This window comes from Prauserella alba (genome assembly GCF_024171735.1).
GTDB classification, from domain to species: Bacteria; Actinomycetota; Actinomycetes; order Mycobacteriales; family Pseudonocardiaceae; genus Prauserella; species Prauserella alba.
The window spans coordinates 1-112,820 of the sequence record NZ_JAMTCH010000003.1 but is presented as its reverse complement, the minus strand read 5'-3'; the positions used below and the strand labels follow the sequence as shown (position 1 = coordinate 112,820).

Below are 112,820 nucleotides of genomic sequence, written 5' to 3'. Positions count from 1 at the left end.
CTCACAGGCGTGCACCGCAGCTGTCACTCTCCGCCCCCCCCCCCCCCCCCCAGGGGCACTTTGGTGGCGTTGAGCGCCACCAAAGTGCCCCTGGGGGCGCGCCCGGGTCTCAGGTCGTTGTGGCCTGGATGAACGACAGCACCTGGGGTTGTGACACGGCGTAGGCGGACTCGTTGACCTCGGAGCCGTGACTGCGGGTGTCGCTGAAACCGTGCTGGGCCTCGGGGTACAGGTGGACGATGCTGGCGGCACGGCTGCGCGACTGCAGACCGTCCTGCAGCCGGGCGAACGACTCGTGGGGAACGATCGCGTCCTGCCCGGGGTAGAGCATCATCACCGGTGCGGCGATACGCGGAGTCTGCTCGAACGGGTCGACCGTGTGATTGTCAGCCGGCGTGACAGGCACCGTGGGGTGATAGGCCACGACGTTCGCCAGCCGCTCGTCACGCGCTCCCAGCAGCAGCGCGAACCGCCCACCGAGGCAGTAGCCGATCACGCCCACCTTCGCCAGTCCGAGCTCACCGAACATGTGGTCCAGCAGCCGCCGCATCTCGGCCAGGCACGTCTCGTCGTCGAGGCCGTGCATCAGCTCGACCATGGTGTCCCGGTCGTGATCGTCCATGCTCACGCCGTCGAACGGATCCCAGCTCAGCGTCGTCACCCCGGACTCGGCCAGCTCACCCGCGAACTCGCGGACCCGCTCGCCGATACCGGTGATCATCGGCAGCAGCAGCATGCCTGCACCCGTCGGCTCCGCAGGCCGCGCCAGATACCCGCCCAGACCGCCGACACTGATCGTCGACGTGTCGATCTCATGTGCCATAGGTGCGAAACTATCCCTCACAGCCGAGCCTCCCGCGGAGGGGACCGATGGCCACAGATCGCACGCTCGCCGAACAGCTCGACGGGCCCCATTTCGACGGCTTGCCCGCCGGCATCGACGCGCTGCCCGACGAGCACAAACAGGTACTCGCCGACGCGCTGCGGCAGGCACGGCGACGACAGGCCGCGGCATTGCAGGAATCGGCCGACAGCGCGCTCTCGCACATCCCGTTCTTCATCCGGCCCGCGGTGCGCAAGGCGGTGGGACTGTGACCGAAGCGCTCGACCGGCTCGCCGCGCGCGCCGAGATCGTCAAGCTCGCACGAGTGCTCGGCGAATCCGAGCAGCGCCTGGAGTTCCTGCTGACCGTGCCGGCCGCCGACATCCGCACCCTGCGCGACCAGGCGACCGAAGCCCTGCACGGTGCGCACCAGCCGGTGTTGCGCAAGCTCGTGTCGGCCAGCGGGATCATCCCGGTACCCGTGCTGGTGACGCTGGCGCAGAAGGCCTTCGGACCGATGCTCAGCGCACGGCTGGCCGGGCTGCTCGAAGGCGAGCGCGGCGTGGCGATCGCGCTGAAACTACCGGCGCCGTTCCTCGCCGACGTCGCCGCCGAACTCGATCCGCGCAGGGCAGGCCACATCCTCGCCGAACTGCCGCCGGACACGGTCGCCGAGGTCAGCAGGGAACTCCGCAGGCGGGAGGACTGGATCACCCTCGGCCGGTTCGTCGGCGGCGTGCCCGCCGAGATCGCCGAGGCGGGCCTGGCCGAGCTGAACGAACGCCAGGTCCTCGAGGTCGCGTTCGTCGTCGACGACAAGTCGTCGCTGAGCACGCTGGTGTCACGGCAGCCCACCGAGCGATGCGCCGCCTACGCCCACGCGGCCGACGAGTACGACCTGTGGCACGCCCTGTTCGACCTGCTCGCCCACCTCGACGACGAGCTGCGGGCACGCCTCGTGGCCGCAGGACTCGACGAGGACCCGGAGCTCCGTTCCCGCGCCCACGAAGCCGCCGCGGACCTCGGCGTCGAGTCCCTGCTGGCCTGACAGCCCCGGCTCGCGGACAGGCGCACGCGGTTCCGAGCGCAGGACACGCGCAGGAGTCCGCGCCTCAGCGAATGCGCTCTCCGCAGCGCCACACTGCCCACGTGAGCGGAACCCCGGGGCGGTAGGCGAGGTGGGTGGCCGACGGGGCGTCGAGCACGTGCAGGTCGGCGCGCGCCCCCACGCGCACGGTGCCGACGACGCCGTCACCCGTGTCCCGGCGCAGGGCCCGCGCACCGCCCGCGGTCGCCGCCCACACGGCCTCGCGCACCGACAGTCCCATCTGCAACACCGCGGTGGCGACGCAGAACGCCATCGACGTCGTGTACGAACTGCCCGGGTTGGCGTTGCTGGCGAGCGCGACGGTCGCGCCGGCGTCCCACAGCCTCCGCGCCGGTGCGAGCGGCTGCCGGGTGGACAGATCACACGCGGGCAGCAGCGTCGCGACGGTCGCCGAGGAGGCGAGCGCGTCGACGTCCTCGTCGGTCAGATACGTGCAGTGGTCGACGCTCGCCGCGCCGTTGCGCACCGCAAGCTGCACGCCGGGCCCTTCTCCGAGCTGGTTGCCGTGCACGCGCACGCCGAGTCCGCGCGCGGCCGCCGCGCGCACGATGCGCTCGGACTGGGTCTCGTCGAACGCGCCGTCCTCGCAGAACACGTCCGCCCAGCCGGCGTACGGGGCGACGGCGTCGAGCATGTCGCCGCACACGAGGTCCACATAGGACTCCGCGTCCGCGCCCTGCGGAACGACGTGCGCACCGAGGTAGGTGACCTCGTCGGCGTGCCGGGCGGCGATACGGGCGGCCCGGGTCTCGTCGGCGGTCGTCAGACCGTAGCCGGTCTTCGTCTCCAGGCACGTGGTTCCCTGGCGTGCCGCCTCGTCGAGGTGGGCCACCAGGTTCGCTTCCAAAGCGTCGTCGCCCGCCTCGCGGGTACGCGCGACGGTGGTGGCGATCCCGCCCGCCTGGTACGGCTCGCCCGCCATGCGCGCCTCGAACTCGGCGGTGCGGTCGCCCGCGAACACGAGGTGCGTGTGACTGTCCACCCAGCCGGGCAGCACCGCGCGGCCGCCGACGTCCACGGCCTCGTCCGCGGCGGGCGCGACGGCGGACTCGCCCACCCAGGCGATGCGGTCGGCCTCGAGGACGACCGCGGCGTCACGCAGGACTCCCAGTCCGGGATCGTTGGTCGTCAGCTCGCCGATCCCCGTGACCACAGTGGACGTCGGGGATGCGGATGCGGGGCGCGGGTTCGGGGTCATAGGAGCTTTCCGATCTCGCCCGCCAGCTCGGTGGCGGGACGTTCGACACGAGTGTGCACCCCGTCACGTACCACGGGCCTGCCCGCGACGAGAACGTCGGTGACGTCGGCGCCCGTCGCTGCGAGCAGCGCACCGTCGGGGGCGGCGCCCGCGGTGCGGACCGAGTCGAGCCGCACGGTCACGAGGTCGGCCTGCATGCCCGCCTCGATGCGGCCGACGTCGTCGAAGCCGATCGCACCGTGGTCGGCCGCGGCGGCGAGCAGGTCGCCGACGGCGAACCGGCCCCGAGCCTCCGCGGCCAGGCGTTCGTTGAGTTCGAGGGCACGCGCCTCTTCGAAGGCGTCGACGACGGCATGGCTGTCGCTGCCGAGACACAGCCGCACCCCGGCGGCGGCCAGGGCCGACGCCGGGCCGATACCGTCGCCGAGGTCGCGTTCGGTCGTCGGGCAGAAGCACGCCCGCGTCCGCGACGCTCCCAGTGTCGACATGTCGTCGTCGCTGAGGTGCGTCGCGTGGACGGCGGTGGTGCGCTCCCCCAGCACGCCGTGCCGCTCCAGCAGCGCCGTCGGGGTCACGCCGTGCACGCGCAGGCAGTCGTCGTTCTCGGCTCGCTGCTCGGACAGGTGGACGTGCAGCGGTTTCCCGCTCGCCCACCCGGCCACGGCCGACAGGTCCGCGGCGGGCACGGCACGTACGGAATGCGCCGCCGCGCCGACGACGACGTGGTCGCCCTCCGGCCGGAACTCGCTCACCCGGGACGCCCAGCCGTCGGCGTCGCCGTCGCCGAACCGCAGCTGAACGCCGTCGAGGGGGGTGTCCGGACCGCCCGCGAGATAGCACGTGTCGAGCAGGCAGATGCGGATCCCGGCGTCTGCGGCCGCCGCGACGAGCGCGGCGCTCATCGCGTTCGGATCGGCGTAACGCCTGCCACCCGGACCGTGGTGCAGGTAGTGGAACTCGCCGACGCTCGTGTACCCGGCCAGCACCATCTCCGCGTAGACGGCCCGCGCGAGCCGGTAGTACGAGTCCGGATCGAGCCGCTCCGCGAGACGGTACATGAGTTCCCGCCACGTCCAGAACGTGCCGCGGTCCCCGTGCGTGCGCCCACGCAGCGCGCGGTGGAACGCGTGCGAATGCGCGTTCGCCATACCGGGCAACGTGAGGCCCCGCAGCGTCCGGCCGCGCCGTGGCCGCCCGGGTTCGATCCCGACGATCACCCCGCCCGACACGTCGACGCCCACGCCCTCGACGACCCCGCCGGGCAGCCAGGCGTGCTCACACCAGTACTCGGTCACCGCGCCGCCGCCCGAACCGCGACCCGAGCCGCTGCCCGTCGCGTCCACGCCGTCGCTCACCGCCGGGCTCACCGGCACAACCTCGCCAGCGTGGTGGCGAGCGCCTGGGCGCCTGCGTCCACATCGGAGTCCTCGGCGTACTCCTCGGGTGCGTGGCTGACCCCGGTCGGGTTGCGCACGTACAGCATCGCGGCGGGCACGTGCGCCGAGAGCACCGCGGCGTCGTGCCCCGCCCCGGTGGGCAGTGCGGGCGCATCGCCGAGCTCGGCCGACACCTCGTCACGCAGCACGGGGTCGAACACCACCTCGTCGCTCCACGACTCCTCCCGCAGCTCGACGGTGCAGCCCTCCGCCTCGGCGGCCGCCCGCGCCGCCGCCTCGACGTCCCGCACCACGGCAGGCACGTCCGGGCCTCGCGCGTCGAGCCAGACGTCCACGGTGGAGGCGATGACGTTGGTGCCGCCGGGGTTGGGCGTGAGCCTGCCGACCGTGGCGCGCGTGGCGGGTGCCGACGCGGCGATGCGGCGCACGGCTGCGACGGTCTCCGCGGCGGGCAGCATGGGGTCCCGCCGGTCGTCCATCGGCGTCGCACCGGCGTGGTTGCCCTGGCCCGCGAACGTCAGCCGCCACCGGCCGTGCGCGATCACGGTGCTGCCGACGGCGACGGGGCCGCCGAGGTCGACGAGCCCCCTGCCCTGTTCGACGTGCAGTTCCACGAACCTGCCGATACGGCCCACGAGCCCGGGATCGGCACCGATGTGCTCCGGCTCGAGACCGCCGCGCCGTGCGGCCTCGGCGAACGTGACGCCGTCGGGATCGCGCAGCCGCAGCGCCCGTTCCGCGGGCAGCGATCCGGTCAGCAGTCGCGATCCCAGGCACGGTACTCCGAACCTGCCGCCCTCCTCCTCGCCGAACACGACCACGGCGAGCGGCTTGGCCGGGGTCACGCCCCGCTGCCGCAGGATGTCCACTGCGGACAGTCCGCTCACGACGCCGAGGGGCCCGTCGAACGCGCCGCCTCCTGGCACCGAGTCGAGATGGCTGCCGGTGACGACCGCGTCCGGTCCGGGCGCGCCCCACCACGCCCACAGGTTGCCGTTGCGGTCCCGTTCCACGTCGAGCCCGCGTCGCCGCGCCTCGCCCGCGAACCACTCACGCAGGTCGAGCTCGGCGGTGTCGAACACGTGCCGGGAGTATCCACCGCGGGTGCGGTCGCGCCCGACGTCGGCGATGTCGGCGAGCAGTCCGCTCGCGCTCGGCTCCGGTGTTGCGGCCGTGGGTGTTCCGGTCGTGTCCGCCATGGTCACTGCCACATCGGAACGGTCAGGCCACCGGCGGTGGCTGCCTCCGCGGCACGCTCGTACCCGGCGTCGACGTGCCGCAGCACCCCGGTGGCAGGGTCGTTGCTGAGCACGCGTTCGAGTTTCCGCGCTGCCAGTTCGGTCCCGTCGGCGACCGTCACCTGGCCCGCGTGGATCGACCGGCCCATGCCGACGCCGCCGCCGTGGTGGATCGACACCCAGGTGGCGCCCGACGCCGTGTTCACGAGCGCGTTGAGCAACGGCCAGTCGGCGATCGCGTCCGAACCGTCCATCATGGACTCGGTCTCCCGGTACGGCGAGGCGACGCTGCCCGAGTCGAGGTGGTCACGGCCGATGACGACCGGCGCCGAGAGCTCTCCGCTCGCCACCATCTCGTTGAACCGCAGGCCCGCGAGGTGCCGCTCGCCGTGGCCGAGCCAGCAGATCCGCGCGGGCAGTCCCTGGAAGGACACCCGCTCGCCCGCCATGCGGATCCAGCGCGCGAGGGATTCGTTCTCGGGGAACAGCTCCAGCACGGCCCGGTCGGTGGCGGCGATGTCGGCCGGGTCGCCCGACAGCGCGGCCCACCGGAACGGGCCCTTGCCCTCGCAGAACAGCGGCCGGATGTAGGCGGGCACGAAGCCGGGGAAGTCGAACGCCCGCTCGTACCCGGCGGTCTGGGCCTCGCTGCGCAGCGAGTTGCCGTAGTCGAACACCTCGGCACCCCGGTCGGCGAACCCGACCATCGCCTTCACGTGCTCGGCCATCGACTCCCGTGCCCGGTCGGTGAACTCGTCGGGCTTGGCGGCGGCGTAATCGTGCCAGTCGCCGACGTCCACACCGGACGGCAGGTAGGACAGCGGGTCGTGTGCCGACGTCTGGTCGGTGACGATGTCGACGTCGATGTCGCGGCGCAGCAGTTCGGGCAGGATCTCGGCGGCGTTGCCGATCACGCCGACCGAGAGCGCACGACGGTCGGCCTTGGCCGCCGTCACGCGGGTGATCGCGTCGTCCAGATCGGAGGCCAGCTCGTCGAGGTAGGCGGTCTCGAGCCGCCGTTGCGCGCGGTGCGGATCACACTCGATCACCAGGGCCGCGCCGTCGTTCATCGTCACCGCAAGCGGTTGCGCGCCGCCCATACCGCCGAGGCCCGCGGTGACCGTCAACGTGCCTGCGAGCGTGCCGCCGAAACGCTTCTCGGCCACGGCCGCGAACGTCTCGTACGTGCCCTGCAGGATGCCCTGGGTGCCGATGTAGATCCACGACCCTGCGGTCATCTGGCCGTACATCGTCAGGCCCATGTTCTCCAGCCTGCGGAACTCCGGCCAGTTGGCCCAGTCGCCGACGAGGTTGGAGTTGGCGATGAGCACGCGCGGTGCCCACTCGTGGGTGCGCAGCACGCCGACGGGTTTGCCGGACTGCACGAGCAGCGTCTCGTCCTCGGCCACCGTGGCCAGGGTCCGGGCGATGGCGTCGTAACTGGCCTGGTCGCGGGCGGCCTTGCCGGTGCCGCCGTAGACGACGAGGTCCTCGGGCCGCTCGGCGACCTCGGGGTGGAGGTTGTTGCGCAGCATCCGCAGCGCGGCCTCGGTCTGCCAGTTCTTGGTGGTCAGGGTCATGCTTCCTCCACACAGCTCTGCACGGCACCGGAAGCGATGAGCTCCTCGGCCGCGGCGATCTCGGGGGCGAGGTGACGGTCGGGTCCGGGGCCGTCGACCCGGGTGCGCAGCAGGTCCCGCACCGCGCCCGTCACCGGGGCGGGCCGCAACGGGGCACGCAGGTCGAGCGCTCGCGCGGCCGTGAGCAGTTCGACGGCCAGCACGGTGCGGAGGCCGTCGATGCCGCGGCGGAGCTTGCGCGCCGCCGACCAGCCCATGGAGACGTGGTCCTCCTGCATCGCGCTGCTCGGGATGGAATCCACCGACGAGGGCGTGGCCAGGCGTTTGAGCTCGCTGACGATGCCCGCCTGGGTGTACTGGGCGATCATGTGGCCGGAGTCCACGCCCGGGTCGGCGGCGAGGAACGCGGGCAGCCCGTGCGAACGGGCGACGTCGAGCATCCGGTCGGTGCGGCGCTCGGCGATCGACGCGACGTCCGCGACCGGGATGGCGAGGAAGTCGAGTACGTAGCCGAGCGGCGCGCCGTGGAAGTTGCCGTTGGATTCCACGCGCCCGTCGGCGAGCACCACCGGGTTGTCCACAGCGGCCAGCAGCTCGCGGTCGGCGACCGTCTCGGCGTGGGCGAGCGTGTCCCGCGCCGCGCCGTGCACCTGCGGGGCGCACCGCAGCGAGTAGGCGTCCTGCACCCGGGTGCAGTCAGGGCCGCGGTGGCTGGCGACGATCTCCGAGCCGGCGAGCGCCTCCCGCATCCGCCGGGCCGAGACGGCCTGCCCCGGGTGCGGGCGCAGCGCCTGCAGGTCGTCGGCGAACACGCGGTCGGTGCCGAGCTGGGCCTCGACGCTCATCGCCGCGGTCACGTCCGCGACGTCGAGCAGTCCGGCGAGGTCACGGGTGGCCAGCGCGAGCATGCCGAGCATGCCGTCGGTGCCGTTGGTGAGCGCGAGGCCCTCCTTCTCCGCCAGCGTGACCGGGGTGATCCCGGCGTCGCGGAGGGCGTCGGCGGCCGGCAGCGTGACGCCGTCGGCGGTGACGACCTCACCCTCCCCCATCAGGGCGAGCGCGACCGCCGAGAGCGGCGCGAGGTCACCGGAGCAGCCGAGCGAACCGTACTCGGGTACGACCGGGGTGATGCCGGCGTTGAGCAACGCGGCCAGGGTGTCGACGGTCGAGGTCCGCACGCCGGTGTGCCCGGTGGTCAGGGTGCGCAGTCGCAGCAGCATGAGCGCGCGCACGACCTCGTTCTCGACGGCCGCTCCGGCACCGGCGGCGTGCGAGCGGATCAGCGAGCGTTGCAGGTCGGCCCTGCGTTCGGGCGGGATGCTGCGCACCGCCAGCGCACCGAAGCCGGTCGACACGCCGTAGGACGGCGTCGTCGCGTCGGCCAGGGAATCGACGTGCGCGCGGGCGGCGGCGACGTTCTTCCTCGCCACGGCGTCGACCGTCACTCCGGCACCGCCGCGGGCGACGGCGACGACGTCGCCGCGGCTCAGCGGCGCGGATCCGATCACTACCTCGTTCGGCTCGTTCGGCATGCCCTCATTGCACCGCGGGAAGGCCCCGCTCATCAGCGGCGGCGCTACGATTTCCGTCTCGGATCTCAGACAGGAGGCACGATGACGCAGGAAACGCACGGGAACGTGCCTGCGCTGCGGCGCGGGCTCGCGCTGCTCGGTGTGCTGGCGAGGCACGCGGGACCGGTGTCGGCGGCGACGCTGGCGCGGGAGGCGGAACTGCCCCGGTCGTCGACGTACCACCTGCTCACCGAACTGCAGACAGCCGGATTCGTGGTCCACCTGCCCGCCGAACGGCGGTACGCACTCGGCATCGCCGCGTTCGAACTCGGCTCGTCCTACCTGCGGCACGATCCGCTGGAACGGCTCGCCGGGCCGATCCTGCGGCGACTCGTCGACGAGACCGGGCACACGGCACACCTGGGCGTGCTGCACGGGCGCGAGCTGGTCTACCTCATCAAGGAACGCCCGCCCCAGCCGCAGACGGTCGTCACCGACGTGGGCGTCCGCCTGCCCGCACATCTGACGGCCTCGGGCAGGGCGATGCTGATGCACCTGCCGAAACCACAGGTCAGGGCACTGCTGCCGGCGGCATCGGCGTTCGTGCGCCGCACCGGCAGGGGCCCGCGGAGCCTCGCCGAACTGCGGGCGACGCTCGCCGCCCACAACCGGCTCGGCTGGGCGGTCGAGGACGGTCACGTGACCGCCGAGTTCGCCTCCGTCGCCTACCCGGCCTTCGACCACGGCGGCCGCCCGCTGGCTGCGATCAGCCTGACCTTCCGGCACCGCTGCACCGGCCGCGGCGACGGTGCCGACGCGGCGGCGGACACCGAATGCGGCGACACCTGGCCCGATCTCGCGGGCCGGGTCCGCCGCGCCGCAGGCGAACTCACCACCAGGGTCGGCGGCCTGCCACCCTCGCCGTGAGCACGTCGCGGCGGCCACGGCCCGTACCGTCCGCCTACGCCCGCCGCGTAAGCCCGCCGACGTCCGCCGTGTCCGACGCCGGCGCGGATTCCGACGCCCGCCACCGGAGACGTCCGGACGAATCGGGCCGATCGGCGCTTGCGGCTGCGCCGATCGGAGCAGCTCGGGCTACTCGGAACACTCGCCGATCGGCAGGCGTTCAAAGGTCGTTCATCGCGACCTGCGCAGCGGGAAATGTCGGACGTGTGGGGTGAATCCGACCTTCCCGGACTCGCAAGGAGCGACAGTCATGGTCGAACGACCCACCACCCCCTCCGGCCTGTCCCGCCGCGGATTCCTCCGCAGCGGAGCCGCCGTCGGCGCCACGTCCGCGCTGCTCGGCATGATGAGCACGACCGCGTCCGCCACACCCGGCCGCGGCCCCCGGCAGGCCGACGACAACGGCGGCTACGGCCCGCTCGAACCCGCCCCTGGCGGCGAACTGCTGCTGCCCGCCGGGTTCTCGTATGTCGCGTTCGGACACACCGGTACACCCATGAGCGACGGCGCGCCCACACCGAGCCGGCACGACGGCATGGCCGCGTTCGCCGGCGACGACGGGCTGATCCGCCTCGTGCGCAACCACGAACAGGGCGAGGGCGCCGCGTTCGCCTCGCCGTCGTACGACCCGGCCGCCGCAGGCGGCACCACCACGATGGTGTTCGACCCGCGGAAGATGGAACTGGTCGACACCTTCCCCAGCCTGACGGGCACGATCCGCAACTGTGCCGGAGGACCGACGCCGTGGGGATCGTGGCTCTCGTGCGAGGAGACGTTCACCGGCCTCGGCGTCGACACCCCGCACGGGTACGTGTTCGAGGTGCCCGCGGACGCCGACGGCCCGGTGGATCCGGTGCCGTACAAGGAAATGGGCCGGTTCGTGCACGAGGCGGTGGCGGTCGACGAGGCGACCGGCATCGTCTACCAGACCGAGGACCGCGGCAGCGCAGGCTTCTACCGGTTCGTGCCGAACACGCCGGGTGACCTGGCCGCAGGTGGCACGCTGCAGATGCTCGCGGTCAAGGACCGGCCGGGCTTCGACACGCGGATCGGCCAGAAACCGGGCCGGACGCTTCCCGTGGAATGGGTCGACATCGACGACCCGGACCCCGACAGCGACGACACGCTCGCCGTCGCCCGGCAGGGCTGGGACAAGGGTGCCGCCGTGTTCGCCCGGCTCGAAGGCGCCTGGTTCGGCGGCGGATCGATCTACCTGAACTCGACCAGCGGCGGCGACGCGGGCATCGGCCAGGTGTGGGAGTACCGGCCGCGCGGCGACTCCGGTGGTCAGCTCGTGCTGGTGTACGAGTCGACGGATCCGGACCTGCTCGAGAGCCCGGACAACATCTGCGTCTCGCCCAACACGGGCGGGCTGGTGCTGTGCGAGGACGGCGACGGGAAGGACCTGCTGCGCGGCGTGACCACCCGGGGCGAGATCTTCGACCTCGCCGAGCTGGCAGGACCGAACACCAGCGAGCTCGCCGGCGCGACGTTCTCCCCCGACGGGAAGATCCTGTTCTTCAACGTCCAGTCCCCCGGCGTCACCTACGCCGTCACCGGCCCGTGGCAGCGCGGCGCGCTGTAACCGGCCCCGGCAGCGCCCCGCGCCCGCAACCCGCGGCGCGGGGCGCTGCACCCCGGTAACACCGGGCGACACACCCGTCACCCAGGGCGCTGGACTCGTCACGCAGTGCGTCCCGGCCCGTCGCAGGCGGCAGTCACGAACCGCACTTTCCGGTACGATCGGGCCATCCTCCACCGGCCCCTGTCGGCTCCGACGGTTCGTACCGTCCGCGCAGCTGCTCGGCGGGCCGAATCGGGAGGCACGTTCCGGGGAACTCATCCATCGGGACGGTCGTAACGAACAGCTACCAGGAAGGGCGATGGACGACAGTTGTAGTACCGGCACCCGGACCGTGAGCGACAACACCGCGAGGTGGCGCACATGATCTGGGTCCTCAGCCTCCTGCTCGGAATCGTCATCATCCTGGCCGTGATCGCGGCGAACGGGTACTTCGTGGCCCAGGAGTTCGCCTACATGGCCGTCGACCGCTCCCGGCTCGCCGCACTGGCCGAATCCGGCAACCGTTCGGCCAAGCGGGCGCTCGCGATCACGCGCCGCACCTCGTTCATGCTGTCCGGCGCACAGCTCGGCATCACCGTGACGGGTCTGCTCGTCGGTTACGTGGCCGAACCGCTGGTCGGCAACGCACTGGGCACCGCGCTGGGCGGCGTCGGCGTACCCACCTCGGTCGGCATCGCCGTCGGCACCGTGGCCACGCTGGTGCTCTCGACGCTGGTGCAGATGCTCATCGGCGAACTGTTCCCCAAGAACCTCGCGATCGCCGCACCGGAGCGCATCGCACTGCTGCTGGCCGGTTCGACGACGCTGTACCTGACGCTGTTCGGCTGGCTCATCTGGATCTTCGACGCCGCGTCGAACGCGCTGCTGCGGCTGCTGCGCATCGAACCGGTGCACGACGTCGAACACTCCGCGACCGCCCGCGACCTCGAGCACATCGTCGCCGACTCCCGTGCCACCGGGGACCTGCCCGCGGACCTGTCGATGCTGCTCGACCGTGTGCTCGACTTCCCCGACCAGGACGTCGAACACGCGATGAACCCGCGGGCGCGGGTCGACGTCGTGACCGCCGACACCCCGGTCTCCCGGGTACGCGAGCTCATGGCGAGCGGCCACACCCGCTACCCCGTCGTCGACGACGAGGGCGACGTCCTCGGCGTGGCCGAGTTGCCCGCCGTGCTGGCCAGGGCGGGCAACGACGAGACGCCGGTGTCGGAGCTGCAGCGCCCGCCGCTGTTGCTGCCCACCACGATGTCCCTGCCGGACGCCTACGCCAGGTTGACCGCGTCCCGCAACGAACTCGCCTGCGTGCTCGACGAGTACGGCGGATTCGCCGGCATCCTCACGATCGAGGACCTCGCCGAGGAACTCGTCGGCGAGCTGCAGGACGAACACGACAGCCCGGAACCACCGCCCGTGACGGCGCAGGACGACGGGACCTGGCTTGTCAACGGTGACGTGCACGTCGACGAGGTCGAGCGTGCGGTCGGCCACGACCTGCCGCCCGGCGACGTCGAGACGGTCGCGGGCCTGACCATCGCGGCGCACGGGGCGCTCCCCCCGACGGGAACGACCGTGCTGGTCGACCTGCCGCAGTCCGGGGCGGAACTCGCCGAACCCGAACCACCCGCACCACAGGCGCTGCGGGTGGACGTGCTCGACGTCGACCGGCACGTGCCGTCGAGGCTCCGGCTCACCCTGCAGTCCGTCGAGGCGGAGACACCCGCCGGCGCCGAGGTCACCGAGCCCGACGCCGCCCAGGCCGACGCCGCAAGCGAGGTGCAGCGATGAGCAACCCGTGGATCGTGATCGCCGCAACGGTACTGATCATCGTGGCCAGCGCGTTCTTCGTGGCGGTCGAGTTCGCGACGCTCGGAGCGAAACGCCATCGCCTCGAGGAGGCGGCCGGGGCGAGTCGCTCCGCACGGGCCGCGCTGCGCAGTTCCCGCGAGCTGACGATTCTGCTCGCGGGCTGCCAACTCGGCATCACCGGCGCCACGCTCGCGCTCGGTGCGGTCGCCAAACCCGCCGTGCACCACTGGCTCACCCCGCTGATCGAGACGGTGGGCGCGCCCTACTGGGCCGCCGACGCGGCGGCGTTCACGTTGGCTCTCCTCGCCATGACGTTCCTGCACCTGGTGGTCGGCGAGATGGCGCCGAAGTCGTGGGCGATCGCGCATCCGGAACGATCCGCCACCGTGCTCGCGCTGCCGGCCCGGGTGCTGGTGGCGACGACGCGCCCGCTGTTGCTGACCATCAACACGGCGGCCAACCGGCTGGTGCGGCTGGCCGGCGTGACCCCCGCCGACGAGGTCGCGACCGGGCAGAACCCCGAGGGGTTGCGGCAGCTGGTGAAACACTCCGCCGAGACGGGAACCCTCGACGGCCTGTCGTCGACACAGTTGTCCGGCGCCCTGGATTTGCAGCGCGTGACGGTACGCGACATCACGTCCGGGTCCCCGGTCACGGTTCCCGCGCATGCCACGGCCGTCGACGTCCGGAGCGCCGCCCGCGAATCGGGCCACCGGCGCATTCTCGTGGGCGGACCGGATCCACGGTCCGTCGTCCACGTCCGTGACACGCTGCTGCTCGCCGACGACGCACCGGTCGCGCCCGTGGCGTATCCGGTTCTCGAACTGCCTGCAGACACGCCGCTCTACACGGCACTGGCACGGATGCGGGACACCGCACAGCACCTCGCCGTCGTCCACACCACCGGTGGCGCAAAGGTGCTCACGATCGCCGACATCCTGGGCCGGGTACTTCCCGGCGAATCGACGACCGCGGACGCCCACAGCGCCTGATTCGCACCGCCACGGTACGGCCGCCCACGTGGCGGCCGTACCGGGCGGAGGCGGCCGTTCCGCTCGGCCACGGTAGGCCGCACCGGCACCCTCCGTCCGCCACCAGACCTTCGACCCGTTCGCCCCGGGAACGGGAACTCCCAACTCGGCGCCGACCGAACGGCTGTCCTTGCGCCTCCGGACCCGTTGACCCGGGAAATTCTCGCAGGTGAGAGTTTGCGCGTACACAACATTCTTTGCGCCGATCCGGCGATTTCCGACTGAATTGTTCACGAATTGCACGAAGTCTGATAATGGCGCGCCGCCACACCCGTCCGGAATCATTTCCAATCGGGCGTTAATGTGAGGCGAATCGCAGTGATCGATACAGTTATCGACATCGGTCGTCACAGCCGGGAACGAGGAGTCGAGGCGCTGCGATCACCAGCGAAGACGCCGGAGAGCGCGACAAACGTCGCATGTTCGACGATCTACGAATCTCGAACAACCCCTTGACGGTCACCCGGGAATCAGGCAACCTAAGGTCGCTCGATCAGGCGATTTCGATTGCCCGCGACAACTGGGGGTCGCTGACAACCTCGCACGCTCGACCGTTCATTCTTCAATTTCCCACAGTCGGTGGAGGCAATGAAGCAGGACATCGGCGCGCACTTCGGTGCGCGCACTCAAAGTCATGCCAAAAACAATTCTTTCAGCCCGACAACCGATTCCACAACGACCGTCCGAATCGAATCCACCGGCGGATCGTGGCCGGACCTCACGCTGGACCAGCTGCCCACGGCGATCGACGGCTGGCGAACCACGAGAAGCCGGGTCCACGCGGAGACCGGCGTTGCGGACCATGCGGTCATCGATGCGCTGGCACAACACGGGTTCGTCCTCGATCCGGTCGCACTCGCGCAGCGCACCGAGCCGGCTGCGCCGGTGATACTGACCCGCGACTTCTCCACCACGGCCACCGCATGCGAGTGGCTGCCCCGAATTCCACCGCACGGCATCGACGCCGACGGGATCGTCCTGACCCATCCGCACCCCGACGATCTGGACGTGTTGCTCGCCTGCGAGCAGGATCCCGGCGCGCGACTGCACGCGGTCGCCGAACCACTCGACCGGGAAGCACTCGTCGGGCTGCTGGGGTCGGCCTACTTCCAATGGCGAGCCGGTCCGGCGTCGTTCCTGATCGCGCGTGCGTCGCCGGCGGGACCTCCGCTCGCGAAACTGTCGGTGCGCCGTGTGGTCCCGCCGGGAGTCCTCGACGTGGGCTACGTGACCGTGCCTGCACATCGCGGCAAGGGGGTTTCCACCCGCGCGGTCCGCGGCTTCACGCGATGGGCCTTCACCGCAGCCTCGATCCAGCGGATCGAACTCGGTGTGAAACCGGCCAATCGCCTGTCGGCCGCGGTCGCCGAACGTTCCGCCTACCACTGCGAATCAGTCCGAAAAGGACGACTGAGCAATCTCGACGGGAGCTACTCCGATGAACTCAGCTACGTCGCACTCCGACACGAGTGGGCCCACGACTGCGACAGGAACAGCGGCGGCGACGGTCGCAGCGCCCAACAGCCTCAACGTCAGTGAACTTGCCGCGGCCGAGCCCGACCGAATCGACCGCCCCGCGACGGTGGACGAAGTGGTGTCCCTGGTACGCCATGGCTGCAGCGGGGCGGGCGGGTTCCGGGTGATCAGCAGCGGCTTCAACTGGGGCCTCGGCTCGGCATCGGGACCGACACCGGGCCAGCACCTCGTCGACCTGTCCGGTTTGGACACCATCAGAACGGTCGACGCCGAACGCGGCTACGCGATCGTGGAAGCAGGGGTGACCCAGGCACAGCTCTGCGACGCCCTCGCCTCGTCGGGGCGGTTCCTCAACTGCACCGCGTCCTCGCCGGACACCTCGGTGCTGGGAAACATGATGGACCGGGGCGTCGGCCTCCGGCACCAGCGGACCGAGGACCTGCTGGGACTCGAGATCGTGACCGCGTCCGCGGACCTCGGCACCGTCGGCTGGTGGCCGCCGGATTCCGGACTGGCACCAAACAGGTACGGGCTCGGCCCGTCGTCGGTCCAGTTGTTCCCGCAGGCGACCTTCGGCATCGCCACCGCAGCGGTCGTCCGGCTGCTGCCGACCCCGGAGACGACGAACGTCGTGACCTTCACCGCCGCCGAGGACACCTACGACGCGCTGATCGAGGTACTGCGGGGTGCCGTACGCGACCGGCTGAGCGACGCAGTGATCAAGGTCTACGACGCCGGTTCCTCCGACATCTACGGCGGGCACGCCACCGTGACCGGGCACATCTGTCTCGACGGCAGCGCGGACGTCGTCTCGGCCAAACGTGCCGACCTCGCGGGCAGACTCGCACCGATCGGCGCCTGGGTGCTGCCGGAAGCGGAGTTCGCCGGCGATCCCCTCGCGGATGCCGTCGCCCGGTTGTACCGAGGTGACGTTTCCCGGAGCGAAGCCATCGTGCAGGCGTCGCTGGGACGTCCCACCCGCGAAGCCGACGCGGCGGGCCGGGGCTGGCTGTTCGTACTGCCCTTCGTCCCCTTCACCGCCGCCGACCTGAGCAACGCCCGCGGCATCGTGCACGACGTCGGCGTCGAACACGGCGTCGAGGTCGGCACCACCGTCAACGTCCTCGGCCACGATGTGGTCGACCTCGTCATCGCCATCCGGTTCGACCGGGCCTCACCGGCCGCGACGAGAGCCGCCCACCGTGCGTCGGACGAGCTCCACCGCGCACTCGTCGACGCGGGCTACCCGCCCTACCGGCTGGACACCGCGCATCAGCGCAGCGACGTCGCGCCGGGCACCGACCTCAACGCCGTGGTGGCCGCACGGCTCAAGGACGCGCTCGACCCCACCGGCCGGTTCGGACCGTCCCGGTACCTGTCCTGACCAACCCCGACCCTCGACCAGGAGACGAAGATGATCCAGAACGCTGCGGACTACGACGTCGTCGTGATCGGCGCGGGCCCGGCGGGCTCGACCGCCGCCCGGCAGGCCGCGCTGGCCGGCCTCCGGGTACTGATCATGGACAGGGACCCGTTCCCGCGATTCCACATCGGAGAGTCACTGCTGCCGTACATGAGCGGCCTGCTCAACCAGCTCGGTCTGCTCGAGGCGATGCGCAGGCAGGGCCACCCGGTCAAGAGCGGCGCCGAGTTCAGCGACACCACGGGCCGGTTCCATCGCGTCTGCTTCACCGACCAGGGACCGGACCGGTTCCACACGACCTTCCAGGTCGAGCGGTCCCGTTTCGACCAGTTCCTTCTCGACTCGGCGGTGGAGGCAGGGGCGACGGTCCGGCTGCAGTCCGACGTCGGTGACATCGACCTCGCCGCGGACACCGACCCCGACACCCCGCACGTCGTGCACTACACCGGCCCCGACGGCGCTGCGACGCAGGTACGCGGGTCGGTGCTGATCGACGCCAGCGGCCGCACCGGTCTGCTGTCGGCCAAGCTGGGGCTGCGCAAACCGGTCGAGCGGTTGAAGATGGTGGCGCTCTACCGGCATTACACCGGTGTCAGGGAGGAGTCCAACCCGGGGTGGCGCGGGGACGTGCAGATCGGCAACCACGCCGAGGGATGGGTGTGGGCGATCCCGAACTCCGAGGGCACGCTCAGTGTCGGGTCGGTCATGCGCAAGCCGACCCTCCGTGCCGCCGACGACCGCGAGCAGCTGCTCTCCACCCACATCTCGCGCATTCCGCGCATCGTCGAACGACTGGGGACGGCACAGTCACAGGGACCGGCGCGGCAGGAGTCCGACTTCTGCTACTACGCGGACCGGGTCGTCGGGAACCGCTGGTTCCAGGTCGGCGACGCCGCGGCATTCGTCGACCCGATCTTCTCCGGCGGCGTCTACCTCGCCATGACCACCGGTATGCAGGCCAGCGTCGAGGCCGCGGCCATTCTGGACGGATCGAGTACCGCCGACGAATCGGCCGGCCGCTTCACGAGCCTGTACAAGACCGGATACGACACCTACTTCCGCCTGGTGCAGGGCTTCTACGAGTACGAGTTCGACTTCGGGAGGCTGAAGTCGGAGCTGCCGGACACCGTGGACGACAAGTCGGTCTCGCTCTTGCTGGGCGGCGACTTCTGGGGTCAGGCGAACACGTTCGCCGCCGAACTCCGGTCGGTGCCGCGCTGGGACCTGTTCGAGCCGTTCGAGGTGCACTACGGCTGCCCCGCGTACCCCGAGCTCGAACGTGCCGAGCGCACCGGGACACCGGCCACGGTGGGCACGGCATGACGACCGCGAACACCACGGCAGCCGCCCGGCGAGGCGGCGCCGGACAGGCGGGCGCGGTCCACGCCGACGTGGTGATCGTGGGCGGCGGCGTGCCGTCCCTCGTGCTCGCTGCCGGCCTCGCACGGGCCGCACCGGACCTGGACGTCATGGTGCTCGAACGTGCCCCGCGCACGGCGCGGAATCGGCAGGGAGTGCTGGTGCATCCCGCGACGCAGGTCGTGCTCCGGCGAGCCGGCATGACGGCGTTCCCGGACGACGACGCTCCCGGGCCGGTCGAGTACCTCGAAGAGTTCCGGCACCGCCGGCGAATCGGACGGTTCGGCACGCGTCGGCACACCACCGGAGGTGAGGTCCACACGCCGTACAACGTCGGCCTCGCCGCGGTGGCCGACGCCCTGTTCCCGGCGGTGGCCGCGACCCCCAACACCACCGTCCACTACGGGGTCGAACTGTCCGAGGCCGTACACCGGGACGAGGAATGGGACCTGCTGACCACCGGACCGGCCGGGCCGCAGCGGGTGCGTACCCGACTGCTCGTCGCAGCGGACGGCCGCGACTCACCGCTGCGCGAGGTCGCCGACTTCGGGGCGACGCGCCGGTCGTTCCCCGGGCGGGTCGACGTCGTGGCGGTTCCGGTCAGGCGGCAGGGGCCGCCTGCGATCAGCATGGTCGTCGGCGACCGCGATGCCACGACGATCGTCGACAACGGGGTCGGCCCGCACCCGCTCCTGTTCGACATGCAACCCGACGGCACCGCCCCCGATCCCACGGCCGTGCGCCTGCGCCCGCAGGCGCGGCACCGTGCCGAGACCGTGGGACTCGGCCTGCCCGACGACGTGGAACCGCTGCTGACCACAAGCCTGCGCTCCAGCACGGTGCGCTGCGGGACCTGGTTCCGCGACGATCTGTTGTTGCTCGGGGACGCGGCCCACGCGATGCACAATCTCGGCGGCCAGGGTTTCAACCTCGCGGTGCAGAACGCCGCGGCCCTCGTCGGCCCCGTGCACGCGCTGCTGCGTACCGGTTCGCCTGCGGAGATCCAGGATTTCCAGCGTTACCGGTTGCCCTACATCACCGCGCTGCAGGAGCGACAGGACGAGTTCTTCGGCGCGCTCGCGGCCGGCGAACCACCGGCCGACGGCTGGCTGGACCCGCTGCACGAGTCGCTGACGGCGGGGCAACCCGGTCTCGACCGCTACGTCGAGCCGCTGAGGGAGCTGATCCGTGATGCATGACGAGAACATGCACACGTTGCTCGGCGTGACGGCGGCGTTGCTCGTCATCGTCGTCGCAGCCCAGGTGTGCGGGCGCATCGCCGTGAAGGTGGGCCAGCCCGCCGTCGTGGGCGAGATGGTGTCCGGCATCCTGCTCGGGCCGACCGCCCTCGGCGCGTTCGCCCCCGGCTTCAGCGGATACGTGTTCTCCGAGGAGACGAAGCCGACCCTGTACGTGATCGCCATGGTGGGGCTGAGCCTCTACATGTTCCTGGTGGGGTTGGAGCACGAACACCATCCGGCTTCGCGCAGGGAGGCCGTGCTCCCGGTCGTCCTCGCCGTAGCGGGACTGCTGTGCCCGTTGATCGCGGGCAGTGCCGCTGCGCTGTACCTGGACGGCGACTTCCGGCCCGAGGGCGTCGATCTTCCGCTGTTCGTGCTGTTCGTCGGCGGAGCGCTGGCGGTCACCGCCTTCCCGATGCTCGCCAGGGTGTTGCAGGAACGCGACATGGTTCACACCGATTTCGGTGGCGTGGCCACCCGCGCCGCCGCGATCGACGACGCGCTGGCCTGGTGCGTGCTCGCGGTCGTCGGTGCGCTCGCAGTGCACGGGAACGTGCTGGATTCGTGGAAGACCATCGTCCCGGCCGCCGCGTTCGCGGTCGCCGCCTTCCTGATTCTGCCGCGAATCCTCACCAAGCCGATGACCCGCGCCGTCCGAACGGGACACGTCGACGACCGCCTGCTGGTCGCGCTGCTCGGGCTCGTGCTCGCAGCGGCGTGGTTCACCGACTACATCGGGATCTACTCCGTGTTCGGCGGATTCATCTGCGGCGTCGCACTGCCCCGGGTGCGCGGGTTCTCGGCCTTGCTCAACGCGCGGCTGTTGCAGGCGGTGCGCTGCCTGTTCCTGCCCGTGTTCTTCGCCTTCTCCGGCCTGAACACCGACCTGACCGGTGCGTTGAACGCCGACTATCTCGCGGCAGCAGCCGTGGTCTTCGCGGCGGCCTTCGTCTCCAAGGCCATCGCCTCGCTGGGAGTGCTGCGGTCGTTCCGGTGGGGCTGGGGCGAGTCGATCGCGATGGGCGGCCTCATGAACGCGCGCGGCCTGATGATCCTCATCTTCATCAACATCGGCCTCGGAATCGGCGTACTCGAGGAGAGGCTGTTCTCCATCCTCGTGCTCGTCGCCGTGCTGACGACCGCGGTGGCCATGCCGTGCTACCGACTCCATTTCACACCGGCCCGTGAGCAGGACGCACGCGACCGCTGGGCGGCCCGGCACTCGCCCGCCGATCCGGACCGCCGGTTCCTCCAGCCCTCGCCTGCCGGATGAATCCGCCCGGCGACCGGCGCGTGTGGACACACCGAACAAGGGAGCGATGATGAGAACAGAGCCACTGATCCCGGTACGCATCACCGGCGTCGTCGACGAAAGCGCCGACGTCAAGACGTTCACGCTCGAACCGACGACGCCCGGCGCCCGTCTCTCGCACGCAGCAGGCCAGTTCCTGACCCTGAGACTTCCGGTCGCGGGAGAGGGACCGATCACGCGCACCTATTCCCTCTCGAGTTGCCCGGTCACCGACCGGCGACTCGCCGTCACGGTGAAACGCACCACGGGCGGCGTCGGCTCCAACTGGCTCTACGAGGACGCCGCCGTCGGCACCGTGCTGCACACCTATCCGCCCGCGGGCGAGTTCACCCTCGACCCGTCTGACCGGGTGGTGCACCTGTTCGCCGCAGGCGTCGGCATCACCCCGATCATCGCCCTGTGCAAGTACACGCTGGCCGGTACCGGCCGTCGGATCCTGCTGCACTACACAGTCCGCGCCCACGACGACGCACCGTTCCTCGACCACATCCGGCTCCTCGAACGTGCCCACCCCGGCAGGCTGGCGGTCGAGGTCCACGCCAGCGACGAACAGGGACGCCCGGGAGCCTCGGCCATCCGTTCCGCAACGGAGCACGAGCCGGACCCCGTGTCCTACGTGTGCGGCCCTGACGGCTACACCCGGCTCGTCGTGGACACGCTGACCGCACTGGGCCGGCGGGAGGAAGCCGTCCGCACCGAATCGTTCGGCCCCTCCCCCGTGACCGCGGGTGGAGCCACCGGCGCCGCGGATGGGAACGACACCGATCACAGGGCCTCGACCGCACGCGTGCGGCTGGACGGCTCCGAAACCGTCGTCCCGTGGCCCGCCGACACGCCCCTCATCGACGCGCTCGACGCGGCGGGCATACCCGCTCCGAGCTCGTGCAGGCAAGGCGAGTGCCTGACGTGCGAATGCCGGATCATCGCCGGTAACGCGAGCATGCGCAGGAACAACGTGCTCGACGACGAGGACATCGCGTGCGGTTACGCCCTGGCCTGTCAACTGATTCCGCACGACTCCGAGGTCACGGTCGCGTTCTCGTGACACCCGACCGTATCCACATCGCCATCGCCGGCTGTTCCGGCGAGGAAAGGCCGTCATGACATCGCCCGCCGGGAACGATTCCACCGCACCCGCCACCTCCACTGCCGATCCCGCGAATCCCTCGACGGACGCCTCGTCGCGACGGTGGTGGACCGTGGACGTACCGCTGGACACCCTGCCGGGACTACCCCGGCTGCCCGAGTGGATGCGCGCACGGCTCGACGACGCACTCGGGCTCCCCGCGGCGCAGCAACCCGAGTGGCCGGACCCCGAGCTGACGCGCCACGCCCGTTCGGTGCTGGAGAACGTCCCGCCGCTGACGGTTCCTGCCGAGGTGGACCGGTTGCGCAGGCAGCTCGCCGACGTCGCCGCCGGTAAGGCATTCCTGTTGCAGGGCGGCGATTGTGCCGAAACGTTCGAGTCGAACACCGAAGCGCACATCGAGGCGAACGTGCGGACGTTGCTGCAGATGGCCGTCGTACTGACCTACGGTGCGAGCCTGCCGGTGGTGAAGGTCGGCCGCATTGCGGGCCAGTACGCCAAGCCGCGGTCGAAGCCGACCGACGCCATGGGCTTGCCGGTGTACCGCGGCGACATCGTGAACTCCACTGTGGCCGACCCGGCCCTCCGCGTACCCGATCCCGGCCGCATGATCAGGGCGTACGCCAATGCCGCCGCCGCGATGAACCTCGTCCGCACGATGACCGGCCAAGGTATGGCCGGGCTCGGCCGGGTGCACGACTGGAACAAGGACTTCGTCCGGACATCACCGGCAGGCGCGAGATACGAGGCCCTGGCGACGGAGATCGAGCGCGGCCTGCGGTTCATGTCGGCCTGCGGGGTCGACGACGGCTCCCTGCATTCGACCGAGATCTTCGCGGGCCACGAGGCGCTGCTGCTGGACTACGAACGGGCACTGCTGCGCCTGCACGGGACCGAACGGGACGATCCCCGGCTGTACGGCCTCTCGTCGCATTTCCTGTGGATCGGTGAACGGACCCGCCAGCTCGACGGGGCCCACATCGCGGTCGCCGAACTGCTCCACAATCCGATCGGGGTGAAGCTCGGCCCGGACACCAGTCCGGAGGAAGCGGTCGAGTACGCCACGCGGCTCGATCCGCGACGCGAACCGGGCCGGCTCACCCTGATCACCCGCATGGGAAGCGACCGGATCCGGGACGTGCTGCCTCCGATCGTGGAGAAGATCGAAGCGTCGGGACATCAGGTCGTCTGGCAGTGCGACCCGATGCACGGCAACACGTACTCGTCCGGAACCGGGTACAAGACCCGCCACTTCGACCACATCGTCGACGAGGTGCAGGGCTTCTTCGAGGTGCACCGCGCGCTGGGCAGTCACCCCGGCGGCATCCACGTCGAGCTGACCGGTGAGGACGTCACCGAATGCCTCGGCGGGGCTCAGGACATCTCCGACGTCGACCTCGCCGGGCGTTACCAGACGGCCTGCGATCCTCGGCTGAACACCCAGCAGTCGCTGGAATTGGCGTTCCTGGTGGCGGAGATGCTGCGCGGGTGAGGCCGCGTAGCGGAGAGCCGGAGCGCGTCCTCACCGGCTGACAGCGTCACCGGCTGACAGCGTCACCGGCTGACAGCGTCGCCGGTGACAGCAGGACGGGTCTCAGGCCGCCGCGCTGTGCAACCGGACGTCGGCGACCCCCGTGCCCGCTTCGCCCGCCAGCGCGAGTGTCGTGTCGAGCAGGCCGGGGAACCGGCCTTCGAACTCGTCGCTGCGCAGCCGCACGAAACACCGTTTGCCCTCCTCGCGGGTGCGGGTGATGCCCGCGGACCGCAGGACCTTGAGGTGGTGACTCAGCGTCGAGTTGGCGACCGGCGCGTCCAGGTCGCCCCAGGCGCGTTCCTCACCGTCGCTCAGCAGTCTCACCAGCCCCAGGCGGATGGGATCGGCGAGGGCGTGCATCACCGTCGGCAGGTCGAGGTCCTCCATCGAGGGGTGTGTTGCGGCGGCCATGCGGTCGATCATACTATGAACCCGATTGTTCGATGTTCGTCGAAGATAGAAATGAGGGACCATGTCGAGCCACCGCACCTCGACGCTCAGCGTTGCCGGTTACCCGGTCTGGCTCCTGTGCTTGTTCGTCGGAATGCTGGCCCTGGGCACCGACGAGTTCGTGATCTCGGGGATCCTGCCGGACGTGGCCCGTGATCTCGGTGTCACGCCGGGGACCGCGGGCCTGCTGGTGACGGGCTTCGCGATCGCCTTCGCCGCGGGGGCGCCGATCCTGGCGTTCCTCACCGACCGGCTGGACAAGAAGGCGGTGCTGACCTGGTCGCTGGTGATCTTCGCCGTCGCGAACGCCGCCGTCGCGATCAGTGACGATTTCGTGCTCACCCTGATCCTGCGGGTCGTGGCGGGCCTGGCGGCCGCCGCCGTCTCCCCGACCTGCATGGTGATCGCGGGCATGGGGGCGCCCGAAGGCAAGAGCGGCCGGTACCTCGCGGTCGTCACGGCCGGTCTGACCGTGGCGCTGTTCACCGGCGTGCCGTTCGGCGCGTTCCTCGGCGACGTCCTGTCGTGGCGGGCGACCTTCGCACTGATCGCCGCGATCGGCGTACTGGTGGCCGCGCTCAGCGCCGTACTCGCCCCGTCCGTGCCCGGCGGCCCCGTCACCGGTATCGCCGCCCGGCTCGCCCCGGTCCGCAACCCGCGGGTGCTCGGCCTGGTCGCGGCGATGTTCCTGTCCGGCGCGGGCGGCCTGATGTTCTACAGCTACCTCGGCACGATCTTCACCGAGCAGCTCGGCGCCACCGCGGGCGATGTCACGGTCGCACTGCTGGTCGTCGGCCTGGTCGGTGTCGTGGCCGTGTTCTTCGGCGGCGCGCTCAGCGACAGGCTGTCGCCGCGGCCGGCGCGGCTGATCGTGCTCGGCGGCCACTGCCTGGCCCTGGGTGCCCTGGCGGCCTACCTCGCCTCGGGCGCCGGTTTCGGCCTGACGTTGTTCCTGTTCGTCGCCGTGTGGTCGGTCTTCGCGTGGGCGCTGAGCCCGGTCATCCAGGCCGGCATCATGAGCGTCGCCGACGACCAGCCCATGCTCGCCATGTCACTGGGCATCAGCGGTCTCTACGGCGGCAGTGCGCTCGGTGCCGCGCTCGGCGGCTATCTCGTCGACAACTACGGTCCGGCCGCCATCCCGCTCGTCGGCACCGTCTGGCTGGCGATCGGCGTCGCCTGCGCCCTCGTCCGCCCGGCTCCCACCGCGGACACGGCCGAGGACGCCACCGAGGACACCGAGGCACCGGTCTCGACGAACACCGCTTCGTGACCAGCACCTCGTGATCGACACCGTTCTCGTGATCGACCCTGCTTCGTGACCGACACAGCTTCGTGACCAGCACCGGCCCCGAACCACCGCGCCCTGTGCCGCAGCGGTGCGGGCATCACTCGACAAGGAGCGAATCCATGACCACCACACCAGCCGGCAGCGCACCGGCCACCACGCCGCCCGCTCCGCCCCGCCCTCGCAGTCGGGCGCCCGAGCTCACCGTCGACCTCGTCGGCGGCGGCCGCTGGAGCCTGTCCGAGCAGCAGCCTGCCGCGTTCACGATGATCGTGTTCTACCGCGGCCTGCACTGCCCGGTATGCCGTGGCCAGCTCGCCGCGATCCGCGACAGCGCCGACGAACTGGCAGGCCTGGGCGTCGAACCGATCGGCATCAGCGCCGAGAACCAGGCGCGAGCCGAACGCATCCGCGACGACTGGGACCTGTCCGAGCTGCCTCTCGGCTACGACCTGTCGCTGGAGGCGATGCGGGAGTGGGGACTGTTCGTGTCCACGGCGGCCAACGACAACGAACCCGCGGTGTTCCCCGAACCCGCGACGTTCCTCGTCGACGCCGAGCACCGGATCTACTACGCCTCGCTCACGTCGATGCCGTTCGGCAGGCCGCAGCTGGCCGAACTGCTCGGCGGCATCGACTTCGTCACCAGCAGCAACTACCCCGCGCGCGGCGACAGCTGAGCCACCCCTCCGGTGGGGCCGGTGCCGCGTCTCGGCACCGGCCCCAGCGCTGCCCGCACATCCGGCGACGACATCGGCCCACCGGGCGGGACGTCGCCGCGGCCGGATCAGCCGTGCGCCGTCGGAGCCCGGCGGCGATCCCCGCCACGCACGGGTCGCGGACGAGGTCGCCGACGAACTCCGCCTGACCGTGTATCTGCAGGAGTAGGTCGTCAGAGCGAACCCATGTCGGCGGACAGCCAGTGCTCCGGCCGCATGGTGATCACGGTGTGCTCGCCGAGGTACCGGCGCTCGTACTCGAGGAACTCCTCGGCCTGTTCGGCGGACAGATAGCGGACGGCCATCTCGACCGACAGGTCGTGGCTGTCCTCGGAGAACTCCGCGGGACCCTCGACGCTGACGTACCGGATGCTCGGCTCGACCCGCTGGACCATGAGACTGAAGCGGCCTGCGGTGCGAATGGCCCGCGCCTTGCGCGAATCGGGCCCGGTGCGGACCCAGAGGGTGCCGCCGGGCGTGTACTGATACCAGATCGGCACGTTCAGCGGCGCCCGTTCGGCCGACTCGACCACGGACAGCGCACCGATGTGCGGCTGGGCCAGGAACTCTTCGCGTTCTTCCACTGTGAGCGCCATGAAACGACGCTAACGCCGACCACCGACATGTGCGCTGTGAGAACCGTCAGCCGTCGAGCAACCGGCGGAACGACGCCTCGACCTCGCGGCGTCCGGGTAGCTGTTCACGCACGATGCCCTGCAGCTGCCAGCCGCAGAACAGCACCGACAGTGCGCGACCGGTCTCGGCGTCGGTGTAGCCCGCGAACAGGTCGGCCAGCGCGGTGTCCCACTCCTGGCTGACGTGCTGCAGCGCGGGCCGGTGCAGGGCCGCGATGTACAGCTGGTGTTCGACGACCGTCTGCGCCCGCGCCGGGCCGAGGTAGTGCAGGACGAGTTCCGCGAGCGCCTCGGCCAGGTCGCCGCCCGCATCCAGCCCGGCTGCCCACGTGCGCAGATGGTCGACGTCGTCGTCCGCGGCCTGCCGAAGCGCGCTGGCCAGCAGGTCGTCGAGGGTCTTGAAGTAGTAGGTCGTCGATCCGAGCGGCACTCCCGCCGCTGCGGCGACCCGCCGGTGCGTCAGCTTCTCGACCCCGACCTCGGCGACCACCTCGATGGCGGCGCGCGCGATGCGCTCCCTGCGGTCCGGGTCGCGCTGTCCGGCCGCGCGCGCCCCGGTCGACCGGGGCACTGTCGCGTCGGAGGTGGCGGCGTCGGGAGTAGTCAAACCTCGGGGCCCTTCACAGCTGGCGTCTCACGTTCGAAGTCCTCACCTTGCCATGCGGGGCGTGGAACACGGTGCGGCGCAGATCACCGCTATCGCGAATCCACTGCTCGGCGGCGCATTTTTCGCCTCCTCCACAGAAGCCCCTGAACCATTGGTGTACAGATGTACATGTCCGGTGTTAGTGTCCTTCACCGGCGTCGCGCCGATGCGGAAGAACCCACCAGGGAAACCGCTCCGCGCCGGCGCCGCACGCGCCGTCGAAACGATTCCGACGCCCGGAATCGCCGCGGAAACATCGTCCGCGGAAACGGTGCCGCAGCCGGAATCGGCGGCCCACGAGGTCGCCGGTGAAACCGCGACGACGAACGTGAAACGGCCGCACTCGCGAGGCCGGAACCGACAACGAACACGCCGACGAACGAGAAAAGGGCGATACGATCATGCCGAACGCCGACAATTCGGCTGCCACGCTGTTCATCGACGGCGAATGGCGGACCGCCGCGGGCGGGCGGACGAGACAGCTCCACTCCCCCGCCGACGGCACGCTGGTCGCCACCGTCGCCGAAGCCGACCGCACCGACACCGAGCAGGCTGTTGCCGCCGCACGCCGGGCGTTCGACGAGGGCACGTGGGCGTCGAGTTCGGCGTGGGACCGGGGTGACCTACTGTTGCGCGTCGCCGACATCCTGGTGCGCGACAAGGCCGAGTTCGCCCGTGCGGAATCGCTCGACACCGGAAAGCGGCTCGTCGAGAGCGAATTCGACATGGACGACATCGCGGGGTGCTTCCGGTACTTCGGCAAACTCGCAGGCAACGATTCCGGACGTGTCGTGGACACCGGCTCACCGGATGCGATCAGCCGCGTGCAGTACGAGCCCGTCGGCGTGTGCGGCATGATCACACCGTGGAACTTCCCGTTGCTGCAGGTGGCGTGGAAGGTGGCGCCCGCGATCGCCGCCGGTGACACGTTCGTGCTCAAGCCCAGCGAGCTGACGCCGAGCACGGCGATCCTGCTGATGCGCGCGCTCACCGAGGCCGGCCTGCCCGCGGGTGTCGGGAACCTCGTGCTGGGCACGGGTGCCGAGGTCGGCAGCGTGCTGGCCGAGCACCCGGACGTCGACCTCGTCTCGTTCACCGGCGGGCTCCACACCGGCCGGACGATCTCCGCGCTGGCAGCGCCGACGGTGAAGAAGGTCGCACTCGAGCTGGGCGGCAAGAACCCGAACGTCGTGTTCGCCGACGCCGACTTCGACACGGCCGTCGACTTCGCGCTGACCGCGATCTTCCTGCACTCCGGGCAGGTGTGCTCCGCCGGTGCGCGCCTGATCGTGCAGGACGAACTGCACGACGCGCTCGTCGACGAGATCGTGCGCAGGGCCGAGCGGATCCGCATCGGTGGCCCGTTCGACGACGACGCCGAGACCGGACCGCTCATCTCGGCGGGCCATCTGCACAAGGTCGAGGAATACGTCGCGACGTCGGTCGCCGAGGGTGCCGTGCTGCGCACCGGGGGCGCCCGCCCGGACGGTGAGCGCTACGCGGCGGGCCACTTCTACCTGCCGACCGTGCTCGACGAGGTGCAGCAGGGCTCGCATGCCGTCACGGAGGAATCGTTCGGCCCGGTGCTGACCGTCGAACGATTCACCGACGAGGACGACGCGGTGCGCATCGCCAACGACACGCACTACGGCCTCGCCGGTGCCGTGTTCACCGGCGACCCGGCGAAGGCGCAGCGCGTGGCCAACCGGCTGCGCCACGGCACCGTCTGGATCAACGACTTCCACCCGTACCTGCCGCAGGCCGAATGGGGCGGGTACAAGCAGTCCGGCATCGGCCGTGAACTCGGCCGTGGCGGCCTCGGCGAATACCAGGAAGCCAAGCACGTCTACCAGAATCTGCGGCCCGGTCCGCAGCGCTGGTTCTCCGGCGAATAAAGCCGGAATCACGGCGCGGAACGAACTCCGCGCATTTCGCACTACGCAGGAAACGACCACCCGGGAGAAGTGTGCCCGCTCCGGCGGGCGCGGAATCCGGGAAAGGAGTTCGGGGCATGAGTGCGCCCAACCACGACGCCGGACTCGGCGAGTTCGGCTACACCAACAAACTGAAACGCAGTCTCGGCGGATTCCATACGTTCGCCGCAGGGATCAGCTACATCTCGGTGCTCACCGGCACCTTCCAACTGTCCTACTTCGGGCTCGGCCTCGGCGGTCCCGCCTACTGGTGGTCCTGGCCGATCGTGTTCGTCGGACAGTTGCTGGTGGCGTTGAGTTTCGCCGAGCTGGCCTCGCGCTATCCCATCGCGGGTTCGGTCTACAACTGGGCGAAGAAGCTCGGCGGGCGCCACGTCGGCTGGCTCGCGGGCTGGATGATGCTACTGGCCTCGATCGTGTCGATCGCGGCGACGGCGCTGGCGTACCAGAACACGCTGCCGCAGATCTGGGAGGGTTTCCAGTTCATCGGCGACGGCCGTGACGCCACGGACGCCGCCGTCAACGGCATCGTGCTGGCGATGTTGCTGATCCTGTTCACCACGCTCGTCAACGCCTACGGCGTACGGCTCATGGCGCGGATCAACAGCACGGGCGTGTTCATCGAACTGGTCGCCGCGGTGGCGCTGATCGTCGCGCTGGCGCTGGTCGTGGTGAATCCGCCGACCGTCGTGTTCGAAACCGGCGGTACGGAGGCCGCGCACGGCGGCAGCTACCTGACGGCCTTCCTGGTGGCCGGTATCGCCTCGTCGTACGTCATGTACGGCTTCGACACCGCGGCCTCGCTCGGCGAGGAGTCGATCGACCCGCACCGCAACGCGCCGAAGGCGATCCTGCGCGCGCTGGTCGCCTCGTTCCTGCTCGGCGGGCTGATCCTGCTGTTCGGCATGATGGCGATCCGCGACCTCGACGCCCCCGAGCTGGGTGTCTCGGGGCTGCAGTTCGTCCTGAACGACGCGCTCGGCCCGTTGGTCGGCAGGCTGTTCCTGCTGGGCATCTTCGTCGCGATCACCGTGTGCGTGCTGGCGGTGCACACCGCCGCGATCCGCATCATGTTCGCGATGGCGCGCGACAACGCGCTTCCGGGCGGCAAGCGGCTGGCCCGGGTCAGCCCGCGGTTCCAGACGCCGGTCCTGCCCGCCGTGTTCATCGGCGTGCTCGCCGTGGTGCTGCTGCTGGTCAACATCGGCCAGCCGCAGATCTTCACCGCGGTGACGTCGCTGGCGATCATCCTCATCTACATCTCCTACCTGCTGGTCACGATTCCGATGCTGGTCGCACGCCTGCGCGGGCAGTGGCGGCCGACGAAGGATGAGGGCCGGTTCAGCCTCGGCAAGCTCGGCCTGCCGATCAACGTGCTCGCCGTCGTGTGGGGACTCGGCATGACGGTGAACCTCGCGTGGCCGCGCACCGAGGTGTACAACGCAGAACCGCCGCACCACTGGTACCTGCAGTACAGCGCGGTGTTGTTCGTCGGGATCGCGGCCGCGGGCGGATTCGCGTACTACTGGTTCGTCCAGCGGCACAAGGTCGGCGTGCTGGCCGACCACGCCGCACCCGAGAAGTCCGAATCGGACTCGGCCACACCCGGATCCGACGACGACCCGACCGCGCCGACATCCGACCGCGAAGCCTCGAGCCTCACCTGAGCCAGGAGGGAATTCCCATGACAGATCAGTTCGACTACGTCGTGGTGGGCGGCGGCAGCGCAGGTGCGGCGGTCGCGTCGCGGCTGTCCGAGGACCCCGACGTCACGGTGTGCCTGCTCGAAGCCGGACCGTCCGATGTGGGCGACCGCAACATCCTCGAACTCAACCGCTGGATGGCGCTGCTCGAATCCGGCTACGACTGGGACTATCTCATCGAGCCGCAGGCCAGCGGGAACTCGTTCATGCGGCACGCCCGCGCCCGTGTGCTGGGCGGCTGTTCGTCGCACAACTCGTGCATCGCGTTCTGGGCCCCGGCCGAGGACCTCGACGAATGGGAGTCGATGGGCCTGCCGGGCTGGGGCGCGAAGGACGTCTTCCCGCTGTACAAGCGATTGGAGACCAACGACGGCCCCGGCGAGCACCACGGCCGCAGCGGCCCGGTGACCATCCGCAGCGTTCCGCCGAACGACCCGTGCGGCGTGGCACTGCTGGAGGCCTGCGAGCAGCAGGGCATCCCGACCACGGAGTTCAACTCCGGAACAACCGTCGGTCACGGGGCGAACTGGTTCCAGATCAACGCCCGTGAGGACGGCACCCGCTCGTCCTCGTCGGTGTCCTATCTGCACCCGGTCATGGACCGGCCGAACCTGGAGATCCGCACGGGGGCGTGGGCCAAGAAGGTCACGTTCGACGGCACCCGCGCCACCGGCGTGCAGTACCTCGACGAGGACCAGATCCACACGCGCAGCGTCACCGCGCGCCGCGAGGTCGTGCTGTCGACAGGTGCGATCGACACGCCCAAGCTGCTCATGCTGTCGGGCATCGGCCCGGCCGAGCATCTTCGGGAGTTCGGCCTCGACGTGCTCGTCGACTCCCCCGGCGTCGGCGCCACGCTGCAGGACCACCCCGAGGGCGTCATCAGCTGGGACGCCAAGCAGCCGATGGTCACGGAATCGACGCAGTGGTGGGAGATCGGCATCTTCACCCGGACCGAGGGCGGTTCCGGACGGCCTGACCTGATGTTCCACTACGGCTCGGTGCCGTTCGACATGCACACGGTGCGGCAGGGCTACCCGACCTCGGAGAACGCGTTCTGCCTGACGCCGAACGTCACCCGGGCTCGGTCGAGCGGCACGGTGCGGCTGCGCAGCCGCGACTTCCGCGACAAGCCCGCCGTCGACCCGAAGTACTTCACGCATCCGCACGACATGCGCGTGATGACCGAGGGCATCAAGCTGGCCCGCCGGATCACCGAGCAGCCCGCGATGCGTGAGTGGGCAGGCGCCGAGCTCTTCCCCGGGCCGGATGTGCAGACCGACGACGAGATCGCCGACTACATCCGGCGCACCCACAACACGGTGTACCACCCCGCGGCGTCCGTCCCGATGGGCGCCGAGGCCGACAAGCCGCTGGACGAGCGGCTGCGGGTGAAGGGCGTGCACGGGCTGCGCGTTGCGGACGCCTCGGCCATGCCGTTCCTCGTGGCGGTGAACCCGAACATCACCACGATGGCGATCGGCGAGAAGTGCTCCGACATGCTCAAGGCCGACAACGCCTGATCGCAGGCGGTGGCGCCACGGCGCCGACACTCGCCGCGGCCGGGTGCGATCCCCCGGCACCCGGCCGCGGTGACGCCGTGCCCGCGCCGTGACCTCCGACCACGGCGCGGGCACGGCTGCCATCCGGGGTCCCTCCCGGTCCCGATGCGGGAGGGAACCCGGCCGGCAGCGGGCGACATCGGTGGCAAACAGCAGGCACGGCGCAGTAGGCACGGTGCGGCAGGCACGGCACAGCCACGACAGTGCGGCAGGCGGTCGAACACGACTTCGCGCAGCGCTTTTCGCAATCCTGCTCACAATTGCTACCATGGTCCCATGCCCGAGATCACGCCCAGCGAACTCCGCAACGACAGCTCTCGCATCCTGAGCCGAGTCGAACACGGGGAGCGCTTCACGGTCGTTCGCGGCAACACCCCGACCGCCGAGGTCATCCCGACGCAGCGGCGCCAGTACCAGAGTCGGGCGGAGATCATCGCGGCGGTGGCGGCGCTGCCCCCGATCGACATCGAACGATTCCACGCCGACCTCGACGCTCACGTCGACGGCGACATCGTCGTCGATGAGTGAGCCGACGGAGCCGGCAGGTCCGGCGCTGATCGACACCAATGTCGTCATCGACCTCGGAAGCGGTCTCGCGCCCGAGGCGCTACCCGACGGGGCCCTGTACCTCAGCGCCATCACTCTGGCCGAGCTGTCCGCAGGCGTGACCGCCGCGAGAACTCCCGACGACCAGGCCGCCCGGCTACGTCGACTCCAGTGGGTCGAGAGCAGCTTCGCGCCGGTGCCGTTCGACGCCGAGGCCGCACGCTTCTACGCCCAGATCTACGCCCGCGTCCGCGCTGAGGGGCGCCAACCTCGGAGGCGGCTCGCCGACCTGCAGATCGCGTCCATCGCCGGTGCGCACGGGTGGCCGCTCGTGACGCGCAACCCGGCCGACTTCACCGGCCTCGATTCCCTCATCGAGCTCGTCGCGGTGTAGCCGGACGGACGCGGGTGCACGTCCGTGACCAGGCGCGGGCTGTGACCTGTGTCCGAGATGTCAGGTCTGGCCGCGGAACGGGCGCCGCATCGGCAATACTCCTGCGGTGACCTGGATGATCTGGCTGATCGGCGGCCTCGTGCTGATCGGCGCCGGCGTGGTGAGCGCCTACCTGCCCCGGCTGCGCGCGCACGGCGAACGGAAACGCGCGGCCTGGGCGACGGCGAAGGCGGCGATCGCCGCCGCCGGGGTGAGCCGCGACGCCTGCGCCGCCGACGTGCCCGAGGCGCGGCGGCTGCTCGCCGAGGCCGAGGCGCTCAGCGGCGGCCCCGACGCCGCACGGACCGCGACCGAACTGGCCGAACGCGCCGACACGCTGTGGCGGGAGGCGCGCGATGGCTGACCGCACCCTCGACATCGCTCGCTGGGCGCTGGCGGGGGTGGCAATCCTCGTCGCGGTGGTTTTCCTGCTCCAGCAACGCCAGGGCGACATCGACGTCAGCTACGGCGGGTCGCCGTCGTCGGACTACGAGGAAGGCGATGCGGGCGAGCTGGGCGACCACACCGTGCCCGCGACCGAGCAGATGGTGCGGCAGGTGCAGGCCGAGCCGGTCGTGCGGCTGCCCGGGGCGGACGCGACGTGGAACCGGCAGTGGCTGCGCGAGCACGTCGACACCGCAGGCGTGCGGCTGCTGTTCGCACCGCCCGGGCTGGACGAGCGGGAACGTAAGCGGGTCAGCGAGGTCGCCGAGGACCCCGGCATCGCCGACGCACCGTTCGAGCTGGTCACGATCGTCGGCACGAAGGTCCGCGGCGGTGTGTACACGGCAGAGCCCGACGACCTCGACGGTTTCCAGCGGCAGTTCGCCGCCGACGACGTCACGGGACTGCTCGCAGCGGTGATCACCGGCCTGCGGGAGGGCGGCGATCCGCCGTCTCCTCCTGGCCTGACCTGGCGTGAGCCGAGCGGTGCCGAGCTCGGCACCGTCGCAGCCGACCTCGAACGCGACCGGCTGCACGTGGCGGAAGGGGCCACCCTGTCGGAGGTGCCCGGCAATGCGGCCGACGCCTTCCCCGGCACCGAACCGATGGTCGTCGCGCTCCCGCGCCAGGACCCCGGCCGTCCGGTCCCCGACTACGCACCCGCCCTGGCCGAACGGTTCCCCGACACTCCGGTCGTCGTGCTGTACGGCAACTACGTCGACTACGCGGGTCCGCACCGCGGCCAGTTCTACGAGGTGGCCACGGCCGGGGTCTACGGCATGCTGGGCGACCGGCTCAGCCGCTTCGACTACCCGCAGGACAACGTCCTGTACGCGTGGCTGAACAAGGTGACCGACATCCGGTACGCGGGCCTGTTCGACCGCCCGCTGCCGTACCAGCCGTTCGACCCGCTGAAGGTCACGATGCCCGCGCTGCCGTTCGTGTTCGCCGGGTGCGTGCTCGGGGTCGTCGTCCTGTCGGTGACGGCGCTGCGCCGCAGGCCGTCGCACGGCAGGCCGCCGACGGTGCGCCTGGCCGCGTTGTCGGCGTTGTCGGTCGAGGTCTCCGGCCTGACCACCGAGGCGAGCGACCCGTCGCTGACCCGCGCGATCACCCACCTCGACGCGGCCAGGGAACGGGACGGGTCGGCAGCGGGCAGGCGATCGGCCCACCAGCTCCTGGACAAGGCCGAACGCGAACTGACCGAGACGGCACGGCTGATCGGGCGCAGCGACTACGAACCGCGGCGCTACACCGCGGGCTGGGGAGTGTGACCGGCGATGACCGTGTTCAAGAAGCCGTTCACGCTGGCGGTGCTCGTCGCCGTCGCGCTCGCGGGCTGGGCGGCGGTCAGCGGCGGGCTCTTCGACGGTGCCGTCGCGAGCACGCTCCGCAGCTCGTCGGTCTACTCGGCCGCGGACTACGACGTCGATCGGGCCGAGGCCGAACGGGTGATCGGCAACCGCAAGCTCACCGTCGGGTTCCTCTCCCCCGGCGAGGACGCGGGCGAGGTGTGCGACGACGTGGCGGGCGCCGCCGACGGCACCCTGTTCGTCGCCATGACCAGGGAGGGCGGCGACTGGTCGACCTACGGGTGCAGCCACCACACCGACGAGATCGGCCAGGCCATGGTCGCCGAGTCGGTCATCGCGCGCGGCACGGGCGTGTTCGTCGACCGGCCCATCGAGACGTTGAAGGTCATGGTCGTCAACTTCGACCAGCTCGTGCGTTCCGGACACGTGCCCGACGGACCGCGGACGATCGATCCGCCGCTGCCGCGGTATCTGCTCGCCGGGGCGTTGCTCGCTGCCGTCGCGGCAGGTTCGGCGGTGGCCTACGCCGTCGCACGGGCCGTCGGCAGGCGGGCGGCGGCCCGCCGGATCGAGGCCGAGACCGGCGACGACGCCCGCAGCGTGCTCAACGCCGAGACCGGCGCGGTGTCCCGGACGATCATCGACCTGGACAAGGCGTACGCCCGTGCGGCCCGCGGATCGGCGGCGCCGCAGCGGAACTTCGTCACCGGCTACCGCCGCCTGATCGACGAGTACGTCGCGTTCACCCGCGAGGTCGCGGCAGCGGGCGAGGACGACCTCGACCCCCTGGTCGAACGGGCACGCGAACTGCACCGCAAGGCCACCCGGCTGGAGACCGAGGCCCGGGGCGTACGCACGAGGTGATCATCCGTAACCATCGCGTATCCGGATGATCCGGTGTGTCCGGATGATCCGGCGTGTCCGGTGACCGTGGCCGGCGCGCGCTGGACTGCTTGGCGGCCTGCGCGCGGATCTTGCTCGTCGACGCGTCACCGGATGGGTCACTGATCGCTGGTCAGCGGCACGAACGCGACGGGCATGAGATGCTCCCGCCGCCCGTTGTGCACCCGCACGAGCTGCCCGGCTCCCGCGGTGCCCACCGGGCAGACCAGCCGCCCTCCCGGAGCGAGCTGGTCGAGCAGCGCGCGCGGGATGTCGTCCGCCATGGCCGCCACGGACACGGCGTCGAACGGGGCCCGGTCCGGGGCGCCGCGGGTGCCGTCCGCGTTCCGCACCTCGACGTTGTCGTGCCCGAGTTCCGCGAGCAGCTCCCGTGCACGACCGGCCAGCGCCGGGTGCCGTTCGATGGCCACGACCCGACCGGCGCACAGCGACAGCACCGCCGCGGCGTATCCGGTCCCCGCCCCCACTTCCAGCACATCGTCGTCGGGGGCCAGGGCCAGGGCCTCGGCCATACGGGCCACCATGTCCGGCGCCGAGATCGTCTGGCCTTCGCCGATCGGCAACGGGCGGTCATCGTAGGCTTCCCCGGCGTGGTCCGGGTGGACGAACCGTTCGCGCGGGACCACGGCCATGGCCTCGAGTATCCGTGAATCGGTGACCCCGGAACGCCGCACCCGCTCCACCATCGCCTCGCGGCCGCGCACCATGCTCATTCCGTGCGACTCGATGTGCCCACTCAACGTGCCCGGGCGAGCCGCTGTTCGAGCTGCGCCTTCGTCATCTTCGAGCGGCCACGGATGCCCTGCCGTTTGGCGTCGGCGTACAACTGTGCCTTGGTGCGGCCTCCCGGGCCCGAGCCGGATCGCAGACCTCCGCGGCGCGGAGCCGAGATGTCCTCGGTGGCGGTCGTGCTCCGCTGCTCGGCCTCCCCGCTGCGAGCGCGTTGCTTGTTCACGGTGCGGGCCGCGATCTCCTCCGCGCGGTCCCGTGCGACCCCTCGCCGCTCCTGGGAGGCTTCGATGTGTTCGTACTGGCGCTCGGCCTTCGCGCTCCACTCCTGCTCGCGCGGGTTTCGCCGCTGACGCCGAGCCGTCTGGCGTGGCATGGCTGAACCATTCCCTTCGCCGAAGCGTGTCGCGTCACCCGTTGGCCTACCCTGCGACTCCACCCTCCAATCACACCGTCGAGAACCGCGTGTTCTGCAGTCAGCCGCGTGTGTTCTGCATTCGGGTCGGCGTGTACTGCGTTCCGAATCGCCGACGTCACAGTGCGAAGAAATCCCCCACCACGTGGCCACCTTCGCGGGCGGCGACCTCGTCGTGGACCCAGCCACCGACCGCGACGTCGAGCACACCCAGGCCGAACGGGGAGAAGATCGCCGCCTTCCCCGGTTCCTTCGCGAGGTCGCCGCGCACGACGTCCGCGATCGTGCCGTGGACGAACTCCCGGTGGCCGACCTGCTGCTCGGCGAGGTGGAGCGAGGTCTGCTCCCGCACGGCGTGGTCGACGTCGTCGGTGACGTTGGTGGCGGTGAGCACGAGCTCGGGCGCGAAGTCCCGCAGGGAGAGGTGCAGTACGACCGGAGCGTCGGCGAGCAGCGCGGGATCGGTCAGGTGCGGCGTCCCGGCCACGGTGGCGACGACGACGAGGTCGGCACCGGAGAACGCGCCGGCGACGTCGTCGACGACCGTCACCGGCGCGGCGGGCCCGTCCGCGGCGAGCACCTCGGCGAACCTCTCGGCATTACCGCGGTCGGTGTCGAACAGCGCGAACTCGCCGACGTCCCACGACAGGTCCCGCAGGAACATCCGCACGTGGTCGCTGATCAGACCGGTGCCGACGAAGCCGACCTTGCCAGCCGCACGACGGCCGAGCAGTTCCTGCGCACCCAGCACCGCGGAGGCCGCCGTGCGCGTCGCGGAGACGAGTGAGGCCTCCAGCAGGGCGTACGGGTAGCCGGTGTCGTAGTCGTTGAGCACCATCACCGCCGACGCCCTGGGAAAGCCGTGGGCGACGTTTCCCGGGTAGCTGGCGATCCACTTGATGCCGGCTCGCGGGCCGACTCCGGATCGCGGACCGGCCCCGGAATCGGAGCCGGAATCGCCGTCGAGGAACGCGGGCAGTGCGATGATCCGGTCCCGGGGCCGGTCGGGAAAGCGGAGGAAGCTGGAATGCGGGTTCGCGCTCGCGCCGTCGGCGTGAGCCAGATAGGCGTCGCGGACGGACTCCAGCGCTCCTTCGCGGTTCCCCTCGATCGTCGCGGTCACGTCCGCGGCGCCGATGATGCGCAACCCCTCGGGAGGGGCGGGTGCGGTCTGCGCGGGCGGATGTTCGGACACGGGTGGTCCTCCTCGTCGGTCGGGGTGCAGCCGGTAGTCATCGTGCCCTGACTCGGACCGGCGACGACGGACAGGCGCGACCGGACCGGAGCAGGTGCTCAGTGGCCGCCGGAGCCGATCCGGTGTCCCTCGATGGCGAGCCGGGCGGCAGCGACGGATTTGCGCACCACCAGCTCGGGCGCATAACCGTGCTTCGAGAACACCCCGTCGAGCCAGAACATGCCGTACCCGTGCGCCTGAGTGAACAGCTGCTCCATGAGCTCGAGCGCGCTCTCCGGCCGGTCGGACACCGCCAGGCACAGGGTGAGGAACTGGTCGGTCAGGCGCCGGGTCTCGTCGGTCAGCTCCGGGTACTCGCGGGCCTGGAGTCCGCCGGCATAGATGACGTTCATCCCCGCACGCCGTTCGATGACGTACCCGGTGTAGGCACCAGCCGCCGCGGCGAGCGCGTCCGCCGGGTCGGACATCCCTTCGGCGGCCGCGGCGACCCGGTCGGCGAGCTGACTCGCGACGGCCGTGGCGACGGCGGCGAGCAAACTCTCCCGCTCCGGGAAATGCCGGTACGGCGCCCCCGGACTGACCTGCGCGCGCCGGGCCACCTCGGCCACCGAGAACCCGGTGACGCCCTGTTCGGCGATGAGGTCGAGCGCGACGCGCACGAGCTCGTCGCGACGCTCCCCGCGGTGGTGCCGGTCGCCCATGGCCTGGATCACATCTCTCGATCGGAATATGTAAGACCCCTCTTACGTCGAGATGTAAGAGGGCCCTTACTTCGGGGCACGTGATCGAGTATCGCAGGAGTTCTGATGAGCACAACGACGCACGCCATCGCCGCACCCGGCCCGGGAGCACCGCTCGAACGGACGACGATAGAACGGCGTGAGCTGCGTCCCGACGACGTCCTGATCGACATCGCCTACGCAGGCATCTGCCACAGCGACATCCACCAGGCACGCGGCGAATGGGGCGAGGCGATCTTCCCCATGGTTCCGGGGCACGAGATCGCGGGCACGGTCGCCGCGGTGGGATCGGCCGTGACCGGCCACCGCGTCGGTGACCGGGTCGGGGTCGGCTGCATGGTCGACTCGTGCGGTGAGTGCGAGTACTGCCTGGCCGACACCGAACAGTTCTGCGTCAAGGGCAACGTCCAGACCTACAACGGCGTGGGCTTCGACGGCGAGAACACCTACGGCGGGTACAGCAGGCAGATCGTGGTCCGCGACGCCTTCGTGTGCCGCATCCCGGACGGCATCGGCCTCGACGTCGCCGCCCCGCTGCTCTGCGCGGGCATCACCACCTACTCACCGCTGCGCCAGTGGGGTGCGGGCCCCGGCAAGAAGGTCGCGGTCGTGGGCCTCGGCGGCCTCGGCCACGTGGCGGTGAAGCTGGCCGCGGCCATGGGCGCCGAAGTGACGGTGCTGAGCCAGAGCCTGAAGAAGCAGGAGGACGGCAAGCGGCTCGGCGCGACCGAGTACTACGCCACCGCCGACGAGGCGACCTTCGACGTGCTGCGCGGGCGGTTCGACCTGATCCTCAACACCGTCTCGGCCGAGATCCCCATCGACGCCTACCTCGGCCTGCTGCGGGTCGGCGGAGCGATGGTGAACGTCGGCGCCCCCGGCGAGCCGTTGGCCTACAACGCGTTCTCGCTGATCGCCGGCAACAAGGCGCTCGCGGGTTCGATGATCGGCGGCATCGCCGAAACGCAGGAGATGCTGGACTTCTGTGCCGAACACGGGATCGGCGCCGACATCGAAACGATCGCGGCGGCGGACGTCAACACCGCGTACGAACGCGTGGCGGCCAGCGACGTGCGTTACCGCTTCGTGATCGACACCGCGACGATCGGCGGCTGATCGCGTCACCGGTGGCCCGGCGGGTGCACCCGCCGGGCCACCGGTGAGGGCCGGCCAACCGTCCACTGTGGTCAACTGCGGGGGACACCTCGCGCGCCGGCACCGTTCACGGCCCCTGCGTCCGGCCCCAGCCTCACCCCATGCAGTGATGACGTGGCTCGGCGCCCGGCGCGACCCCTCGGCGCCACCGCCTCACGGCGGCAGCATGGTCCACGACCCCGGCGAGTAGCCCGGCCGCGTCCCCGGCGACGGCCCGGCGTCACATCACCCGCTCGGCCGGACACCCGGCGGCTATAGGGTGCCCCGCGTGAGTACCAGCGGGCTGGGAGCCGACGTGAACAAGGACGTGGACGAGGACGGTCTCGAAACGCAGGAGACCCCCGTGGCGACCACGACCGGACCGGGTCCGCTGCGGCGGCTGATGCGCGGCATCGGCCCCGCCACGACGGCCGTGACGTGCTACGTCGCCGCGATGGCGCTGTCGTGGCTGCTGATCGACCTCGCCGATCTCAACCCGCTCAGCCTCCGCGGGGCGGTCACCCCGGTCGCGGTCGGTGCGGTGATCGCCGTCGTCGCGATCGCCCTCGCGGCGCGCTTCGCGTCCGACCGGCTCACGGGGGCGGTCGCCGGCCTGTACTCGGGCTGGATCGGCCTGGTGCTCATCAACGCGCTGCACGGCACGCCGTTCGGCCACAACGAGCTGCACAACTGGGACACCCTCCGGATGTCGGCGCTGGCGAACCGGCTGACCACCACGTGGGGCAGCACCGATGCGTTCCTGCCGGGGCTGCCCTCGGAATACCCCGTGCTGTACCCGTGGTTGGTCGCGCGGGCCTCCGAACTCCTGGGCAGGCCCACCTGGACCCTGGTCGGGGACATGGAGGTGCTGTTCATCTCGGCCGCGGCGCTGGTGGCCTTCCTCCTGTGGCGCCGGCTGACGAGCGCGCCCGCCGCGCTGGCCATGGCCGCCGTCGCACCGGTCGTGTTCATGCACGGCCACAAGAGCTACGAGATCCTCACCCTCGCGGTGTTCGTCCCGTGGGCACTGGCCACCTTCGCGGGTCTGTCCCGAGAACGGGGCGGGTTGCACTGGCTTCCCGCGGGCATCATCGGCGGGCTGTTCGTCTGCACCTACACCGGCTATCTGATGTTCGGCGTGATCGGCGGGCTGGCGCTCATCGCCGCACGACTGCTGCGCCCGGACCGCAAGCCGTATCTGCTGCATCTCCTCGGCGTGCTGGTGACGTCGGTCGTCGTGTCGTCGTGGTACGTCTTCCCACTGGTGTGGGCCTACCTCACGCAGACGCGCAACGTCGTCGCCGACACCTACCCGAACATCGTCATCGGCGAAGATCCGGTACCGCTTCCGTTCCTGGAGGTCACCCCGATCGGGCTGCTCGCGCTCGCGGGACTGTTCGGCATGTGCTGGTACCGCGCCCGCGAATGGTGGGCACAGCCCATGCTGCTGCTACTCGGCGGGATTTACCTGTACTGGGCCATCTACATGACGCAGCTGGTGGGCAACGGGCACACCGGGTTCCTCGTGAAGACCCCGCGCATGATCACCATGGTGCTGGTGACCGCGGGCGTGCTCACGCTCGTGCGCGCGGCGAAACCGGTGGCCGCGGCACTGCGGCTCACCCTGCCGCGCGGCGTGGGCGTCGCCGCGCTGGCCGTGCTGCTCGTGTCGTCGGGTCTCGTGGCCTGGGACAAGTGGACGCCGGGCAACCCCAAGGGCTTCGCCGACGCCGAACCGCACGTGCCGCACTCCGAGGTCACGCCGAACCCCGCGCTGTTCGCCCACATGCAGCCGGGGCCGGACGGCCGGCCTTCCGAGTTCATCCCGCCCGACCTGGTGGCGATGCCGATGCCCGCGGACCGGATCGCCGCCGAGGTCGAGGCGCGGCTCGGCGCCGACGCGAGGCCGATGTCGCTGTCGACGGACATGCGGCTCTACGCCTACGAGCTCTGGTGGGGCTACCTGCAACGCGGGCACTACTCGGCGAACAGCCTCATGCGCTACACCGAGCGGTCGGCGGAACTCGACAAGCTCGCCGCCATCGACGATCCGAGGCGGTTCGCCGCCGCGTCCGCCGACACCCGGTTCGGCGGCATCGACGTCTTCCTGCTGCGCAAGAACCCCGACGGCTGGTACTTCAACAGCCGCGTCACCTTCGACCCGGCGTCCTTCCGCGGCGACGCGTTCGACGTCGTCGACGACCTGCCGGCCGGCCTCGTACTCGCCGTACGGACTCCGTGAGGCGGCGGCGTCACTCGAGCTGCGGCGTCACTCGAGCTGCGGCGTCACTCGAGCAGTCCCATCACGCCCGGCAGCCCGAGTGACAGCGCGGGCACGAACGTGACGGCGAGCAGCACCACGATGAGGCCGGCGAAGTACGGCAGCAGCTTCGGCACGACCTGCTCGATCGACACCCCGCTCACGCCGGTCCCGACGAACAGGACCGAACCCACCGGCGGCGTCATGGTGCCGATGCACATCGCGAGGATCAGCACCATGCCGAAGTGGACGGGGTCCATGCCGAGCTCCTCGGAGATCGGCAGCAGGATGGGCGTGAAGATGAGGATCGCCGGTGTGATGTCCATGAACGTGCCGACCACCAGCAGCACCAGGAGCATCAGCAGCAGGATGACCGCCTTCGAGTCGGCGACCGACAGCAGCGTGTCCGTGATCGCCCCCGGGATGCCGGTGTAGGCCATCACCCAGGACATGCCCGCGGACGCGGCGATGAGGAACATGACGATGCCGGTCGCGGTGACCGTGCGGGTCACGACCTCCGTGAAGTCCCGCCACGACATGCTGCGGTACGCCAGCGCGAGCACCAGGGTGTACAGCACGGCGATGCCGGCACCCTCGGTCGCGGTGAAGACGCCGAACACGATGCCGCCCACCACGACGACGATCAGCAACAGGCCCGGCACCGCACGGAGCAGCACCCGCGCCGCCGCGGCCATACCGACGCGGCCCAGTTTCGGATACCGCTGCCGCCGCGTGAACACGTACGCGATCGCCATGATCACGAGGCCCATGAGGATGCCCGGTACGTAACCGGCCATGAACAGGGCCGAGACGGACACCCCGCCCGCGACGGTCGAGTAGACGATCGCGGCCGTCGTCGGCGGGATGAGCAGCCCGGTCGGAGCCGACGCGACGTTCACCGCGGCTCCGAACGCGGGGTCGTAACCCGCCTCCTTCTGCCGGTCGTGCAGCGTGCTGCCGACCGCGGCGGCCGACGCGACGGCCGAGCCGGACAGCGACCCGAACAGGGTGTTGGCGAGCACGTTGGTGTGCGCGAGCGCGCCGGGCACCCGGCCCACCGCGACGAGCGCGAGGTCGACGAGCCTGCGTGCGATGCCGCCGGTGTTCATGATGTTGCCCGCGAGGATGAACAGCGGGACGGCCAGCAGCGAGAAGCTTTCGATGCCCACGTTCATCTGCTGGCCGACGATGTAGGTGGCGTCGTCGACCGGCAGGAACATCAGTGCGGTGACCAGCGAGGCGACGCCCAGCGAGACCGAGATCGGCACGCCGGAGAACAGCAGGATGAAGAAGGCGCCGAACAGGATGGTGGCGGCGGTCAGAGCGCCCATCAGTCTGTCCCCTCCGTCTCGACCGGGACCTCATCGGTGAGGTCCTCCCAGATGTTGAGCACCTGCGCGAACACGATCGCGGCACCCGCGATCGGCCCGATCGTGTAGACCAGGCCGCGGGAGATCCCCAGCAGCGCCGAGTAGTTGGTGGCCGCGCTGAGCGCGAGCATCGTGCCGCCGATGACCAGCACGACGACGGCGAACACCAGCACGAGGACGTCCGTGCCGACGATCAGCGCGCGCTGCATCGGGGGCGCGAACTTGTCCCGCAGGAACAGCAGCGACATGTGCTTGCGGTGCAGGAAGGCGTACGCGGCGCTGATCATCGACGTCCAGATGAGGGCGTAGCGCACGAGTTCCTCGGTGAAGGCCGCGGGCGTCCCCAGCACGTAGCGGGTGAACACCTGGTACAGCACCAGCAGGGTCATGACGACGAGCAGGGCACCGGCGAAGGCGGCGAGGACGCCGCCGAGCAGCCGCCGCACCCGGTCCAGACGATCGCGTGTGGTCATAGGAGATCCTCAGTCCCTTCCCGACTCGATGACGGAGAGGAGCTGCGCGACCTCGGGGTACTCCTCGGCGTACCGGTTCACGACCGGCCGGGTGGCTTTCCGGAAGGCCTCGGTGTCGACGTCGGTGATGAACCGGACGCCCATCTCCTTCGCCTCGGCGATCGACTCGTCGATGCGCTCAGCCCACGCGGTCTTCTGCCGTTCGGTCGAGGCGCGGGCGGCCTCGGAGAGCAGTTCCTCGTCGGCCGGGGAGAGCCGGTCCCACGTCTCGGTGCTGATCACCAGGACGTCCGGGATCCAGGTGTGCTCGGTCATCGAGAACACCTTGGACACCTCGCCGTGGGCGCTGTCGGTCAGCACCGTCTCGTTGCTCTCGGCGCCGTCGATCAGGCCGGTCTGCAGCGAGGTGTAGGTGTCGCCGAAGGCCATCACGACCGGTGCCGCTCCGAGCGCGCCGACGAAGTCGGTCTGCGACCGCATGTCCTGCACCCTGGTCTTCAGTCCGCGCAGGTCCGCCGGCTCCCGCACGGGCGTGTTCCGGGTGTAGAACGACCGCGCGCCCGAGCTGTAGTAGGTGAGGCCGAGGAATCCCTTGTCGGCCGTGGAGTGGAAGTAGTTCGCCATCTCCTCCGAATCCATCACCTCGTAGAACTCCTGCTCGGAGTCGAACAGGTACGGCAGGCCGAAGGTGTGGTAGCCGGGGTCGTAGGTCGCCAGCCCCGGCGCGCTGACCCGGGTCATGTCGACGATGCCCTCGTGGAGCTGGCCGAGCACGTCAGGTTCGGCGCCCAGTTGGCCGTTGCCGTAGATCTTCACCACGATGCGGCCGCCGCTGCGCCGCTCGACGTCCTCGGCGAACGAGGCGAGCGCCTGCGAGGTGACGTGGTCGTCGCCGAGGTTGTTCGCCAGGGTCAGCACCAGCGGGTTCTGCTGCGTCGCCTCGGCGCTCGTCCGCGCACCCGATGCAGGCGCGCACGCGCCCACGGCCGTCACGAGGATCAGGGCCATGATGCCGCTCATGCCGCTGATCAGTCGGTTCCTCATGCCTGCCTTCCTCACATGCCGATCATGTCGACGGGCTCGAACGAGACGTCGACGGTGAGATCACCGCCGGGGTCGGGGGTCTTGATCAGCACGGATCCGAGCCCGATGTCGTAGTGCCAGCCCGTCTCCGCGGCGTCGAACCGGCCGCGGTGCAGGTACTGCGGGAGACGCTCGCCGTCGAGGTCCACCCGGTGCGGGCACTGCCCCGGCCGTACGACGTCGAACAGCAACCGCTCGACGGAGCTGCGGTGGTCGCCGCGCCGCGACAACTGCAGGCGCACCCGCTCGCCGGCGCTCATGCGGATCTCGGTCTCGCGGAACGCGCCGTGCTCGTGAGCCCGAGTGAGACCGTCGTCCTCGTAGAGGGTGAACCGGCCGTCCCGGTCCGGGACGCAGATCAGCCGCAGGTCCGTCACCTCGTCACGGGTGAGGCTGTCCAGCCGGTTCTCCGCCAACGGCACGATGCCGCCGCCGCGCAGGAAAAACGGGATCGAGCCCAGGTCCACCGGCTTCGCCACGACCCGGCCGCCCTCGTGGCGCTCCCGGGTCCAGAAGTCGTAGAACACCTCGCCCGCGGGCAGGCGGACGCTGCGGGTTCCGGCGCCCGGGGCGAGCACGTTCGCGACGAGCAGCGAGTCGCCGAGCATGAAGTCCTCGAAGACCTCGTCGACGGCCGGATCGTTCTGAAAGACACTGACCAGCGGCTCCATGATCGGCCCGCCGGTCGCCGCGGCCCGCGCCGTGAGCGAGTACAGGTACGGCGACAGCCGGTAGCGCAGCTTGATGGCGTCCCGCACGTAGTGCGTGTGGTCGGGGTACATCCACGGCTCGGTCACCGTGTTGTCGGAGTTGACCGAGTGGATCGACAACCGCGGCTGGAAGACGCCGTGCTGCACCCAGCGGACCAACAGCTCCGGCTCCGGTGCCGGCCCGTGGAATCCGCCGATGTCGCAACCGTGGTGCGGAAAGCCGGACAGGCCCATCCCGAGGATCGTCGCGACGTTGTGCCGCAACGACTCCCACGACGTCGAGTTGTCACCCGCCCAGCTCTGCGCGTAGCGCTGGATGCCGGCATGACCGGAGCGGCACACGATGAAGGGGCGGGCGTCGGGAGCCGTCTCCGCGACGGCGTCGCGGGTCACGTGGCACATGAGGTTCGACATCACGCTGCGCAGCCGGCCGATCGTGGCGCCCGCGCCCTCGAAGTCCACCCGGGAGTCGGTGTCGACGATGCCGTCGTACTCGCAGTTGTCGTTCCACACCGACGTGGTGCCCTTGCTCAGCACGGCGTCGGTGAGCCACCGCCGCCACGCGTCCCGCGCGGCGGGCTTGGTGAAGTCGACGAATCGGCCCGGCCCGCCCCACCAGGCGCCGACCGCGGGGCCTTCGCCGGCTGCCTCGGCTGCGTCGGCGCTGCGGGTGACGAAGACGTCCTCACCGCGGAACTCGTCGATTCCGGGATGGACGTCGAGAACCCCGGGCTTGACGTTGGGTGACACCGTGATGCCGCGCTCGGCCATCGCGGCGAAGAATCCCTCCGGATCGGGGAAACGACGCTCGTTCCACGTGAACACGCACCGTTTCGGCCCGGTCTCGGTGTCCTGTGTGGTGTAGCCCGAGGAGAGCTGGAACCCGTCGACCGGGATGTCCTCTTCCCTGGCGGTGTCGATGAAATCGGTGATCGCCCGGTCGCTGTCGGCGTCCACTTCGGAGTAGTACATCGACGAGGCCAGGTATCCCAGCGCGTACTTGGGCAGCAGCGGCGGCCTGCCGGTCAGTGTCGTGTAGCGCTGCACCACGTCCCGCATGCCCGGGCCCGCGATGAGGAAGAGGTCGATGTCGCCGCCGTCGGCGCGGTAACGACTGTGCGGGGGCCAGTAGTTGCTCCGCTGCCTGCCGAGGTCGAATTCGCAATCGTAGGTGTTGTGGTAGAAGTACCCGACCGCTTTCCGGTTCTCCCGGTTCAGTTTGAGATAGAACGGAATGTGCTTGTACAGCGGATCGGTTTCGCGCGGATCGTAGCCGAGCGCGTCCTTCGGGCTCATCGTGATGAGCTGCTGCGCCTTGTTCAACCGGCCCGTGGTCTCACCGAAACCGTAGAAGGCGTCGTCGGGGGAGATCTCGCTGGTGTGACTGCGGCGCCCGTTCGCATCGGCCAGATAGCCGAGGCCGACGACGTCGGAATGCAGCAGCGTGCCCTCGTGGTCGTGGACGCGGATCCGGAACGGGTCCTTCTCGATGTCCACTCGCAGGTTCCCGCCGGTCATCCGGACCCGGTCGCCCAGGTCGTCGAGCTCGAACGGCGACGGCGTCACCCGGGTGCGCTCGGCCCCGAAGAACTCGTCGAGCCGGTCCGGCCACGCCGTCGTGGTCAGCGTGTACGACTCCTCGGCGAACTCGCCGTCGAAACCGGCGCGAATGCGCAGAATGCCGTCGGCCACGACGATGATCCGGATCTCGACGCCGTCGGTGTGAATCCGGACCCACTCGCCTGCCCGCTGCACTCGCTCGACTCGTGATGTGACACGCACGGGAACTTCTCTCGATCCGACGAATTGCTTACTGTCACCGGAGGCGGCACCTGCACCCACTCCGGCGCGGAACCGGCGGTGCGCAGGCACGCCTCACCAATCATGAACGGTTCCGTCCCGAAGCCGGTTCACCGGCAGGTACGCCCGCTCGTACGGGTACTGCGCAGCCAGATCCTCGTCCAGGTGAATGCCGAGACCGGGCTCCTCACCGGGTCGGAGGCCGCCGTGGGCGAACTCGTAGGTCGGGCCGAACACCTCGCGCGTCTCCCGGCTGTGGACCATGTACTCCTGGATGCCGAAGTTGTGCAGTGCCAGCCCGAGGTGCACCGCGGCCGCCAGCCCGACCGGCGAGACGTCCGTCGGGCCGTGCATACCGGACTTGACCTGGTACATCGCCGCGTAGTCCATGATCCGCCGCACGCTGGTGATCCCGCCCGCGTGGGTGATCGGCGAACGCACGTAGTCGATGAGCTGCTCACGGATGAGGTGCTGGTAGTCCCAGATCGAGTTGAACACCTCGCCGATCGCGAGTGGCGTCGTCGTGTGGTGACGTACCCAGCGCAGCGCTTCCTGGTTCTCGGCGGGCGTGACGTCCTCGAGCCAGAACAGGTCGTAGGGCTCCAGCGACTTGCCGAGCCTGGCCGCCTGGATCGGGGTCAGCCGGTGGTGCGCGTCGTGCAGCAACGCGATGTCCTCGCCGAACTCGCCGCGGACCGCCTCGAACACCGACGGCACGTGGCGCAGGTAGGCCCGGGTGTCCCAGGTCTCCTCGGCGGGCAGTGCCGAACGGCGCGCCGGCTCGTAGTCGTAGCGGGCGTCGCTGTCGCCGCCGCCGAGCGACGCCGCCGCGCTGGAGGCCACGCCGTACACCGAGTCCAGGCCCGGCACGCCGGTCTGGATGCGGATCGCACGGAATCCCTCGTCGAGGTGGGCGCGGATCGAGTCGAACAGCTCGGGAACGTCCTTGCCGCTGGCGTGCCCGTAGACCAGGCACCGTTCCCGGCTGGCCCCGCCGAGCAGCTGGTACAGCGGCAGGCCCGCCACCTTGGCCTTGATGTCCCACAGCGCGGTGTCCACGGCGGCGATCGCCGCCATCGTCACGGGGCCGCGCCGCCAGTACGCACCGCGGTACAGGTACTGCCAGGTGTCCTCGATGGCGTGCGCGTCGCGGCCGGTCAGCAGCGGCACGACGTGGTCGGTGAGGTAGCTCGCCACGGCCAGTTCCCGGCCGTTCAGCGTGCCGTCGCCGTAGCCGACCACCCCGTCGTCCGTGGTGATCCTGAGCGTGACGAAGTTGCGCCCGGGGCTGGTGACGATGACGTCTGCGCGCTCGATGAGCACTGGTCCTCCTTGACTGCAAACGACGGGGCCGCCGTGCACACACGGCCGCGGGTCCGCCGGGATCGCGATCGGTTCAACGTAAGAGCCGCCCCGTAGACTGACAATCAGTTGCCATTTGTTGCCGCCGGGCCCGACCGTCGAGGAGGTACGAGGGTGGCCGACTCCAGACCGACGATCTACGACGTGGCCCGGCAGTGCGGGGTCGCGGCATCGACGGTGTCGCGCACGTTCTCCCACCCGAGCCGGGTCAACCCCGCCACCCGCGAGAAGGTTCGTGCCGCCGCCGAGGAGATCGGCTATGTGCCCCGGCCGCTCGCCCGCGCCGAGGCACCGGGACGGGCACGGACGATGACGCTGGTCGTCACCGACATCGCCAACCCGTACTACTCGCCGTTGATCAAGGCCGCCCAGGCACAGGCACTGGCGAGCGACTACACGCTCGCCCTGACCGACAGCGACGAGTCACCACGGGTCGAGGTCAGCAACCTGCGCCAGCTGCTGGCGACCACCAGCGGCGCGATCCTGGCCACCTCGCGACTCTCCGACGACGTCATCCGCCAGCTCGTCCAGTACCGCCCGCTGGCGATCGTCAACCGCGAGATCGACGGCATCCCCAGCCTCGTCGTCGACACCGCGGGCGGGATGCGCAAGGCCGTCCGCCACCTCGCGGCCATCGGCCATCGCCGCATCGCGTACCTGTCCGGTCCGCGCAACTCCTGGATCAACGGCGCCCGCTGGCAGGCCGTGCGCGAGGAGTCGGCCGCACTGGGCGTCGACGCGACGTTCCTCGGGCCCCACCCGCCGAACCGGCAGGGCGGCCACGAAGCCGCCGACGCCCTCATGCTGCACCGCACCACCGCGGCGATCGCCTACAACGACCTGATCGCGATCGGCACCCTGCAACGGCTGCAGGCCGCAGGCGTCAGCGTGCCCGCGGACTTCAGCCTCGTCGGATGCGACGACATCTTCGGCGTCGACCTGACCGTCCCCGCACTGACCACGATCTCGGGGCCGACCGAGCGTCTCGGCAGGTCCGCCGTGGACGCTCTCCACGAGCAGCTCGCCCACCACACGACACCGGAGTCGGCATCGTTCGACGCACACCTCGTGACCCGCGGGTCCACGGCTCCCCCACCATCCGACGACGGGTGACCTCCAGCCGTGCGAGAGCTCGCCGCCACGCGCGGGCAGTCGCCACGCGCGGCAGCCGGGCCCGGGATGACAACTGACGGCAACCAGTTGCATAAGCCGCGTGGTGCGGCGAGGCTGCCCGCATGCACGGCGGCACGGCAGACACTCCTGCACCCGACTCCGCACCCGACCCCGCATCCGCACCCCGTTCCGGCCACACGCCGCGGAACCTGGGCTCGGCGGCCGCGCCACGCGACGTCTCACGCGGCGGGCGGGCGCCGCTGGCTCCGCACCCGGACCGGCTGCTGCCGCCGGAGCCCTCGCAGCGCGCCATCGCGCGCCGGCTCTACGAGAGTGTGCGCGACCTGCCGGTGATCAGCCCGCACGGCCACGTCGAGGCTCGCCTGCTCGCCGAGAACGAGGCGTTCACCGACCCGGCGTCGCTGCTGGTCACCCCCGACCACTACGTGACGCGCCTGCTGCACGCCCACGGTGTTGCCATGAACGAGGTGGGCCTGCACGACGGCGACGGCGGCGAGCCCGCCACACCGCGCGAGGCGTGGCGCGCCTTCTGCCAACATTGGCACCTGTTCCTCGGCACGGCGTCGCGGCAGTGGCTGGAGGCGCAGCTCCACGAGGTGCTCGGCGTGACGGTGCAGCCCTCGGCCGAGACCGCCGACGAACTCTTCGACGAGCTCACCGAGCGGCTCCGCCTGCCCGAGTTCCGGCCGCGCGCGCTGTACGACTCGTTCGCCATCGAGGCGCTGGCCACCACCGACGACCCCGCCGACGATCTGGCCCACCATCGCGCGCTCACCGAGGATCCGTCGTGGTCCGGCCGCGTCGTGCCCACGTTCCGCCCGGACCGCCACCTCGATGCGACCAAACCCGACTGGCCCGCGGCGTTGGCCGCGCTCGCCGAGGCGAGCGGGATCGACACCGGCGATTACACCGGGCTCGTCCTGGCACTGGAGAACCGCCGGGAGTACTTCCGCTCCCACGGGGCCACGGCCACCGATCACAGCGCGCCCGACGCCCGCACGGCGTTCCTCGACGGCGACGAGGCGCAGCGGCTGTTCCGGCGCGTCCGTTCCGGTACGGGCAGCGTCGACGACGCGCGGTTGCTGTCACAGCAGCTGCTCGGCGAGATGGCGCGGATGTCCAGTGAGGACGGCATGGTGATGGCGCTGCACACCGGCGTCAGGCGAAACCACCATCCCGAGACGGTGCGCCGCTTCGGCCCCGACACCGGCCACGACATCCCGTTGCAGGCCGAGTTCACCGGGGCGTTGCAGCCGATGCTGGAGCGGTTCGGCACGAACCCGCGGTTCCAGACGGTCGTGTTCACCCTCGACGAGACCGTGTTCTCCCGCGAACTCGCTCCGCTGGCCGGGTTCTACCCGTCGGTGTATCTCGGCGCGCCGTGGTGGTTCCTCGACGCTCCCCGCGCGATGCACCGGTTCCGCGACGCGGTCACCGAGACGGCCGGCTTCTACCGCAACGCCGGGTTCATCGACGACACTCGCGGGTTCTGCTCCATCCCGGCCCGCCACGACACCGCGCGCCGAGTCGACGCGGCCCACCTGTCCGGCCTGGTCGCCGAGCATCTGCTCGGCGAGGAGGATGCCGCACAGGTGATCCACGACCTGCACGACCGCCAGCCGCGCGCCGCGTTCCGACTCTGATGCCGACGCCGCCGACCCGGCCGTCTCCGCTGCCCCGGCTCACGCGCGCTGCCGCCGGTGCACGCCCGCCTGCCCCGGTCCGTGCCGTCCACCTCGGACTCGGTGCGTTCCACCGGGCCCATCAGGCCGTGTACACGATGGCCGACCCGGACTGGGGCGTCGCGGCGTACACCTTCCGCAACGCCGACCTGCCGCGCACGCTCACCGAGCAGGACGGGCTGTACACACTGCAGGTACGTGGCAACGGCGAGCCGCAGACCGAGATCGTCGACTCGATCAGCCGCGCCCACCCCGGCGGCGACACCGAGCGGTGGCTCGCCGACCTGGCCTCGCCGGAGGTGGCGTTGTTGACACTGACGATCACCGAAGCGGGTTATCGCGCCGTCGGCGACGGCACCGCGATAGACCGGGTGCTGGCGGGACTGCGCGAACGGCACCGCGCGGGCGGCTCCCCGATCGCGCTCGTACCCTGCGACAACCTGCCGGGCAACGGCGAAGTGCTACGCGGCGCGCTGGCCCGCGCAGCCCAGGACGAGCCACCCGGCTTCCGCTCCTGGCTCGGGGAGCACGTGTCGTTCGTCGACACCGTCGTCGACCGCATCACCCCCGCCACCACCCAGGACGACGTCGCCACGGCCGCCCGGCTGACCGGGTTCGACGACCACGCCCCCGTGGTGACCGAGCCGTTCAGCGAGTGGCTGCTGGCCGGGGAGTTCCCGCTCGGCAGGCCTGCTTGGGAAGCCGCGGGCGCACGGTTCGTCTCCGACCTCGCCGCGTACGAGCAGCGGAAACTCTGGTTCCTCAACGGTGCGCACACCCTGCTGGCCTACACCGGCCCGGTGCTGGGCTGCGCCACCGTCGACGAGGCCGTGCGGCATCCCACGCTGGCATCGCTGATCGAATCGTGGTGGGACACCGCGGCGCGGCACGCGTCGCTGCCCGCCGGCGACCTGGCCGACTATCGGGAACGGCTGCTGCGGCGATTCTCGTCCCGCGGCATCCGGCACCACCTGCTGCACATCGCCGTGGCCGGCTCACAGAAGATCCCCGCCCGGATCCTCCCGGTGCTGCGTGCCGAACGATCACGGCAGCGGTTGCCCGAACCCGCGATCGCGGCGTTGGCCGGGTGGCTGATCCACCTGCGGGACAGGGACGTCGTCGATCCGCGCGCCGACGAACTCGTCACCCTCGCCCGAGCGGCCGACGGCGCCCGGCGGGTCCTGTCGGCCGTCGACGCCGCCCTCGCCGACGACCGTGAACTGGTCACCACCGTCGACGACTACGTCGACCACCTGCGCCGCTCTGTCCTCTGAAACCTCTGTCCTCTGAAACCTCTGCCCTCTGACCCGCGTGCCACCTGAAACCGTGCCGCCTGGCCCCGCGCCGACCGATACCCGAGCCGTCGACCGAAGCACGTGGACGCCGCGTCTCACACCGGGTGCACCGCCGGGAACCGGACGCCGGTGAGCTCCTCCGACACGTCCCAGATCCGGCGAGCATGATCGGCATGACGCAGCCGCGAGTACAGTTTCTGCTCGGCGGGCGGACCCGAGAAATGGTTGAATCCGCTGGGCCCGTAGAGACGCCCGCCCTCGGCGTCCGGGGACGTCGCGGCGTACAACGCGGGCAGCAACGCCGTTTCCGCCGTCCCGAACACGACGCCTCGAGCGGCGAGTGCATGAATGAAGCGAGCCCGTGGGGTCGGCCTGCCACGGCCGACCTCTGCACGGGCGGCGAGCAGGTTCGTGGCAGCCACTCCGGGATGCGAGAGATTGCTCGTGATTCCCCAGCCGCCGTCGCGGCTGCGCCGGTCGAGTTCGAGCCCGAACAGGCCGAACGCGATCTTCGACTGACTGTAGGCCCGGTTGCCGTGATACCGCCGTAGCCACTGGAGGTCGTCCCAGTTGACGGCGTGCTGGTCGGCGGCCACGCTGATCTGGGACGTGATCCGCGCCCGACCGGACCGCAGCAGCGGAAGCAGGCGTGCCACCAGGGCGAAATGCCCGAGATGGTTGGTGCCGAACTGCAACTCGAAACCGTCCACTGTGGTCTGCCGATCCGGCGGTGTCATCACGCCCGCGTTGTTCACGAGGAAATGGATCGGCCGTGCCTCCGCGATCAGCCGATCCGCCAGCGCGGCCACCGAGCCCAATGACGACAGATCGAGCTCATGAAGCGACACGTCGGCCCCGGGATGCCGGCGGCGGATCTGCGCCACTGCGGCCTCCCCTTTACGCGGATTACGGACCGGCATGACGAGCTCCGCCCCCGCTGCGGCGAACCGGGTCGCCAGGCCGAGCCCGACACCGTCGCTCGCCCCGGTGATCACCGCACGTTTCCCGGTGAGATCCGGAACCGGGATATCCGGCGTGGTCCGTGCCATCGTCGCCCTCCACAGCCCGGGAATCCTTGACTGACACCTGTCAGATTAGCGAAAATCTGACAGGTGTCAAGTTGGCGCGTGCGGTCCCACCGAACGCGGGAAACCCGGCCGAATGTGAAACCCGGCCGGAGACGCAATGCACGAGGAGAACGACCACATGGCTGCAGCGGAGTCGCACACGGGCGAGCCACGGGGCCCGGGACGGCCCGGGGCATCGGCACGGCCGGTCCCGGAAGAGACGGAGATCCTCCGGCGAGGAATGGAGACGTTCGCGGAACTCGGCTACGAGCGCACCACCGCGCGAGAACTCGCGAAAAGACTGGGCGTCAGCCACAACTTCATCCACGACCGCTACGGGTCCAAGGCGAACTTCTGGCGAGCCGTCGTCGACGTGTTGCTCGCTGACGACCAGCTGGAACGCCGGGAACTGCTCGACTCCGGCGTCGACGACGCCGAGCTGGTGCGCGCGGTGATCGTTCACTTCTACCAGTCCGCGGTCGAAGCTCCGCTGCTCGCCCGGCTACTGGCCGACGAGTTCGGCCGCGAGTCCGAACGCCTGGACTACCTGTACGACAGGTACGTGGCACCGACACTCGAACCACTGGTGCCCGCCGTGGAACGGCTCATGGCGGCGGGGCGCATGCCGAAGGTCACCCTGGACGTGCTCTTCTTCGCCGTCATCAGCCCGGTCGCCGGCCTGGTGCAACTGCCGCTCGCGCACCGACTGGGCAGGCCCCGGCCGGTGACCGCGGAAAGCCAGGCGCGCACGGCCCGCGACCTGGCGAACCTGATCGCAGGCGGCCTCCTCGGCGAGCACCCGCACTGACCTCGGCGTGACGGCAGCACCTCAGCGTGACTGGAGTGCGTCCAGTGCGACGGCCATGCTGGCGGCCAGCCGGAAGTCGACGCGTGGATCGGGCACGGTGATCGTGTACTTGTCGCGGATCGCGACGCCCTTCTGACTGGTCATCACCGGCTGCCCGGTCTCGTTGTCGGTGAAGTCGAAGTGGAACAGGAACGGCACCCAGACGTCGCCGAGATACGGGATCATCGTCCAGATCCGGCGGAGAACGGCGATGAACTTGCTGCGTTCCCGGCCCGTCGCGGAGTAGCCCGGCCCGTGCAGCTGCCACGTCGACCGCAGCAGGCTCTTCCCGAACTCCTTGCTGAACACGCCGAGTTGCTGCCCGTGCTCGTCGTACACGTCGTGTTCGGCGTGCACGTCGAGCCGCTGCCGGGCCTTGAACGAGAACACCTGGCGGGTGCGCGTCTCGTCCGTGTAGAAGATGATCTCCTCGCGCAGCTTCATCCGCTTCTGCTGTGCGAACGCGATCAGGTCACCCTCGCCGCCGTCCTGGCCGACGCCACGGATCTCGTAGCGGTTGACCATCATCGTGATCCGCTGGCGGACGAAGAACGTCGGCAGGTGCATCGGTGCAGTCACACGGCGAGTATGGCACGCCTGTGCCGCCGTGGCCGCGCACTCGACGACGTCAGAGCCACCGGCACACTCGTGACCGTCGGCGTCGCCGCGGTACAGACCACGCCCCGGGCAGCAGCTGGAGAGCGCGGCTCTCCGCGGAGCCGACGAAGCCGGAACGCAGGAGCGGGCGGCTGCCGGCAGCGCCCTCGACGGGATCGCGGTGTGTTCGCCGGCCACCGCCGTCTGGTGGCGCTCATCGGCCTGCTGCGCCGCCGCCTCGACCTGGTGCTCAGAAAGCACCGACGCTGCCACCGAAGCCGCCGCCTCCGTAGCCACCGCCGCCACTGGACGAACTGCTGGACGACGAGCCGCCGTCGGCATCGGCGCCACCGACCCCGCCGCCGTCGACCTCACTGCCGAAGCCCCCGCCGTAGCCACCGCCGTCGTCGGAATCCGGGTCGGACGAGTCGTCGGAGTTGTCCGGGCTGGCTGAACTGTCACGGACCCCGCCGCCGTCGACCTCACTGCCGAAACCGTCGCTGTAACCGCCGGTCCCGGAGGCATCGGTTTCATTCCCGGAGTCCTCCGATGCGGCGTCGGTGGTGCTGTCGGATTCCGCCGGCGCAGCGCTCTTCGCGTCCTCGGTCTCGGCCTCCTCGGTCTCGGCCTCCTCGGTCTCGGCCTCCTCGGTCTCCGCGTCCTCGGTTTCGGTGTTCTCGGTCTCCGCGTCCTCCGATCCCGCGTTCTCCGATTCCGCGTCCTCGGTCTCGGCGTCCTGGGATTCCGCGTCCTCCGATCCCGCGTTCTCCGATTCCGCGTCCTCGGTCTCGGCGTCCTGGGATTCCGCGTCCTCCGATCCCGTATCCTCGGCCACCGCGTCCTCGGCATCCGTGTCGACCGTGTCGTCGTGAGACGGCGTGGCACCGGTGATGGCGTCGACCGTGTCGTCGTCGACGTCGACGGCGTCGTCCGACTCGGTTCCGAGCGAGGTGTCGGAGAACGAGATGCCGCCGAGCGGACCGTGTTCGGAGCTGACCAGGCCACCGAGGTCGGATGCGACCTGCGCCGGATCGACCGAGACGTCCGTGCGGACCTTGCCGCCGGTGACCACCGAGGCGCCGAACTCGGTGTGGGCGTCCAGCGTCTCGCCGTCCCACGAGGCGCCCGCTCCGAACTCGGCGCCGTAGCCCAGCTGGCCGGTCGCCGTCACTTTCCCTTCGACACCGCTGATTCCGCCGCTACCGCTCACGAACCCTTCGAATCCGACGAACCCGCCCATGGCCAGCTGCGCACCGCCCAGGTCGAGCTGGCCGGAGAACTGGCCACGGCCCCCGCCGAACCCGCCGACCTCCGTACCGGCGCGCAGCGCACCGTGTTCCGCATCGACACCGGCGGATCCGGCGACGCCGTTCTCCACCGATATGCCCGCCTCGAGCCCGTCAGGGCCGGCCGATGCCGAGGCGGATGCCTTCGGACCGGCATTCACCTTTCCGCTGGCGTCGATCGAGGCACCGCCCACCTCGGTCCCGACGGAAGCCTCGACGGAGTCCCGGTCCGTCACCGTAACGCTGGCCGAACTCCCGTCGGCCTTCGTGGTGACCTCCGGGCTGCCCGCCGCGCGGGTCGTCGTGACGGCAGGCTCGTCGGCCGCCTGCGCGACATGCGCGGCCGCGTCGACACTCGCCGGCGCGACGGTCGCCGGCTCCGGCGCCGCTTCGGCCGGCTGCTCGCGTGGTGACGTCGCTGCGGCGTCGAGTGCGTCGCCGTGCTCCGACCGCGCCGTGGCCGTGGCCCGCACCGGTCCGGCACCCGGGGCAGACTCGGCGGTGGCCTGCGCCACGGTTTCCTCCTGCACGGCCACGGCTTCATCCTGCGTGGCCGCTCCGCCCTGCGCGGCGACGGTTTCGCCCCGTGCGAGCGAGGTCTTCTCCCGTTCAGCCACAGATTCGGCGTGGGCGACCGCGGATCCGGTCGTCGACTCGGCGGCCGATCGCGCACGCGCCGGGTGCCGCCGACGCTCGTCGGCCTCCGGTTTCGCCACGGAGCCGGCCTGCGGCCCTTGTTCGGCATCGCGGGCTGGGCGTTCGGCGGCGGCCGGACCACGTGGCGCGACCGGCGAGGTGTGTGCGTCGTGTTCGTCGACGGCTGCGCCGTTCGGGTCGTGGTGCGGTCCACCCGAATCGCGCAGTCCACCAGAACCACTGAGCGCCGACACCGAGTCGTCGGGCCGGTCGTGCACCGGCTCAGGCTGAGCCAGTACCGCGCTCAGCACCGCCGCACTACTACCCAGAACTGCGGCATACAGCCCGAACTTTCCCGGATTCCTGTGCCGACCGCTCATCGACCCCTCGCATCGTCGTCGTCACGCGTACATGCAGAGGCTATGCAACGACCGTCCCCGCACAGGACCGTCGAACGTAGGGAAGTTTGCGAAGAATCGCCCGTTCGCAGTGGTGGCCCGCTCCGCGCGTGCTGACGGAACGCTACGGCGACGACGAGTTCGCCTGGAACATTCGCGGCCGAGTTCCCGCATTGGAACGGCCCCGTTCGGGACCTGCTCGACGCCATCGACGCCGTGCACCCGTGACGTGCCGCTCGCCGCCTTCCCGGTGACGCTCGCGAGCCGACCCGGCCCACAAGCGCGGTCCGGACCTGCCCGGAACGGCCGGGACTCCACGGCCGGAGCCTTCCCCACCGGCATCTATGCCCGAGCGACATAGAGCCGGCTCGACACGCATTTCACAACGCAGGCAGGGCCACCTAACGTCGGTGCCGCGGCCGCGGCACCGAGTCCGCTCCCCCGCCGGGCCGCCACGGCCTGCCCGCGCGGCCGCCGTTCCGGAAAGGACAGTTTCGTGCTCACCGACCTCGGCATCAGGCTTCCCGTCCTCGCCGCCCCCATGGCGGGCGGCCCAACCGCGCCGAAGCTGGTCACCGCGGCCGGGCGTGCCGGATCGATGGGGTTCCTCGCAGGCGGCTACAAGACACCGGCGACGTTGGCCGAGCAGATCACCGCCGTCCGCGGCGACGGAGTGCCGTTCGGCGTCAACCTCTTCGTACCGAATCCGGCTACCGTGTCCGAAGAGGACTACCGCGCCTATCGCGACGAGCTCTTGCCCGCGGCCGACCGCTACGGCGTACACCTTCCGGACGCTCCGGTCGAGGACGACGACCACTGGGCGGCCAAGATCGACCTGTTGCTCGCGGATCCGGTTCCGGTCGTGTCGCTGACCTTCGGCGTGCCGCACGGCGACGTCGTCTCCGCCTTGCGCGCGGCCGGCAGCATGGTGGTGCAGACGGTGACCTCCGCACCCGAGGCACAGCTCGCCGAGGAGGCCGGGGTTGACGCCCTCGTCGTCCAGTCCTCCGCCGCAGGCGGCCATTCCGGCACGTTCACCCCGACGCGGACGCCGCCCGAGGTTCCGTTGCCGCGTCTGCTCCGGGACGTTCGCGCCGACACCCGCCTTCCGCTGATCGGCGCGGGTGGCATCAGCCGGCGCGCCGACGTCGCCGCCGCGATCGACGCCGGTGCCGAGGCGGTCACCGTGGGCACCGCGCTGCTGCGCACCCATGAGAGCGGAACCTCCGCGCCGCACAAGGCCGCACTGGTCGACCCCGACTTCGACGCGACCGTCGTCACCCGCGCGTTCACCGGCCGACCCGCACGAGCGCTACGCAACGAGTTCACCGACCGGTACGACCCCATCGCGCCCTGCGCGTATCCCGCCGTGCACCACCTCACCGGCCCGCTGCGCAAGGCCGCCGCCACCGCCCGCGACACCGGGCTGATCCACCTCTGGGCGGGAACCGGACACCGCGACGCACGGGAGGAAGGGGTCGCCGACACCCTGACCCGCCTGGCGGGTCAGGACTGACCCGAGGCGGTTTCGGAGCGTCCGTCGGAAGAAAGAGTGGGAAATCGCAGAACCGCGAAGTGCCGGTCGACAGCCTTGCGAGCCGCGCGTCAAACACGTTTCGGCGCACCGTCGGCCGGCAAGCCCGACGCGGCGTCGTCCGGTGGGTTCCGCACCGCTTCACGCACGGTCCAGACCAGCGTGAACCCGGCGAGGACCGCGGTGACACACAGCAGCACCGCCGGTGGCAGTGCGAACTCGAAGACGGCCAGCAGATACGCGCGCCGTGCGGACCGCACACGAACGCGGCGCCCGAGTGGCGTCGATATGCACGGGTGCTTTCGTGCTCGCCGCCGCGGGACTGCTCGACGGGCGACGTGCCACCACGCACTGGTCGTACGCCGAGACACTCGCGCAGCAGTACCCGGGAATCGCGGTCGACGCCGACGTGCTCTACGTCGACGACGGCGATGTACTCACCTCGGCTGGACAAGTGGCCGGGATCGACCTGTGCCTGCACATGGTCCGCACGGACTACGGTGCCGCAGCGGCCAACAGCGCGGCCAGACGCCTGGTCGTACCGCCCCATCGTGACGGTGGACAGGCGCAGTTCATCGCCACACCGGTGTCCTCCGGCAACGGTCACAGCCTCAACGGCCTGCTCGATTGGGCGATCGAGCGCCTGCACCAACCGTTGACCGTCACCGACCTCGCCCGCGAGGCGGGTCTGAGCCCACGCCAGCTCAGCCGCCAGTTCCTCGCTGTCACGGGTACGAGTCCATTACAACGGCTGCTGACGCAACGCATCCGGCGTGCGCAGGAACTGCTGGAAACAGTCCACGACAGCGTGGACGACATCGCAGCGCAGGTAGGCCTCGGCACGGCGGCCACGCTGCGCCGGCACTTCAACCGGCGGATCGGCACCTCTCCGGATGCCTACCGCCGCACGTTCCGATCCGGCCCCGGCAGCCCCGAGGCACGCCCAGCGGGCTGAGCCCGGCCTGCGGACCTCGGACCCGGCGATGAACCCCGGCCCAGTCGCCGGTCCGAGAACCACGATCTCGCACCGCGCGAGACCGAAGTAGCGGGCAGGTGTTCACGAGCCGTCCAGTTCGCGCAGCACGTCGGCTGTGTCGGCGCCCCGCTGCCTCGGCGGTGTGCGAACACTGCCCGGCGTGCGTGTGAGCTTGATCGGGATACCGATGCCGCGATAGTCGCCGTCGGACACGACCATGTCGCGATGCAGCACCTGCGGGTCGGTGAGGGTCTCGCCGACGTCGTGCACCGGTGACGACGGCACGCCGCGTTCCAGCAGTCGCGCGCCGAGGGCTTCGCGCTCGTGCTCGGCCAGCAGGGCCCCGACGATGGCGCTCAGCTCGGCCCTGTTGATCACGCGATCGGGGTTGGTGACGAACCGGGGATCGTCCGCGAGCTCCGGCTTGCCGAGTACGTCCACCAGGTCGCGGAACTGACGGTCGTTGCCGACCCCGAGGAACAGCGGCCCGTCGCGCGTGGCGAACGTGTCGTAGGGAGCGATCGTGGGATGCGCGGAGCCGGTGCGTTCCGGCACCTGCCCGCTCGCCAGCCACGTTGCGGAGTGCGGGTGCAGCAGGGTCACCGCGGTGTCGAGCAACGTGTTGTCGACCAGCTGACCGTGACCCGAACGGTGCCGCTCGTGAAGCGCGAGCATGATCCCCGAGAACGACAGCATGCCGGTCACCATGTCCACAATGGGCACTCCGACACGGAGCGCGGGGCCGTCGGAATCGCCGTTGATGCTCATGAGCCCCGCGTAGGCCTGCAGGATGGCGTCGTATCCGGGAGCCGAGCCGCGCGGCCCGTCCACCCCGAACCCGGTGATCCTGCTGTGGACGAGACGGGGATAGACGCGGCGGAGGTGGTCGTCGTCGAAGCCCCACTTGGCGAGCGTCCCGGCCTTGAAGTTCTCGACCAGTACGTCCGCATCCTCGAGCAGCCGCCCGAGAGTGGCCTGCCCCTCGGGCGCAGCAAGATCCAGCACGATGTTGCGCTTGTTGCGGTTGAGCCCGTTGAAGTAAGCGCTGGTGCCGTCACCCAGGAACGGTGGCCCCCACCCGCGGGTCTCGTCGCCGGCAGGCGGCTCCACCTTGATCACCTCAGCGCCGTGATCGGCCAGCATCTGCGTGCACAACGGCCCGGCAAGCACCCGCGACAGGTCGACGACTCGGATCCCGGCAAGGGCTCCGTCGGAGGTCGGCATCGATCTCCCCTCAGTAGGATTTGGGTAGGCCGAGAACCTTGGTGGACACGTAGTTGAGCACCATCTCCTGGCTGACCGGCGCCAGCCGGAGGATGCGGGACTCCCGGAAGTACCGCTCCACGTGGTACTCCCGCGCATATCCCATGCCGCCGTGCGTCTGGATCGCCTGGTCAGCGGCGGCGAACCCGGCGTCGGCGCACAAGTACTTCGCCATGTTCGCCTCGCGCCCGCACGAAAGCCCGTTGTCGTAGCGCCACGCGGCGTTGCGGGCCATCAGCTCGGCCGCGTCAAGCCTGGTCACGGCCTCGGCCAGCGGAAACGCGACACCCTGATTGCGGCCGATGGGGCGGTCGAAGACGACGCGTTCGTTCGCGTAGCGCACTGCACGGGCCAGCGCGGCCCTGCCGATGCCAAGTGCCTCGTGGGCCAGCAGGATCCGCTCGGGGTTCAACCCGTCGAGCAGGTACGCGAAGCCCTCGCCCTCCTCGCCGACCCTTGCCGAGGCCGGTACCCGCAGGTCGTCGATGAAGACCTCGTACGACGCGACGGCGTTGCGCCCGAGCTTCGGGATCGGCTTCAGCTCGACGGCGTCCGATTCGATGTCGATCAGGAACAGTGACATGCCGTCCGTCGGCTTGGCGACGTCAGCGCGCGGTGTGGTCCTGGCGATCAGCACCATCTTCTGCGACTGACCGGCCTTGGTGATCCAGACCTTGCGGCCGCTGATCACGTAGTCGTCACCGTCCCGACGGGCGAACGTGCCGATGCGGGTCGTGTCGGTCCCCGCGTCGGGTTCGGTGACGCCGAAGCACACGTGCAGGCTGCCGTCGGCGGCGCGCGGCAGTATCTCCTCGCGCAGCCGTGCGCTGCCGTGTTTGACGATCGTGTTGAGCCCGAAGATGGACAGGTGCATCGTGCTGCACCCGTTCATCCCCGCGCCGGACGCGGCGATCTCCTCCATCAGCAGCGACGCCTCCAGCAGGCCGAGCCCGCCGCCGCCGTAGGCCTCGGGGATGGCGATGCCGAGCCAGCCCCCATCGGCAAAGGCTCGGTAGAACTCCCATGGGAACTCGCCGTTCGCATCGCATTCGGCCCAGTACTCGTCGGTGAACGCGGCGGCGAGGCCGCGTGCGGCCTCACGCAGGCGGCGCTGGTCGTCAGTCAGCTCAAAGTGCACGGATCATCCCTATATAAGACCCATCATTCTGATATCGGAACATATGTGGCGCGACCCCACGCTGTCAACCGCGAAACTCGATGGGTACCGTTCGTACATACGAACGCACGGGAGTGGACATGACCGAATCGGCCGCGAAATCCCACCGCACGGTCAGCAGGGTGACTGCCATCCTCGAACTGGCCGCGGAGCAACCCGGGATCCGGCTCGGCACGCTGGCGTGGGCGTTGGACGCGCCGAAATCGTCGGTTTTCGGCCTCGTGAAGGGCCTGGTCTCGACCGGCTACCTCGTCGAGGACGACAGCGGGTTCCAGCTCGGGCCCGCACTGGGCAACCTGCTCACCGCCGAGCGCCCCAATCTCGCCGATGCGGCACGCCCGACCCTTGAGGAACTGCGCGATACCTTCGACGAGACGGCCATGCTCGGCACCAGCGTCGGCGACTCGGTCGTTTACATCGCCGCCGCCGAATCACGGCAGCTGATCCGCTATTCGGCGCCGTTGCGGCACCGTCGGCCCCTGTTTCCGCCAAGCGCGGGCAAGGTACTGCTCGCCGCACGGTCGCCACGCAAACGCGACGCCTACCTGCACTCGATCATCGACGATCCGGAAAGGCTCGACGAGGCGCGCACGGAGCTCGAACGCGTTCGCGCCGAGGGTGTCGCGATCAACCGCGGCGAAACACTGCCCGACGTCAGCGCCACAGCGAGGCCGGTCGTCGTACACGGCCGCACACTCGCCGCGATCGCGGTCGCCGGGCCGACGACCCGCATTGCGGAGCGCCTGCCGGAGATCGCAGAAGCGCTGGTCGAGGCCACTCGCGCCGTGACCGCACGCCTGTCCTGATCGGACTGCATTCCCGATCGATTGCCGTTGACAGTGCGCCACATCACTCCATACGGTGGCATATCAGCATAGCCATTCGTATTTAGAAACGGTGATGCAATGCGGCAATCACCTCGCCGGTGTGTCCGGAAACTGGCGGCATCGCTCGGGCTACTGGTCCTTGCAAGCGCTTGTGCCCCGCCGGCCCCGAACATCGAGTCGGGCGGCGTCTACACGCTGACGGTCGCCGACTCCTACCCGGACGGCCATCCGTTCGCCGACGCGGGCGCCAGCGTGCTCATGGACAAGGCGTCCGAGCTCTCCGGCGGCAGGATCCGGTTCGACTACTTCCCCGCCGAGCAGATGGGCGATGCGGCCGACCTCCCGTCGCTGATCCGGTCGGGTGTCGTGGATCTGGCCTCGGTCGCACCCGCATACGTTCCCGCGGAGCTGCCACTCTCCGGTGTCGCCGACCTGCCCGGACTCGTCGAGGACTCGTGCACCGGTTCGCTAGCGGTGTCACACCTGATGTCCGAGGGCGGGCTGCTCTACCGCGAGGATTTCGAGCCCAAGGGCCTGCGCCCCCTCGTGGTCGGCATGATCCCCGACTACGAGGTACTCACCGGTTCCCGCACCGTGCGGGTTCCCTCCGATCTGCGCGGCCTGCAACTGCGTTCGTCGGGCGGCACGATAGACCGCGCGGTCGAGGGGTTCGGTGCAGCACCGGTCGGCATGCCTGCCACCGACATGTACGAAGCGATCTCACGCGGCACGGTCGACGGGACCGTGCTCGGCCCTGTCAGCGCCGAGCCATATCACCTCGAGGAGGTCACCAGCCACGCCACGGTGGGCGCCCGGCTGGGCAGCTTCACCATGACCTACAGCATCAGCGACAGGGTGTGGGGCGAGCTACCGCCGGATCTGCGCGACGTGCTCCGGCGCGCGGGCCAACAGGCCACCCGAAGCCTGTGCACCGCGTTGCAGGAGGGCAATGCCGAGGGCAGGCAGACGATGCGCGACGCCGGCGTGAAACTGCATCGCATCTCCGGCTCCGGCCGGGATGCCTGGGACAAGGCGACCGCGCCGATCCACCGGCAATGGGCGGCCGACATGGCCGAGATCGACCGGTCGGGCGAGGCCGCGCTGCGCGCACTCAAGGACGAGCTCCGCCGAGTGGAACGGGACACCCATGACGACTGACACGGATACCCGGACCGGATCGCCGTCCGGCGCGGCACGGCGCGCACCTGTCGTGCTCCGCGCCGTTTCGGCGATCGAACGCGCAGGGCTCGTCCTGGCGGGCTCCGTGCTGATCGCGATGACGCTGCTGATGGTGTTCGAGACCGGCATGCGCTACTTCGTCGGAGCACCGCTGGGCTGGAGCTTCAGCTTCATCCAGGACTACCTGCTGCCCGGCTTCTTCTTCCTCGCGCTGGCCTACACGGTGCGGGCAGGTGCGCACGTCACGATCGACGCCGTCTACCAGCGGTGCCCCGCGAAAGTGCGGATCGCGATGACGCTGGTGGCGCGCGTGCTGATGCTCGCGTTCTCCGTGTTGTTGCTCTGGGCCGGGATGCTGTCGACCGGCCACGCCTGGCGTGCCCACGACATCCCGCCGCCCGGTGGCGCCGAGCTCAGCATTCCGACGTGGACATGGCACGTGCTCGTGCCGATCGGGGCCGCGCTGCTGACCGTGCGGCTGCTCTGGGACGTGTTCGCCGGACACCGGCACGGCGCCGGGGACGAGACGGAGGGGAACGCCTGATGTCCGTGCTCATCGTGATCGTGGTGATGCTGGCCCTGCTGCTCATCAGGGTTCCGGTCGGCTTCGCCATCGCCATAGCGGGCGTGTTCGGGCTGTTCATCCACGGCGGACTCACCGACGTGCTGGGCGTGCTGCAGTCGGCGCCCGCCGCCGCGGTGTCGTCGTACTCGCTGTCGCCGATCCCGTTGTTCATCCTCATGGCACAGTTCGTCGTGGCCAGCGGTGTCATGGACGACCTCTTCCGCGCCACGCAGGTGTGGGTCGGCCGGGTCCGTGGTGGAGCGGGCATCGCGGCGACCGGCGCGGGGGCGATGTTCGCTGCGGTCTCCGGCTCGAGCACCGCCGCCGCGGCGACGCTCGCACACACCTCCACCACGAAGATGATCGACTCGGGCTACAGCCCCAGGATCTCCACCGGCCTCGTCGCCGTCGTCGGCACGCTGGCCGCGCTCGTACCGCCCAGCATCATCCTGGTGTTCTACGCGGTCATCGCGGAGGAGAGCGTCGGACAGGTTCTCGTCGCGGGCTTCCTGCCCGGCGCGCTGGTCACGCTCGCGCTCGTCGCGACGTTGGTCGTGCTCATCAAGATCAATCCGTCGTCCGCACCTGCTGGCCAGCGGCACGCCTGGGCCGACAAGCTGCGCAGCCTTCGGTCGGCGGGCCCGGTCCTGCTGCTGTTCGCGCTCGTCACCGGAACCGTCTACTTCGGAGTCGCGACGCCGACCGAAGCTGCCGCGTTGGGTGCGGTGGGCGGTTTCGCACTGCTGGCCGCCAGGAAACGAGCGAACTGGGCCACGATCAAACACGCCGTCACCGAGACCATCAGTTCCAGTGTGATGATCCTGATGATCATTCTCGGTGCCCACATCCTCGGCTACTTCATCACCTCGACACGGGTGACGCCGACGGTGGTGAGCTGGGTGGCCTCGCTCGACGTCGCGCCGATCGTCGTCATGATCATCCTGTTCCTGTGCTACGTGGTCCTCGGGTTCTTCCTCGACCAGATCGCGATCCTGGCACTCACCGTTCCCGTGGTGCTGCCGTTGGTCACCGAACTCGGCTACGACCCCGTCTGGTTCGGCGTGCTGATCGTGCTGCTCGCCGAGATCGGGCTCGTGAGTCCGCCGCTGGGGCTGAACGTCTTCGTGGTCGCCCGCACGGCACGCCGCCCCGCGGCGGAGGTCTTCTGGGGTGCCTTGCCGTTCGTGCTCGCGGTCGTCGCCGTGGCCGCACTGCTGATCGCGTTGCCGGAGATCGTGCTGTGGCTACCGGAGACCATGTCCTCGACGGAGTAGCCGTGACACAGCGAAGGCGCATCCCGCGGAGCGGGATGCGCCTTCGAGCGAGTGGAGGTGCCGGGAATCGAACCCGGGTCCTCTGCCGCCTCTCCAGGGCTTCTCCGTGCGCAGTTCGCTGTGTCTCTACTCGGCCCCACCGGTCACGCGAACTAGCCGGTGTGACGGGCCCAGCCACTGTTGGTTTCCCTACCGGTCCCCGTGGCCGGGGCCGGAGGTGAGCCTTCTAGCTGATGCCGGCAAACCGGGTCGAAGGCTTACCCGGGCCGACAGACTCGCACTCGCTCAGGCGGCGAGGGCGAAGTCGCGCTGACTATTAGTCTTGGCGCTTATATTTAGTTGCGACGACGCTTTCGGTGGTCGTTGCCTGCACCGGCACGCTTCCCGCTGGATCAACGTCCAGAGTCGAAACCGTTCACCCCCTTGACGGGATCAGTGTGGATCACTCGCTTCCGCCCAGCATAACGCCCGTGGCAAGCCGATAATTCCCCGGCCGGTGCCGCGCCGGCGGTGGGGTTGTCCCTACCGGGTTTCGGCCCGTGTGCTGCATGGCGGCCACGTCTCCTGCCCGGCGAGACTGAGGTCGTCAGGAGGACACCCCTCACCGCGGACAGGAAGAGAGGCCGGCCATGGAGCGGACGCAGCTTCCCCGGCTGGGCGGTGCGCTGCCGTTTCTGCTGCTCAGCCTCCCACTGGGGATCGTCGGATTCGTGTTCGTGGTGACGACGGCGAGCGTGGGCGTACCGACGGCACTCGTGTGGGTGGGCATCCCCGTGCTGATGTTGCTGCTCGCGGGCACCCGCGGCCTGGCCGACCTCGAACGGACGCGCGTGCGCGGCATGCTGGCCACCGCGGTGCCGCGGCCGTACCGCCCGTTGCCGCACGGCCCGGTGCGGCAACGGTGGCTGGCCCGCGCCCGCGACGCGCAGACGTGGCGCGACGCGGTCTACCTGATCCTGCTGCTCCCGGTGGGCATCATCGAGTTCACGCTGGTCGTCGTGTTCTGGTCGGTGTCGCTGGCGATGATCACGCTGCCGGTGTACTACCGCTTCCTGCCCGACGGGCTGTACGCGTTCCCGGCGCACGACCTGCGCTGGATCACGGTGGACTCGGTGCCGACGGCGCTGCCGTGGATGGCGCTGGGCGTGCTGCTGGCGTGCGTGTCGGTGCTCGTCACGCGCAGGCTCGGTGCGGCCCACGCACTGCTGGCGCGGACCCTGCTGGGGCCGACGGCACGGCGGATCCGCGAGGCCGAGGGCTCCGCCTCCGTCACCGGCGGCGGCGCCGCCACGACGACGGACACCGCGACAGCGCCCCCGGTGGCAGGATGAGCACGCCGGGTGGAGGGGAACCGATGATGCACGAGGACCAGCCGTGGCCGGGCACATGGCGGACGATCGCGTACCAGTTGCTGACACTGCCGGTACGCATCGTCGAGTTCGCCGTGCTCCTGGTGCTGTTGGTGGCCGGGATCGCGACGACCATCGTCTGGGTCGGCATTCCGCTGCTGATGCTGGCGACAACGCTGACGCACCGCTTCGCCGACTTCGAACGCCGCTCACTGCGCCGATGGCTGCGCACGCCGCTCGCCGATGCGATCCGTAACCGCGCCGACGGACTCGTCCGGAACTGGTTCGCGCAGCTGACGGACGCCACGACGTGGCGTGACCTCGCCTACCTGCTGATCACGACACCGCTCGCCATCGTCGAGTTCGTGCTCGGCATCGTGTCGGCGATCATCGTGCCGCTGGCGCTGACGGTCGCCCCCGGCGCGGGCTGGCTGCACGGCAAACTCGCCCTCGCGCTCCTCGGCCCGCCGCGGGCGGAACGGCTCGAAGCGAAGGCGACGCGGTTGCAGGCGTCGCGGGCACGCGGGGTCGATGCCGCGGAGAACGAACGCAGGCGCATCGAACGCGACCTGCACGACGGCGCGCAGCAGCGGCTCGTGTCGGTGGCCATGACGGTCGGCCGCGCCAAAGCCAAGGTCGGCGGCACCGAACCCGACACGGCAGAACTGCAGAGACTCCTCGCCGAGGCCCACACCGACGCGAAACTCGCCGTGTCCGAACTGCGCGATCTGGCACGGGGCATCTACCCGGCGGTACTCGGCGACCGCGGACTCGACGCGGCGTTGTCGGCGCTCGCGGCGAAGTCGCCGGTGCCGGTCTCGGTGTCGGTCGACATCGACCAGCGCCCTCCCGCCGCGGTGGAGAGCACGACGTACTTCGTCGTCGGCGAAACACTCACCAATGCGGCCAAGTACGCCGACGCCTCCGACATTCGCGTCGACGTCCGCCGCGACGGCGATACGGTGATCGTCGAGGTCACCGACGACGGCCGCGGGGGTGCGGAGATCCGCCCCGGCGGCGGGCTCGCCGGGCTCGCCGACCGCGCCGCCACCATCGACGGCACCGTGTCGGTCGTCAGCCCGGCCGGTGGCCCGACGGTCGTTCGCGCCGAACTTCCGTGCAGCTGGTGAACGAACTCTCTGGGGGTCTGGACGTGCGCGTGGTCATCGCCGAGGACGCCGTACTGCTGCGCGCCGGTGTGCAGCGGCTACTGGCCGACGACGACATCGAGACGGTGGCCGCGGTCGGCTCCGGCGAGGAGCTGCTGGCCTCGATCTCCGAACACGAACCCGACCTGGCGATCGTCGACGTGCGCATGCCGCCCACGTTCACCGACGAGGGCCTGCGGGCCGCGCTGCGGGCACGGGAGATCACGCCAGGTCTTCCGGTGCTCGTGCTGTCGCAGTACGTCGAGGAGACCTACGCGATCGAACTGCTGTCCGGCGGTGCGGGCGGGGTCGGCTATCTACTGAAGGAACGCGTCTCCGACGTCACCGACTTCCTCGAAGCCGTACGCCGCGTCGCCGCAGGTGGCACCGCGATCGACCCCGAGGTGATCTCGCAGGTCATGGCGCGCGGCCGCAACAATCCCCTCGACTCGTTGACCGGCCGCGAAGGCGACGTGCTCGAACTGATGGCACAGGGCCTGTCCAACTCCGCGATCGCCGCGCGCATGGTGGTCTCGCACGGCGCGGTCGAGAAGCACATCGGCAACATCTTCGCCAAGCTCGGCCTGGACAGCAGCGTCGAGGAGCACCGCCGCGTCCGCGCCGTGCTGACCTACCTCGAACGCTGAACACTAGGGAGGCACAGCCTGCCCCCAGGGGCACTTTGGTGGCGCTGAATGCAACCAAAGTGCCCCTGGGGGCACGGTGCCGTCCGGCGCGGGTGCTGTGCGGTGTCTGGTCCGCGGTGGGGCTGGCCCCACCACAGACCTGCGAAAACCGGTAGCGCAAGACGGCGGCTCGCACCGCTGTGCCGGAGCGGCTCACTGACCAGGCTGAAAGCCATGACGACGAGCCTTTCCGGCGCCCCGCACACCAGGGACCGCTTCCTCGACCTCATCCGCACCCTCGCCGTCGTCGGCGTCGTCACGCAGCACTGGGCGATGCCGGTGCTCGGCTACTCCGGCGGCACGCTCACCACCGGCAACGCCCTTGCGACACCCGGCTGGTGGGTCGTGACCTGGCTGTCGCAGGTCATGCCACTCGTGTTCTTCGCAGGGGGCGCCGCGAACCTCATCTCGCTGCGCCGTGCCCATTCCCGGGCCGACGCGCAGTTCCGCGCCGACGCTCATTGCCGGGCCGACGCTCATTCCCGAGCCCGTCGGGCAGCTGCGACCCGAGGGTGGCTCGCAGGCCGGCTGCGCAGGCTGCTGCTGCCGGTCCTGCCACTGCTGGCCGTGTGGCTCGTGGTGCCCACGGTGCTGAGCGACCTCGGCGTGCCGGACCAGCCCGTCGCCGTCGCGGGGGCGATCGCCGCACAGCTGTTGTGGTTCCTTGCCGTGTACCTGCTGACGGTCGTGGCCACTCCCCTGATGGCGGCCGCGCACCACCGGTTCGGGTTCGCGGTGGTGCCCGCACTGGCGCTCGCCGCGGCCGCCGTCGACATCGCACGGTTCGGCGACGTCCCGCTGGCCGGGTACGCCAACGCGGCGTTCGTGTGGCTGGCGGCGGCTCAACTGGGTTTCCACTACGCCGACGGCCCGCTCGCGCGACTGTCACCGCTGCGCTCACTCGCCCTGTCCGCTGCCGGGTTCGGGGCGACGGCACTGCTCGTGGCGTTCGGGCCCTACGCGGCGAGCATGATCGGCATGCCCGGCGCTCCCGTGTCGAACATGAGCCCGCCGAACGTGGCCCTCATCGGCCTCGCCGTCGGACAGGTCGGGCTGGTGCTGGCCGCACGCCCGCAGCTGACCCGCTTCGCCGCACGGCGCCCCGTCGCCGCGGCACTGTCCTGGGCGGGCCCGCGCTTCATGAGCATCTACCTCTGGCACATGCCCGCCCTGATCGTCGTCGCGGGTGTGACGGTCGTGGGCCTCGGCTACACGACGCCGGAACCCGGCACGCCCGACTGGCTCGTGATGCTGCCGGCGTGGCTCACCGCGTCCGCCGCAGTGCTGACCGTGCTGGTGCGGATCGCCGGCAGGTTCGAGACCGCACTCCCCCGGACTCCGGAGCCCAGGCAGACAGGAACCTCCACCGCGACCTCCCCCACCGCGACCTCCCCCGCAGCGACAACCGCCGCACCGACAACCCGGGCGCCGACAACCCAGAAGCCGACGTCCCGGACAGCGGCATCCCAAGCAGCGGCAACCCCGGCAGCAGTATCCGGGCGATCACCGACGGCACCTCCGATGGCACAGCTCGTCACCGCCGCGCTGCTCGGTGCGACCGGTCTGCTCGGCCTCGCGGCCCGCGGCTTCGGCGACGGCCCCGAACTGTGGGCTGCGCTCGTGGTCGGCGCATTCGCGCTGAGCCGTCGTGCCACGTCCGACGAGCCGTCCCCCTCCCGGGCGGACGCGCTCCCCGACCGGCCGGCCCCTCCGGGGACGCCGCCGGCGGATCACACGTCGAGCAGCTTGGCCGGGGTGTCGTGAAGGACCGCGCGGAGGAACGGCTCCCCCAGCCGGTCGTCGGACTCGGCCCACTGCGCGATCGCACGCAGCTGCGTGGCGTAGTCGTAGGGAATGTTCGGGAAATCGGTGCCGAGGACCACGCGGTCCGCAATACCGGCCAGCCGGGCGGGCCAGTCGTCGGGCACGGGCATGAAACTCTCCGTGAACGGCACGCCCACCATCGTCGTGTCCAGATGCACCCGCGGGAACCGTCGTACCAGCTCGAACGCCGCGTCGTACTCGGGCATGCCCGCGTGCGCCAGCACGGCGACCAGCCCGGGATGCCGTTCCAGCACGCGTGCGAAGACGTCGAGGCCGGTGTGCTCGCCCCGCAGCGGCCCGTGCCCGCAGTGCACCACGGCGGGAACTCCGGCGTCGGCGAGCATGCCCCACACCGCGTCGAGGTGCTCGTCGCGCGGGTCGAACGCCCCGACCTGCACGTGGACCTTGACGCACCGCACCCCCGAGCGCAGCGCCTCCTCGACGTAGCGCGCCGCCTCGGGTTCGGGGAAGAACGTCGCCGTCGGCACAGCGTCCGGTTCCCGGTCGGCGAACTCGCGGGCCCAGCCGTTCAGCCACTCGGCCATGCCCGGCTTGTGCGGATACACCAGCGGTGCGAACGTCCGCACCCCTATCGCCCGCAGCGCCGCGAGCCGCTCGCCTTCCGGCAGCCGGTAGTGCACCGGCCACGGCATGCCGTAGTGCTGCTCCGCGCCGTCGAAGTACGCCCACACCTTCGCGAGCACACGCTCGGGCAGGAAATGGACGTGGATGTCGACGAGACCGTCCAGCCCGAGCCCCCGAGCCCAGGCTGCGACGTCGTCGTCGGCTGCGGGGCCGGTCAACGGCGTCCCGCACGCTGTTGCTTGTGCTTGCCCTTGATCGCCCGGCCCATCGCCTTGGAGATCTCGCGCTGTGCGTCCCGTTTGGCGATGTCCTGCCGCTTGTCGTGCGCCTTCTTGCCTCGCGCGAGCGCGAGCTCGACCTTGACCTTGCCGTCCTTGAAGTAGAGCGACAGCGGCACGAGGCTCACGCCGCTCTCCTTCGTCTTCCCGATCAGCTTCTGGATCTCCCTGCGGTGCAGCAGCAGTTTCCGGGTGCGCCGCGGCATGTGGTTGGTCCACGTGCCCTGGGCGTACTCCGGAATGTGCACGTTGCGCAGGAAGACCTCGCCGTCGTCGACGGTTGCGAACGCCTCGCTCAGCGACGCCTTGCCGGCACGGAGGCTCTTCACCTCCGTGCCGGCAAGGGCGATACCGGCCTCGTAGGTGTCGAGGATCGAATAGTCGTGGCGGGCACGACGGTTCGACGCGATCACCTTGCGTCCGACTTCCTTGACCATGACTCGACTCTATCCGCCCTCGACCGGGGACTCCCAACGACTATTGCGCAGGCCGCCACCGGGCGAGTCGCCGCTGCGACCGCCCGCCTGCCGGCACCGCCGCCACGGGAACCCCGGCGAAGGGCCTCGACTGTCACATTCGCTACGTGCGGACGTATGCGCGCAGGGTGACGTAACCGGTGATGGCGGAGATCAGGATCGACACACCGAGTAGCACGGGCGCGACGGGGAACAGGATGTCGATGATCTCGATGTTCGGAATGGCCCCGCCGGTCGCTTCGAAGATCTGGTCCAGCGCGATGTACTTGACACCGACCAGGCCGGCGACGCCGAGGACCGCGCCGATGACGCCTGCGACCACCGCTTCCAGCAGGAACGGTAGCTGTGTGTACCAGCGTGTGGCGCCGACGAGCCGCATGATGCCGACCTCGGTGCGCCGTGTGTACGCCGACACTTGAATGGTGTTCGCGATCAGCAGCACCGCGGCCAGCGCCGCGATCGCCGCCACGATGAACGTGCCGTCGCGACCCGAGTTCAGCAGGTCGAAGAAGCGATCGAGGAACTTGTTCTGGTCGTCGACGTTCGCCACACCCGGCTGGTTGCTGAACTCCTGCACGATCACTTCGCTGCGTTCGGGGTCGAACAGCTTGACGTGCAGGGAGGCGGGCAGCGATTCGGGGCGGGCGAGCTCGACCAGCTCGGGCTGGCCCTCGAAGATCCGCTGGAAGCGTTCGTAGGCCTCGTCGCGGTCCTCGAACACGACGGATTCGACGGCCTGGTTGTTCTCGAGCGACGTGCGGATCGACGAGCAGGGCTCGGCCGTGCAGTTCTGGTCGTTCGCACTGATGTCCTGCGTGAGGTAGACCGTGACCTCGACGTCGTCGAGGTAGCTGGCCTGCATCTTGTCGATCGTGCGGACGAGCAGCAGACCACCGCCGAACATCCCGAGTGAGATCGCGGTGGTCAGGATCATGGCGATGGTCATCGTGACGTTCCGGCGCAAGCCGGTGACGACCTCGCTGAAGACGAAGCTGGCGCGCATCTAGGGCACGGTTCCTTGGGGTCGGGGGTCGGGTACGGGGCGGGGAGTATCCGGTGGCCGGACCGGCGGCATCCACTCGGCGTGGCGAACGGACCGAGACGCCTCGGCGGACGGGTCGCTGCGGGGGATCAGCGACCGACGCCGTACACGCCTCGCCGGTCATCGCGGATGACCTTGCCGTGGTCCAGTTCCACGACGCGGCGGCGCATGGAGTCGACGATCGAGTGGTCGTGCGTGGCCATCAGGACGGTTGTGCCGGTGCGGTTGATCCGCTCCAGCAGCAACATGATGTCCTGGCTGGTGTCGGGGTCGAGGTTGCCCGTCGGCTCGTCGGCGAGCAGCACGAGCGGCCGGTTGACGAACGCCCGCGCCATCGCGACCCGCTGCTGCTCACCACCGGAGAGCTCGTGCGGCATGCGATCGGCCTTGCCGTCGAGGCCGACCAGCTCCAGCACCTCGGGAACGACCTTGGTGATGGTGTGCTTCGGCTTGCCGATGACCTCGAGGGCGAACGCGACGTTCTCGGACACCGTCTTGTTGTTCAGCAGACGGAAGTCCTGGAAGACGCAACCGATGGTCTGGCGCAAGCGGGGGACCTTGCGCCGGGGCATCTTGGCGACGTCGAAGTTCGACACCGACACCCGGCCCTTGCTGGGCACTTCCTCACGCAACAGCAGGCGCAGGAACGTCGACTTCCCCGACCCGGACGGGCCGATGAGGAAGACGAACTCACCCTTGTCCACGTCGACCGTGACGTCGTCCAGTGCCGGACGCGTCGAGGTCTTGTAGGCCTTGGATACGGATTCGAGCTGGATCACGATTGGGCATCCTACCCGTGTACTCCGTTAAGGCCTGGTTGCCCGGGCTTCGAGAGCCGTAGCGGACGGGCCCGCGGGCGCGGCGCGCCCTGGTCGAGGCTAGGCGGCGTCGGTCTCCTGTTGCTTACGCCACCGGATGCCGGCGTCGAGGAACGCGTCGATCTCGCCCTCGAGCACGGCAGTCGGGTTGCCGGACTCGTGTTCGGTGCGCAGGTCCTTGACCATCTGGTACGGGTGCAGCACGTACGAGCGCATCTGGTTGCCCCAGCTGGAGCCGCCGTCCTTGAGCGCGTCCATCTCGGCCTGCTCCTCCTCCTTCTTGCGCTGGAGCAGCTTGGCCTGCAGGACCTTCATCGCGGCGACCTTGTTCTGCAGCTGCGACTTCTCGTTCTGGCAGGACACGACGATGCCGGTGGGCTGGTGCGTGATGCGCACGGCCGAGTCGGTCGTGTTCACGCTCTGCCCGCCGGGGCCGGACGAGCGGTAGACGTCGATGCGCAGGTCCTTCTCGGCGATCTCGACGTGGTCGACCTCTTCGACCTCGGGCAGCACCTCGACGTGGGCGAACGACGTCTGGCGGCGGCTCTGGTTGTCGAACGGCGAGATGCGGACGAGCCGGTGAGTGCCCTGCTCGACCGACAGCGTGCCGTAGGCGTACGAGGCGCCGACCTTGAACGTGGCGGACTTGATGCCCGCCTCCTCGGCGTAGGAGATGTCGTAGACCTCGGTCGCGTAGTTGTGCCGCTCGGCCCACCGCAGGTACATGCGCATGAGCATCTCGGCGAAGTCGGCGGCGTCGACGCCACCTGCCTCGGCACGGATGTTGACCACGGCGTTGCGCGGGTCGTACTCGCCGGACAGCAGCGTGCGCACTTCGAGCGTGTCGATCGCCTCGGTGAGCGACGCGAGTTCGGCCTCGGCTTCGCTCTTGCTGGCGGGGTCGCCCTCGGCCTGGGCGAGCTCGTGGAGCACACCGAGGTCGTCGAGGCGCTGCCGCAGTTCGCCGACGCGTCGCAGGTCGGCCTGCTTGTACGACAGCTGGCTGGTCACCTTCTGCGCGGCCGCGGGGTCGTCCCACAGGTCCGGGCGGGCCGCCTCCTCCTCGAGGGAGGCGACCTCCTGGCGCAGCGCGTCGATATCCATCACGGACTCGACCTGCGTCAGTTTGCCATCGAGGCCCTTGACGACGTCTTCGAACTCAGCACTCACGAATGACAAGGTTACGCCCGAATCGCGCGGCCGCTTGAGGCGGCCGCGCGACGCCGGGTGATCAGTTCGCCACGACCGTGTCGAGGAGCTTGAGTGCGGCCTTGGCGTGCGCCAGATCGAAGTCGGCGACGGCCTTGGTCACGGGGTCCTCTGCGGCCTTGGACGCGGCCTTGGCGACGTCGGCCTGCTCGGTGTAGACGGCCTTGGCGGTGTCGAAGAGGTTCTGCCGCTGTTTGGCCGTGAGCACCCTGGCGTGCACCAGGCGCAGGATGAGCGGCGACCGCAGGTGGTCGGGTGCGGAGTCGGCGGCGACCCAGGCCTTGAAGGCCTTCTTGCCCGCCGCGGTGATCACGTACTGCTGACTGGAGCGCGGGCCCTGCTTGCCCAGACGGACGTAACCGGCTTCGTTCAGCGCGGGGAGTTCGCGGTAGACCTGGCTACGCGTGACGCTGAAGAACGCCCCGAAGCGTTCCTCGGCTCCGGCGACCAGTTCGCCACCGGTCGCGGGGCCGTCGTGAAGCAGGCCAAGCAGTGCTGCGGCTGTTGCGTTCAAATCGGACACGCCCCCACAGTGCCACGTCCGCCGCTTTCTGTCCACTGTGGCCCTGATACAGGTCCACAATGGAGCTACTGACAGTCCACAAGCACCAGATGAAACCCGCCGGGAAACGGGGCGTACGGCGCAATCCACGATCCCCGAGATGGCGGATCGTGTTCATCCGGTGACACCGCGTCGCATCCGGGTGTCCCGTGCTCCTCCTATCTCTACCCGGTCCACGAGGAAACGCCACCCACACGGCCGTAACTCTTCACCGTCCGTACTGGCACATTGCGTAGCGACTCGAACGCGTTGTGTATCGATCTGCTGGTGAACGCCGCACAGGGCGTGCCTTTTCCGATTCGGCCACTCGTGTGAGCCTGCCGAGCACGGCGCCGAGACTTCGCGCAGTCTTTCCGTTCCCTTTCGAAGGAACCGATAACCCGCGAGCCGAGCCCATCGCCGGCGAACACCGACAAGCAACGAGAAACCCCTGCCTACGCACTCCGTAGACAGGGGTTTCTCGATCTCTGTAGCGGGGACAGGATTTGAACCTGCGACCTCTGGGTTATGAGCCCAGCGAGCTACCGAACTGCTCCACCCCGCGTCGTTGTGTGAGGACAACTCTACAGGTCGCCATGATCGTCTCCGCACGGGGGTAGGGTTGCGTGCCACGTCCCGCTGTCGGCAGCGTGCGCTGGGCATTTCTTCCCCGTGCCTCCTTCGACCCACTGGTGGCCGCGTGCGCCACGGTGCGGTTACGGCAGCCGGACCGGCGTTCCGGATGCCCGTTCTCGGGCCACGGCTTCGTCACACGGCCGGTAATCGCTCCCGCCGCCCGGTGGGCGTCCGAACCGGCCCACGCCCTGCTCCACGTCCCCGACAGCCACCCGGGAACCGCCGCACGGTCGAACGCCGCACTATCGAACAGGACACCGAGCTGGGGCGTGGGGGCTGCACCCCCACAACAACAGCGAAACAGACAGCAACAACGAGAAACCCCTGCCTACGCACTCCGTAGGCAGGGGTTTCTCGATCTCTGTAGCGGGGACAGGATTTGAACCTGCGACCTCTGGGTTATGAGCCCAGCGAGCTACCGAACTGCTCCACCCCGCGTCGTTGTGGCACCCACCTTACATGCCGACATAGATCGGCTAAACATGGGCCCCCGGAAGCCTACCTCTTCCTCGTGGGTCACAGGGCACTCAAACGTCCCGCCCGCCAATGCCGCACCGTTGCCCGGCCGTGCCGGCCCAAGGGCTTCCTGGCGGATGTCCCGCCGCTGACCATAGGCCAGAAAGTCAACTCAGCGCCGGACGGCGCCCTTCCGCGGGGCTGGCCGAGCTTACAATCCGAGGGTCGAGCATTTCGCCGCAGCCGCAGCCGCAGCCGTCGCAAAAGAGACTAGAATCTAATTCCCTACGCCAGAAACGGCCTTTGTCGACCTGGAGCCTGACGCGCAAATGCCCCGAGGAGGTCGCGTTGACGGCGCCCGAGCGTCGACATGCTTCGATTAAATCAACCGGTTGGGGTGTCACTGTATGTACGTTACACGGCTGCGCAAAGAGTTTGGGACCTGTCGTGCAGCATCAAGTAGCTCAACCCCAACAAGAGCTCCTTCGTTATCGAAGTCAAGGACTGCGACCACGTCGCCCAAATCGTCACGCACAGGCAAAGATCTCTTACCACGAGAGCCTGGATCGGACATTGAAATGTAGGCCGAATTTGCCTCCTGGTCAACTTCTACAACAGGCCAAAATGATTCCATAGTGACTTCATCTACCAAACTAATCTAAACCAACATGCCAGATCATACACCAGGATTAGCTTACAACTGACAAATACTGTCGCCACGAATCCCAAAGGGAAACCAAGACCAAAGTGGCCTTGTTACGAAGAGTGACAACTAGGGAAGTCGCATCGAGCCGATGGTGCAGCCCCAGTCGCCACCCTTCCAACAAGGCAGCCTACGTATGGTAAACTGTAACGACAATAGACCTTGTATTCATGATTACGGTAACCTCATCACCTTCATATCGCCAGTTTCCGTTGGCCTGCCTATCAGCGCTTCGACACCACATATTAACCGTGGTGCGCACTTCTGCTTCGCTGATTCCTCGCTCACTCATTCTCAAGCGTGCATGCGTAGTGTAGCCAGCAATAGTACAAGGTGCCGAAGCTGATGTTTCGTACTCTTGACGCTCAATCGCTCGGTTTCCGACAAGGTTAGACGGCGATGCATTCGCCACCTTCGAAAGCCCCGGACCCTCACTTGCTGGTACAGCTGAAGCGGCCAGAGCACCAGCAAATAAAGAAATCACAGAAACAAAGGAAACTAGAAGGACCGACAAGATCTGACGCCCACGTTCGATCATAATGCCCCCAATTTTTACCGCCCCACATCAGCGGAATAAATCAACGATAACGGTTGACATAGATCGACAGTACATTGTCAATGATTGCACTAGTCAAGAGGTGAATCGATACAGTTCCGCCTTGACACCCAGTTGGAGTACTACGGCAAGGTAGGTGTTGAAATACGTTCCCATGCCTCCGCTAGGTACGTCTCATAAACATTGATCGCAGCTGATGGCCGCGTTGAGGACAAGGGCTGCACGGAACACCACGCCGTTGCTTGGCTCGCGCGAACCGGCGCTTGGCGACTCTACGGCCTTGGTCGCTGCCCACGTCGAACCCGGTTCGCTTCCCGAGTCGCTGCTGATCGCGCGGTTGCGGAATGACGGCGCGAATGCGCCGGGCGCAGATAATCCCGGATCGCACGAGACAAGTAGGCGTAATCGCCCCGGGTCACGTAGGTCGAGGGCAGAGGTACCTGGCGGCCTGGGCGCGCAAAGCCGCCAGCGTGGCAGTAGCAGGGACGGCGCATCAGCTCTTGCCCGTGCGCGAGAGCGATTACCAGCGACAGACCGTGCTCATTGACTCTGGCAGGACTGCGTCCCTGGGGAGTCGGCCCGAAGAACTCCACACCCTTTCCTAGTCCCGACCTCTACGAGGGATACCTGCGGCACGATGAAAGCCCATTCGCCGAGTCCAAACCGGCAATCGTCCATCGCGCGGCCCGTTCAACTCCCATCACCCTCCTGAGTTCTGGAGCTCCTCGTAGCGGCGGGTGGCTTCATCCAGTTCGGACAGCGCCTGACCCTGCTTCTGGAAGTCGCCCTCGTTCTGGGCCGTGCGGAGCTTCTCGAGCGCGGCCTGGATGTCCTGGACGGCCTGGTTCATCTCGCCGCTGTTACCGCCGCCGTCCTGGTTGCCGCCGTCCTGGCCGCCGGAGTCGCCGCCGTCCTGGTTGCCGCCCTGCTGGTTGTCTCCGTTGTTGCCGGAGTCGCCCTGGCCGGGCGTGTCACCCGAATCGGGTCCGGTGGCGGCGTCGCCGCTGCCTTCGCCGAAGACGTCGTCGAGTGCCTCGTTGAGGGTGGCGGCGAAGCCGATCCTGCCGCCGAACGACACGATGACACGGGCCAGCTGGGGGTAGCTCTGCGAGTTGCGCTGCTGGACGTAGATGGGTTCGACGTACAGGAACCCTTCCGCGACCGGCAGGGTGAGCAGGTTGCCGTAGATCAGGTCGACGCTCTGGTTGCCCAGCAGGGTGCGGTCCTGGGTGAACTCCGGGTGCGACTGGAACGCGTTCTGCACCTGGACCGGGCCTTCGATCTGCTGCTCACCGGAGGTCGGCAGCCGCAGCACGCGGATGTTCCCGTAACTGCCGGGGTCGGACGAGACCGACATCCAGGCGGCGAGGTACTGCCGTCGCAGCTGGGTGAGCGCACTCGTCAGCTGGAAGTGCGGCTCGTCCTGCCACGGCGACTGGGAGTACGTGTAGTACGCGGGCTGTTTGGCCGCGTCGGAGTTCGGGTCGAGCCCGCCTTCCGTCGTCGGGTCCTGCGGCACGTTCCAGAACGTCTGGGTCGCGTAGAACTCCTGGGCGTTCTCCACGTGGTACTGCGTGATCAGCTCGCGCTGGAGCTTGAAGATGTCCTCCGGGTACCGGAAGTGCTGTCGCAGTTCGTCGGAGATCTGCGACTGCGGTTTCACGACGCCGGGGAAGGTCTTCATCCAGGCCTTCAGCACCGGGTCCTGCTTGTCCATCTGGTAGAGGTCCACGGTGCCGTCGAACGCGTCGACCGTGGCCTTCACCGAGTTACGGACGTAGTTGATCTCGCTGTCCCGCTGCTGCGCGACACCGGACAACGAGTCGGAGGTCGCCTCGCCCAGCGAGGTGCGCTGCGAGTACGGGAAGTTGTCGAGCGTCGTGTAGCCGTCGACCACCCACTTGACCCGGCCGTCGATCACCGCGGGGTACGGGTCGCCGTCGGCGGTGAGCCACGGCGCGATCTTCTCGACCCGGTCGCGCGGGTCCCGGTTGTACATGATCTTGGAGCCTTCGCCGATGGCTCCGGAGAACAGGATGTTGCGCTCCCCGTACTGCATGGCGAAGACGGCCCGGTTGAACCAGTTGTCGATCGCCACGCCGCCCTTGCCGTCGTACAGGTAGGTGCGGTCCTGCGCCGTGTCGTACTCACCGGGCGCAGAGTCCTCCGGCCCGCCGACGATGGCGTAGTCCGTGGCGAGCTCGCCGAAGTAGATGCGCGGCTGCTTGACCCGCATGCCCGCACCCGTCGGGTTCTGCGTGTCGCTGGTGCCCGCGATCGGGTAGCCGCCGTCGCTGTCGGCGCCTTCGAGGGCGCGGTCGATCTGGTTGGCGGGCGCGGCGACGAAGCCGTTGCCGTGCGTGTAGACGAGGTGGCGGTTGATCCAGGTCTGCTGGTTCGCGGCCAGACCCTCGGTGTTCATCTCCTTGGCGGCGACGAGGTAGGCCTGCTCCTCGCCGTCGACGGTGTAGCGGTCGATGTCGAGCTTCTCGGGGAAGCCGTAGAAGTTCTCCCGGCCGACACGCTGGGTGAACGTCGGGGACAGCACGTTCGGGTCGAGCAGCCGGATGTTCGGGATGGTGCCCTTGTCGTTGCGGATCTTGCTGGCGTCGACGTCCGATTGGCCGGTGTAGTTGTCGTACTTGACGTCGTTGATGCCGTAGGCGTACCGCGTCGCCTCCATGTTGCGCTGGATCGACTGGGCCTCACGCTCGTTGGCGTTCGGGCGCACGGAGAACTGCTCGAGGATCGCGGGCCACGCCACGCCGACGATCAGCCCGGACAGCAGCAACAGCACCAGCGCGATCGCCGGCAGCTGGATGTTGCGCAGGAACGCGCCGACGAAGAACGCGATCGCGCAGAACACGCAGATGCACAGCAGGATCAGCTTGGCCGGCAGCACCGCGTTCAGGTCGGTGTAGGTGGCACCGGTGAACAGGTCGTTGCGGTCCGACAGCAGCAGGTTGTAGCGGTCGAGGAAGTACTCGACCGCCTTGAGCAGTACGAACAGGCCCACCAGGATCAGCAGGTGCACCCGCGCCGGCGCCGCGACCGAACCGCCCCGGCCCGCGAGGCGGATGCCGCCGAACAGGTAGTGCGCGAGCAGCCCGCCGATGAACGCCACGACGGTGGCGACGAACAGCCAGCCCAGAACCCAGCCGAGGAACGGCAGGTCGAAGACGTAGAACCCGATGTCGTTGCCGAACTGCGGATCGTTCCGGCCGAACTCGCCACCGTTCAGGAACATCTGAACGGTCTCCCAGTTGCTCTGACCGGACACGCCCGCCACGAGCCCGGCAAGCACCGGAATGCCGATACCGAAGAGCTTCACCCTGCTCGCGATGATCGAGCGGTACCGCGCCAGCGGGTCGTCCTCGCCGCTGACCGGCACGAACACCGGTCGCGTGCGGTAGGCGATCCACAGGCTGATCGCGAGTGCGCCGCCCACCAGCAGCCCGGTGGCGACGAACAAGATCAACCGTGTCAGCAACACGGTGGTGAACACGCCGCGCGCATCCACCTCGCCGAACCACAGCCAGTCGACGTACGCGTTCAAGAACCGCGCACCGAGCAGCAAGAGCAGGACGAGGACGGCCGCGATTGTCAGCAGGATCCGGGCCCGCTTGGACAACTTGGGGAGGCCGACGGGGGGCCGAGTGGCCACAGCGCACACTCCTGAGGTCGTAACTGGCGTGGTCCAGGGGGCTCGGGTGACGGGCTCCCTGTATGTCTAACTCTACGGACCAGCGCCCGAGTTCCCGGAATGCCCCTAAACCGGGTGATCGCGAGGTGCTGCCACGATGGTCACCATGACCGACAGTGAAGGCGCGCGCGGCCCCTCGGCCGAGGAAGGCGGACCGGGTTCCTCGGAGTCCGCAGGGACCGCGGAGACTTCGGAAATCCCGAGTTCGGGGACAGCGGATTCGGGGACAGCGGAGTCGGAGAACCCGGAGGCGGCCGGGATCGGCAACGACCTCGGCGACGACGCCTGGTTCCTCGAAGACCTGGTGGACTCCGAGGCCGCGTCGGCCGCGACGACGGTGGGCGCCATCGCGCGCGAGGTCGAGGAGTTCGTCGCCGAGGGCGGATGGCAACAGCCCCCGCAGCTGTTCGCGCTCGTCCCCACCGCCGAGCTGCTCGCCCAGCAGCCCGAACTGGCCGACTCCCTCGACCCGGACGCCGAGCTCACCCCGGTCGCCCAGGACTCACTGCCGAACGACGACCTCGCCGAGGCGCTCGCCACGATCGCCTGGCCGGATCTCGTCCGGGGCTGCGCACTCGCCCAGGAGATCATCGTGCTCCCGCCGGACGTCGAGGACGAGCTGCCCGACGTCGACGACTCGACGGGCGTCTCGGCCACCGACGTCGAACGTCTCAAGCAGGCCGCCGCCGGTCATCCGCGGCGCACCGAGGCCAGGCTGGTGGCCGCCGTGCTTCGCGACGGCCCCGCCGCGTGCGTCATGCGCCTGCGCGGCGTCCACCCGCAGGGCGAGGACGACTCCGAACCGGGCGAGGAGATCGTCGAGCACCCGGAGCTCGCTCCGAACCTGGTCGACGCCCTGCGCGCGACACTGCTCCCCTGACCGCTCTCCCCTGACAGGACCGCACCGGTCACGAGCCGGCCGGGGTGGTCGGCTCGGTCGGGGCGGGATCAGCCTTCGCAGGTGGGAACGGGTTTGCCTGCCTTGAGGTTGCGCAGCGCGCTGATCGCGTCGTCGAGCGTGCCGATCCGGACGAGTTGGAGACCGTCCGGAGCGGCCGACACCGCTTCGGCGCAGTTGCGCTCCGGCACCAGGAACGTCGTCGCGCCGTCCTCCTTGGCGGCGACGACCTTGAACGAGATCCCGCCGATCGCGCCGACGTTGCCCTGCGAATCGATCTCGCCGGTGCCGGCCACATGGCGGCCGTCGACGAGATTCTCCTGCTCCATGCGTTCGACGATCGCCAGCGCGAACATCGCCCCCGCCGAAGGACCGCCCACGTCCTCGAGTGAGATGTCCACCGTGAACGGCACGTCCGCCCGGTCCGCGGGCTGTACGCCGATGAAGCCCTGCTGTCCGCCTTCCGGGTGCCGCGCCAGGTCGATCTGCACCGTGCGGGGCTGCTGTTCCCCGCGCTGGTAGGTCAGGTCGATCTGTTGTCCGGGGCGGGTGTTCTCGAGTGCGGCCGTCACGTCCCGCCGTCCGGCGACGCGCTTGCCGTTCACCGACACCAGTTGGTCGCCGGGTTCGAGCACGCGCGAGGCCGGACTGTCGGCCACGACCTGGTCCGCGACGACCTTCACCGGATATCCCAGCGAGCGCAGCGCCGCGACCTCGGCGTTGCTCTGCGAACTGCGGAACTGCGCGACGTTCTCCTTGCGCACCTCCTCGTCCGTCTGGCCGGGGCGGAAGTACTCCTCCCGCGGAGCGACGGCGTACCGGCCGCTGATCCACAGGCCCAGCGCACCGAAGAGGGTGACGTCGTCGTTGAGCGACACGGTCGTCATCCGCAGCTGACCCTCGGTGTCGTAGCTGCGCTCGCCGTCGATCGCCACGACGTGATCGCCGTCGACGTCGCCGAGCGTGTCGTAGGTCGGCCCCGGCCCCAGCGCCACGTACGGCACCTTGACGAACGACCCGACCAGCACGAACGCGACCACGAGAACGGCGCTGAACACGATGGTCCAGGTGCGCCGGGTGGGACGCCGACGCGGTCGCCGCTCCGTCCCGGAGTCGTCGTCCCCGACGCGCGATGCCGCCGCGCGCTCGTCGGCCGTGTCGCGCCCCGTGGCTCCTGACGCGGATTTCATGTCGCCGGACTCGCTCACGGGCACAGCGTACGGCGGCCGTTGTCAGCTCAGAGCGAAGGTCCGATTCACCATGCCGATCGGCGGGTCGCGGCGCCCTCGGGCCGCGTACGGTGGAGGGCATGAGCAACCCACCCTTCGGGTTCGGCTTCGGTCTGCCCGACCCCGACAACAGCTCGTCCGGCTCTGGCAACAACTCGTCCGGCTCCGGCGGTCAGGGTGGCGACCCGTTCCAGCAGCTGGGGCAGATGCTCAGCCAGCTCGGCCAGATGTTCAGCCAGGCAGGCAGCTCGTCCGGCCCGGTGAACTACGACCTGGCCAAGCAGATCGCGCTGCAGCGCCTCGCGTCGACCTCCGAGGACGGGGACGCGAAGCCCGGGATGGGATTCGCGTCGGCGAGCAGTGACGCACAGCAGGGCGACACCGCGGTGCGCGATGCCTCCCACCTGGCCGAGCTGTGGCTCGACGAGGCCACGATCCTGCCCGCGGGCGCGACCCAGACCGTCGCCTGGACCGCGAAGGACTGGCTCGAGCAGACGCTGCCCACGTGGCAGCGGCTGTGCGACCCGGTCGCCGAACAGGTGTCGTCGGCCTGGACCGAGGCGCTCCCCGCCGAGGCGAAACAGGCGGCGGGACCGCTGCTGTCGATGCTCGGCCAGATGGGCGGCATGGCGTTCGGCTCGCAGCTCGGCAACGCGCTCGCGGACCTTGGCTCCGAGGTACTGACATCCTCCGACGTCGGCCTGCCCCTGGGCCCGGAGGCCACGTCCGCGCTGCTGCCTGCCAACGTCGAGAAGTTCACCGAGGGGCTCGAGCGCCCCGCCAGCGAGGTGCTCGTGTTCCTCGCGGCGCGCGAGGCGGCCCACCAGCGGTTGTTCGCACACGTGCCGTGGCTGCGGCAGCGGCTGCTGGCGACCGTCGAGGAGTTCGCCCGTGGCATCTCCGTGGACGTGTCCGGCCTTGAGCAGCTGGCGGGGCAGATCGACCCGACCAATCCGCAGAGCATCGAACAGGCCATGTCGTCCGGGCTGTTCGAGCCGCAGACAACTCCGGAACAGAAGGCGGCACTGACCCGCCTGGAGACCCTGCTCGCCCTCGTCGAGGGCTGGGTCGACGTCGTGGTCGCCGATGCCGTCGGCAACCGCCTGCCGGGTGCGGATGCGCTGCGCGAAACGCTGCGCAGGCGGCGTGCCAGCGGCGGGCCCGCCGAGCAGACGTTCGCCACGCTCGTCGGGCTGGAACTCCGGCCCCGGCGGATGCGTGCCGCGGCGACGCTGTGGCAGATGGTCGGCGACCGCCATGGCACCGAACAGCGGGACCACCTCTGGTCGCACCCCGACCTCATGCCCACGGCCGACGACCTCGACGAGCCGACCGATTTCGCGGACCGGCTCGGCGGCACCGTCATCGGTGCGGACGTCGACCCGATCGCCGAGCTGGAGAAGACCGAGCGCGCGGAGGCCGAAGCGGCCGCGTCCGGCTCCGGCAGCGGCACATCGGCCGATACCGGTACCCAGGATGTCGAGAACGGCGGTTCCGAGGATTCCGCCACCGATGGGACGACCGGCGAGGATTCCGGTTCGCGCGACGGTGATTCCGACGGGAGCGGCTCGGGCAGCGACAACGTCCACGGGGACGGTTCCGACGGCGGGAACGGTTCGGGCCGCTCCTCCGACGGGAACGGCTGACCCTCTCCTTCGGCGCACCGCCCGCGCCGGGTCGTTCCTGCCCCGCAGGCCCCCGGCGCGGGCGGTGTGCGTTCGTCACTCTTCGTCGTCGGGGTCCGGAGCGGTGTCGTCGGCATCTCCGCTGATGCCGAGATGCGCCGCCGCGGACAGGCCCTCGAGATATCCGATGGCCCGCTCGGCCTTCGGATAGCGGTGCACCAGCGCCCAGAATTCGTCGTTGTGGTCGGCGACCCGCAGATGGGCGAGCTCGTGCACCAGGACGTAATCGAGCACCCAGGACGGCACCTCACGCAGCCGCTCGCTGACCCGGATCGTGCGGTTCATCGGCGTGCACGATGCCCAGCGCGTACGCATCGGCGGGACCCAGCGCACGCTCGCGGGCTGGGCCGCGCCGTCGAGATAACGCGCCGACAGCTCGGTGCACCGCAACAACAACGCCTCGTCGGATGCACGTGCCGGCGAGGCCCTCTTGTTCTCGGTGCGCCGCAGCTTCTTCTGCATCTCGGCGATCCAGTGCCGCTCCTCGGCCTTGGTCATCGTCGCCGGGATGAGCACCACCGTCGTATCGCCGTCCCGGTAAGCCGTGACGGTACGGCGGCGCCGCGCACTACGCCTGACCTCGACCTTCTCCTCCGTCACCGGCGGCCGGCCGTCCTGATCGTCCTGGTCACGTCGCCCGCTCCGACCGCGCTCGCCGCCCTGACCGCGCCTACTGGGCTGCCGGTCCTGACCACGCTGGTCGTCCGGACTCGTTTGGTGTCGGCTCTGCTGCACACCCTTTCCGTCTTTTCGTCGGTTACGTCGGGATTGTCCGCCTTTCGGCTCGGTGTCGCGCGACGGTGAGTTCTGCGCCGTGTTCTGCGCCCGCCCGCGTTGACTCCGTAATGAGGGAACCCGTGCATCGGCCACTCGTACACGGTAAAGCGCACCGCCGACATTCGGGATGGCTCGAACATCACAGCACCACAGTTGTCCACATTCGCGTTCACCTGTGGATAACCCCGATCGGGTGTCCCACGGCGACCGCGGATCCCGCCACCCTGTGAACATGACTCGAACACTCACCGAAACCGGCTCCCTGCCGGAGCGGCCGCGGATCGTCCCGGGACTGGACGTCCTGGAACGCGGCGAAGGGGAACTGCAGATCGGCCTGGAGCGCCGACACGCGGTGGTCCTGGACACGCTGTCACCGATGCTGATGGATCTCGTGCGGAGCCTCGACGGGAGCCGCAGCACGGGCACGCTCGTACAGCTCGCCCGCTCCCAGTGCACCTCCGACGAGGAGGCGGAGAAGGCGGCCGACGACCTGCGACTCGTGCTCGAGGGGCTCGCCGAACGCGGCTTGATCGAAGAGTCCGACTCACCGGCGTACGCGCGGTCCGTACGCACCGACGAACCCGCGCTCTGGACCCTGACGCGTTCCCGGCCTCGCCGCAGTGCCGCCGCACGGTGGGCGCAGAGCACGGTGCGGCTGCAGGGCGGCGGCAGGCTCGCCGCGGGTCTGGCCCGCACACTCGCGACGGCGGGCGTCGGACACATCGACGCCCACGCCGACGGGCGTGTCGGCCCGGAGGACCTCGGCACCGGCTTCGTCGACGGCGACATCGGCACCCCGCGCAGGCAGGCCATCACGAACCTGGTCAAGCGGACCAACTCGGCGACGAAGACCGGCAAGGTGCGGGGCAAGCAACGCCCGGATCTGGTCGTGTTGACCGACACGGTCGTGCCCGCCCCCGAGATCGTGAACGAGCTGATGGTGGAGCGGCAACCGCACCTGCTGGTGCGGGTCCGGGACGGCAACGGCATCGTGGGCCCACTGGTCCACCCGGGCCGGAGCAGCTGCCTGCGCTGCGCAGACCTCGCGCACACGGCACGCGACCCGTCGTGGCCGCGGGTGGCGAGCCAGCTGGCTGGGCGACTTCCCCGTACGGACCTGTGCAGCGTGACGGCCACGGCGGGGCTGGCGGGCGGGCAGATTCTGCGCATCCTCGACCCGGAGGAGTCGGTGCCGCCGACCTGGAACGGCGCCATCGAGATCGACGCGTTCGCCGGAACGACCACCACGTCCGATGCGGCTCCGCATCCGTCGTGCCCGTGCGGAGCCGCGGCCGTGACGCAGGCCTCCGCCCGTGCCGCCGGGCAGCGGGGCGCGGCGTCGGCGGAGCCGCCCACCCCGACGCCGTCGCCGACCCGCGCGGGCCGTGACGGGGCCGCACCGTAGGAGTCACGCGGCCCGCCGCGTCCGGCGGAGCGGGAGCTGGGCCTGACCTGCGCTGCGAACTGCCTTGTCCGGGCGCGGACGCCGAACGGTTCCCCACGGCGTTGATCGACAAGGCAGAATCGCGGACGTGACCGAACACCGCGAGGCCCACGACAGCTCCGACGAGACCACTACGCCGGACGCGGCGGAGCCCGTCGACGCCGTGGGTGACGCGCCGAGCACGGACCACGGCGACGCGGACACCGCGTTGCCGCGCAGGACCGTCGCCCGCACAGCCAGGCTGGCCAGCCTTCCGCTGGGCATGGCGGGCCGTGCGGTCGGGGGCTGGGGCCGCAGGCTCACCGGCCAGAGCGCCGACGAGGTCAACGCCGGACTGTCGGCGAAGGCCGCCGAGCAGCTGTTCGAGGTGCTGGGCACGCTCAAGGGTGGCGCCATGAAGTTCGGCCAGGCGCTGAGCGTGTTCGAGGCCGCTGTGCCGGACGAGCTGGCCGAACCGTACCGCGACGCCCTCACCCGGCTGCAGGCCGCCGCCCCTCCGATGCCCGCGAAACAGACCCACCGGGTGTTGACCGAACAGCTGGGGCGGACCTGGCGGCAGCGGTTCGCCGAGTTCGACGACGAGCCGACTGCCGCGGCCAGCATCGGCCAGGTGCACCACGGCGTCTGGCACGACGGCAGGGAGGTCGCCGTCAAGGTGCAGTACCCGGGTGCCGACGACGCCTTGCGCGGCGATCTGCGCCAACTGCAGCGCTTCAGCCGCCTGTTCCAGAGCCTCGTTCCGGGCACCGACGTCAAGCCGCTGCTGGCCGAGCTGGCGGACCGGATGGACGAGGAGCTCGACTACCGGAGGGAGGCCGACAATCAGCGGGCCTTCTCGAAGGCCTTCGCCGGTGACGAGCAGGTCCTCGTACCGCGGGTCGTGGCGAGCTCTCCCAAAGTGGTCGTCAGCGAATGGGTCACCGGCACGTCCTACACCGAGATCATCCGCAGCGGCACCCGGGAGCAGCGGGACGAGGCCGGCCGGTTGCTGGCCGAGTTCCACTACTCGTCGCCGGCCCGTGCCCAGCTGTTGCATTCCGACCCTCACCCGGGCAACTTCATGCTGCGCGAGGACGGCCGGGTGTGCGTCATCGACTTCGGCGCCGTCGCCCGCCTCCCCTACGGCGCCCCGCCCGCCATGGGCAGGATCATGCGACTCGCGCTCGAAGGACGGTCCGAGGAGCTCTACGCCGCGCTGCGAGCCGAGGGGTTCGTGCGGCCCGACACCGAGATCGATCCCGACGACGTCTATGCGTACCTCCATCCCATCGTCGCCCCGCTCGCCGAAGACAGGTTCCATTTCTCCCGCCGATGGGCCCAGGACCAGGCACTGCGCATGGGCGATCTGCGCGGCCAGGACTTCCGTACAGGGCGGTCGCTGAACCTGCCACCGCACTGGCTGATGATCCACCGCGTGACGGCCGGTGCGATCGGCATCCTGTGTCAGCTCGATGCGGAACTGCCGTTGCGTTCGATCGTGCAGCAGTGGCAACCGGGGTTCGCCGACTGACCGACCATCGGCAGCCGAGTTATCCACAGTTTTCGCCGGTGCGGCGGAAATTCTCCGTTCGCCGGACCGACTTGTCCACATTTTCGCCGAACCCTCCCCGCCGGGCTCCGCGATCGGCACGCTCGAGGCATGACTGCTCTGGCCGACGCGGCGCAGCTGACACCCGCCGCACATGACAACGTCCTGACCACCGCGGAGCTACGCGCGCACGGCATGTCCGAGGGCACCATCACGCGCCGGTGCCGCCCCGGAGGTCCGTGGCGACGCCTACTGCCCGGGATCGTCCTGCTCAGCGCGAGCGAGCCGACCCGAAGACAGCTGGTGCGCGCCCTCGCGCGATACGTGGGGGACGAGGGCGTCGTCACCGGTGGCGACGCCCTCGACGCTCACGGCATCGCCCTGCCGAGGTCCCCCGCCGTGCACGTCCTCGTGCCGAAGGGGCGTCGCATGCTCTCGCCGACGTTCGCGCTCGTGGAACGGACGTCCCGACCACCCGAACCCGTCGTCGTCGATGGCATCCCGTACGCGCCCGCCACCCGGGCCGCGCTCGACGCAGCACGCCGAGAACCCGATCCCGGCCGGTTGCGCGACCTGCTGTCCCTGCCCATCTACTACGGACTCACGACCGCTGCCGAACTACGCGCCGAACTCGACTCCGGCAGCCAACGTGGTTCCGCCGTGGTGCGGTCCGAACTGCGGTCGATCGGCCGCGACCGCGACACCTACGTGCACGGGTGGGCACGCGCGGTACTCCGCGAGGGACCGTTGCCGCCACCGCGGTGGGACGTGACGGTCTGCGACCGGCGCGGGAGGCACATCGGCACCGTCGATGCGTGGTGGGACGAGGTGGGCATGGGTTGGCAGTTCCACCCGCCCGGCAAAGCCCGCTTCGGGCATCTGGCACTGGCCGCGGCGGGCGTGACGCTCGTGCGAACCGACCCCGAGCGGCTGACCACGGATCGACGCGGCGTGCTCACCGAGTTGGCGAAGGCGTTCCGTACAGCCGCGGACCGCGCACGACCGGCCGTCCAGTGCAGGGCGAAGGTGGCGGCGGCATGAGCCGTCACCAGTACTCGGCGGGCAGCTTTCCCTCGATGTCGCGGACGTGGTCGCGAACGCAGCGCGGGCAGAGCCAGCGCGTCCGGCCCGCTTCGGATTCCCGCAGCCAGCCCAGTCCGGCGGCAACAGTCTCGGTGTGGCCGCGCTCGCCGCACAGTCCGCACGTCACGGGTGCCTCGCCGTGCACGTCCACGCCGGTCACGGCTTCGTCCCGAGGTACACGGTCCGGGCACTCAGCAGGTAGATGTCGTCGCGGCGGCCGAGGTGGTCGCCCGCCGCCGGATCCAGCAGCCGGGCCACGGTGTCCCGGTCCTCGGCGTCCATCCGGTCGCCTGCTCTCTCGGCGAGGCCGCCGATGTGGTCGAGCACGAATTCCCGCACCCGCTCCCCTGCCGGTGCGGGATGCTCGACGAGGAATGTGAACGACGTGACATCGCTGAGCCCCGCACGGGAGACGGCCACGTTCCAGCCGTAGCCCATGCCCACGGCGTCCGGCATCGACGTGCGCATGTCCTCGAACCACGCGTCGCGGTGGCCGAGCAGGCACAGCTCCAGCCCTGGGCGACCCACGCCGAGGTCCCACGGCAGGCAGCGCACACCGGGTCCGCCCTCGGCGATCGCCAGGAGGCCGCCCGGGCGGAGCGCCGCAGCCAGCCGGTCGACGGCGGCCTGTTGGTCCGGCAGATGGTGCACCACGGCCGACGCCCACACCAGGTCGGCAGGCTCGACGAGTTGCGCGAGCGGTTCCGTTCCGAGGTCGGCGACGACCCCGTCGACGGTCACCACGTCACCGCCCGCCTCGCGCGCGGTGTCACGTGCCGCGGCGAGCAGTTCGTCGATCGCATCGACGGCGACCACGGTGCCGCCACCCCGCGCACGGAGTGAGGCAGCGAGCGCCGCGCTCATTCCGCCCGCGCCGGAGCCGACATCCACGACGGTCGCTCCGGCACCGAGGTTCCGGGTGAGCCGGCCGGCCACCTCGGCCGTGGCGGCGCTCTCGAGTTCGTCGAGCCTGCGCATCCCGGACAGGCGTGCCGCCCAGTCGACGTCGTCGTGTGTATGTGCTGCCATTCCGCCCATTCAACACGGGTGAGCAGTGGGGTGACGACCGGATCCAGCGTCCGGCGGCCACCCCACCGTGCCCGGCCTACCGGTCGAAGTGCTCGGCACGCCGCGATGCCCAGCGAGCGATTCGCTGCCAACGTCGTGCCGCGCGGTGCCGACGTTCGGCCCGCCCTCCCTCGGCCTGTTTTCGCAGTTCACGTATTCGATCTCTGGTCAGTTCTTCGTGGAGCAACATGTGAGGTGTCTCCGTGTTCGACTCGGTGGATGTGTGGTGTCGCGATGTCACCGTCAGCGAGTGCGTCTCGCCTGGTTCGCGGTGCAGTCGGTTCGTCATGCGGCGCTCCGTTCCCGAGATTCGGGCACCGGGTGCTTCCGCGGGCGGCCTCGCGGCCGCTTGCGGGCCACGACGGCACCGCGTTCGAAGATCTCGCCTCCCCAGACGCCCCACGGCTCACCGCGGGCGAGTGCACCTTCCAAGCAGGCCGAGCGCACCGGGCACTCGCCGCACAATGTCTTGGCGCGTTCCAGGTCGGACGGCTTCTCGGCGAACCACAGGTCCGCATCGCCGGTCCGACAGGGAAGGTCGAAATCGGTTGACTCTCCGGAGTCGATCAGTTCGGCGACTCCGGTCGTCCCGGCCAACAGGGCGGAGAACGTCTCCTCTGACGCGGAGACGGTGGCCGTTGGCATGGCGGCTCCTTCAGTAACGAGTGTGTGCGGATGAGTCGGCGGATCCACACAGCCCTCGAACAGCACGAAGGCCGCGGATCCGATGGGTTCCGCGGCCTTCGAGAGCCAACTGCCTAGCCGGTCGCTAGACGACGCCTCTCGCAAAAGCCGGGCGGAACCCGGGACTTGTCCTGGATCTGGATCGGAAGCTGCTGACGACGCTCCGGGCGCGGCACCGGGTTGCCGAGGTCGGCAGCGGCGAGCGCCGCGCCGCCGGCCGGAGCGTGCGACGTGGCGCCCCCACGCACGTCGAACGCAGCGAGGTCACGCGGATCCAGGGACATGCCGGCAGGCCGGCGGTCACGATCGACCGACGCGCAGAGCAGCTGAGGACGCACGGACCGCCCGTCACAACGCAGGGTCGACCGGTCTCCGGAGATGCCGGCGATGTCGATCGTTGTCGTGAACTCCATTGCGGGCACCTCCTCTCGTATCCGGTCGGCCACCGCCTGGGTGGCCGCGCTTTTCGACCTGGTCACTGCAGGTTATTGCGACCACGCGTGACGGGGCAACTGATTTTTCGAAAAGTTCGACATTCTTCCCGGAAAACTGCCGTGACCAGCCGCTCGCCGTCCGTCACGGGCGCACCGGACGTCTGCCTCGCCCGCTATCCGCCGGCCTCGTCACGCACCACGGCGAGCACGTCGTCGCCGAACTGTTGGAGCTTGGACGCGCCGATGCCGGAGATGCCGACGAGCGCCTTGCTGTCGGTGGGCCGCTGCTCGGCGATCGCCACGAGGGTCGAATCGGTGAACACCACGAACGCGGGCACGTTCAATTCCCGGGCGCGCTCGGTCCGCCAGTCCTTCAGCCGTCCGAGCAGGTGTTCGTCGACGTCGGCGGGGCACTTGGTGCACCGGCCGAGCTTGACCTCCATCGTCGAGATCAGCGGCCGCGCACAGATGCGGCACGAGTTGGCGAACTTCGTCTGCTGACCCGATTTCGCGACGGGCGCCGCAGGGTGGTCCTCCGGCACGAGGCCGTACAGGAACCGGCTGCGGCGGCGATTGCGCCTGCCGTCGGGGTGGCGGGAAAGGGCCCAGCTCAGCGACAGGTGCTCACGGGCACGGGTGACGCCGACGTAGAACAGCCTGCGCTCCTCCTCGACGGCCTCGTCGTCACCGTCGGCGCGCTGGATCGGCACGGTGCCGTCGGCGAGACCGACGAGGAACACCGCGTCCCATTCGAGGCCCTTGGCCGCATGCAACGAGGCCAGGGTGACGCCTTCCACCGTCGGCGGGTGCTGCGCGGAGGCGCGCTGTTCGAGTTCCCCGACGAGCCTGCCGAGGCTCGCCCCCTCGACCGTGGTCGCCAGCTCCTCGGCCACTTCGACGAGCGCCAGCAACGCGTCCCACCGTTCCCGCGCCGCGCCCCCTGCGGGCGGTTGTTCGGTCAGCCCGACGCGCGCGAGCACCCGGCGGCACAGCGCGACGAGTTCGCCGCGCGGCTCGTCGGCCGCCGCGGTGCGCAGCGCCGCGATCGCCTGCCGGATCTCCTGCCGCTGAAAGAACCGCTCGCCGCCGCGCACCAGATACGGCACGCCCGCCTCGGACAGCGCCTGTTCGTACGCCTCCGACTGGGCGTTCACGCGGTACAGCACCGCGACCTCGCTGGCGGCGACCCCGTCGTCGAGCAGCGCACGGATACGCGCCGCGACCGCGGCGGCCTCGGCGGGTTCGTCGTCGTACTCGGCGAAGCGCGGTTCCGGGCCCTCGGGGCGCTGTCCGACGAGTTCGAGCCGCGATCCTGCCGGCCTGCCCCGCGCGGCCCCGATGACGCGGTTGGCCAGCGACACCACCTGCGGCGTCGACCGGTAGTCCCGTTCGAGACGCACGACGGTCGCGTCGGGGAACCGGCGGGTGAACTCCAGCAGCGGGCGCGGCGAGGCGCCCCCGAACGAGTAGATCGTCTGGTTGGCGTCGCCGACGACGGTCAGGTCGTCCCTGCCGCCGAGCCACGCGTCGAGCAGCCGCTGCTGTGCGGGTGTGACGTCCTGGTACTCGTCGACGACGAAACACCGGTACCGCTCACGGAACTCGTCGGCCACCGCTCTGTGCTCCTCGAGCGCCGCCGTGGTGTGCAGCAACAGGTCGTCGAAGTCCAGCAGCTGCGCTTCGTTCTTGGTCTGCTCGTATCCCCGGTACAGCTCGGCGATCCGCTCGGCCGGTTCCGGGGTGTCCCGCTTCAGCTTGGCGACCACGGCCGGGTAGTCGTCGGGGCCGACGAGTGAGGACTTCGCCCATTCGATCTCGCTCGTGAGGTCGCGGATCACGTCGATCTCGGTCGGCAGGCCCAGCCGGTTGGCCGCCTGGCCGACGAGGCGGAGCTTGTTGCCGTCGATGAGGTCCCACTGGCGTTCGCCGACGACGCGGGGCCAGAAGTAGCGGAGCTGACGCAGCGCCGCCGCGTGGAACGTACGGGCCTGCGCCGCTTCGACGCCGAGTCCGCGCAGGCGTGTGCGCAGTTCCCCCGCCGCACGGGAGGTGAAGGTGACGGCGAGCACCTGACCTGCGGAGACATGACCGGAGCGCACCAGGTAGGCGATCCGGTGAGTGATGGTGCGGGTCTTGCCGGTGCCCGCGCCCGCGAGCACGCACACGGGTCCGCGCGGGGCGCACGCGCCCGCGCGTTGTTCGGGGTCGAGGCCCTCGAGCAGCTCCGGATGACGGTTCGACGACGCACTTCCCACGCCTCGCATCCTCGCAGAGGGGACCGACGGAACATCGGCAGCCCGGACGCCCGTATCCTGGCTCTTATGGCGGAGAAGCGGGACAAAGAGGCTGCCAAGCAGGCCAAGAAGGAAAAGCGGGCGGCGGGCAAGGCGCGCCGTGGCCAGATCTTCCAGGCGTTCCATATGCAGCGCAAGGAGGACAAGGCCCTGATCCCGTTGATGCTCGGGACCTTCCTGGTCATCGCTGGGTTGGTCTTCCTGCTCGGCATGTGGCTCGGCATCAAGTGGCTGCTGCTGCCGCTCGGCATCCTGCTCGGTGTGCTCGGCGCGATCATCCTGTTCGGTCGCCGCGTGCAGAAGAACGTGTTCGCGAAGGCCGAGGGCCAGCCGGGTGCAGGCGCGTGGGCGCTGGACAACCTGCGCGGCAAGTGGCGCGTCACGCAGACCGTGGCGGCGACCACGCAACTCGACGCCGTACACCGGGTGCTCGGTGGGCCGGGCGTGGTCCTCGTCGCCGAAGGAGCTCCGCACCGGGTGAAGAATCTGCTGTCGCAGGAGAAGAAGCGTATCGCCCGACTGGTCGGTGAAACCCCGATCTACGAGGTGATCATCGGCGACGAGGAGGGGCAGGTTCCGCTGCGGAAGCTCCAGAACCACCTCATGAAGCTGCCGCGCAACCTCAAGGGACCGCAGGTCGACGCCCTCGAGACGAAGCTGTCCGCCCTGGGCAACCGCGGTGCCGCGATGCCGAAGGGCCCGATGCCTCAGGGGGCCAAGATGCGCAACGTCCAGCGGACCGTCCGCCGCCGCTGACCCGCAGTCGCACTCGGTTCACCCGCAGCGGGGGGCCGCTTCCCACGACGGGAGGCGGCCCCCGCTTCGTGTGGTCCGGCTGCAGGCGGGAAGGTCCGGCGTGTTCGGGGCGTTCGCGGGTTCGCCGCTGCCCGCACCGGTTCAGCGCATGCGGACGACGACGGTGCCGGTGAGGCGGTCGTGCCAGCCGCGGGCGTCGGTGTTACGCACCGCGGCGGGAACGATGAGGAACGTCAGACCGCAGCGCACGAGGGCGCGCCACAGCCCGGGAACGCCGCCGCCGTCGAGCCTGCCGATGCGGATGCCGCAGAGCGCCATGCCCGGGGTGAAGCTGAACCATGCCGCGGACACGACCGTGATGAAGGCCCAGGTACCCAGTGACCACAGGTTGAACGACTCCATGACGGCCATGTCGTCGACGTCGGGCCGGACGAACAACGCGGTCAGCAGCGAGGCCAGCAGCAGGTCGGCGATCAGGCCAAGGAACCGGCGGCTCGAGCCGGCGGCCGCGCCGACGCCGTCGGCGGGCAGGCCGAGCCGCTCGCCGGGCCACCGCGGCGGGTCCTGATCGGCCGCCGCGGACAGATTCGCGAGCCACTCTCCGGTCCATCGAGCCACACGAACAGGGTATGCCGCCGGTTCGGCGCTGCCCCGAGCGCCCTGACGTGGGAGTATCCGATATTCGCCGATCCGTTAACCCCGGTGAAACATACGGGTGACGGTCGGGCAACAACGCCCTCTTAGCTTGGGCCGAAGAGAGCAATGCTCACGCGAGCTCGACCTAGAAGGAGTCACCGAGGGTGTCCACTACTGCCGACGATGTCCTGCGTCTCATTGCTGACGAGGACGTGCAATTCATCGATGTGAGGTTCTGCGACCTTCCGGGGATCATGCAGCACTTCACCGTCCCCGCCAAGTCTTTCGACGCGGACGCGTTCGAAGAGGGACTCGCCTTCGACGGCTCCTCGGTTCGGGGTTTCCAGTCGATCCACGAGTCGGACATGCTGCTGCTGCCGGACCCGGCGACCGCGAAGATCGACCCGTTCCGGCAGGCCAAGACGCTGGCGATGAACTTCTTCGTGCACGACCCGTTCACGCGCGAGCCCTACAGCCGCGACCCGCGCAACATCGCGCGCAAGGCCGAGCAGTACATCTCCGAGTCGGGTGTGGCCGACACCGTGTTCTTCGGTTCGGAGGCCGAGTTCTACGTCTTCGACGACGTGCGCTTCGACTCGTCGGAGAACGCCACGTTCCACGAGATCGACTCCGTCGAGGGCTGGTGGAACACGGGCCGCAAGGAAGAGGGCGGCAACAAGGGCTACAAGACCAAGTTCAAGGGCGGCTACTTCCCCGTGCCGCCGGTCGACCACTACGCCGACCTGCGTGACGAGATCTCCCAGCACCTGATGGGCTCGGGTTTCGAGCTCGAGCGCGCCCACCACGAGGTCGGCACCGCGGGCCAGGCCGAGATCAACTACAAGTTCAACACGATGCTGCACGCTGCCGACGACCTGCAGCTGTTCAAGTACATCGTGAAGAACACGGCGTTCGAGAACGGCAAGACGGCCACGTTCATGCCGAAGCCGCTCTACGGTGACAACGGCTCGGGCATGCACTGCCACCAGTCGCTGTGGAAGGACGGGGCGCCGCTGTTCTACGACGAGTCCGGGTACGCCGGCCTGTCGGACGTGGCGCGTCACTACATCGGCGGCATCCTCGCCCACGCGCCGAGCCTGCTGGCGTTCACCAACCCGACCGTGAACTCGTACCACCGGCTCGTGCCCGGCTACGAGGCCCCGGTCAGCCTGGTGTACTCGCAGCGCAACCGTTCCGCGTGCGTCCGCATCCCGATCACGGGCAACAACGCCAAGGCCAAGCGCATCGAGTTCCGCTGCCCCGACTCGTCCGGCAACCCGTACCTGGCGTTCGCCGCGATGATGATGGCCGGCCTTGACGGCATCAAGAACAAGATCGAGCCGCCGGAGCCGATCGATAAGGACCTGTACGAGCTTCCGCCGGAGGATGCCAAGGACGTCAAGCAGGTTCCGGCCGACCTGGAGACCGTGCTCGCCAACCTCGAGGCCGACCACGACTACCTGCTCGAAGGCGGCGTGTTCACCCCCGACGTCATCGAGAAGTGGATCGCCTACAAGCGCGAGGAAGAGATCGACCCGCTGCGGCTGCGTCCGCACCCGTACGAGTTCGCCCTCTACTACGACTGCTGATCGTCGCGAGGTTCCGACCTCCGAAATCACTCCGGAAACGGCCCGTGGCCTGCGGAAACATCGTGAGATGCGTTCCGTCGGCCACGGGCCGTCCGCTGTTGGCGGCCGTACCGAGCGTCACGCCGCGCCTCCTGCCTGATCGCTCAGCGACGGGTGTCGACGATCTGCTGTGCCCGGTCGGCGAGCTCCACCTTCCTGATCTTGCCGGTGGCGGTCATCGGAAACTCCTCGACAATCTCCACCACAGGGACCTTGTAGCCGGCCATCTGGTCCCGCGCCCACGTCCGCAGGTCCTCGGGGTCGAGGGCTGCCTCGGGGTTCGGATTCACGAACGCGACCGGTGTCTGCCCGGTGTCCGGGTGATCGGCAGCGACGACCGCTGCCGTGCGGACGTCCGGGTGGCCACACAGCAGCAGTTCGACCTCGGCCGGGAACACGCTCATCCCGTTGACCTTGATCATGTCCTTGTCGCGGCCCAGGTAGTGCAGGCAGCCCCGGTCGTCGATGCGGCCGTTGTCGCCGGTGTGCAGCCAACCGCCGACCAGCTGCCGCGCGGTGGCCTCGGGCTTGTTCCAGTAACCGGTCATCACCGACGGGCTGCGCACCAGGATCTCTCCGGCCTCGCCCGGCGGCAGCGGCCTCCCGGTGGTGAAGTCGACCACGGCGACGTCGGTACCCGGCACCGGCAGCCCGCAGAACACGGGTTCCGCGCGCAGATCGGCGTCGTCACCTGCCAGACCGAACGGAGTGACGTCCATGGTGTGCGTCTCGGTCATTCCGTACGCCCCCTCCCGCAGCACCGAGTGGTCGCCGACCGCGGCCTGCCAGGCGGCGCGGACCTCGGGCGTCATCTTGCGTACGAACGAGACCGCCATCGGGTCCCGCAGTGTCGAGAGGTCCCGCTCGCCGAGATCGGGCCGGTCCAGCAGCTCCAGGTAGTTCTCCACGGTGCCGACCATGGTGGTGGCACCGTGGGTCTCGATGGCATCCAGCACGGCGCGGGCGTTCCACCGTGGTAGCAGCGCCACTGTGCCGCCGAGCACCAGCGGGTTGAGGATGCCGAGGTTCTCCCCCGCGATCCAGAAGATCGGGATGTAGCAGACCGCCACGAATCCGGTCTCGTCGCTCTCCCGGGTAGCCCCGGCCGAGGACGCGGCGGTGTAGATCATGTGCCGTTGGGTGTGCTGGCACCCCTTCGGCAGCCCGGTGGTGCCGCCGGTGTAGTTGAGCGCCGCGAGCGCGTCAACGTCCCGGGAGCGAACCGGCGCCGGGGTGCACGTGGCCGCCTCAGCCCAGCGGGTGACTTCACCCGCGACCGTGGTGGGCGGGCTCTCCTCGCGTGCCAGCTCCCGCGGCCCCGTCACCAGCACGCGCGCCACGTTCACGCCGTCGGCGTCCAGCGCAGTCGCCAACCGCGGATACAGCTCGTCGAAGGTGACCACCACGGTGGCGCCGGAGTCGGCCAGTTCGTAGCTCAGCTCGGTGGCCTGGAACATCGGGTTCACCGGGACGTGCACCGCACCGAGTCGCAGCGCGGCCAGCATGGTGATCACGAACTGCGGCGCGTTCGGCATGAACACCGCAACCCTGTCCCCGGCGACCACGCCGACCGACTCCAGCCAGCCGGCGATCCTGGCGACCCGGTCGGCCAGATCGGCATAGCTGATCCGGGCGCCCTCGAACGCGATGGCGGTGGTCTCCGGGCGCCGCCGCGCCCACTCGTCGACGTGCTCGGGCAGTGTGATCTCGCCCAGCGGATAGTGCACCCGTTGCGGAGTCCCGGCGGGGCGGAGCCGCTCCTGCCGGGGGCGCAAGCCGGCGAGGTAGGTCTCCAACGCGCGGGCGGTCTCGGTCCTGTGGTTCTCCGCGGCGGCTGCCGCAGTCTCGGTCGCAGGGGTGTCCGCGGTCATCGGCGTCGTCCTCTCGGTGGCGGTGTCGGGATGGTCCGGGTCACCAGGTGTCCACGAAGCCGCGTCGGGCCGTGGGCACCTCGGCGGGTATCGCGGCCAGCACGCGGGCACGCGTCTCAGCCGGGTCGATGACGTCGTCGATCTCGAACACCATCGCCGCGTTGATCGCCTTGCCGTGCCGGTACTGCTCGGCCACGAGTTCCTCGTAGCGCTGCTGCCGTTCGGCCGGGTCGTCGATCTCCTCCAGTTCCCGCCGGTAGCCCAACCGCACCGCGCCCTCGAGCCCCATTCCGCCCAGCTCGCCGGTGGGCCAGGACAGCGTCGCCGCGGGCACCTTGAAACTGCCACCGGCCATCGACTGCGCGCCCAGTCCGTAGGCCTTGCGCAGCAGTACCGTGACCAGCGGCACCGTCAACTTGGCGCCGGTGACGAACAGACGGCTGAAGTGGCGCACCGTCGCGGTCTTTTCCGCTTCCGGGCCGACCATGAAGCCGGGGGTGTCACACAGCGAGAGCACCGGCAACCCGTGCGCCTCGCACAACTGCAGGAACCGGGCGGCCTTGTCGGCTGCCGGGGTGTCGATCGCACCGCCCAGGTGCGCCGGGTTGTTGGCGATCAGCCCCATCGGGCGGCCCTCGACGCGGATCAGTGCGGTGACGATGCCGCTGCCGAAGTCGCGGCGCAGCTCCAGCACCGAGCCGGTGTCGGCGACCAGGTCGATCACCCTTCGTACGTCGTAGACACGCACCCGGTTCTCCCCGATCACGTGGCGCAGCGTCCGCTGATCGGCCGCATCCCAGTCCGCGACCGGGCCTTGGAAGTAGGACAGGTACCGTCGCGCCACCGCGACCGCCTCGGCCTCGTCCTCGACCAGCACGTCGATCACCCCGTTGGGTGCCTGCACGTCGGTCGGGCCGACCTCCTCGGGGCGGTACACGCCGAGTCCGCCGCCCTCGATCATCGCCGGCCCGCCCATGCCGATGGTGGCGTCGCGGGTGGCGATGATGACGTCGCAGCAGCCGAGCAGCGCGGCGTTGCCCGCGAAACAGCGGCCGGTGGCGATGCCGATCGTGGGCACGATCCCGTTGAGCCGCCCCATGGTGACGAACGTGGGAACGTCCAGTCCGGCGGCGCCGCCGTGATCGGTGTCGCCCGGCCGGCCACCACCGCCCTCGGCGAACAGCACCACCGGGATCCGCTGCTGTTCGGCGAGCTCCAGCAGCCGGTCGGTCTTGCGGTGGTTGCGCATCCCCTGGGTACCGGCGAGCACCGTGTAGTCGTAGGAGAGCACCGCGGCACGTCCGCCGTTGATGCGGGCCACCCCGGTGACCATGCCGTCGGCCGGGGTGTTGGTGATCAGGTCCTCCTGACTGCGCCGACGGCTCTGGGCGGCGACCGCGAGTGCGCCGTACTCGGCGAAGCCGTCCTCGTCGACCAGGTCGGCGATGTTCTCCCTGGCGGTTCGGTGCCCGCTGCGCCGCCGCTTGGAGACCGCCCCGGGGCGCGCCTCGTCCAGCCCGATCCGGTGCCGCTCGATCACCTCCGCCAGGTCGGGGCGGAGGTGATCGGGGTCGATCGCGACCTCGTCGGCCCGCACCCCGCTCTGTTCCTCGTCGGGCTGCAGCCGCACCAGTTCCCCGCCGTCGGCGGCGACGTCACCAGCGGCGACCAGCACTTGCTCGACCACGCCGTCCAGCGGCGCCGCGACGACATGCTCCATCTTCATCGCCTCCAGCACCACCACCGGTGTGCCGGCGAGCACGTGGTCGCCGGGAGTGACCGGGACGTCGACCACCGTGCCGGGGAACTCGGCGACGACGCTGCCCGACCCGGCCCGCACCGCGAACTCCTCCGCGGCCGGTACGAAGTCGGAAACGTGCTCGTCGAAGAAGCCCGTGGTGATCTCACCGGCGGCGAACGCCGGATGGGCCAACAGTCGGTCCAACACGCCGATGTTGGTGGTGACGCCATCGACCTCGGTCTCGGCCAGCGCCTCCCGAGCAGCCGCGGCGCCGGCGGCGAGGTCGGGCCGCGGGATGTGACTGACGATCTTCGCCAGCAGTGAGTCGTAGCGGCCGGCGATCTCCATCCCCGCGGTGCCGTGACTGTCGACTCGGACACCCGGGCCGCCAGGCAACTGCAGTGTCGCGATCCGGCCCGCCGCGGCGACGGAGGTCCCGTCCGGCTGCAGCCGCTCCGTGTTGATCCGCAGTTGCACCGCGAGCCCGCGCGGAGCCGGGATCCGGTCCTGGGTCAGCCCGATCGCCGCCAGCGACGCACCCGCCGCGATCCGCAGCTGAGCGGACACCAGGTCGAGGCCGAGCACCTCCTCGGTGACGGTGTGCTCCACCTGCACCCTCGGGTTGACCTCCAGGAAGTAGAACCGTTCCGGATGGTCGGCGTCGACAAGGAACTCCACGGTGGCCAGCCCGGCCAAACCGACGTCGGCGCCGATCCGCGTGGCTGCCGCCAGCAGCGGCTCCCGGTGTTCGGCGGCGAGGGTGACGCACGGCGCCGTTTCGACGACCTTCTGGTGCCGTCGTTGCAGCGAGCAGTCCCGGTCGTACAGGTGGGCGATGCCGCCGTTGCCGTCGCCGATGATCTGCACCTCGACATGGCGGGCACGGGGCAGGTATTGCTCGGCGTAGAGTTCCCCGCTGCCGAAGCCGCGCTCGGCCTCCGAGCGACACCGCTGCCAGGCGTCGTCCAGCTCTCCGGTATCGCGGACGATGCGCATCCCGCGCCCGCCACCGCCGCCCACCGCCTTGACCATCACCGCGCCGTCCTCGCCGAGTCGTCGCAGGAGCGCCGCAGCGTCGGCAGGGCCGACGCCTGCCGGGGTGGCGGGCAGCACCGGCACCTGCAACGACACCGCCAGTTCCCGGGCGCGCGCCTTGTCACCCAGCAGCGCCAGCGTCTCCGCGCCCGGGCCGACGAAGGTCACGCCTGCCTTGTCGCAGAGCCGGACGAGCTCGGCGCTCTCACTGAGGAATCCGTAGCCGGGGTGAAGCAGGGTGCAGTCCTGCTCGACGGCGGCCCGGACCAGCCGCTCGGCGTCCAGGTAGCCGGTCTCGTCGGGCAGCGCCACAGCGGCGTCGGCCAGCGACACCACCCGTCCTTCCCGATCGCCGGGGGTGTGGACCGCGACGGTGCGGTATCCCAGCCCGCGAGCGGCCCGGTGGATACGCACGGCGATCTCGCCACGGTTGGCGATGAGGACGACCGGGCTCGGGGCCGACTCGGGCCCCGACCGGAGCGACGACTGGGACACCGATGGCGACAACGGAAAGACCTCCGAGCTGGTCGTGAACACCGCATCGAGTCGTGGTGGCTCGACCCGGCTCCACTCGGGACATGAGCTGGCTCACACCCTACGTTTGACATTGACGCCAATGTCAACTCTTATTGTGTCCGTGGTCACACAGCAGCCATGGGCAACCCGAGAGAAGTACGACCGTGCCGACAGCGCCACCCGGGCCACTCTCGTCGCCGCCGCACAACGGACCTTCGAGAACCTCGGGTACGCCCGCACCACCATCGACCGGATCACCGAGGATGCCGGCGTCTCGCGCGCCACCTTCTACGTCTACTTCGCCTCCAAACAGGAGGTGTTCGGCGTGGTCGCCCAGCAGGTCCGCGACCGGATGGTCGCGGCGCAGGACCTCGGCGAGATCGACGCCGACGACGTCAGGGCCGTCGCCGAGGCGACGAACGCCGCCTACCTCGACGCCTACACCGCCAACCTCGCCTTCCTCACCGTGCTGGAACACCAGTCGCTGGTGGACCCGGAGATGGAGGCGCTGTGGGAGCAGTTCCACACCCGTTCCCGGGAGCGCACCGCGCGCTACGTCCGCCGACAGACGGAGCGTGGCGTCCTCGATCCGGCGGCCTCGCCCGACGCGATCGCCCGGGCCGGCGGCGGCATGGTCGCCAACTTCGCACCACTGGTTCGCAGCGAACCCGGTCTCCGCGAACAGGCCATTGCCGACCTGACCGCCATGTTCCTGCGTCTGGTCGGCCTGGACGACCGGGCCTGAGTCGGCGCGTCACCGCACCCACCCGTGTTCCCCGTATCCCCGAGAGCGAGGCCCTCGTGTCCCGTGCCATGCCCACCGCGACTCGCGGCGAGATCGGCCTGCTGGTCGGCATCACCGCGCTGGCCGCCGTCGCCCTCACACCGCTGTTCGACGACGTCGAGATCGCCGGCGTCGCCCTGATCGCCTGGCTGCTCTGGTTCACCATGGTCGCCGCACCGGTCGGCGGTCTCATCCTTGCGTTGCGGTCGAAGGAGGACTGACCGATGACCCTGATGATCGTCCTCGGCTACTTCCTCGTCCTCATCGCGATCGGCATGGTCGCCTACCGCAGGGTGCGCCACTCCACCGACGAGTTCTTCGTCGCCGGCCGCAGCCTGGGCACCTTCGTGAACTCGTGGGCGTTCATCGCCTCGCTGGCCAGTGGTGGCTCGGTGATGGCGAGCGTGGGCAGCGCCCTGGCGCTGGGATTCCCGTTTGCCGCCGCCCTGGTCGCCGGCGCCCCGGTGGGATTCGTGGTGGCGTCGGTGCTGGTCGCCCGGCCCCTGAGGAGATTGGGCAAGTACACCGTGCCCGACTTCTTCAACTCCCGGTTCGACAGTCCAATGATGCGCGTGGTGGTGCCGGTGCTCGTCGTGGTCGCCAGCAGCGCCTACATCATTTCGCAGCTGAAGGGCTCCGCCATCGTCGCGGGCCATCTGCTCGGCTGGGACTACCAGACCGCGCTGTGGGTCGCGGGCCTCGTCTTCGTCCTCTACGTCTCCATCGGCGGCTTCCTGTCGGTGACCTGGAACGACATCTTCCAGGGAATCCTGCTGTTCTCCTGCATGGTCGGCCTCGGCGTCGCCGCGTTCAGCGCGATGGGCGACTTCCCGACCGCATGGAACGCCACCCTGGAGGCGTACCCGGCACTCACCGGCGCCGCCGATGCCCACTCGACCTGGTCCTATGTCGGCGCCTTCCTGACCTGGGCGACCGCGATCTCGGTGCTGCCGCACGTGATCATGCGGGTCTACTCCGCGCGCAACGTCCGGTCCGCACGAGTCTCCCTCAACACCGCGATGCTGCTTTACGGCGTCATGATGCTCATCGTCGCCATTGTCCTCGTGCCTGCGGCCGCGACGCTGCTGCCGAACGCGGACGTCACCGATCCCGATGCCCTCTTCCTCACCCTGGCCGACCGTGTCTTCGGCCCGGTCGGCCAGGGTGTGCTGGCCGCCGCCGTACTCGCCGCGATCATGTCCACCACCGCGGGACTGCTGATGGCCTGTAACTCCGCCATCGGCCACGACCTCTACCGCGGCATCCTGCGCCCGCAGGCCGGCCAGAAGGAGGTCATCCGGGTGACGCAGGTCGCGACCTGGGTGATCGGGATCCTGTGCATTCTGCTGGCGATCAACCCGCCGGAGTTCCTGATCGTGCTGTACACCGCCGCGGTGGCACTGCTGGCGTCCGCGTTCTTCGCCCCGATGGTGCTCGGCATCTGGTGGCGTCGCACTACCGCGGCCGGCGCAGGGGCCGGGATGGTCGGCGGTGCCGTACTGTTCGGCCTCGCCTTCACGATGGACCTGCCCACGTCCTCGGAGGTGCTGATCGGGCTGCCGGCATCGTTCCTGCTCACCATCGCGGTCAGCCTGGTGACCTCGTCCGGCCGTGACGACGACGTGCGGGACGCCTGGCTGGCCACCCAGGCAACCGACGAGGCGGCGGCGGACGCCGAGCCGACGCGCTGAGTTACCGAGCACGCCACGAGCCACCGACCCGGTTCGCGGCCGGCGGGCTCTTCCTCACACGAGAAGCGCCGACGCGGGCGTGGCTCGCGTCGGCGCTCGGGCAGGCTCGGAACTGGCGTTGGGGTTCAGCTGCCGCGCAGCAGGTCCAGATCGACACCCGCGTCGCGGATGCGTTCCATCGGGGCGGGCACGAGCTTGCGCTTCTCCAGGTCCATCAGGCCGAGGGTGGACTCGATCTCTGCGGAGACCGTGCCGTCGAGCTTGGTGATCACGTTGTCCATCCAGAAGACCTTCTTGTCCTCCTCGAACCGGGCCACGCACGACACGGTGGCCTCGTCACCGAAGCGCAGTTCCCTGCGGAACCGGATGTGCGATTCCAGCATCACGATGCCGATGCCCTGCTTGATGAGCCCCTCGGTGACACCCGCGGCGACCGCGAGCTCGGTGCGCGCGACCTCGCCGTACTGGTGGTACACGGCATGGTTCAGGTGGCCGTTCGGGTCCAGCTCGTACGTGCGGACCTTGGCCTGGATCGAGAAGGGTTCACGCTCAGTCACACGTGCCACCGTAAACGGCGCGGGCGAGACCGGTCCCCCGAAGGTGAGCAGCCGCTCACCACGCCACCGTCACTGCTCGTAGAACAGCCGCTCGACGACGGCGTGCGCCCGTCGGGTCGTCTTCCGGTACGCGTCGAGGAACTCGCCCGCGTCGTCATCCACGCCGTAGCCGAACAGGCTCGCCACCGCGGTCAGCTCACGACCCGAGGTCGGCAACTGGTCGACGGCCTTGCCCCGGACCAGCATCGCCGCGTTGCGCGCCCTGGTGGCCAGCAACCACGCCTCGCGCAGCGCCTCGACGTCCTCGTGGGCGGCGAGACCGGCCTCGGCCATCGCATCGAGCGCCGCAGGCGTCGACGTGGTCCGCAACTGCGGAAGGTCGTGCGCATACCGCAGTTGGGCCAGCTGGACGGTCCACTCGACGTCGGCCAGCCCGCCGCGGCCGAGTTTCGTGTGCATCGTCGGGTCGGCGCCGCGCGGCATACGCTCCGTGTCGACCCGGGCCTTGATCCGGCGCACCTCCCGGAGTTTGGCCGCGTCGAGCCCGCCCTCCGGGTACCGGAACGGGTCGATCGCGGCGACGAACCGGTCACCGAGGTCGGTGTCACCGGCGAGGAACCGCGCCCGCAGCAACGCCTGCGACTCCCACACCTCGCCCCAGCGTTCGTAGTACGCCCGATAGGACTCGAACGTCCGCACCAGCGGTCCGCTGCGTCCCTCGGGGCGAAGGTTGGCGTCGACCTCCAGCGCCGGGTCCTGGGACGGTGCGCCGAGCATGCTGCGCACCGTCTCGGCGACGGTCGTGGCGAATTTGAGCGCCTGTTCGTCGGTGGCGTTCTCGCCGCGCTCGCACACGAACAGGACGTCGGCGTCGGAACCGTAGCCGAGTTCGCCGCCGCCGAGCCTGCCCATGCCGATCACGGCGATCCGCGCGGGCACGCCACCGGCCTGCGCCTGCTGGTACCGGGTCGCAGCTTCAAGCGCTGCCTGCAGCACCGCCGCCCACACCGACGACAACGCATCGCACACCGACGGCACGTCCAGCAGTCCGAGCACGTCCGCACACGCGACGCGCAACAGCTCGTGCCTGCGCAGCGACCGCGCCGTCGCGACCGCGGCGTCCAACCCCGGCTGCCGGCGTGCCGCCGCCCGCAGTGACGTCGCCGTCTCCGTGGGCGGGCGGTCGCGGAGACGTTCGGCGTCGCCGAGCATGTGCAGCACCTCGGGCGCCCGCACCAGCAGGTCGGGAACGAGCCGTGACGTGCCCAGCAGCGTCGCGAGGTTCTCCACGACGGCCGCCTCGTCCCGCAGTACGCGCAGGTACCACGGCGTGTCGGCCAGCTCCTCGGACACGCGCCGGTAGGCCAGCAGCCCACCGTCCGGTTCCGGGGTGTCGGCCAACAGATCCAGCAACACGGGAAGCAACGTCTGTTGAATCGCCGCGCGCCTGCTCACCCCGGTGGTGAGCGCACGAATGTGCTGCAGCGCGCCTTCCGGGGAGGCGAACCCGAGCGCGGTGAGGCGCTGCTGCGCCTGTTTCGCCGTCAACCGGAGCGCCGCGCTGGGCACCCGCGCAACGGCCTCCAGCAACGGCCGGTAGAACAGCTTCTCGTGCAGTCGGCGGATCCGCCCGACGTGCTTGCGGAACTCGTGGTCGAGCTGTTCGGCGCGGGACCGCGCCCGCGACGAACGGATACCCGAAGCCCTGGCCAGCCATCGCAATGCAGCGGTGTCGTCGGGTTCCGGGTACAGGTGGGTGCGGCGCAACGCGCGCAGCTGCAGGCGGTGCTCGAGGACGCGGAGGAACTCGTACGACTCGGCCATCTCCTCGGCGTCGGTTCTCGCGACGTAGCCGCCGGTGCCGAGTGCGGCGAGCGCGTCGAGTGTGGAGGCCGACCGCAGCTCGTGGTCGACCCGACCGTGCACCAGTTGCAGCAGCTGCACCGCGAACTCGACGTCACGCAGGCCGCCCCGGCCGAGTTTCAACTCCCGATCGGCGATCTCGGCGGGGATGTGCTTCTCCACGCGGCGGCGCATGTGCTGCACGTCGGCGACGAAGTTGTCGCGCTCCGCGGCGGCCCACACCATCGGTGCGACGAGCTCGGCGTACCTGCGGCCCAGCTCGGCGTCGCCCGCGGCGGGGCGGGCCTTGAGCAGCGCCTGGAACTCCCACGTGCGCGCCCACTTCTTGTAGTACGCCTCGTGGCCGTCGAGTGTGCGCACCAGCGCGCCTGCTTTGCCTTCGGGCCGCAGTGCCGCGTCGACCTCGAAGCACGCCTTGCCGACGATCCGCATCATCGCGGTCGCCAACCGGGTGCCGACCTGCAGGTCGCCGTCGCCGACGAACACCACGTCGACGTCGCTGACGTAGTTCAGTTCATGACCACCGCATTTGCCCATGGCGATCACGGCGAGCGTGGCGTCGGCGGCGTCCCGCGTCTCACGGGCGGCCACGGTCAGCCCCGCCTGCAACGCGGCGTCGGCGGCGGCCGTCAGCGCGTGGGTCGTGTGCACGAACGTCGCCGCTTCCACCTGCGATTCGACGAGGTGACCGAGGTCGGCCCCGGCGATCTCCAGCACCAGCCCCCGGTATGCCCTGCGCAGTGCCTGCTCGGCGGCGGGACCGGTCATGACCTCGCCGTCGGAGCGGACCGAAGCCTGCAACTGCGCGGCGTACTCGGCGGCCGCCGTCGGGGTGGCGAGCCGGCGCCACTGGCCCGGTGAGCCGACGAGGTAGTCGCCCAGCGCCGTGGAGGAACCGACGACGGCGAGCAGCTTCCCGCGCATGACCGGGTCGCTGCGCAGCGCCGTGTCGAGGTCGGCCCAGCCGTCACGGTCGGCCTCGCGGATGCGGTCGATGGTGCGCAGCGCCAGGTCCGGGTCGGGGGCGTTGGCGAGCGCCGCGAGTACCGGTTCGGCGCCGGAGACCGGCCCGGTGTCGGTCCACCACCCCGCGGCGTGCAGTTCGGCGGCGGCATGGTCCGAGGTGAAACCGAACCTGGCCGTCGAGGCCGCGGGACGAACGCTGTCTACCATCGGCTCCTACCGTAGTCCGGCCAGCGGTGACACGGATGGTGCAGTCGGGCCAGGTGTCCTCAGGCCAACGGCAGTCCGCGCCGTGGGTCCTCCGCGGCGCGGAGCCTGCCGGCTGCGAGGTCGACGAAGCGGCGTGCGAACGGCCGCCACGTCTCGTCGATGTCGGCGTGCATGCGGTCCACCGTGTCGGCGTCGAACGCACCGGGTTTGGCCGCGGCCGCCACGTCGGGGGATCGAGCCACCCATGCGTCGACGATGTCGCGGGTCGTTTCGATGTGGAACTGCAGCCCGTAGGCGCGCCTGCCGATGCGGAACGCCTGATGCGGGTACAGCGGCGTCGACGCGAGCAACGTCGCCGCCGTGGGCAACGTGTCGATGACGTCCCGGTGGAACTCCAGGACGTCCTGCATCAGTGGCAGCTCGGCGAACAGCGGGTCCTTCCACGCCGCGTCCTTCTTCGACACGAGTTGCGGCCCGGCCTCCGGGCCCTGCGGCCCGGGGCGCACCACGCCGCCTGTCGCGGCGGCGAGCAGTTGCCCGCCGAGGCACACGCCGAGTGTCGCGACGCCGGCCGCGGTGGTTCTGCTCAGCAGCATCCGAATGTCGGCGAGGTACGGGTGAGCCTCGTCGTCGAACGCACCCATCCCACCGCCGAGGCACACGACGCCGTCGTACTCGTCGGCGTCCGCGGGGATGTCGTCGACGCCGGCCAGCTTCACATCGAGTGTCGCGCCCGCTTCGGTCAACCAGTCGCCGAGCGCGCCCACCGGGACCGACCCGTCCGGCTGCACCACCAAGATCCGCGTACTCACGCGGCCAGTCTATGCCCGATCTTCACCGGTCGATCGGACACGTGAACGCGTCCGGCGATTGGGCCTGGTGGTCTGCCGTTCCCACCGGTGAGGAAAGTCGGCGGGCCGTCAGCCGATCACGAGCACAGTCTCGGCCGAGCCGTGCGTGCATCGTCGCGGGACTCCCGTGACGTCACCGCTCGCCACGGACGTCGCCGCGACCTCGAGGTGCTCGCCGGCGGCCGTGGTGCCCAGTGCGGGTGTGGTCACGGACGGCCGGTCTCCGCGAAGGACGAAGTCTGCATCGCCGCCGAACACCAGCAGCCGCGGCCGGCCTTCGGATTGGAGGGCCAGGCAGCTTCCCGGGCCGACGATGAGTTTTCCTGTCTGCCGTTCGCTCGTCCCTTCGGGCCGACCGGAGGTGGTCAACCCGAACGGTCCGTGGCCCGTCGCCTGGATCGTCAGCGCCGACGTGTTCCCGCTCTGGTTATCGGCCGTGTTCCTACTCTGGGTTTCCGCATCGGAGGGTGATCCGTGGGACCTGTTGCCCGTCTGGGTCGTTTCCGCGTTACCGCCGGTGGGCGTTTCGTCCTCGCCGGCGCCACCACACCCCGACAGACCCAGGGTGAAGGCCAGCGTTGCGGTCGCCAGACTGACTGCGCGGATCTTGTCCACCGATTCCTCCTCCCACGGACAGACCTCTCTCATCGACCGGCCTTTTCCGACCCCGCGTTCTTCTCGACCGGCTCGCCCATCCGAACCTTATCCACACAATCGAGCCTTATCCGCACAATGCATCGGCTCCGCCCAACGGAATACGCACCGGATCGTCAACGGACGCAGCCGTCAACCGACCCGGCCGACGTACGAGTGTTCGGCTCAGCCGCAGCGGTAACGGAATGGGATCTCGTCCTCCGGCGGTGCACGTGGTGTGGTGTGGTGTTGTGTATAGAGCACAAAAGAAGAGGGGCCTGTCGGCGAGACCGTGACCCCGAGGACGGGGTGGTTCTCGAGCCGACAGGCCCCTTCTTTTGTGGTTAAGTTCGGCGGTGTCCTACTCTCCCACACCCCTTCGGATGCAGTACCATCGGCGCTGGCAGGCTTAGCTTCCGGGTTCGGAATGGGACCGGGCGTACCCCTACCGCTATCACCACCGAAACACTACGAAACAACACATGCTGTCGCTTCCCCACACACCCGCGTGTGGGGTGGTGTGGTGTTTCAGGATCGTAGAGTGGGTGCGTAGCATCTTCGTGGGCAAGTCCTCGGCCGATTAGTACCAGTCCACTCCAACACACATTACTGCGCTTCCATGTCTGGCCTATCAACCCAATCATCTCTTGGGGGCCTTAACCCATCACGGGTGGGAGACCTCATCTAGG

Annotated in this window: 94 protein-coding genes, 2 tRNA genes, 2 rRNA genes, 1 other RNA gene and 1 pseudogene; 49 read left to right on the top strand and 51 right to left on the bottom strand. The window is 69.8% G+C overall.

Translation table 11 applies throughout. The features are described 5' to 3' along the window. Positions 1–109 precede the first annotated feature (109 nt). Positions 110–823, bottom strand: a complete 714-nt coding sequence (locus tag LY12_RS00515; protein ID WP_253852555.1) for a dienelactone hydrolase family protein — start codon at positions 821–823, stop codon at positions 110–112. Between the two features lie 47 nt (positions 824–870). Here LY12_RS00515 and LY12_RS00510 point away from each other — a divergent pair, with 47 nt between their 5' ends. Both LY12_RS00510 and LY12_RS00505 read left to right on the top strand, forming a co-directional pair. Continuing rightward, complete coding sequence (locus tag LY12_RS00510; RefSeq protein ID WP_183778916.1) at positions 871–1,095, top strand: hypothetical protein; 225 nt, start codon at positions 871–873, stop codon at positions 1,093–1,095. Next, positions 1,092–1,871 carry a hypothetical protein gene (locus LY12_RS00505; RefSeq protein ID WP_253852554.1) on the top strand — a complete coding sequence of 260 codons (780 nt, stop codon included), beginning with the start codon at positions 1,092–1,094 and terminating at the stop codon, positions 1,869–1,871. The genes LY12_RS00510 and LY12_RS00505 overlap by 4 nt, the downstream gene beginning before the upstream one ends. A gap of 64 nt (positions 1,872–1,935) precedes the next feature. On the opposite strand, the gene hutI is transcribed toward LY12_RS00505, so the two are convergent. The 5 genes from hutI to hutH form a co-directional block, all read right to left on the bottom strand. Beyond that, on the bottom strand, positions 1,936–3,129 hold the full coding sequence (hutI, locus tag LY12_RS00500; protein WP_253852553.1) for an imidazolonepropionase: 1,194 nt from the start codon (positions 3,127–3,129) through the stop codon (positions 1,936–1,938). Next, entirely contained in the window at positions 3,126–4,424 is a 1,299-nt protein-coding gene (locus LY12_RS00495; RefSeq protein ID WP_253854765.1) for a formimidoylglutamate deiminase, read from the bottom strand. The genes hutI and LY12_RS00495 overlap by 4 nt, the downstream gene beginning before the upstream one ends. 68 nt (positions 4,425–4,492) lie before the next feature. Beyond that, positions 4,493–5,725 carry an allantoate amidohydrolase gene (locus LY12_RS00490; RefSeq protein ID WP_253854763.1) on the bottom strand — a complete coding sequence of 411 codons (1,233 nt, stop codon included), beginning with the start codon at positions 5,723–5,725 and terminating at the stop codon, positions 4,493–4,495. Positions 5,726–5,727: 2 nt separating this feature from the next. After that, positions 5,728–7,344, bottom strand: coding sequence for a urocanate hydratase (hutU, locus tag LY12_RS00485; RefSeq protein WP_253852552.1), 1,617 nt, complete (start codon positions 7,342–7,344; stop codon positions 5,728–5,730). Beyond that, positions 7,341–8,876 (bottom strand): histidine ammonia-lyase, encoded by a 1,536-nt coding sequence (gene hutH, locus LY12_RS00480; protein ID WP_253852551.1) that lies wholly within the window; start codon positions 8,874–8,876, stop codon positions 7,341–7,343. Before hutH ends, hutU begins: the two co-directional genes overlap by 4 nt. An 81-nt stretch (positions 8,877–8,957) precedes the next feature. Here hutH and LY12_RS00475 point away from each other — a divergent pair, with 81 nt between their 5' ends. The 11 genes from LY12_RS00475 to LY12_RS00425 all read left to right on the top strand — a co-directional run bounded on the left by LY12_RS00475 (position 8,958) and on the right by LY12_RS00425 (position 23,636). Next, entirely contained in the window at positions 8,958–9,782 is an 825-nt protein-coding gene (locus tag LY12_RS00475; RefSeq protein WP_253852550.1) for an IclR family transcriptional regulator, read from the top strand. A gap of 289 nt (positions 9,783–10,071) precedes the next feature. Beyond that, positions 10,072–11,406, top strand: a complete 1,335-nt coding sequence (locus tag LY12_RS00470; protein ID WP_253852549.1) for a PhoX family protein — start codon at positions 10,072–10,074, stop codon at positions 11,404–11,406. Positions 11,407–11,766: 360 nt separating this feature from the next. Beyond that, the gene (locus LY12_RS00465; protein ID WP_253852548.1) at positions 11,767–13,194 is read left to right on the top strand and encodes a hemolysin family protein; all 1,428 of its coding nucleotides are present in this window, start codon (positions 11,767–11,769) and stop codon (positions 13,192–13,194) included. Then, positions 13,191–14,207, top strand: coding sequence for a CNNM domain-containing protein (locus LY12_RS00460; RefSeq protein ID WP_253852547.1), 1,017 nt, complete (start codon positions 13,191–13,193; stop codon positions 14,205–14,207). The genes LY12_RS00465 and LY12_RS00460 overlap by 4 nt, the downstream gene beginning before the upstream one ends. A gap of 627 nt (positions 14,208–14,834) precedes the next feature. After that, complete coding sequence (locus LY12_RS00455; RefSeq protein ID WP_253852546.1) at positions 14,835–15,785, top strand: GNAT family N-acetyltransferase; 951 nt, start codon at positions 14,835–14,837, stop codon at positions 15,783–15,785. Continuing rightward, positions 15,685–17,106 carry an FAD-binding oxidoreductase gene (locus tag LY12_RS00450; protein ID WP_301301734.1) on the top strand — a complete coding sequence of 474 codons (1,422 nt, stop codon included), beginning with the start codon at positions 15,685–15,687 and terminating at the stop codon, positions 17,104–17,106. The genes LY12_RS00455 and LY12_RS00450 overlap by 101 nt, the downstream gene beginning before the upstream one ends. Positions 17,107–17,136: 30 nt before the next feature. Next, positions 17,137–18,468 carry an NAD(P)/FAD-dependent oxidoreductase gene (locus tag LY12_RS00445; RefSeq protein ID WP_253852544.1) on the top strand — a complete coding sequence of 444 codons (1,332 nt, stop codon included), beginning with the start codon at positions 17,137–17,139 and terminating at the stop codon, positions 18,466–18,468. Beyond that, positions 18,465–19,703, top strand: a complete 1,239-nt coding sequence (locus LY12_RS00440; protein ID WP_253852543.1) for an FAD-dependent oxidoreductase — start codon at positions 18,465–18,467, stop codon at positions 19,701–19,703. Before LY12_RS00445 ends, LY12_RS00440 begins: the two co-directional genes overlap by 4 nt. Beyond that, positions 19,696–21,018 carry a cation:proton antiporter gene (locus LY12_RS00435; RefSeq protein WP_253852542.1) on the top strand — a complete coding sequence of 441 codons (1,323 nt, stop codon included), beginning with the start codon at positions 19,696–19,698 and terminating at the stop codon, positions 21,016–21,018. The genes LY12_RS00440 and LY12_RS00435 overlap by 8 nt, the downstream gene beginning before the upstream one ends. Positions 21,019–21,067: 49 nt before the next feature. After that, on the top strand, positions 21,068–22,102 hold the full coding sequence (locus LY12_RS00430) for a 2Fe-2S iron-sulfur cluster-binding protein (protein ID WP_253852541.1): 1,035 nt from the start codon (positions 21,068–21,070) through the stop codon (positions 22,100–22,102). 205 nt (positions 22,103–22,307) lie between these two features. After that, positions 22,308–23,636: a class II 3-deoxy-7-phosphoheptulonate synthase gene (locus tag LY12_RS00425; RefSeq protein WP_253854762.1), complete on the top strand. Its 1,329-nt coding sequence runs from the start codon at positions 22,308–22,310 to the stop codon at positions 23,634–23,636. 102 nt (positions 23,637–23,738) lie between these two features. Here LY12_RS00425 and LY12_RS00420 read toward each other — a convergent pair whose 3' ends face one another. After that, positions 23,739–24,089 (bottom strand): ArsR/SmtB family transcription factor, encoded by a 351-nt coding sequence (locus tag LY12_RS00420; RefSeq protein WP_253852540.1) that lies wholly within the window; start codon positions 24,087–24,089, stop codon positions 23,739–23,741. 61 nt (positions 24,090–24,150) lie between these two features. Here LY12_RS00420 and LY12_RS00415 point away from each other — a divergent pair, with 61 nt between their 5' ends. Together LY12_RS00415 and LY12_RS00410 are read left to right on the top strand one after the other, a co-directional pair. Next, positions 24,151–25,401, top strand: a complete 1,251-nt coding sequence (locus LY12_RS00415; protein ID WP_253852539.1) for an MFS transporter — start codon at positions 24,151–24,153, stop codon at positions 25,399–25,401. A gap of 137 nt (positions 25,402–25,538) precedes the next feature. Beyond that, positions 25,539–26,096: a peroxiredoxin-like family protein gene (locus LY12_RS00410; RefSeq protein WP_253852538.1), complete on the top strand. Its 558-nt coding sequence runs from the start codon at positions 25,539–25,541 to the stop codon at positions 26,094–26,096. Positions 26,097–26,308: 212 nt separating this feature from the next. Here the strand turns inward: LY12_RS00410 and LY12_RS00405 are convergent, their stop codons facing one another. Then, positions 26,309–26,731 carry a pyridoxamine 5'-phosphate oxidase family protein gene (locus LY12_RS00405; RefSeq protein ID WP_253852537.1) on the bottom strand — a complete coding sequence of 141 codons (423 nt, stop codon included), beginning with the start codon at positions 26,729–26,731 and terminating at the stop codon, positions 26,309–26,311. Positions 26,732–26,777: 46 nt separating this feature from the next. Beyond that, positions 26,778–27,377 carry a TetR/AcrR family transcriptional regulator gene (locus tag LY12_RS00400; RefSeq protein WP_301301733.1) on the bottom strand — a complete coding sequence of 200 codons (600 nt, stop codon included), beginning with the start codon at positions 27,375–27,377 and terminating at the stop codon, positions 26,778–26,780. Between the two features lie 440 nt (positions 27,378–27,817). Here LY12_RS00400 and LY12_RS00395 point away from each other — a divergent pair, with 440 nt between their 5' ends. From LY12_RS00395 to LY12_RS00360, 8 genes are all read left to right on the top strand, one after another. Further along, positions 27,818–29,311, top strand: coding sequence for an aldehyde dehydrogenase family protein (locus LY12_RS00395; protein WP_253852536.1), 1,494 nt, complete (start codon positions 27,818–27,820; stop codon positions 29,309–29,311). 116 nt (positions 29,312–29,427) lie between these two features. Beyond that, complete coding sequence (locus LY12_RS00390; RefSeq protein WP_253852535.1) at positions 29,428–31,017, top strand: APC family permease; 1,590 nt, start codon at positions 29,428–29,430, stop codon at positions 31,015–31,017. Between the two features lie 17 nt (positions 31,018–31,034). Next, on the top strand, positions 31,035–32,576 hold the full coding sequence (locus tag LY12_RS00385) for a GMC family oxidoreductase (protein ID WP_253852534.1): 1,542 nt from the start codon (positions 31,035–31,037) through the stop codon (positions 32,574–32,576). A gap of 315 nt (positions 32,577–32,891) precedes the next feature. Beyond that, on the top strand, positions 32,892–33,143 hold the full coding sequence (locus LY12_RS00380) for a type II toxin-antitoxin system Phd/YefM family antitoxin (RefSeq protein WP_253852533.1): 252 nt from the start codon (positions 32,892–32,894) through the stop codon (positions 33,141–33,143). Next, positions 33,136–33,555 carry a type II toxin-antitoxin system VapC family toxin gene (locus tag LY12_RS00375; protein ID WP_253852532.1) on the top strand — a complete coding sequence of 140 codons (420 nt, stop codon included), beginning with the start codon at positions 33,136–33,138 and terminating at the stop codon, positions 33,553–33,555. Before LY12_RS00380 ends, LY12_RS00375 begins: the two co-directional genes overlap by 8 nt. 115 nt (positions 33,556–33,670) lie before the next feature. After that, the gene (locus tag LY12_RS00370) at positions 33,671–33,958 is read left to right on the top strand and encodes a DUF6403 family protein (RefSeq protein WP_253854760.1); all 288 of its coding nucleotides are present in this window, start codon (positions 33,671–33,673) and stop codon (positions 33,956–33,958) included. After that, positions 33,951–35,312 carry a hypothetical protein gene (locus tag LY12_RS00365; protein WP_253852531.1) on the top strand — a complete coding sequence of 454 codons (1,362 nt, stop codon included), beginning with the start codon at positions 33,951–33,953 and terminating at the stop codon, positions 35,310–35,312. The genes LY12_RS00370 and LY12_RS00365 overlap by 8 nt, the downstream gene beginning before the upstream one ends. Before the next feature lie 6 nt (positions 35,313–35,318). Then, positions 35,319–36,215 (top strand): hypothetical protein, encoded by an 897-nt coding sequence (locus LY12_RS00360; RefSeq protein WP_253852530.1) that lies wholly within the window; start codon positions 35,319–35,321, stop codon positions 36,213–36,215. Between the two features lie 137 nt (positions 36,216–36,352). Here LY12_RS00360 and LY12_RS00355 read toward each other — a convergent pair whose 3' ends face one another. The 4 genes from LY12_RS00355 to LY12_RS00340 all read right to left on the bottom strand — a co-directional run bounded on the left by LY12_RS00355 (position 36,353) and on the right by LY12_RS00340 (position 39,306). Next, the gene (locus LY12_RS00355) at positions 36,353–36,967 is read right to left on the bottom strand and encodes a protein-L-isoaspartate(D-aspartate) O-methyltransferase (RefSeq protein WP_253852529.1); all 615 of its coding nucleotides are present in this window, start codon (positions 36,965–36,967) and stop codon (positions 36,353–36,355) included. A 23-nt stretch (positions 36,968–36,990) separates the two neighbouring features. Next, complete coding sequence (locus tag LY12_RS00350) at positions 36,991–37,359, bottom strand: plasmid stabilization protein (RefSeq protein ID WP_253852528.1); 369 nt, start codon at positions 37,357–37,359, stop codon at positions 36,991–36,993. 157 nt (positions 37,360–37,516) lie between these two features. After that, positions 37,517–38,593, bottom strand: coding sequence for a 2,3-diaminopropionate biosynthesis protein SbnB (sbnB, locus tag LY12_RS00345; RefSeq protein WP_253852527.1), 1,077 nt, complete (start codon positions 38,591–38,593; stop codon positions 37,517–37,519). A gap of 98 nt (positions 38,594–38,691) precedes the next feature. Then, the gene (locus tag LY12_RS00340; protein ID WP_253852526.1) at positions 38,692–39,306 is read right to left on the bottom strand and encodes a TetR/AcrR family transcriptional regulator; all 615 of its coding nucleotides are present in this window, start codon (positions 39,304–39,306) and stop codon (positions 38,692–38,694) included. Between the two features lie 93 nt (positions 39,307–39,399). On the opposite strand from LY12_RS00340, the gene LY12_RS00335 reads away from it, so the two are divergent. Both LY12_RS00335 and LY12_RS00330 read left to right on the top strand, forming a co-directional pair. Further along, positions 39,400–40,449: an NAD(P)-dependent alcohol dehydrogenase gene (locus LY12_RS00335; protein WP_253852525.1), complete on the top strand. Its 1,050-nt coding sequence runs from the start codon at positions 39,400–39,402 to the stop codon at positions 40,447–40,449. A 307-nt stretch (positions 40,450–40,756) separates the two neighbouring features. Next, positions 40,757–42,709 (top strand): arabinofuranosyltransferase, encoded by a 1,953-nt coding sequence (locus LY12_RS00330; RefSeq protein WP_253852524.1) that lies wholly within the window; start codon positions 40,757–40,759, stop codon positions 42,707–42,709. A gap of 44 nt (positions 42,710–42,753) precedes the next feature. On the opposite strand, the gene LY12_RS00325 is transcribed toward LY12_RS00330, so the two are convergent. The 5 genes from LY12_RS00325 to manD form a co-directional block, all read right to left on the bottom strand. Continuing rightward, a complete protein-coding gene (locus tag LY12_RS00325) occupies positions 42,754–44,058 on the bottom strand; it encodes a TRAP transporter large permease (RefSeq protein ID WP_253852523.1) in 1,305 nt (434 codons plus the stop codon). Next, entirely contained in the window at positions 44,058–44,570 is a 513-nt protein-coding gene (locus tag LY12_RS00320; protein WP_253852522.1) for a TRAP transporter small permease, read from the bottom strand. The genes LY12_RS00325 and LY12_RS00320 overlap by 1 nt, the downstream gene beginning before the upstream one ends. 9 nt (positions 44,571–44,579) lie before the next feature. Next, the gene (locus LY12_RS00315; protein WP_253852521.1) at positions 44,580–45,614 is read right to left on the bottom strand and encodes a TRAP transporter substrate-binding protein; all 1,035 of its coding nucleotides are present in this window, start codon (positions 45,612–45,614) and stop codon (positions 44,580–44,582) included. Between the two features lie 11 nt (positions 45,615–45,625). Beyond that, entirely contained in the window at positions 45,626–48,145 is a 2,520-nt protein-coding gene (locus LY12_RS00310; protein ID WP_253852520.1) for a glycoside hydrolase family 31 protein, read from the bottom strand. Positions 48,146–48,238: 93 nt separating this feature from the next. After that, on the bottom strand, positions 48,239–49,486 hold the full coding sequence (gene manD, locus LY12_RS00305) for a D-mannonate dehydratase ManD (protein ID WP_253852519.1): 1,248 nt from the start codon (positions 49,484–49,486) through the stop codon (positions 48,239–48,241). Between the two features lie 153 nt (positions 49,487–49,639). On the opposite strand from manD, the gene LY12_RS00300 reads away from it, so the two are divergent. The 3 genes from LY12_RS00300 (at position 49,640) to LY12_RS00290 (ending at position 53,615) form a co-directional block, all read left to right on the top strand. Continuing rightward, positions 49,640–50,638 carry a LacI family DNA-binding transcriptional regulator gene (locus LY12_RS00300; RefSeq protein WP_253852518.1) on the top strand — a complete coding sequence of 333 codons (999 nt, stop codon included), beginning with the start codon at positions 49,640–49,642 and terminating at the stop codon, positions 50,636–50,638. Between the two features lie 122 nt (positions 50,639–50,760). Next, positions 50,761–52,302: a glucuronate isomerase gene (gene uxaC, locus LY12_RS00295; RefSeq protein WP_253852517.1), complete on the top strand. Its 1,542-nt coding sequence runs from the start codon at positions 50,761–50,763 to the stop codon at positions 52,300–52,302. Then, complete coding sequence (locus tag LY12_RS00290) at positions 52,302–53,615, top strand: mannitol dehydrogenase family protein (protein ID WP_301301730.1); 1,314 nt, start codon at positions 52,302–52,304, stop codon at positions 53,613–53,615. The genes uxaC and LY12_RS00290 overlap by 1 nt, the downstream gene beginning before the upstream one ends. 116 nt (positions 53,616–53,731) lie before the next feature. Here the strand turns inward: LY12_RS00290 and LY12_RS00285 are convergent, their stop codons facing one another. Then, positions 53,732–54,685 carry an SDR family oxidoreductase gene (locus LY12_RS00285; protein ID WP_253852516.1) on the bottom strand — a complete coding sequence of 318 codons (954 nt, stop codon included), beginning with the start codon at positions 54,683–54,685 and terminating at the stop codon, positions 53,732–53,734. A gap of 157 nt (positions 54,686–54,842) precedes the next feature. Here LY12_RS00285 and LY12_RS00280 point away from each other — a divergent pair, with 157 nt between their 5' ends. Continuing rightward, positions 54,843–55,511 carry a TetR/AcrR family transcriptional regulator gene (locus tag LY12_RS00280; protein WP_253852515.1) on the top strand — a complete coding sequence of 223 codons (669 nt, stop codon included), beginning with the start codon at positions 54,843–54,845 and terminating at the stop codon, positions 55,509–55,511. A gap of 21 nt (positions 55,512–55,532) precedes the next feature. Here LY12_RS00280 and LY12_RS00275 read toward each other — a convergent pair whose 3' ends face one another. Next, positions 55,533–56,129 (bottom strand): LURP-one-related family protein, encoded by a 597-nt coding sequence (locus LY12_RS00275; RefSeq protein WP_253852514.1) that lies wholly within the window; start codon positions 56,127–56,129, stop codon positions 55,533–55,535. Between the two features lie 268 nt (positions 56,130–56,397). Further along, positions 56,398–58,449: a hypothetical protein gene (locus LY12_RS00270; RefSeq protein WP_253852513.1), complete on the bottom strand. Its 2,052-nt coding sequence runs from the start codon at positions 58,447–58,449 to the stop codon at positions 56,398–56,400. A 514-nt stretch (positions 58,450–58,963) separates the two neighbouring features. Between LY12_RS00270 and LY12_RS00265 the strand changes: the two genes are divergently transcribed. Next, entirely contained in the window at positions 58,964–59,983 is a 1,020-nt protein-coding gene (locus LY12_RS00265) for a nitronate monooxygenase (RefSeq protein WP_253852512.1), read from the top strand. Positions 59,984–60,072: 89 nt separating this feature from the next. On the opposite strand, the gene LY12_RS00260 is transcribed toward LY12_RS00265, so the two are convergent. Then, positions 60,073–60,261, bottom strand: a complete 189-nt coding sequence (locus LY12_RS00260) for a hypothetical protein (RefSeq protein ID WP_253855021.1) — start codon at positions 60,259–60,261, stop codon at positions 60,073–60,075. Here LY12_RS00260 and LY12_RS00255 point away from each other — a divergent pair. Further along, positions 60,231–60,956 (top strand): annotated as a pseudogene (locus LY12_RS00255) (helix-turn-helix domain-containing protein); the annotation flags it as partial. The gene LY12_RS00260 and the pseudogene LY12_RS00255 overlap by 31 nt on opposite strands. Before the next feature lie 102 nt (positions 60,957–61,058). Here the strand turns inward: LY12_RS00255 and LY12_RS00250 are convergent. Together LY12_RS00250 and LY12_RS00245 are read right to left on the bottom strand one after the other, a co-directional pair. Next, entirely contained in the window at positions 61,059–62,201 is a 1,143-nt protein-coding gene (locus LY12_RS00250) for a CaiB/BaiF CoA transferase family protein (RefSeq protein WP_253852511.1), read from the bottom strand. A gap of 10 nt (positions 62,202–62,211) precedes the next feature. Next, positions 62,212–63,378, bottom strand: coding sequence for an acyl-CoA dehydrogenase family protein (locus tag LY12_RS00245; protein WP_253852510.1), 1,167 nt, complete (start codon positions 63,376–63,378; stop codon positions 62,212–62,214). Between the two features lie 119 nt (positions 63,379–63,497). Here LY12_RS00245 and LY12_RS00240 point away from each other — a divergent pair, with 119 nt between their 5' ends. The 4 genes from LY12_RS00240 (at position 63,498) to LY12_RS00225 (ending at position 67,262) form a co-directional block, all read left to right on the top strand. Further along, a complete protein-coding gene (locus LY12_RS00240; RefSeq protein ID WP_253852509.1) occupies positions 63,498–64,223 on the top strand; it encodes an IclR family transcriptional regulator in 726 nt (241 codons plus the stop codon). A 99-nt stretch (positions 64,224–64,322) separates the two neighbouring features. Beyond that, the gene (locus LY12_RS00235) at positions 64,323–65,402 is read left to right on the top strand and encodes a TRAP transporter substrate-binding protein (protein WP_253852508.1); all 1,080 of its coding nucleotides are present in this window, start codon (positions 64,323–64,325) and stop codon (positions 65,400–65,402) included. Next, entirely contained in the window at positions 65,392–65,967 is a 576-nt protein-coding gene (locus LY12_RS00230; RefSeq protein WP_253852507.1) for a TRAP transporter small permease, read from the top strand. Before LY12_RS00235 ends, LY12_RS00230 begins: the two co-directional genes overlap by 11 nt. Then, on the top strand, positions 65,967–67,262 hold the full coding sequence (locus LY12_RS00225; RefSeq protein ID WP_253852506.1) for a TRAP transporter large permease: 1,296 nt from the start codon (positions 65,967–65,969) through the stop codon (positions 67,260–67,262). Before LY12_RS00230 ends, LY12_RS00225 begins: the two co-directional genes overlap by 1 nt. A 49-nt stretch (positions 67,263–67,311) precedes the next feature. Here LY12_RS00225 and ssrA read toward each other — a convergent pair. Beyond that, positions 67,312–67,685, bottom strand: a transfer-messenger RNA (tmRNA) gene (gene ssrA / locus LY12_RS00220). A 206-nt stretch (positions 67,686–67,891) separates the two neighbouring features. Here ssrA and LY12_RS00215 point away from each other — a divergent pair. The 4 genes from LY12_RS00215 (at position 67,892) to LY12_RS00200 (ending at position 72,209) form a co-directional block, all read left to right on the top strand. Further along, positions 67,892–68,593, top strand: coding sequence for a sensor domain-containing protein (locus LY12_RS00215; protein ID WP_253852505.1), 702 nt, complete (start codon positions 67,892–67,894; stop codon positions 68,591–68,593). A 26-nt stretch (positions 68,594–68,619) separates the two neighbouring features. Continuing rightward, positions 68,620–69,741, top strand: coding sequence for a sensor histidine kinase (locus tag LY12_RS00210; RefSeq protein ID WP_372493471.1), 1,122 nt, complete (start codon positions 68,620–68,622; stop codon positions 69,739–69,741). 23 nt (positions 69,742–69,764) lie between these two features. Then, positions 69,765–70,406, top strand: a complete 642-nt coding sequence (locus LY12_RS00205) for a response regulator (protein WP_253854758.1) — start codon at positions 69,765–69,767, stop codon at positions 70,404–70,406. A 213-nt stretch (positions 70,407–70,619) separates the two neighbouring features. Further along, positions 70,620–72,209, top strand: a complete 1,590-nt coding sequence (locus LY12_RS00200; protein ID WP_253852503.1) for an acyltransferase family protein — start codon at positions 70,620–70,622, stop codon at positions 72,207–72,209. On the opposite strand, the gene LY12_RS00195 is transcribed toward LY12_RS00200, so the two are convergent. The 10 genes from LY12_RS00195 to LY12_RS00155 form a co-directional block, all read right to left on the bottom strand. Next, positions 72,176–73,072 carry an amidohydrolase family protein gene (locus tag LY12_RS00195; protein ID WP_253852502.1) on the bottom strand — a complete coding sequence of 299 codons (897 nt, stop codon included), beginning with the start codon at positions 73,070–73,072 and terminating at the stop codon, positions 72,176–72,178. The two genes, LY12_RS00200 and LY12_RS00195, sit on opposite strands and share 34 nt — an antisense overlap. After that, positions 73,069–73,569, bottom strand: coding sequence for an SsrA-binding protein SmpB (gene smpB / locus LY12_RS00190; RefSeq protein WP_183659142.1), 501 nt, complete (start codon positions 73,567–73,569; stop codon positions 73,069–73,071). The genes LY12_RS00195 and smpB overlap by 4 nt, the downstream gene beginning before the upstream one ends. Before the next feature lie 142 nt (positions 73,570–73,711). Then, positions 73,712–74,611, bottom strand: a complete 900-nt coding sequence (gene ftsX / locus LY12_RS00185) for a permease-like cell division protein FtsX (protein WP_253852501.1) — start codon at positions 74,609–74,611, stop codon at positions 73,712–73,714. Between the two features lie 128 nt (positions 74,612–74,739). Next, positions 74,740–75,429 (bottom strand): cell division ATP-binding protein FtsE, encoded by a 690-nt coding sequence (ftsE, locus tag LY12_RS00180; protein WP_183779007.1) that lies wholly within the window; start codon positions 75,427–75,429, stop codon positions 74,740–74,742. Positions 75,430–75,528: 99 nt separating this feature from the next. Continuing rightward, a complete protein-coding gene (prfB, locus tag LY12_RS00175) occupies positions 75,529–76,638 on the bottom strand; it encodes a peptide chain release factor 2 (protein WP_253852500.1) in 1,110 nt (369 codons plus the stop codon). Between the two features lie 61 nt (positions 76,639–76,699). Beyond that, on the bottom strand, positions 76,700–77,200 hold the full coding sequence (locus LY12_RS00170) for a PadR family transcriptional regulator (protein WP_253852499.1): 501 nt from the start codon (positions 77,198–77,200) through the stop codon (positions 76,700–76,702). A 509-nt stretch (positions 77,201–77,709) separates the two neighbouring features. Further along, positions 77,710–77,783, bottom strand: a tRNA-Met gene (locus LY12_RS00165). A gap of 435 nt (positions 77,784–78,218) precedes the next feature. Next, positions 78,219–78,292: transfer RNA gene (locus LY12_RS00160), tRNA-Met, on the bottom strand. A 418-nt stretch (positions 78,293–78,710) separates the two neighbouring features. Continuing rightward, complete coding sequence (locus LY12_RS26200) at positions 78,711–78,944, bottom strand: DUF2283 domain-containing protein (protein WP_372493409.1); 234 nt, start codon at positions 78,942–78,944, stop codon at positions 78,711–78,713. A 1,325-nt stretch (positions 78,945–80,269) separates the two neighbouring features. Continuing rightward, entirely contained in the window at positions 80,270–83,233 is a 2,964-nt protein-coding gene (locus tag LY12_RS00155; protein ID WP_253852498.1) for a UPF0182 family protein, read from the bottom strand. Between the two features lie 340 nt (positions 83,234–83,573). Between LY12_RS00155 and LY12_RS00150 the strand changes: the two genes are divergently transcribed. Next, on the top strand, positions 83,574–84,152 hold the full coding sequence (locus LY12_RS00150) for a PPA1309 family protein (RefSeq protein WP_253854755.1): 579 nt from the start codon (positions 83,574–83,576) through the stop codon (positions 84,150–84,152). A 68-nt stretch (positions 84,153–84,220) separates the two neighbouring features. Here LY12_RS00150 and LY12_RS00145 read toward each other — a convergent pair whose 3' ends face one another. After that, positions 84,221–85,378, bottom strand: a complete 1,158-nt coding sequence (locus tag LY12_RS00145) for a YlbL family protein (RefSeq protein WP_253852497.1) — start codon at positions 85,376–85,378, stop codon at positions 84,221–84,223. Positions 85,379–85,479: 101 nt separating this feature from the next. On the opposite strand from LY12_RS00145, the gene LY12_RS00140 reads away from it, so the two are divergent. Continuing rightward, positions 85,480–87,045: a zinc-dependent metalloprotease gene (locus LY12_RS00140; protein ID WP_253852496.1), complete on the top strand. Its 1,566-nt coding sequence runs from the start codon at positions 85,480–85,482 to the stop codon at positions 87,043–87,045. 75 nt (positions 87,046–87,120) lie between these two features. Here the strand turns inward: LY12_RS00140 and LY12_RS00135 are convergent, their stop codons facing one another. Beyond that, on the bottom strand, positions 87,121–87,684 hold the full coding sequence (locus LY12_RS00135; RefSeq protein ID WP_253852495.1) for a M48 metallopeptidase family protein: 564 nt from the start codon (positions 87,682–87,684) through the stop codon (positions 87,121–87,123). 409 nt (positions 87,685–88,093) lie between these two features. Here LY12_RS00135 and LY12_RS00130 point away from each other — a divergent pair, with 409 nt between their 5' ends. The 3 genes from LY12_RS00130 to LY12_RS00120 all read left to right on the top strand — a co-directional run bounded on the left by LY12_RS00130 (position 88,094) and on the right by LY12_RS00120 (position 91,874). After that, a complete protein-coding gene (locus LY12_RS00130; protein ID WP_253852494.1) occupies positions 88,094–89,266 on the top strand; it encodes a ThiF family adenylyltransferase in 1,173 nt (390 codons plus the stop codon). Between the two features lie 202 nt (positions 89,267–89,468). Continuing rightward, positions 89,469–90,815: an ABC1 kinase family protein gene (locus tag LY12_RS00125; RefSeq protein WP_372493470.1), complete on the top strand. Its 1,347-nt coding sequence runs from the start codon at positions 89,469–89,471 to the stop codon at positions 90,813–90,815. A gap of 129 nt (positions 90,816–90,944) precedes the next feature. Then, the gene (locus LY12_RS00120) at positions 90,945–91,874 is read left to right on the top strand and encodes a hypothetical protein (protein WP_253852493.1); all 930 of its coding nucleotides are present in this window, start codon (positions 90,945–90,947) and stop codon (positions 91,872–91,874) included. A gap of 4 nt (positions 91,875–91,878) precedes the next feature. Here the strand turns inward: LY12_RS00120 and LY12_RS00115 are convergent, their stop codons facing one another. From LY12_RS00115 to LY12_RS00095, 5 genes are all read right to left on the bottom strand, one after another. Continuing rightward, a complete protein-coding gene (locus tag LY12_RS00115) occupies positions 91,879–92,076 on the bottom strand; it encodes a hypothetical protein (protein WP_253852492.1) in 198 nt (65 codons plus the stop codon). Beyond that, the gene (locus tag LY12_RS00110; protein ID WP_253852491.1) at positions 92,073–92,945 is read right to left on the bottom strand and encodes a class I SAM-dependent methyltransferase; all 873 of its coding nucleotides are present in this window, start codon (positions 92,943–92,945) and stop codon (positions 92,073–92,075) included. The genes LY12_RS00115 and LY12_RS00110 overlap by 4 nt, the downstream gene beginning before the upstream one ends. A gap of 324 nt (positions 92,946–93,269) precedes the next feature. Continuing rightward, the gene (locus LY12_RS00105; protein ID WP_253852490.1) at positions 93,270–93,629 is read right to left on the bottom strand and encodes a WhiB family transcriptional regulator; all 360 of its coding nucleotides are present in this window, start codon (positions 93,627–93,629) and stop codon (positions 93,270–93,272) included. Between the two features lie 113 nt (positions 93,630–93,742). Further along, on the bottom strand, positions 93,743–94,081 hold the full coding sequence (locus LY12_RS00100; RefSeq protein WP_253852489.1) for a hypothetical protein: 339 nt from the start codon (positions 94,079–94,081) through the stop codon (positions 93,743–93,745). A gap of 194 nt (positions 94,082–94,275) precedes the next feature. Beyond that, positions 94,276–96,366: an ATP-dependent DNA helicase UvrD2 gene (locus LY12_RS00095; RefSeq protein ID WP_253852488.1), complete on the bottom strand. Its 2,091-nt coding sequence runs from the start codon at positions 96,364–96,366 to the stop codon at positions 94,276–94,278. A 57-nt stretch (positions 96,367–96,423) separates the two neighbouring features. Here LY12_RS00095 and LY12_RS00090 point away from each other — a divergent pair, with 57 nt between their 5' ends. Continuing rightward, the gene (locus LY12_RS00090; RefSeq protein ID WP_253852487.1) at positions 96,424–97,152 is read left to right on the top strand and encodes a DUF4191 domain-containing protein; all 729 of its coding nucleotides are present in this window, start codon (positions 96,424–96,426) and stop codon (positions 97,150–97,152) included. 141 nt (positions 97,153–97,293) lie between these two features. On the opposite strand, the gene LY12_RS00085 is transcribed toward LY12_RS00090, so the two are convergent. Then, the gene (locus LY12_RS00085) at positions 97,294–97,770 is read right to left on the bottom strand and encodes an RDD family protein (protein ID WP_253852486.1); all 477 of its coding nucleotides are present in this window, start codon (positions 97,768–97,770) and stop codon (positions 97,294–97,296) included. Positions 97,771–97,952: 182 nt separating this feature from the next. Here LY12_RS00085 and glnA point away from each other — a divergent pair, with 182 nt between their 5' ends. After that, positions 97,953–99,377: a type I glutamate--ammonia ligase gene (gene glnA / locus LY12_RS00080; RefSeq protein ID WP_253852485.1), complete on the top strand. Its 1,425-nt coding sequence runs from the start codon at positions 97,953–97,955 to the stop codon at positions 99,375–99,377. 143 nt (positions 99,378–99,520) lie between these two features. Here the strand turns inward: glnA and LY12_RS00075 are convergent, their stop codons facing one another. Together LY12_RS00075 and LY12_RS00070 are read right to left on the bottom strand one after the other, a co-directional pair. Beyond that, entirely contained in the window at positions 99,521–101,287 is a 1,767-nt protein-coding gene (locus LY12_RS00075; protein ID WP_253852484.1) for an AMP-binding protein, read from the bottom strand. A 40-nt stretch (positions 101,288–101,327) separates the two neighbouring features. After that, positions 101,328–104,600, bottom strand: coding sequence for an acetyl-CoA carboxylase family protein (locus LY12_RS00070; protein WP_253852483.1), 3,273 nt, complete (start codon positions 104,598–104,600; stop codon positions 101,328–101,330). A 94-nt stretch (positions 104,601–104,694) separates the two neighbouring features. Between LY12_RS00070 and LY12_RS00065 the strand changes: the two genes are divergently transcribed. From LY12_RS00065 to LY12_RS00055, 3 genes are all read left to right on the top strand, one after another. Continuing rightward, a complete protein-coding gene (locus LY12_RS00065; RefSeq protein WP_253852482.1) occupies positions 104,695–105,324 on the top strand; it encodes a TetR/AcrR family transcriptional regulator in 630 nt (209 codons plus the stop codon). Between the two features lie 68 nt (positions 105,325–105,392). Further along, positions 105,393–105,584, top strand: coding sequence for a hypothetical protein (locus LY12_RS00060; protein ID WP_253852481.1), 192 nt, complete (start codon positions 105,393–105,395; stop codon positions 105,582–105,584). Positions 105,585–105,587: 3 nt separating this feature from the next. Beyond that, entirely contained in the window at positions 105,588–107,054 is a 1,467-nt protein-coding gene (locus LY12_RS00055; protein WP_253852480.1) for a sodium:solute symporter family protein, read from the top strand. A gap of 125 nt (positions 107,055–107,179) precedes the next feature. Here LY12_RS00055 and LY12_RS00050 read toward each other — a convergent pair whose 3' ends face one another. From LY12_RS00050 to LY12_RS00025, 6 genes are all read right to left on the bottom strand, one after another. Continuing rightward, a complete protein-coding gene (locus LY12_RS00050) occupies positions 107,180–107,611 on the bottom strand; it encodes an acyl-CoA thioesterase (protein WP_253852479.1) in 432 nt (143 codons plus the stop codon). Positions 107,612–107,680: 69 nt separating this feature from the next. Continuing rightward, positions 107,681–110,647, bottom strand: a complete 2,967-nt coding sequence (locus LY12_RS00045) for a bifunctional [glutamine synthetase] adenylyltransferase/[glutamine synthetase]-adenylyl-L-tyrosine phosphorylase (RefSeq protein WP_253852478.1) — start codon at positions 110,645–110,647, stop codon at positions 107,681–107,683. Between the two features lie 59 nt (positions 110,648–110,706). After that, a complete protein-coding gene (locus LY12_RS00040) occupies positions 110,707–111,459 on the bottom strand; it encodes a type 1 glutamine amidotransferase (protein WP_253852477.1) in 753 nt (250 codons plus the stop codon). Positions 111,460–111,567: 108 nt separating this feature from the next. Then, entirely contained in the window at positions 111,568–112,113 is a 546-nt protein-coding gene (locus tag LY12_RS00035) for a hypothetical protein (RefSeq protein ID WP_253852476.1), read from the bottom strand. A gap of 366 nt (positions 112,114–112,479) precedes the next feature. After that, positions 112,480–112,596, bottom strand: a 5S ribosomal RNA gene (gene rrf / locus LY12_RS00030). 95 nt (positions 112,597–112,691) lie between these two features. Beyond that, positions 112,692–112,820, bottom strand: a 23S ribosomal RNA gene (locus LY12_RS00025); the annotation flags it as partial.

Bases quoted from the DNA above. Each gene is read 5' to 3' on its own strand.
- hutH (WP_253852551.1), bottom strand. From the start codon at position 8,876: ATGCCGAACGAGCCGAACGAGGTAGTGATCGGATCCGCGCCGCTGAGC.
- LY12_RS00240 (WP_253852509.1), top strand. From the start codon at position 63,498: ATGACCGAATCGGCCGCGAAATCCCACCGCACGGTCAGCAGGGTGACT.
- LY12_RS00405 (WP_253852537.1), bottom strand. From the start codon at position 26,731: ATGGCGCTCACAGTGGAAGAACGCGAAGAGTTCCTGGCCCAGCCGCAC.
- LY12_RS00290 (WP_301301730.1), top strand. From the start codon at position 52,302: ATGCCGACGCCGCCGACCCGGCCGTCTCCGCTGCCCCGGCTCACGCGC.
- LY12_RS00390 (WP_253852535.1), top strand. From the start codon at position 29,428: ATGAGTGCGCCCAACCACGACGCCGGACTCGGCGAGTTCGGCTACACC.
- LY12_RS00285 (WP_253852516.1), bottom strand. From the start codon at position 54,685: ATGGCACGGACCACGCCGGATATCCCGGTTCCGGATCTCACCGGGAAA.
- LY12_RS00140 (WP_253852496.1), top strand. From the start codon at position 85,480: ATGAGCAACCCACCCTTCGGGTTCGGCTTCGGTCTGCCCGACCCCGAC.
- LY12_RS00225 (WP_253852506.1), top strand. From the start codon at position 65,967: ATGTCCGTGCTCATCGTGATCGTGGTGATGCTGGCCCTGCTGCTCATC.
- smpB (WP_183659142.1), bottom strand. From the start codon at position 73,569: ATGGTCAAGGAAGTCGGACGCAAGGTGATCGCGTCGAACCGTCGTGCC.
- LY12_RS00095 (WP_253852488.1), bottom strand. From the start codon at position 96,366: ATGCGAGGCGTGGGAAGTGCGTCGTCGAACCGTCATCCGGAGCTGCTC.
- LY12_RS00420 (WP_253852540.1), bottom strand. From the start codon at position 24,089: ATGGCCGCCGCAACACACCCCTCGATGGAGGACCTCGACCTGCCGACG.
- LY12_RS00430 (WP_253852541.1), top strand. From the start codon at position 21,068: ATGAGAACAGAGCCACTGATCCCGGTACGCATCACCGGCGTCGTCGAC.
- LY12_RS00410 (WP_253852538.1), top strand. From the start codon at position 25,539: ATGACCACCACACCAGCCGGCAGCGCACCGGCCACCACGCCGCCCGCT.
- LY12_RS00450 (WP_301301734.1), top strand. From the start codon at position 15,685: ATGAACTCAGCTACGTCGCACTCCGACACGAGTGGGCCCACGACTGCG.
- LY12_RS00060 (WP_253852481.1), top strand. From the start codon at position 105,393: ATGCCCACCGCGACTCGCGGCGAGATCGGCCTGCTGGTCGGCATCACC.
- LY12_RS00315 (WP_253852521.1), bottom strand. From the start codon at position 45,614: ATGAGGAACCGACTGATCAGCGGCATGAGCGGCATCATGGCCCTGATC.
- LY12_RS00380 (WP_253852533.1), top strand. From the start codon at position 32,892: ATGCCCGAGATCACGCCCAGCGAACTCCGCAACGACAGCTCTCGCATC.
- LY12_RS00075 (WP_253852484.1), bottom strand. From the start codon at position 101,287: ATGACCGCGGACACCCCTGCGACCGAGACTGCGGCAGCCGCCGCGGAG.
- LY12_RS00385 (WP_253852534.1), top strand. From the start codon at position 31,035: ATGACAGATCAGTTCGACTACGTCGTGGTGGGCGGCGGCAGCGCAGGT.
- LY12_RS00215 (WP_253852505.1), top strand. From the start codon at position 67,892: ATGGAGCGGACGCAGCTTCCCCGGCTGGGCGGTGCGCTGCCGTTTCTG.
- LY12_RS00325 (WP_253852523.1), bottom strand. From the start codon at position 44,058: ATGGGCGCTCTGACCGCCGCCACCATCCTGTTCGGCGCCTTCTTCATC.
- LY12_RS00355 (WP_253852529.1), bottom strand. From the start codon at position 36,967: ATGAGCATGGTGCGCGGCCGCGAGGCGATGGTGGAGCGGGTGCGGCGT.
- LY12_RS26200 (WP_372493409.1), bottom strand. From the start codon at position 78,944: ATGGAATCATTTTGGCCTGTTGTAGAAGTTGACCAGGAGGCAAATTCG.
- LY12_RS00445 (WP_253852544.1), top strand. From the start codon at position 17,137: ATGATCCAGAACGCTGCGGACTACGACGTCGTCGTGATCGGCGCGGGC.
- LY12_RS00350 (WP_253852528.1), bottom strand. From the start codon at position 37,359: ATGCCACGCCAGACGGCTCGGCGTCAGCGGCGAAACCCGCGCGAGCAG.
- LY12_RS00045 (WP_253852478.1), bottom strand. From the start codon at position 110,647: ATGGTAGACAGCGTTCGTCCCGCGGCCTCGACGGCCAGGTTCGGTTTC.
- LY12_RS00435 (WP_253852542.1), top strand. From the start codon at position 19,696: ATGCATGACGAGAACATGCACACGTTGCTCGGCGTGACGGCGGCGTTG.
- LY12_RS00335 (WP_253852525.1), top strand. From the start codon at position 39,400: ATGAGCACAACGACGCACGCCATCGCCGCACCCGGCCCGGGAGCACCG.
- uxaC (WP_253852517.1), top strand. From the start codon at position 50,761: ATGCACGGCGGCACGGCAGACACTCCTGCACCCGACTCCGCACCCGAC.
- LY12_RS00320 (WP_253852522.1), bottom strand. From the start codon at position 44,570: ATGACCACACGCGATCGTCTGGACCGGGTGCGGCGGCTGCTCGGCGGC.
- LY12_RS00110 (WP_253852491.1), bottom strand. From the start codon at position 92,945: ATGGCAGCACATACACACGACGACGTCGACTGGGCGGCACGCCTGTCC.
- LY12_RS00415 (WP_253852539.1), top strand. From the start codon at position 24,151: ATGTCGAGCCACCGCACCTCGACGCTCAGCGTTGCCGGTTACCCGGTC.
- LY12_RS00250 (WP_253852511.1), bottom strand. From the start codon at position 62,201: ATGCCGACCTCCGACGGAGCCCTTGCCGGGATCCGAGTCGTCGACCTG.
- LY12_RS00100 (WP_253852489.1), bottom strand. From the start codon at position 94,081: ATGGAGTTCACGACAACGATCGACATCGCCGGCATCTCCGGAGACCGG.
- LY12_RS00460 (WP_253852547.1), top strand. From the start codon at position 13,191: ATGAGCAACCCGTGGATCGTGATCGCCGCAACGGTACTGATCATCGTG.
- LY12_RS00395 (WP_253852536.1), top strand. From the start codon at position 27,818: ATGCCGAACGCCGACAATTCGGCTGCCACGCTGTTCATCGACGGCGAA.
- LY12_RS00230 (WP_253852507.1), top strand. From the start codon at position 65,392: ATGACGACTGACACGGATACCCGGACCGGATCGCCGTCCGGCGCGGCA.
- LY12_RS00490 (WP_253854763.1), bottom strand. From the start codon at position 5,725: ATGGCGGACACGACCGGAACACCCACGGCCGCAACACCGGAGCCGAGC.
- hutU (WP_253852552.1), bottom strand. From the start codon at position 7,344: ATGACCCTGACCACCAAGAACTGGCAGACCGAGGCCGCGCTGCGGATG.
- LY12_RS00090 (WP_253852487.1), top strand. From the start codon at position 96,424: ATGGCGGAGAAGCGGGACAAAGAGGCTGCCAAGCAGGCCAAGAAGGAA.
- LY12_RS00210 (WP_372493471.1), top strand. From the start codon at position 68,620: ATGCACGAGGACCAGCCGTGGCCGGGCACATGGCGGACGATCGCGTAC.
- LY12_RS00055 (WP_253852480.1), top strand. From the start codon at position 105,588: ATGACCCTGATGATCGTCCTCGGCTACTTCCTCGTCCTCATCGCGATC.
- LY12_RS00440 (WP_253852543.1), top strand. From the start codon at position 18,465: ATGACGACCGCGAACACCACGGCAGCCGCCCGGCGAGGCGGCGCCGGA.
- hutI (WP_253852553.1), bottom strand. From the start codon at position 3,129: ATGACCCCGAACCCGCGCCCCGCATCCGCATCCCCGACGTCCACTGTG.
- LY12_RS00360 (WP_253852530.1), top strand. From the start codon at position 35,319: ATGACCGTGTTCAAGAAGCCGTTCACGCTGGCGGTGCTCGTCGCCGTC.
- LY12_RS00455 (WP_253852546.1), top strand. From the start codon at position 14,835: ATGAAGCAGGACATCGGCGCGCACTTCGGTGCGCGCACTCAAAGTCAT.
- LY12_RS00515 (WP_253852555.1), bottom strand. From the start codon at position 823: ATGGCACATGAGATCGACACGTCGACGATCAGTGTCGGCGGTCTGGGC.
- LY12_RS00105 (WP_253852490.1), bottom strand. From the start codon at position 93,629: ATGCCAACGGCCACCGTCTCCGCGTCAGAGGAGACGTTCTCCGCCCTG.
- ftsX (WP_253852501.1), bottom strand. From the start codon at position 74,611: ATGCGCGCCAGCTTCGTCTTCAGCGAGGTCGTCACCGGCTTGCGCCGG.
- LY12_RS00370 (WP_253854760.1), top strand. From the start codon at position 33,671: ATGATCTGGCTGATCGGCGGCCTCGTGCTGATCGGCGCCGGCGTGGTG.
- LY12_RS00510 (WP_183778916.1), top strand. From the start codon at position 871: ATGGCCACAGATCGCACGCTCGCCGAACAGCTCGACGGGCCCCATTTC.
- LY12_RS00470 (WP_253852549.1), top strand. From the start codon at position 10,072: ATGGTCGAACGACCCACCACCCCCTCCGGCCTGTCCCGCCGCGGATTC.
- LY12_RS00375 (WP_253852532.1), top strand. From the start codon at position 33,136: ATGAGTGAGCCGACGGAGCCGGCAGGTCCGGCGCTGATCGACACCAAT.
- LY12_RS00235 (WP_253852508.1), top strand. From the start codon at position 64,323: ATGCGGCAATCACCTCGCCGGTGTGTCCGGAAACTGGCGGCATCGCTC.
- LY12_RS00425 (WP_253854762.1), top strand. From the start codon at position 22,308: ATGCGCGCACGGCTCGACGACGCACTCGGGCTCCCCGCGGCGCAGCAA.
- LY12_RS00365 (WP_253852531.1), top strand. From the start codon at position 33,951: ATGGCTGACCGCACCCTCGACATCGCTCGCTGGGCGCTGGCGGGGGTG.
- LY12_RS00130 (WP_253852494.1), top strand. From the start codon at position 88,094: ATGACTCGAACACTCACCGAAACCGGCTCCCTGCCGGAGCGGCCGCGG.
- LY12_RS00200 (WP_253852503.1), top strand. From the start codon at position 70,620: ATGACGACGAGCCTTTCCGGCGCCCCGCACACCAGGGACCGCTTCCTC.
- LY12_RS00465 (WP_253852548.1), top strand. From the start codon at position 11,767: ATGATCTGGGTCCTCAGCCTCCTGCTCGGAATCGTCATCATCCTGGCC.
- LY12_RS00280 (WP_253852515.1), top strand. From the start codon at position 54,843: ATGGCTGCAGCGGAGTCGCACACGGGCGAGCCACGGGGCCCGGGACGG.
- LY12_RS00270 (WP_253852513.1), bottom strand. From the start codon at position 58,449: ATGAGCGGTCGGCACAGGAATCCGGGAAAGTTCGGGCTGTATGCCGCA.
- LY12_RS00120 (WP_253852493.1), top strand. From the start codon at position 90,945: ATGACTGCTCTGGCCGACGCGGCGCAGCTGACACCCGCCGCACATGAC.
- LY12_RS00475 (WP_253852550.1), top strand. From the start codon at position 8,958: ATGACGCAGGAAACGCACGGGAACGTGCCTGCGCTGCGGCGCGGGCTC.